The organism is Salinibaculum salinum (assembly GCF_037645885.1).
Classification (GTDB): domain Archaea; phylum Halobacteriota; class Halobacteria; order Halobacteriales; family Haloarculaceae; genus Salinibaculum; species Salinibaculum salinum.
Map to the genome: position 1 here is coordinate 1 of NZ_JBBENW010000008.1, position 113,184 is coordinate 113,184.

The 113,184-nt window shown below is 62.6% G+C and carries 113 protein-coding genes, 1 tRNA gene and 2 pseudogenes; 75 read left to right on the top strand and 41 right to left on the bottom strand.

Translation table 11 applies throughout. The features are described 5' to 3' along the window. Positions 1–539 precede the first annotated feature (539 nt). Complete coding sequence (locus WDJ60_RS09710; protein WP_340100186.1) at positions 540–1,283, top strand: high-potential iron-sulfur protein; 744 nt, start codon at positions 540–542, stop codon at positions 1,281–1,283. A gap of 80 nt (positions 1,284–1,363) precedes the next feature. Here the strand turns inward: WDJ60_RS09710 and aspS are convergent, their stop codons facing one another. Both aspS and WDJ60_RS09720 read right to left on the bottom strand, forming a co-directional pair. After that, positions 1,364–2,668, bottom strand: a complete 1,305-nt coding sequence (gene aspS / locus WDJ60_RS09715) for an aspartate--tRNA(Asn) ligase (protein ID WP_340100187.1) — start codon at positions 2,666–2,668, stop codon at positions 1,364–1,366. A gap of 45 nt (positions 2,669–2,713) precedes the next feature. After that, positions 2,714–5,194, bottom strand: coding sequence for a DNA topoisomerase I (locus tag WDJ60_RS09720; protein ID WP_340100188.1), 2,481 nt, complete (start codon positions 5,192–5,194; stop codon positions 2,714–2,716). Positions 5,195–5,431: 237 nt separating this feature from the next. Here WDJ60_RS09720 and WDJ60_RS09725 point away from each other — a divergent pair, with 237 nt between their 5' ends. Next, positions 5,432–5,887 carry a hypothetical protein gene (locus WDJ60_RS09725; protein ID WP_340100189.1) on the top strand — a complete coding sequence of 152 codons (456 nt, stop codon included), beginning with the start codon at positions 5,432–5,434 and terminating at the stop codon, positions 5,885–5,887. A gap of 66 nt (positions 5,888–5,953) precedes the next feature. After that, the gene (locus WDJ60_RS09730) at positions 5,954–6,751 is read left to right on the top strand and encodes an arylamine N-acetyltransferase family protein (RefSeq protein ID WP_340100190.1); all 798 of its coding nucleotides are present in this window, start codon (positions 5,954–5,956) and stop codon (positions 6,749–6,751) included. Between the two features lie 27 nt (positions 6,752–6,778). On the opposite strand, the gene gatB is transcribed toward WDJ60_RS09730, so the two are convergent. After that, positions 6,779–8,257, bottom strand: coding sequence for an Asp-tRNA(Asn)/Glu-tRNA(Gln) amidotransferase subunit GatB (gene gatB, locus WDJ60_RS09735; RefSeq protein ID WP_340100191.1), 1,479 nt, complete (start codon positions 8,255–8,257; stop codon positions 6,779–6,781). A gap of 115 nt (positions 8,258–8,372) precedes the next feature. Here gatB and WDJ60_RS09740 point away from each other — a divergent pair, with 115 nt between their 5' ends. The 4 genes from WDJ60_RS09740 (at position 8,373) to WDJ60_RS09755 (ending at position 15,089) form a co-directional block, all read left to right on the top strand. Next, positions 8,373–10,001, top strand: a complete 1,629-nt coding sequence (locus tag WDJ60_RS09740) for a long-chain fatty acid--CoA ligase (RefSeq protein WP_340100192.1) — start codon at positions 8,373–8,375, stop codon at positions 9,999–10,001. A 162-nt stretch (positions 10,002–10,163) separates the two neighbouring features. Further along, on the top strand, positions 10,164–10,484 hold the full coding sequence (locus WDJ60_RS09745) for a DUF7518 family protein (RefSeq protein ID WP_340100193.1): 321 nt from the start codon (positions 10,164–10,166) through the stop codon (positions 10,482–10,484). Positions 10,485–10,511: 27 nt separating this feature from the next. Then, complete coding sequence (gene smc, locus WDJ60_RS09750; protein WP_340100194.1) at positions 10,512–14,099, top strand: chromosome segregation protein SMC; 3,588 nt, start codon at positions 10,512–10,514, stop codon at positions 14,097–14,099. A gap of 81 nt (positions 14,100–14,180) precedes the next feature. Further along, positions 14,181–15,089, top strand: a complete 909-nt coding sequence (locus tag WDJ60_RS09755; RefSeq protein ID WP_340100195.1) for a segregation/condensation protein A — start codon at positions 14,181–14,183, stop codon at positions 15,087–15,089. A 245-nt stretch (positions 15,090–15,334) separates the two neighbouring features. On the opposite strand, the gene WDJ60_RS09760 is transcribed toward WDJ60_RS09755, so the two are convergent. After that, a complete protein-coding gene (locus WDJ60_RS09760) occupies positions 15,335–16,288 on the bottom strand; it encodes an AEC family transporter (RefSeq protein WP_340100196.1) in 954 nt (317 codons plus the stop codon). 128 nt (positions 16,289–16,416) lie between these two features. Here WDJ60_RS09760 and WDJ60_RS09765 point away from each other — a divergent pair, with 128 nt between their 5' ends. The 3 genes from WDJ60_RS09765 (at position 16,417) to WDJ60_RS09775 (ending at position 18,639) form a co-directional block, all read left to right on the top strand. Next, the gene (locus WDJ60_RS09765) at positions 16,417–17,838 is read left to right on the top strand and encodes an alpha/beta hydrolase (protein ID WP_340100197.1); all 1,422 of its coding nucleotides are present in this window, start codon (positions 16,417–16,419) and stop codon (positions 17,836–17,838) included. Between the two features lie 42 nt (positions 17,839–17,880). Further along, a complete protein-coding gene (locus WDJ60_RS09770) occupies positions 17,881–18,354 on the top strand; it encodes a cupin domain-containing protein (RefSeq protein ID WP_340100198.1) in 474 nt (157 codons plus the stop codon). A gap of 141 nt (positions 18,355–18,495) precedes the next feature. After that, a complete protein-coding gene (locus WDJ60_RS09775) occupies positions 18,496–18,639 on the top strand; it encodes a hypothetical protein (RefSeq protein ID WP_340100199.1) in 144 nt (47 codons plus the stop codon). A 210-nt stretch (positions 18,640–18,849) separates the two neighbouring features. Here the strand turns inward: WDJ60_RS09775 and WDJ60_RS09780 are convergent, their stop codons facing one another. After that, positions 18,850–19,341, bottom strand: a complete 492-nt coding sequence (locus WDJ60_RS09780; RefSeq protein WP_340100200.1) for an acyl-CoA thioesterase — start codon at positions 19,339–19,341, stop codon at positions 18,850–18,852. 68 nt (positions 19,342–19,409) lie between these two features. Between WDJ60_RS09780 and WDJ60_RS09785 the strand changes: the two genes are divergently transcribed. Next, positions 19,410–20,306: a PhzF family phenazine biosynthesis protein gene (locus WDJ60_RS09785; RefSeq protein ID WP_340100201.1), complete on the top strand. Its 897-nt coding sequence runs from the start codon at positions 19,410–19,412 to the stop codon at positions 20,304–20,306. A 208-nt stretch (positions 20,307–20,514) separates the two neighbouring features. Here WDJ60_RS09785 and WDJ60_RS09790 read toward each other — a convergent pair whose 3' ends face one another. Then, a complete protein-coding gene (locus WDJ60_RS09790) occupies positions 20,515–21,108 on the bottom strand; it encodes an early set domain-containing protein (RefSeq protein ID WP_340100202.1) in 594 nt (197 codons plus the stop codon). A 173-nt stretch (positions 21,109–21,281) separates the two neighbouring features. Next, complete coding sequence (locus WDJ60_RS09795; protein ID WP_340100203.1) at positions 21,282–22,244, bottom strand: amidohydrolase family protein; 963 nt, start codon at positions 22,242–22,244, stop codon at positions 21,282–21,284. A gap of 96 nt (positions 22,245–22,340) precedes the next feature. Here WDJ60_RS09795 and WDJ60_RS09800 point away from each other — a divergent pair, with 96 nt between their 5' ends. From WDJ60_RS09800 to WDJ60_RS09815, 4 genes are all read left to right on the top strand, one after another. Further along, entirely contained in the window at positions 22,341–23,792 is a 1,452-nt protein-coding gene (locus WDJ60_RS09800; protein WP_340100204.1) for a hypothetical protein, read from the top strand. A 198-nt stretch (positions 23,793–23,990) separates the two neighbouring features. Continuing rightward, positions 23,991–25,106, top strand: a complete 1,116-nt coding sequence (locus WDJ60_RS09805; protein ID WP_340100205.1) for a hypothetical protein — start codon at positions 23,991–23,993, stop codon at positions 25,104–25,106. A 151-nt stretch (positions 25,107–25,257) separates the two neighbouring features. Beyond that, positions 25,258–25,773, top strand: coding sequence for a CoxG family protein (locus WDJ60_RS09810; protein WP_340100206.1), 516 nt, complete (start codon positions 25,258–25,260; stop codon positions 25,771–25,773). A 149-nt stretch (positions 25,774–25,922) separates the two neighbouring features. Then, positions 25,923–26,585 carry a flavin reductase family protein gene (locus WDJ60_RS09815; RefSeq protein WP_340100208.1) on the top strand — a complete coding sequence of 221 codons (663 nt, stop codon included), beginning with the start codon at positions 25,923–25,925 and terminating at the stop codon, positions 26,583–26,585. Between the two features lie 37 nt (positions 26,586–26,622). Here the strand turns inward: WDJ60_RS09815 and WDJ60_RS09820 are convergent, their stop codons facing one another. Next, the gene (locus WDJ60_RS09820) at positions 26,623–27,192 is read right to left on the bottom strand and encodes a hypothetical protein (RefSeq protein ID WP_340100209.1); all 570 of its coding nucleotides are present in this window, start codon (positions 27,190–27,192) and stop codon (positions 26,623–26,625) included. A 150-nt stretch (positions 27,193–27,342) separates the two neighbouring features. Here WDJ60_RS09820 and WDJ60_RS09825 point away from each other — a divergent pair, with 150 nt between their 5' ends. The 3 genes from WDJ60_RS09825 to WDJ60_RS09835 are packed head-to-tail and all read left to right on the top strand — an operon-like array spanning position 27,343 to position 31,553. Next, positions 27,343–28,572, top strand: a complete 1,230-nt coding sequence (locus WDJ60_RS09825; RefSeq protein ID WP_340100210.1) for an ABC transporter substrate-binding protein — start codon at positions 27,343–27,345, stop codon at positions 28,570–28,572. A gap of 45 nt (positions 28,573–28,617) precedes the next feature. After that, complete coding sequence (locus tag WDJ60_RS09830) at positions 28,618–29,766, top strand: ABC transporter ATP-binding protein (protein WP_340100211.1); 1,149 nt, start codon at positions 28,618–28,620, stop codon at positions 29,764–29,766. After that, positions 29,763–31,553, top strand: a complete 1,791-nt coding sequence (locus WDJ60_RS09835; protein ID WP_340100212.1) for an ABC transporter permease — start codon at positions 29,763–29,765, stop codon at positions 31,551–31,553. Before WDJ60_RS09830 ends, WDJ60_RS09835 begins: the two co-directional genes overlap by 4 nt. Before the next feature lie 69 nt (positions 31,554–31,622). On the opposite strand, the gene WDJ60_RS09840 is transcribed toward WDJ60_RS09835, so the two are convergent. Next, on the bottom strand, positions 31,623–31,985 hold the full coding sequence (locus tag WDJ60_RS09840) for a nucleotidyltransferase family protein (RefSeq protein ID WP_340100425.1): 363 nt from the start codon (positions 31,983–31,985) through the stop codon (positions 31,623–31,625). Between the two features lie 112 nt (positions 31,986–32,097). Continuing rightward, positions 32,098–32,196, bottom strand: a pseudogene (locus WDJ60_RS09845) (nucleotidyltransferase family protein); the annotation flags it as partial. Between the two features lie 117 nt (positions 32,197–32,313). Here WDJ60_RS09845 and WDJ60_RS09850 point away from each other — a divergent pair. The 7 genes and pseudogenes from WDJ60_RS09850 (at position 32,314) to WDJ60_RS09880 (ending at position 38,219) form a co-directional block, all read left to right on the top strand. Continuing rightward, the gene (locus tag WDJ60_RS09850) at positions 32,314–32,970 is read left to right on the top strand and encodes an XdhC family protein (RefSeq protein ID WP_340100213.1); all 657 of its coding nucleotides are present in this window, start codon (positions 32,314–32,316) and stop codon (positions 32,968–32,970) included. Positions 32,971–33,055: 85 nt separating this feature from the next. Then, a pseudogene (locus WDJ60_RS09855) lies at positions 33,056–33,355 on the top strand (XdhC family protein); the annotation flags it as partial. 357 nt (positions 33,356–33,712) lie between these two features. Then, the gene (locus tag WDJ60_RS09860; RefSeq protein WP_340100215.1) at positions 33,713–34,162 is read left to right on the top strand and encodes a CoxG family protein; all 450 of its coding nucleotides are present in this window, start codon (positions 33,713–33,715) and stop codon (positions 34,160–34,162) included. Positions 34,163–34,207: 45 nt separating this feature from the next. Continuing rightward, entirely contained in the window at positions 34,208–36,460 is a 2,253-nt protein-coding gene (locus tag WDJ60_RS09865; protein WP_340100216.1) for a xanthine dehydrogenase family protein molybdopterin-binding subunit, read from the top strand. After that, positions 36,457–37,335 carry an FAD binding domain-containing protein gene (locus WDJ60_RS09870; RefSeq protein WP_340100217.1) on the top strand — a complete coding sequence of 293 codons (879 nt, stop codon included), beginning with the start codon at positions 36,457–36,459 and terminating at the stop codon, positions 37,333–37,335. The genes WDJ60_RS09865 and WDJ60_RS09870 overlap by 4 nt, the downstream gene beginning before the upstream one ends. Beyond that, a complete protein-coding gene (locus WDJ60_RS09875; protein ID WP_340100218.1) occupies positions 37,332–37,793 on the top strand; it encodes a (2Fe-2S)-binding protein in 462 nt (153 codons plus the stop codon). Before WDJ60_RS09870 ends, WDJ60_RS09875 begins: the two co-directional genes overlap by 4 nt. A gap of 297 nt (positions 37,794–38,090) precedes the next feature. Beyond that, positions 38,091–38,219, top strand: coding sequence for a hypothetical protein (locus WDJ60_RS09880; protein WP_340100219.1), 129 nt, complete (start codon positions 38,091–38,093; stop codon positions 38,217–38,219). A 50-nt stretch (positions 38,220–38,269) separates the two neighbouring features. On the opposite strand, the gene WDJ60_RS09885 is transcribed toward WDJ60_RS09880, so the two are convergent. The 7 genes from WDJ60_RS09885 to WDJ60_RS09915 form a co-directional block, all read right to left on the bottom strand. Beyond that, positions 38,270–39,241 (bottom strand): ABC transporter substrate-binding protein, encoded by a 972-nt coding sequence (locus WDJ60_RS09885; protein ID WP_340100220.1) that lies wholly within the window; start codon positions 39,239–39,241, stop codon positions 38,270–38,272. 45 nt (positions 39,242–39,286) lie between these two features. Then, the gene (locus WDJ60_RS09890; RefSeq protein ID WP_340100221.1) at positions 39,287–40,750 is read right to left on the bottom strand and encodes a hypothetical protein; all 1,464 of its coding nucleotides are present in this window, start codon (positions 40,748–40,750) and stop codon (positions 39,287–39,289) included. 303 nt (positions 40,751–41,053) lie between these two features. Next, positions 41,054–41,830, bottom strand: a complete 777-nt coding sequence (locus WDJ60_RS09895; protein ID WP_340100222.1) for an ABC transporter ATP-binding protein — start codon at positions 41,828–41,830, stop codon at positions 41,054–41,056. Positions 41,831–41,893: 63 nt separating this feature from the next. After that, positions 41,894–42,712, bottom strand: a complete 819-nt coding sequence (locus tag WDJ60_RS09900; RefSeq protein ID WP_340100223.1) for an ABC transporter permease — start codon at positions 42,710–42,712, stop codon at positions 41,894–41,896. A 32-nt stretch (positions 42,713–42,744) separates the two neighbouring features. Then, the gene (locus tag WDJ60_RS09905; RefSeq protein ID WP_340100224.1) at positions 42,745–43,779 is read right to left on the bottom strand and encodes an ABC transporter substrate-binding protein; all 1,035 of its coding nucleotides are present in this window, start codon (positions 43,777–43,779) and stop codon (positions 42,745–42,747) included. 284 nt (positions 43,780–44,063) lie between these two features. Beyond that, positions 44,064–45,527, bottom strand: a complete 1,464-nt coding sequence (locus WDJ60_RS09910) for a hypothetical protein (protein WP_340100225.1) — start codon at positions 45,525–45,527, stop codon at positions 44,064–44,066. 108 nt (positions 45,528–45,635) lie between these two features. Next, on the bottom strand, positions 45,636–46,187 hold the full coding sequence (locus WDJ60_RS09915) for a DoxX family membrane protein (RefSeq protein WP_340100226.1): 552 nt from the start codon (positions 46,185–46,187) through the stop codon (positions 45,636–45,638). Between the two features lie 258 nt (positions 46,188–46,445). Between WDJ60_RS09915 and ppsA the strand changes: the two genes are divergently transcribed. The 8 genes from ppsA to WDJ60_RS09955 all read left to right on the top strand — a co-directional run bounded on the left by ppsA (position 46,446) and on the right by WDJ60_RS09955 (position 57,195). Then, positions 46,446–48,734, top strand: a complete 2,289-nt coding sequence (gene ppsA, locus WDJ60_RS09920; RefSeq protein ID WP_340100227.1) for a phosphoenolpyruvate synthase — start codon at positions 46,446–46,448, stop codon at positions 48,732–48,734. A 138-nt stretch (positions 48,735–48,872) separates the two neighbouring features. After that, the gene (gene mfnA / locus WDJ60_RS09925; RefSeq protein ID WP_340100228.1) at positions 48,873–49,931 is read left to right on the top strand and encodes a tyrosine decarboxylase MfnA; all 1,059 of its coding nucleotides are present in this window, start codon (positions 48,873–48,875) and stop codon (positions 49,929–49,931) included. A 411-nt stretch (positions 49,932–50,342) separates the two neighbouring features. Next, positions 50,343–51,026 (top strand): LiaF transmembrane domain-containing protein, encoded by a 684-nt coding sequence (locus WDJ60_RS09930; protein ID WP_340100229.1) that lies wholly within the window; start codon positions 50,343–50,345, stop codon positions 51,024–51,026. Between the two features lie 154 nt (positions 51,027–51,180). Next, entirely contained in the window at positions 51,181–52,863 is a 1,683-nt protein-coding gene (locus tag WDJ60_RS09935; RefSeq protein WP_340100230.1) for a histidine kinase N-terminal 7TM domain-containing protein, read from the top strand. A gap of 55 nt (positions 52,864–52,918) precedes the next feature. Continuing rightward, complete coding sequence (gene metG, locus WDJ60_RS09940; RefSeq protein WP_340100231.1) at positions 52,919–55,057, top strand: methionine--tRNA ligase; 2,139 nt, start codon at positions 52,919–52,921, stop codon at positions 55,055–55,057. A gap of 45 nt (positions 55,058–55,102) precedes the next feature. Beyond that, complete coding sequence (locus WDJ60_RS09945; protein WP_340100232.1) at positions 55,103–55,372, top strand: DUF7312 domain-containing protein; 270 nt, start codon at positions 55,103–55,105, stop codon at positions 55,370–55,372. Positions 55,373–55,418: 46 nt separating this feature from the next. Beyond that, positions 55,419–56,117, top strand: a complete 699-nt coding sequence (locus tag WDJ60_RS09950; protein ID WP_340100233.1) for a halocyanin domain-containing protein — start codon at positions 55,419–55,421, stop codon at positions 56,115–56,117. Positions 56,118–56,241: 124 nt separating this feature from the next. Then, positions 56,242–57,195 carry a twin-arginine translocation signal domain-containing protein gene (locus tag WDJ60_RS09955; RefSeq protein WP_340100234.1) on the top strand — a complete coding sequence of 318 codons (954 nt, stop codon included), beginning with the start codon at positions 56,242–56,244 and terminating at the stop codon, positions 57,193–57,195. Positions 57,196–57,210: 15 nt separating this feature from the next. Here the strand turns inward: WDJ60_RS09955 and WDJ60_RS09960 are convergent, their stop codons facing one another. After that, complete coding sequence (locus tag WDJ60_RS09960) at positions 57,211–57,744, bottom strand: type II toxin-antitoxin system RatA family toxin (protein ID WP_340100235.1); 534 nt, start codon at positions 57,742–57,744, stop codon at positions 57,211–57,213. A gap of 111 nt (positions 57,745–57,855) precedes the next feature. Between WDJ60_RS09960 and WDJ60_RS09965 the strand changes: the two genes are divergently transcribed. The 13 genes from WDJ60_RS09965 to WDJ60_RS10025 all read left to right on the top strand — a co-directional run bounded on the left by WDJ60_RS09965 (position 57,856) and on the right by WDJ60_RS10025 (position 68,385). Then, positions 57,856–58,329 carry a hypothetical protein gene (locus WDJ60_RS09965; RefSeq protein WP_340100236.1) on the top strand — a complete coding sequence of 158 codons (474 nt, stop codon included), beginning with the start codon at positions 57,856–57,858 and terminating at the stop codon, positions 58,327–58,329. 148 nt (positions 58,330–58,477) lie between these two features. Continuing rightward, a complete protein-coding gene (locus tag WDJ60_RS09970; protein WP_340100237.1) occupies positions 58,478–58,951 on the top strand; it encodes a hypothetical protein in 474 nt (157 codons plus the stop codon). A gap of 117 nt (positions 58,952–59,068) precedes the next feature. Next, positions 59,069–59,602, top strand: coding sequence for a hypothetical protein (locus WDJ60_RS09975; RefSeq protein WP_340100238.1), 534 nt, complete (start codon positions 59,069–59,071; stop codon positions 59,600–59,602). A 45-nt stretch (positions 59,603–59,647) separates the two neighbouring features. Further along, positions 59,648–60,379: an NAD(P)/FAD-dependent oxidoreductase gene (locus WDJ60_RS09980; protein ID WP_340100239.1), complete on the top strand. Its 732-nt coding sequence runs from the start codon at positions 59,648–59,650 to the stop codon at positions 60,377–60,379. A 41-nt stretch (positions 60,380–60,420) separates the two neighbouring features. Next, the gene (gene coaBC, locus WDJ60_RS09985; protein WP_340100240.1) at positions 60,421–61,578 is read left to right on the top strand and encodes a bifunctional phosphopantothenoylcysteine decarboxylase/phosphopantothenate--cysteine ligase CoaBC; all 1,158 of its coding nucleotides are present in this window, start codon (positions 60,421–60,423) and stop codon (positions 61,576–61,578) included. A 269-nt stretch (positions 61,579–61,847) separates the two neighbouring features. Next, entirely contained in the window at positions 61,848–62,318 is a 471-nt protein-coding gene (locus WDJ60_RS09990; RefSeq protein WP_340100241.1) for a type IV pilin N-terminal domain-containing protein, read from the top strand. 501 nt (positions 62,319–62,819) lie between these two features. Then, positions 62,820–63,224, top strand: coding sequence for a type IV pilin N-terminal domain-containing protein (locus WDJ60_RS09995; protein WP_340100242.1), 405 nt, complete (start codon positions 62,820–62,822; stop codon positions 63,222–63,224). A gap of 46 nt (positions 63,225–63,270) precedes the next feature. Beyond that, complete coding sequence (locus tag WDJ60_RS10000) at positions 63,271–63,756, top strand: hypothetical protein (protein WP_340100243.1); 486 nt, start codon at positions 63,271–63,273, stop codon at positions 63,754–63,756. Beyond that, on the top strand, positions 63,753–65,678 hold the full coding sequence (locus WDJ60_RS10005; protein WP_340100244.1) for a hypothetical protein: 1,926 nt from the start codon (positions 63,753–63,755) through the stop codon (positions 65,676–65,678). The genes WDJ60_RS10000 and WDJ60_RS10005 overlap by 4 nt, the downstream gene beginning before the upstream one ends. Positions 65,679–65,716: 38 nt before the next feature. Further along, positions 65,717–66,286: a hypoxanthine/guanine phosphoribosyltransferase gene (gene hpt, locus WDJ60_RS10010; RefSeq protein ID WP_340100246.1), complete on the top strand. Its 570-nt coding sequence runs from the start codon at positions 65,717–65,719 to the stop codon at positions 66,284–66,286. Next, complete coding sequence (locus WDJ60_RS10015) at positions 66,286–66,555, top strand: DUF8152 family protein (RefSeq protein ID WP_340100247.1); 270 nt, start codon at positions 66,286–66,288, stop codon at positions 66,553–66,555. The genes hpt and WDJ60_RS10015 overlap by 1 nt, the downstream gene beginning before the upstream one ends. A gap of 161 nt (positions 66,556–66,716) precedes the next feature. Next, positions 66,717–66,929, top strand: coding sequence for a YMGG-like glycine zipper-containing protein (locus tag WDJ60_RS10020; protein ID WP_340100248.1), 213 nt, complete (start codon positions 66,717–66,719; stop codon positions 66,927–66,929). A gap of 343 nt (positions 66,930–67,272) precedes the next feature. Further along, on the top strand, positions 67,273–68,385 hold the full coding sequence (locus tag WDJ60_RS10025; RefSeq protein ID WP_340100249.1) for a glutamate-cysteine ligase family protein: 1,113 nt from the start codon (positions 67,273–67,275) through the stop codon (positions 68,383–68,385). 111 nt (positions 68,386–68,496) lie between these two features. Here WDJ60_RS10025 and WDJ60_RS10030 read toward each other — a convergent pair. From WDJ60_RS10030 to WDJ60_RS10040, 3 genes are all read right to left on the bottom strand, one after another. Beyond that, positions 68,497–68,571 (bottom strand) — tRNA-Met (locus tag WDJ60_RS10030). Between the two features lie 60 nt (positions 68,572–68,631). Continuing rightward, positions 68,632–69,093 carry a GtrA family protein gene (locus WDJ60_RS10035; protein WP_340100250.1) on the bottom strand — a complete coding sequence of 154 codons (462 nt, stop codon included), beginning with the start codon at positions 69,091–69,093 and terminating at the stop codon, positions 68,632–68,634. Beyond that, positions 69,090–69,854 (bottom strand): glycosyltransferase, encoded by a 765-nt coding sequence (locus WDJ60_RS10040; RefSeq protein ID WP_340100251.1) that lies wholly within the window; start codon positions 69,852–69,854, stop codon positions 69,090–69,092. Before WDJ60_RS10040 ends, WDJ60_RS10035 begins: the two co-directional genes overlap by 4 nt. 103 nt (positions 69,855–69,957) lie before the next feature. Between WDJ60_RS10040 and WDJ60_RS10045 the strand changes: the two genes are divergently transcribed. Further along, on the top strand, positions 69,958–72,231 hold the full coding sequence (locus WDJ60_RS10045) for a DUF2298 domain-containing protein (RefSeq protein ID WP_340100252.1): 2,274 nt from the start codon (positions 69,958–69,960) through the stop codon (positions 72,229–72,231). Here the strand turns inward: WDJ60_RS10045 and WDJ60_RS10050 are convergent. Beyond that, positions 72,228–72,482 (bottom strand): HAH_0734 family protein, encoded by a 255-nt coding sequence (locus WDJ60_RS10050; RefSeq protein ID WP_340100253.1) that lies wholly within the window; start codon positions 72,480–72,482, stop codon positions 72,228–72,230. The two genes, WDJ60_RS10045 and WDJ60_RS10050, sit on opposite strands and share 4 nt — an antisense overlap. 228 nt (positions 72,483–72,710) lie before the next feature. On the opposite strand from WDJ60_RS10050, the gene WDJ60_RS10055 reads away from it, so the two are divergent. The 7 genes from WDJ60_RS10055 (at position 72,711) to WDJ60_RS10085 (ending at position 76,595) form a co-directional block, all read left to right on the top strand. Then, positions 72,711–73,454, top strand: a complete 744-nt coding sequence (locus tag WDJ60_RS10055; protein WP_340100254.1) for a universal stress protein — start codon at positions 72,711–72,713, stop codon at positions 73,452–73,454. A gap of 262 nt (positions 73,455–73,716) precedes the next feature. After that, complete coding sequence (locus WDJ60_RS10060; RefSeq protein ID WP_340100255.1) at positions 73,717–73,998, top strand: 50S ribosomal protein L44e; 282 nt, start codon at positions 73,717–73,719, stop codon at positions 73,996–73,998. 2 nt (positions 73,999–74,000) lie between these two features. Then, entirely contained in the window at positions 74,001–74,174 is a 174-nt protein-coding gene (locus WDJ60_RS10065) for a 30S ribosomal protein S27e (protein ID WP_340100256.1), read from the top strand. Beyond that, positions 74,171–74,971 carry a translation initiation factor IF-2 subunit alpha gene (locus tag WDJ60_RS10070; RefSeq protein ID WP_340100257.1) on the top strand — a complete coding sequence of 267 codons (801 nt, stop codon included), beginning with the start codon at positions 74,171–74,173 and terminating at the stop codon, positions 74,969–74,971. The genes WDJ60_RS10065 and WDJ60_RS10070 overlap by 4 nt, the downstream gene beginning before the upstream one ends. Positions 74,972–74,979: 8 nt before the next feature. After that, complete coding sequence (locus WDJ60_RS10075; protein WP_340100258.1) at positions 74,980–75,162, top strand: RNA-protein complex protein Nop10; 183 nt, start codon at positions 74,980–74,982, stop codon at positions 75,160–75,162. 5 nt (positions 75,163–75,167) lie between these two features. After that, entirely contained in the window at positions 75,168–75,920 is a 753-nt protein-coding gene (locus WDJ60_RS10080) for a proteasome assembly chaperone family protein (protein ID WP_340100259.1), read from the top strand. 75 nt (positions 75,921–75,995) lie between these two features. Next, positions 75,996–76,595, top strand: a complete 600-nt coding sequence (locus WDJ60_RS10085; protein WP_340100426.1) for a J domain-containing protein — start codon at positions 75,996–75,998, stop codon at positions 76,593–76,595. A 41-nt stretch (positions 76,596–76,636) separates the two neighbouring features. Here the strand turns inward: WDJ60_RS10085 and WDJ60_RS10090 are convergent, their stop codons facing one another. Then, on the bottom strand, positions 76,637–77,974 hold the full coding sequence (locus tag WDJ60_RS10090; protein ID WP_340100260.1) for an MFS transporter: 1,338 nt from the start codon (positions 77,972–77,974) through the stop codon (positions 76,637–76,639). A gap of 66 nt (positions 77,975–78,040) precedes the next feature. Next, positions 78,041–79,225 (bottom strand): threonine synthase, encoded by a 1,185-nt coding sequence (locus WDJ60_RS10095; RefSeq protein WP_340100261.1) that lies wholly within the window; start codon positions 79,223–79,225, stop codon positions 78,041–78,043. Between the two features lie 111 nt (positions 79,226–79,336). On the opposite strand from WDJ60_RS10095, the gene WDJ60_RS10100 reads away from it, so the two are divergent. Next, positions 79,337–80,596, top strand: coding sequence for an NAD(P)/FAD-dependent oxidoreductase (locus WDJ60_RS10100; protein ID WP_340100262.1), 1,260 nt, complete (start codon positions 79,337–79,339; stop codon positions 80,594–80,596). A gap of 19 nt (positions 80,597–80,615) precedes the next feature. Here WDJ60_RS10100 and WDJ60_RS10105 read toward each other — a convergent pair whose 3' ends face one another. Together WDJ60_RS10105 and WDJ60_RS10110 are read right to left on the bottom strand one after the other, a co-directional pair. Then, positions 80,616–80,762, bottom strand: a complete 147-nt coding sequence (locus tag WDJ60_RS10105; protein WP_340100263.1) for a hypothetical protein — start codon at positions 80,760–80,762, stop codon at positions 80,616–80,618. A gap of 59 nt (positions 80,763–80,821) precedes the next feature. Then, positions 80,822–81,535 carry a metallophosphoesterase gene (locus WDJ60_RS10110; protein ID WP_340100264.1) on the bottom strand — a complete coding sequence of 238 codons (714 nt, stop codon included), beginning with the start codon at positions 81,533–81,535 and terminating at the stop codon, positions 80,822–80,824. Between the two features lie 58 nt (positions 81,536–81,593). Between WDJ60_RS10110 and WDJ60_RS10115 the strand changes: the two genes are divergently transcribed. From WDJ60_RS10115 to WDJ60_RS10125, 3 genes are all read left to right on the top strand, one after another. Continuing rightward, on the top strand, positions 81,594–82,715 hold the full coding sequence (locus WDJ60_RS10115) for a pyridoxal phosphate-dependent aminotransferase (protein WP_340100265.1): 1,122 nt from the start codon (positions 81,594–81,596) through the stop codon (positions 82,713–82,715). 63 nt (positions 82,716–82,778) lie between these two features. Continuing rightward, the gene (locus WDJ60_RS10120) at positions 82,779–83,174 is read left to right on the top strand and encodes a hypothetical protein (protein WP_340100266.1); all 396 of its coding nucleotides are present in this window, start codon (positions 82,779–82,781) and stop codon (positions 83,172–83,174) included. Positions 83,175–83,227: 53 nt separating this feature from the next. After that, positions 83,228–84,082 carry a UbiA family prenyltransferase gene (locus WDJ60_RS10125; RefSeq protein WP_340100267.1) on the top strand — a complete coding sequence of 285 codons (855 nt, stop codon included), beginning with the start codon at positions 83,228–83,230 and terminating at the stop codon, positions 84,080–84,082. 22 nt (positions 84,083–84,104) lie between these two features. Here WDJ60_RS10125 and WDJ60_RS10130 read toward each other — a convergent pair whose 3' ends face one another. From WDJ60_RS10130 to WDJ60_RS10145, 4 genes are all read right to left on the bottom strand, one after another. Beyond that, complete coding sequence (locus tag WDJ60_RS10130; RefSeq protein WP_340100268.1) at positions 84,105–85,739, bottom strand: esterase/lipase family protein; 1,635 nt, start codon at positions 85,737–85,739, stop codon at positions 84,105–84,107. A 212-nt stretch (positions 85,740–85,951) separates the two neighbouring features. Then, a complete protein-coding gene (sppA, locus tag WDJ60_RS10135) occupies positions 85,952–86,944 on the bottom strand; it encodes a signal peptide peptidase SppA (protein ID WP_340100269.1) in 993 nt (330 codons plus the stop codon). 35 nt (positions 86,945–86,979) lie between these two features. After that, entirely contained in the window at positions 86,980–88,194 is a 1,215-nt protein-coding gene (locus WDJ60_RS10140) for a DUF5305 domain-containing protein (RefSeq protein ID WP_340100270.1), read from the bottom strand. Positions 88,195–88,265: 71 nt separating this feature from the next. After that, positions 88,266–89,411, bottom strand: a complete 1,146-nt coding sequence (locus tag WDJ60_RS10145; protein ID WP_340100271.1) for a signal peptidase I — start codon at positions 89,409–89,411, stop codon at positions 88,266–88,268. A 254-nt stretch (positions 89,412–89,665) separates the two neighbouring features. Between WDJ60_RS10145 and WDJ60_RS10150 the strand changes: the two genes are divergently transcribed. After that, positions 89,666–89,815, top strand: coding sequence for a hypothetical protein (locus WDJ60_RS10150; RefSeq protein ID WP_340100272.1), 150 nt, complete (start codon positions 89,666–89,668; stop codon positions 89,813–89,815). A gap of 331 nt (positions 89,816–90,146) precedes the next feature. Here WDJ60_RS10150 and WDJ60_RS10155 read toward each other — a convergent pair whose 3' ends face one another. Continuing rightward, positions 90,147–90,767 carry a hypothetical protein gene (locus WDJ60_RS10155; RefSeq protein WP_340100273.1) on the bottom strand — a complete coding sequence of 207 codons (621 nt, stop codon included), beginning with the start codon at positions 90,765–90,767 and terminating at the stop codon, positions 90,147–90,149. Positions 90,768–91,241: 474 nt separating this feature from the next. Between WDJ60_RS10155 and WDJ60_RS10160 the strand changes: the two genes are divergently transcribed. Then, entirely contained in the window at positions 91,242–91,844 is a 603-nt protein-coding gene (locus WDJ60_RS10160) for a DUF7344 domain-containing protein (protein WP_340100274.1), read from the top strand. Between the two features lie 477 nt (positions 91,845–92,321). Continuing rightward, entirely contained in the window at positions 92,322–93,848 is a 1,527-nt protein-coding gene (locus tag WDJ60_RS10165) for a DUF1102 domain-containing protein (protein ID WP_340100275.1), read from the top strand. An 11-nt stretch (positions 93,849–93,859) separates the two neighbouring features. Here the strand turns inward: WDJ60_RS10165 and WDJ60_RS10170 are convergent, their stop codons facing one another. The 3 genes from WDJ60_RS10170 to WDJ60_RS10180 form a co-directional block, all read right to left on the bottom strand. Further along, positions 93,860–94,726 carry a hypothetical protein gene (locus tag WDJ60_RS10170; protein ID WP_340100276.1) on the bottom strand — a complete coding sequence of 289 codons (867 nt, stop codon included), beginning with the start codon at positions 94,724–94,726 and terminating at the stop codon, positions 93,860–93,862. 197 nt (positions 94,727–94,923) lie between these two features. Next, positions 94,924–95,814 carry a coiled-coil protein gene (locus WDJ60_RS10175; protein ID WP_340100277.1) on the bottom strand — a complete coding sequence of 297 codons (891 nt, stop codon included), beginning with the start codon at positions 95,812–95,814 and terminating at the stop codon, positions 94,924–94,926. Positions 95,815–96,116: 302 nt separating this feature from the next. After that, a complete protein-coding gene (locus WDJ60_RS10180) occupies positions 96,117–97,988 on the bottom strand; it encodes a glycoside hydrolase family 2 protein (RefSeq protein WP_340100278.1) in 1,872 nt (623 codons plus the stop codon). A gap of 163 nt (positions 97,989–98,151) precedes the next feature. On the opposite strand from WDJ60_RS10180, the gene WDJ60_RS10185 reads away from it, so the two are divergent. The 3 genes from WDJ60_RS10185 (at position 98,152) to WDJ60_RS10195 (ending at position 99,629) form a co-directional block, all read left to right on the top strand. Continuing rightward, the gene (locus WDJ60_RS10185; protein ID WP_340100279.1) at positions 98,152–98,304 is read left to right on the top strand and encodes a hypothetical protein; all 153 of its coding nucleotides are present in this window, start codon (positions 98,152–98,154) and stop codon (positions 98,302–98,304) included. A 37-nt stretch (positions 98,305–98,341) separates the two neighbouring features. Further along, complete coding sequence (locus WDJ60_RS10190) at positions 98,342–99,064, top strand: diphthine--ammonia ligase (protein ID WP_340100280.1); 723 nt, start codon at positions 98,342–98,344, stop codon at positions 99,062–99,064. Between the two features lie 388 nt (positions 99,065–99,452). Next, on the top strand, positions 99,453–99,629 hold the full coding sequence (locus WDJ60_RS10195) for an HVO_0416 family zinc finger protein (RefSeq protein WP_340100281.1): 177 nt from the start codon (positions 99,453–99,455) through the stop codon (positions 99,627–99,629). Positions 99,630–99,736: 107 nt separating this feature from the next. Here the strand turns inward: WDJ60_RS10195 and WDJ60_RS10200 are convergent, their stop codons facing one another. Further along, the gene (locus tag WDJ60_RS10200; RefSeq protein WP_340100282.1) at positions 99,737–100,237 is read right to left on the bottom strand and encodes a PadR family transcriptional regulator; all 501 of its coding nucleotides are present in this window, start codon (positions 100,235–100,237) and stop codon (positions 99,737–99,739) included. Positions 100,238–100,406: 169 nt separating this feature from the next. On the opposite strand from WDJ60_RS10200, the gene WDJ60_RS10205 reads away from it, so the two are divergent. From WDJ60_RS10205 to WDJ60_RS10220, 4 genes are all read left to right on the top strand, one after another. Continuing rightward, positions 100,407–100,757 (top strand): ArsR/SmtB family transcription factor, encoded by a 351-nt coding sequence (locus WDJ60_RS10205; RefSeq protein ID WP_340100428.1) that lies wholly within the window; start codon positions 100,407–100,409, stop codon positions 100,755–100,757. A gap of 56 nt (positions 100,758–100,813) precedes the next feature. Further along, positions 100,814–101,110 carry a DUF7521 family protein gene (locus WDJ60_RS10210; RefSeq protein ID WP_340100283.1) on the top strand — a complete coding sequence of 99 codons (297 nt, stop codon included), beginning with the start codon at positions 100,814–100,816 and terminating at the stop codon, positions 101,108–101,110. 59 nt (positions 101,111–101,169) lie between these two features. Then, on the top strand, positions 101,170–101,328 hold the full coding sequence (locus tag WDJ60_RS10215) for a DUF7563 family protein (RefSeq protein ID WP_340100284.1): 159 nt from the start codon (positions 101,170–101,172) through the stop codon (positions 101,326–101,328). Between the two features lie 97 nt (positions 101,329–101,425). After that, positions 101,426–103,279: an ATP-dependent helicase gene (locus WDJ60_RS10220; protein ID WP_340100285.1), complete on the top strand. Its 1,854-nt coding sequence runs from the start codon at positions 101,426–101,428 to the stop codon at positions 103,277–103,279. Between the two features lie 25 nt (positions 103,280–103,304). Here the strand turns inward: WDJ60_RS10220 and WDJ60_RS10225 are convergent, their stop codons facing one another. Beyond that, positions 103,305–104,408, bottom strand: coding sequence for an RNA ligase (locus WDJ60_RS10225; RefSeq protein ID WP_340100286.1), 1,104 nt, complete (start codon positions 104,406–104,408; stop codon positions 103,305–103,307). Between the two features lie 86 nt (positions 104,409–104,494). Between WDJ60_RS10225 and WDJ60_RS10230 the strand changes: the two genes are divergently transcribed. After that, a complete protein-coding gene (locus tag WDJ60_RS10230; protein ID WP_340100287.1) occupies positions 104,495–105,214 on the top strand; it encodes an RNA ligase partner protein in 720 nt (239 codons plus the stop codon). 1 nt (position 105,215) lies between these two features. Here the strand turns inward: WDJ60_RS10230 and WDJ60_RS10235 are convergent, their stop codons facing one another. Continuing rightward, the gene (locus WDJ60_RS10235) at positions 105,216–105,458 is read right to left on the bottom strand and encodes a DUF7533 family protein (RefSeq protein ID WP_340100288.1); all 243 of its coding nucleotides are present in this window, start codon (positions 105,456–105,458) and stop codon (positions 105,216–105,218) included. A gap of 81 nt (positions 105,459–105,539) precedes the next feature. Between WDJ60_RS10235 and WDJ60_RS10240 the strand changes: the two genes are divergently transcribed. Next, a complete protein-coding gene (locus WDJ60_RS10240; RefSeq protein WP_340100289.1) occupies positions 105,540–106,151 on the top strand; it encodes a riboflavin synthase in 612 nt (203 codons plus the stop codon). On the opposite strand, the gene WDJ60_RS10245 is transcribed toward WDJ60_RS10240, so the two are convergent. Continuing rightward, positions 106,152–107,177 carry a PrsW family intramembrane metalloprotease gene (locus tag WDJ60_RS10245; RefSeq protein ID WP_340100290.1) on the bottom strand — a complete coding sequence of 342 codons (1,026 nt, stop codon included), beginning with the start codon at positions 107,175–107,177 and terminating at the stop codon, positions 106,152–106,154. A gap of 318 nt (positions 107,178–107,495) precedes the next feature. Between WDJ60_RS10245 and pdxT the strand changes: the two genes are divergently transcribed. Together pdxT and hisE are read left to right on the top strand one after the other, a co-directional pair. After that, a complete protein-coding gene (pdxT, locus tag WDJ60_RS10250) occupies positions 107,496–108,104 on the top strand; it encodes a pyridoxal 5'-phosphate synthase glutaminase subunit PdxT (protein WP_340100291.1) in 609 nt (202 codons plus the stop codon). A gap of 38 nt (positions 108,105–108,142) precedes the next feature. Continuing rightward, positions 108,143–108,436, top strand: coding sequence for a phosphoribosyl-ATP diphosphatase (gene hisE, locus WDJ60_RS10255; protein WP_340100292.1), 294 nt, complete (start codon positions 108,143–108,145; stop codon positions 108,434–108,436). 156 nt (positions 108,437–108,592) lie between these two features. Here the strand turns inward: hisE and WDJ60_RS10260 are convergent, their stop codons facing one another. Next, positions 108,593–108,955 (bottom strand): DUF5518 domain-containing protein, encoded by a 363-nt coding sequence (locus WDJ60_RS10260; RefSeq protein WP_340100293.1) that lies wholly within the window; start codon positions 108,953–108,955, stop codon positions 108,593–108,595. Between the two features lie 93 nt (positions 108,956–109,048). On the opposite strand from WDJ60_RS10260, the gene WDJ60_RS10265 reads away from it, so the two are divergent. Further along, positions 109,049–110,011, top strand: a complete 963-nt coding sequence (locus WDJ60_RS10265) for an NOG1 family protein (protein WP_340100294.1) — start codon at positions 109,049–109,051, stop codon at positions 110,009–110,011. 117 nt (positions 110,012–110,128) lie between these two features. On the opposite strand, the gene WDJ60_RS10270 is transcribed toward WDJ60_RS10265, so the two are convergent. Next, entirely contained in the window at positions 110,129–111,427 is a 1,299-nt protein-coding gene (locus WDJ60_RS10270; RefSeq protein WP_340100295.1) for a TIGR00341 family protein, read from the bottom strand. Positions 111,428–111,519: 92 nt separating this feature from the next. Here WDJ60_RS10270 and WDJ60_RS10275 point away from each other — a divergent pair, with 92 nt between their 5' ends. Continuing rightward, the gene (locus tag WDJ60_RS10275; protein ID WP_340100296.1) at positions 111,520–111,771 is read left to right on the top strand and encodes a DUF7861 family protein; all 252 of its coding nucleotides are present in this window, start codon (positions 111,520–111,522) and stop codon (positions 111,769–111,771) included. Positions 111,772–111,837: 66 nt separating this feature from the next. Beyond that, on the top strand, positions 111,838–112,455 hold the full coding sequence (gene engB / locus WDJ60_RS10280; protein ID WP_340100297.1) for a GTP-binding protein EngB: 618 nt from the start codon (positions 111,838–111,840) through the stop codon (positions 112,453–112,455). 287 nt (positions 112,456–112,742) lie between these two features. On the opposite strand, the gene yciH is transcribed toward engB, so the two are convergent. Further along, positions 112,743–113,036 carry a stress response translation initiation inhibitor YciH gene (gene yciH, locus WDJ60_RS10285; protein ID WP_158836710.1) on the bottom strand — a complete coding sequence of 98 codons (294 nt, stop codon included), beginning with the start codon at positions 113,034–113,036 and terminating at the stop codon, positions 112,743–112,745. Positions 113,037–113,184 lie beyond the last annotated feature (148 nt).

Here is a 113,184-nt window from a genome sequence, read left to right on the forward strand (position 1 = left end):
GCTGAATGAGCGCGCTCTCGCGGCTCATTCAGCGGAAAGCGGCGGTAGTCACCAGTTCTCTCAATTTTGTCAAACAACCTCACCGAGATCACTTTGGTTTTCGCTAGATAATGACCGAGATCTGATTAATTTCTTTGTCTCGTATCTATTCACGTTGAATTAATGCGCTGATGCTGAGTTATGGGTAAGAGACAGCCCTGAAGGGCCGAGGCTTTCGCCTCGAATTTCCCGTAACCAGGGAAGAGTCTGTGAAACAACAAAAGACCACTAACAGGAGCACCATTATTCCGAGCCCTATCCGGTACGTCCGTGTATCATCCGCAAACTGAACCGGTCTTCAACGCACTCAGCGACGAGACGGACAGAAGAATTGTTTCTCCGCAGTACTTCTGGTCGAAGAGCGGGGACGGAGAACAGCAACTGGACGTTGGCTGTGATTGTCAGACAGTGGCAATGAGGAGTTGGTTTAATCGCTTAGAACCGAAATTACTAGGGTACAGATGTCAAATCAACGTCGGATCGAGAGAACCAGGCGTCGAATGATACAGCTGACCAGCAGTGCCGCGTTACTCGGTCTCGCTGGCTGTACTAGCGATGATGACGGGACCGAGGAAGAGCAAGACGACACGGAAGACGGTGCGGGAGATGGGATGGATGATGAGGAAGAGGAACTTCCAGAGGGAGTCTCCGAAGAGGAGTTCGAAACTGGGCCGGTACCGGAGGCCTACATGCGCGCGATGTCGCTGGGTGGCGAAGAGCGGAACCCGGACGACCTGAGCACGAAAGAGGAAGTCACTTTCTCCGAGTACGACGAGGCAGAAGAGAACTCCGCACACCAGCCGGGCCGGTCCTGTGGGAACTGTGCTGACTACATCATCGACCAGAACGGTGACGGGTTCGGAGCCTGTTCCGAGGTCGAAGGGTACATCGACCGGGCCGACTGGTGTGTCATCTACGAAGTGTTGCCAGAACCTTCGGTTCCCGACGGAATGACAGAGGACGAACTTGCGACCGCCGAGGTACCCGAAGAGTATCGGACAGCCGACTCACAGGCCGACGAGGCGCGCGACCCCGAGAATATCGTGGCACAGGAGGATGTGAACCTCACAGAGTCAGTCGAAGCGATTGCCGATGGCGACGCAGACCCAGGAGAGTCCTGTGGGACCTGCGCCGAGTTCATTCCCGACAAGAACGGTGACACCTGGGGAGCCTGTGCAAAAGTGGAGGGATACATCGCTGCCGAAGACTGGTGTAACATCTGGGAGCACGTCAGTGAAGCCTGACCGACGCGACAGAGCTTCGTGAATGAAAGTAATAGAAGAGAGACCGGCGATGTCGACGGCCACCCACTCAGTGGGTGACGCTACGGAGAGAGACGCTGTCGATCCCGCGGGAAGAGAACGGCTTCACGGATGTTCTCCAGCCCGAGCATCGTCATGACGAGACGTTCGGCACCCAGTCCCCAGCCGGCGTGGGGTGGCATGCCGTATTTGAACATCTTGGTGTAGTACTCGAAGGCTTCCGGTTCGAGCCCCTGTTGTTCGAATCCCTCGATGAGGCGCTCGTGACGGTGTTCACGCTGGCCACCAGAGACGAGTTCCAGGCGCGGGTGCATCATGTCGAAGCCCGTCGACAGTTGCTCGTCGTCGTCGTGGTCCTTGATGTAGAAGGGCTTGATTTCGCTGGGCCAGTCGGTGATGAAGTAGTGGCTGCCGACCTCCTCGCCGAGTGCGCGTTCGGCTTCCGTCGAGAGGTCGTCACCCCAGACGAGCTGTTCGTCGAGTTCGCCCGTGGCGTTGATGCGCTCGATGGCCTCCTCGTAGGACAGGCGCGGGAAGTCCGTCTCGGGAAGCTCGAACTCCTCGGCGAGGCCGAGCGTTTCGAGTTCGTCGGCGCAGTTCTCGGCGACACCTTCGTAGGCAGCGCGAACGACGCCCTCACAGACGTCCATCGCTTCGGTGTGGTCGATAAACGCCGATTCGAAGTCGATGCTGGTGGCCTCGTTGAGGTGGCGGGGCGTGTTGTGCTCCTCGGCGCGGAAGATTGGGCCGATTTCGAAGACCCGCTCCAGTCCGGAGCCGACCATCAGCTGCTTGAACAGCTGCGGGCTCTGGTTCATGAACGCCTCTTCGCCGAAGTAGGTGATGGGGAACAGTTCGGTCCCGCCTTCGGTCCCGGTCGCGACGATTTTCGGCGTGTTGATCTCCGTGCTGCCGACCGAGCGGAAGTGCTCGCGGACGGCGCGAAGCGTCTCGGCGCGAATCTCGAAGATGGCTTTCACTTCGTCTTTCCGGAGGTCGAGCGTGCGGTTGTCCAGTCGCGTCGAGAGTTCTGCGTCGACCTTTCCGGACGGGTCCAGTGGCAGTTCCGGGTCAGCCTCGGCGATGACCTCGATCGTCTCGGGCGTAATCTCGACGCCGGTGGGGGCGCGCTCTTCTTTCTCGACGTCACCGGAGACGGTGATGACGCTCTCGCGGTGAACGTCTAGAGCCGTCTCGACGAGGTCGTCGTCCATCTCGTCTTTCTCGAACTTGACCTGAATCTTGCCGGTGGTGTCCCGGAGGATAAGGAAGGCGATACCACCCAGGTCGCGAATCTCGTGGACCCAGCCGGCGACGGTGACGGTGTCACCGGGTGCTGCGTCCGCCGTGTAAGTGCGGTCGTCCATGCCGCCCTGTTCTGGTGGCCCGGACTTAAGCACAGTCTTTCGCCATCAGGCCGAGACCTGCGCCTGCCACTCGCGGAGCTGGTCGACAGAGACACCCTGAACGGCCGTCGCGACCGCTTCTGCATCCGCACTATCGAGGTCTGCCAGCGACTCGACGCCGGCGTCGGCGAGTTTCTCGGCGGTTTTCGCGCCCAGTCCATCGAGATCTTCGAGGTCCTCGACCGCCTGTTCGGCCTGATACTCGTGGTAGTTGCAGATGGGACAGCCCAGTTCCCACGGCTCGTCGCCGCTGTGGACGACGAGTTCGGGCAGGTCGTGTTCCTCGCAAAAGTCGTCGGTCACCTCGATTTCCCCCCGGCGGGGAAGGGGCAGCGAGTAGTCACAGTCGGGATAGCGGGTACAGCCGACCAGTCGCGAACCGGAGCGGAGCTGTTTGATAGCCAGTTCCCCACCATGCGTCTCGCCGCATTCTGGACAGTCCCCGATAACGCGGTCCTCACTGTCGTCGGCCTCCTCGGCCTTGCAGCGGGGACAGCCATGGACGAACGTATCGCGGCCGGCGAGCATCTTCACGTGGTTCATCTCGTGGTCCTCGCAGGTTTCATCGAGGACGAGCGGTTCGCCGGTGTTGGGCAGCGGCAGCGTGTAACGGCATTCGGGGAAGCCGTCACAGCCGACGAAATACGACCCCTGCCGACTGCGCCGGACGAGCAGGTCGTCGCCACACTCAGGACAGGGGCCGAGTCGGCGGTCGGCTTTCAGCGATTCCTGGAGATGGTCGCCGATGTCTTCACTGGACTCGCGGAGTTCCTCGAAGACCCGCTCTAACATCTCTCGTGACTCGTCGGTCACGTCGTCGAGTGTCGCCTCGCCGTCGGCGATGGCGGCCATGTCCGCCTCCAGTTGGGCGGTCATCTCGTCGCTGACGACGTGCTCGGCAAAGGATTCGGCAGCCTCGACGACGGCCTCCGCCAGCGCGGTCGGTCGCGGCGGGTCGCTCTCGATGTAGCCGCGGTCGTAGAGCTTCTCGATGATGTTGTGTCGGGTCGCCTTCGTTCCCAGTCCCAACTCCTCCATCTTCTTGATGAGCCGGGACTGGCCGTAGCGACGGGGTGGCTGGGTCTGTTTGTCTTCGAGTCGGACCTCGGTCAGGGCGAGCGGTTCGCCCTCCTCGACATCCGGAACGTGGTTCTCGCTGGTGCTGGCGTAGGGGTAGACGGCGTGGTAGCCGGCGTCGACCAGTCGCTTGCCGTTGGCCTTGAGCTGACAGTCGCCGACGTCCGCGACCACACGGAGGTGTTCCCACGTCGCGGCCTCTGCGACCGTCGCAAAAAAGCGCCGGACGACCAGTTCGTAGATCTCCCACTCGCCGTCGCCGAGTTCGCCGCGCGGCGGCAGTTCGCCGGTCGGGTGAATCGGCGGGTGGTCGGTCGTCTCCTCGTCGCCAGCGGTCGGTTCGATGTCATCCAGTTCGAGCAGGGTCTCGGCGTCCTCGCCGAACTCGCTGCTCCCCACGAAGGCATCGAGCAACGAATCGGGTTCGAGGTCCTCCGGGTAGACCGTGTTGTCGGTCCTGGGGTAGGTGAGATAGCCGGCGGTGTAGAGGTCTTCGGCGATAGACATCGCCCGCTGGGCGGAGTAGCCCAGCGAACTGGCGGCGCTGATGAACGCGGTCGTGTTGAACGGCGTCGGCGGCGTATCAGTCCGGGTTCGGCGGCGGACCGAGGAAACCGTCGCGGCGTCGGCCGACCGCAACTGCTCGGAGACGCGTTTGGCCTCGTTCTCGTCCCAGACGCGTTCGGCCTCGCTGCCGTCGTCGTCGTAGAAGTACTGCGCTTCGAATCCCTGCCCGTCCTTTTGGAGGTCCGCAAACAGCTCCCAGTAGTCTTCGGGGTTGAACGCCTGGATTTCGCGCTCGCGGTCGACGATGAGCTTCAGCGTCGGGGACTGCACGCGTCCGACGGAGATGAAATCGTCACCAAGTTGGCGCGCCGACAGCGAGAGAAATCGGGTGAGTGCCGCTCCCCACACGAGGTCGATAATCTGTCGGGCTTCGCCGGCCGCAGCCAGGTCGAAATCGAGGTCGTCGGGGTTGGCGAAAGCCTCCTGGACCTCGTTTTCCGTAATCGAGGAGAAACGTACCCGCTTGATCGGGCCGTCCATCTCCTCGCGGATGAGTTCGTAGGCCTCCTTCCCGATGAGTTCGCCCTCGCGGTCGTAGTCTGTCGCGATGGTTGCTTCGTCAGCCTTTCGGGCGAGCGTCCGGAGCGTCGCGACGATATTTTCTTTCGTGGGCGATTTTTGCACGTCGGCGTCGATGAGTTCGACGGGTTCCACGTCGCGCCAGTTGGCGTACTCGGAGGGGAAGTCGACACCGACAACGTGGCCCGAGAGACCGACGACGCGTTTGTCGCCCCAGCGGTAGACGTTGACGCCGTTGCGGCGTTCGGCGTCGGCAGTCCCTTCGCTGAGAATCTCCGCGATACGGCGGGCAGCGTTCTCCTTCTCCGTGATTATCAGGTCCACGGCTGGTCACCTCTGGGGAGCATCTACGGTCTCCTACGCTCGGACCAGTTCTAAAACGTTTCGGCTAATCGACAGACAGCGCGGGTGTGCGGGCGCGCATGCGCTGGCGACTCGCGGGCGCACGCGCGAGCGCACTCGGGACACCACACGTTGGTCTGTACTGGCCAAGTGGAGGACCGAGAAACGTGAGAGGCCGAGACGTGACTGTTAAATCTGTGCTGACCATCGATTCGGGCAATGGAACGGACTGGGCTACTGGAGTTTATCGCCGCACAGAGCGTGTTCATCGCGGCGCTCGTCCACCTGACACTCGGCGTCAGAGGGTGGCTTCGGTGGATACAGGGCGGCTTTTTCATTCCGAACGACTTCCGGTGGCCGGTGTTCGTCGTCTCCGGGCTCGCGATATTCGTCGGCCTCTACATCGCATCTCACCGGGAGAATCGGCGGCCGTTCTACCTCGGCGGCATCGTCGTGATGGCCGGCTACGCCGTTGGCTACTTCGTGTGGCACCTGACCGGCCACCGACCGTTACTGGTGTTGGGCCAGGGTGCTGGAACGGAGTCTGTCAGTCTCCAGTGGTTCCTCGACCACCTGTTCGCCGGCCCGGTCGAGTTCGCTAGCCTGTTCTTCGAAGTAGTCGCCGTCGTGGCGCTGGCGGTACTGCTGGTGACCGTCGACGACGGCGGCTCTTGAGCATCGTTGCAGAGGCGAAGACGACCCGGGAAAACGATTACTTGCGATAGCGACGAAAACGAACGCGTGGACGTAGACCGATATCTCTCCCGGATCGGACTCAATCCTGACGCCCTCAGCGAGCACTCGGTCGAGGGTCTTGCCCGCATCCAGCGTGCGCACGTCCGGTCTGTTCCCTTCGAGAACCTCTCGATTACGGGCGACCCGTTCACCGGCGACCCGGGCGAGGGCGTGACGCTCTCGCTGCAAACCCTCTACCAGAAAATTGTCGAAGACGAGCGGGGCGGCTACTGTTTCGAACTCAACGGTCTGTTCGGGTGGTTGCTCGCCGAAGGTGGATTCGAGGCCGACCGAATCGCCGCGCGCGTACTCGGAGAGGACGGCGACGCGCGCCCGCCGGCGAACCACCACGCACACGTCGTCACGCTTGACCGGCGATACCTCGTCGACGCCGGACTGGGTGTCCCGACGATGCGCCAGCCACTCCCACTGGACGGGAGCCCGCGGACCGACGAGGCGGGCGTCACGTGGCGCGTCGTCGAGAGCGACCGCCCCGACGCGGACTACCTGACTCAGTTCCGGATGCCCGGCGACGACGACTGGACCGACCGGTACGTCTTCAGAGAACGACCGCGAGAACTGGCGTTCTTCGAGGCGACCTGCGAGTATCTCGCGAGTGCACCGGAGTCACCGTTCACTGGGGCCCCTGTCGTCTCGATTGCGACCGCTGACGGACACAAGAAACTCTCCCGGGAGACGCTGACTGTCAGCGATGGCGAGACGACCGAACGACCGGTCGCAGCCCACGAGTGGCACGACGTACTCGAAACGGAGTTCGGGTTGCGCCCTGAACCGATGGAATAGACGGCACTCGGTCAGGCTGACGGAAGGCTACGACAGTTGGTCGCGAAGGAGTTGGTTCACGTCGCCGGGGTCGGCACTCCCACCAGTTTTCTGCATCACCTGGCCCACGAGGAAGTTCAGCGCGCCGTCCTCGCCGCTGTGGAAGTCCTCGACCGCATCGGGGTTCTCGTCGATAGCTTCCTCGACAGCCTGCTGGACCGCGTCGCCGCTGGTCTTGCCGAGTCCCTCCGCCTCGACGATGGTGTCGGGGTCGTCACCCTCGTCGAGCATCGAGCGAAGCACGGTTTCGCGGGCGTTCTTGGCGGTAATCTCGTCGGTCGCGACGAGTTCGACCAGCCGTGTGATTTCGTCGAGACGGTCGGTCACGTCGGTGACTTCCATGTCCCGGTAGTTGAGTTCGCCGAGCAGGTTGTCCGCGACCCACGTCGCCGCGAGATCTGCGTCGAACTCGCTGGCGATGTCCTCGAAGAAGTCCGCGACCTGTTTCGTGGAGGTGAGTTTGTCCGCCGCCTCGTCGCTCAGGCCGTACTCCTCGCGGAAGCGCTCGCGGCGAGCGTCGGGCAGTTCCGGAATCGCAATCTCCGCTTTCCAGTCGGCCACTTCGAGTGGCGGGAGGTCGGCCTCGCGGAAGTACCGGTAGTCCTTCTCCTCCTCTTTCGAGCGCATCGAGACAGTAATGCCACGGGATTCGTCCCAGTGGCGGGTCTCCTGTTCGACGACGCGGCCGCGCTGGACGGCGTTTTTCTGTCGCTGGGCCTCGTAGGCCAGGGCCTTCTCTGCGCCCTTGTGACTGGAGATGTTCTTGACCTCGGTGCGGTTGGCCGATTCGAGCACTGCGGTGTCGATATGGCCATCCCCGCCGACCTCGTCGGCGTCGACCACCGAGAGATTGGCGTCGATGCGGAGGCTGCCGTCTCGTTCGGCGTCGAAGACGCCGAGGTATTCGAGGACCTCTTCGAGTTTAGCGAGGAAAGAGCGGACTTCGTCGGCAGAGCGGAAGTCGGGTTCCGTGACGATTTCCAGCAGGGGCGTCCCGGCGCGGTTGTAGTCGACAAGCGTGTAATCTGCGGTGTCGATGGAACCGCCCTTGTGCTGGAGGCTGCCGGGGTCCTCTTCCAGGTGGGCGCGCTCGATACCGACCGTGCGCCGGTCGTCTTCGACCGTGAATTCGAGTTCGCCCGACTGACAGATAGGGGCGTCGTACTGCGTAATCTGGAAGTTCTTCGGGAGGTCGGGGTAGTAGTAGTTCTTCCGGTGGAAGCGTGTGCGTTCGGGAATCTTCGCGTCGATAGCCTTGCCGACCTTGACGGCGGCCTCGACGGCACCCTCGTTGAGCACCGGAAGCGCGCCGGGGAGACCGAGACAGACCGGGCAGGTGCGGGTGTTGGGCTCGTCGGCGGGGGCCGTCGAACAGCCACAGAAGATTTTCGTCGCGGTTTCGAGCTGGACGTGGACCTCCAGCCCGATGACGACCGCGAGGTCCTCCTGTTCCTGTACTTGCGCCATTACACCGCGATTCGGCACGCGGTGGCTAAAGCCTGACGCACCAGATAAATCCTGACAAACGTGCCCGGCATGTGTTGTGAGAACGTATATCAGAATTCCGCCCAACTAGGGTGATATGCCAGGAGGGACACCCCAGACACTGCGACCGTTCCTGTGGCGTGCGGCGAACCTGTACCCCGACACAGAAATCGTCTCGCGCACACACGAGGGAATGACACGGACAACCTACGCGGAGTATGCCGACCAGGTCGGTCGGCTGGCCAACGCACTCGACGAGGCGGGTATCGACGAGGGCGACCGCGTCGCGACGGTCTGCTGGAATCACGACCGGCACTTCGAGACGTACTTCGCAGCGCCAAACACCGGCGCGCAGTTACACACGATCAACCCGCTGTTGCCCGACGAACACATCCAGTACATCGTCGAGGACGCACAGGACCGCATCATCTTCGTCGACCCATCGCTGGCCGAGAAAGTCGCGGGGGCTTACGACGAGGACGCCTTCGAGAGCGTCGAACAGTTCGTCGTCGTCGGCTCGGCGGTGCCTGACGCTGGGTTACCGGATGCCGTCGCGTACGACGAGTTCGTCGACGGCCAGGACACCGAGTACGACTGGCCGCAACTCTCCGGCGAGACCCCTGCCGGGATGTGTTACACCTCCGGGACGACCGGCAAGCCGAAAGGCGTCGAGTACACCCAGCAGATGCTCTGGAGTCACACGATGGCCGAACTCACGCCGATGGGAATGAACATCGCCGACACGGACGCGGTGATGCCGGTGGTCCCGATGTTCCACGTCAACGCCTGGGGGATGCCCTACGCGACGGCGGCGGCGGGTGCGAAACACGTCTATCCCGGCCCCTCGCCAGACCCGGAAGACCTCGCGCACCTCATCGAGGAGGAGGGCGTGACCATCACCGCCGGCGTCCCGACGGTGTGGCTGGGACTGTTAGAGTATCTCGAAGACAACGAGGTGGACCTCTCGACGCTCGACGAGATATACATCGGCGGTGCAGCGGCCCCGAAAAGTCTCATCCGGGCGTACGATGACCTGGGTGTGACCGTCGTCCACGCGTGGGGGATGACCGAAACCTCACCGATCGGATCGACGGCGACGCTGAAAGGAACGCTCAAGGATGCCGACTACGAGACGCAACTGGACAAGCGGGGCAAACAGGGACTCGTCTTGCCCGGCCTGGAGTTCAAGGTGGTCCGTGACGATGGCGAGCGAATCGAGTGGGATGGCGAAGACTTCGGCGAGTTGCTGATTCGCGGGCCGTGGGTCACCACGGAGTACCACCAGCGACCCGAAGCGAACGAGGAAGATTTCGAGGGCGACTGGTTGCGTACTGGTGACATCGTCACCGTCGACGAGGACGGCTACATGGACATCGTCGACCGGGCGGACGACGTCATCAAGTCCGGCGGGGAGTGGATATCCTCACAGGAACTGGAGAACGCGATGATGGCCCACGACGCCGTCAGCGAGGCTGCCGTCATCGGCGTCCCCCACGAGCGGTATCAGGAGCGTCCCGTCGGGTTCGTCGTTCGCCGAGAGGGCGCAACGATTAGCGACGACGAGCTCGAAGCGGAACTGAACGACCTGCTCACCGACGAATTCCCGAGTTTCTGGGAGCCCGAGAAGTACGTTTTCATCGAGGCGGTGCCGAAAACCGCGACCGGGAAGTTCTCGAAGAAGGACCTCCGCGAGGAGTACGCCGACGAATCGCTCCTCTCCGAATAGGGCACACCCTCGTTTCTTCTCCAGATAGTGAGTACACCCACTGAGAGGGGCGAATGTAGATTTTCGTGTTTTCAGCCCGTTTCCGCCCGTCTCGTGCACGTGTCCGATTTCGAACCATTGTCTGACATACGTTTATGTAATCGGAGTGTAACGGTGTGTCATATGTGCGGTAACCGAGTCGAGGAACTCGAATCGCGGGTCAAGGAACTGGAAGCGTCGGTCGAGGGGCTGACCGACGAACTCGTCGAATGCAAAGTTCGTCTCCGGGAGCTAGAGAGCGCCGTCGACGACGATCTGGGATTCGTCCCCGAATCGGAGTCCGAACCAGACACCGCCGAGACGGGGTCGGCGTCCGAGTCGGGCGACGACATCAGAGTGCCCGAGCCGGGTGAATCGGCGGACGCGGCCGACACATCTAACACCGAGGGCTCCGAGGGTGAGGACAACACCGAAGAGTCCGGCTCTGACATCATCGTGGCCTGACGCCGGGACTCTATCGCGAGCACCCCCATGCACATCAAAGAGCTCGTCCTCGACAATTTCAAGAGTTTCGGCCGGAAGACTCGAATCCCGTTCTACGAAGATTTCACCACCGTTAGCGGCCCGAACGGCTCCGGCAAATCGAACATCATCGATTCGGTGCTGTTCGCGCTCGGCCTCGCCCGGACGTCCGGCATTCGCGCCGAGAAGCTGACCGACCTCATCTACAACCCCGGTCATCACGACGGCGGGTCGTTCGACGGCGAACGCGAAGCCAGCGTCGAGGTCATCCTCGACAACGAAGACCGGACCCTGGAACGCACTCAGGTCGTCAACGCCGCCGGCACCGAGGACGTGGGCGACGTGGACGAAATCGGCATCAAGCGCCGCGTCAAGGAGACCGAGGAGAACTACTACTCCTACTACTACATCAACGGTCGCTCGGTCAACCTCGGCGACATCCAGGACCTGCTCGCACAGGCCGGTATCACCCCCGAGGGGTACAACGTCGTGATGCAGGGCGACGTGACCGAGATTATCAACATGACGCCCGGCTCGCGCCGGGAGATTATCGACGAAATCGCCGGCGTGGCGCAGTTCGACGCGAAAAAGGAGGACGCCTTTGGCGAACTAGACGTCGTCGAGGACCGCATCGACGAGGCGGAGTTGCGTATCGAGGAGAAAGAAGAACGGCTCGACCAGCTCGAAGACGAACGCGAGACAGCCCTGGAATACCAGGAGTTGCGAGACCAAAAGGAAGAGTACGAGGGCTACCGGAAGGCAGCCGAACTCGCCGACAAGCGCGATGAGCTGGCGGACATCGAGGCCGAAATCGAGGAGCTAACCGAGACGCTCGAAGAACGTCAGGCCGAGCTCGACGAACGTCAGGCGTGCGTGATGGACCTCGAAAGCGAGCTCGAAGCGCTCAACGAGGAAATCGAGCGGAAAGGCGAGGACGAACAGCTCGCCATCAAGCGGGAAATCGAGGAGATCAAAGGCGACATCGCCCGCCTCGAAGACAAGATTGCAAACGCAGAAGAGAAGGTCGAAGACGCCGAGAACGAGCGCCGGCAGGCCTTCGTCAAAATCGACCGCAAGCAGGAGGAAATAGAGGATCTCGAAAGCGAAATTCAGGACACGAAAGTCGCCAAATCCTCGATTGCGGCTGACATCCAGCAAAAGGAGAGCGAACTCGCGGAGGTCGAGGCCCAGATAGACGAAGTCGGCGAGGAGTTCGAGGAGGTCAAAGACGAACTGGAGGAAAAGAAGGCAGCACTGGAGGAGGCAAAATCCGAGAAGAACGACCTCCAGCGCGAGCAGGACCGACTGCTCGACGAGGCCCGGCGCCGCTCGAACGAGCAACGCGAGACCGAGGCCGCAATCGAGGATGCCAAGGAGAAGATTCCGGAACTTGAAGCCGAAATCGCGGACCTCGAGGCCGAACTGGAGAAGGCCGAGAAGAACTACCACACCATCAGTGAGGTCGTCGAGGACCTCAAAGCCGAGAAAGGCGAACTCCAGTCGGATCTCGAAGCGATCGAAGACAAGATTAGCGCAGCGCAGCAGGAGTACGCCGAACTCGAAGCGAAGGCGGACCAGTCGGGCGACTCCTCCTACGGCCGCGCGGTGACGACCATCCTCAACGCCGGCAAAGAGGGCGTCCACGGGACCGTCGCTCAGTTGGGTAGCGTCTCTGGCGAGTACGCAACGGCGTGTGAGACGGCCGCCGGCGGACGGCTGGCACAGGTCGTCGTCGACGACGACGGCGTCGGGCAACGCTGTATCGAGTACCTGAAATCCCGCAACGCGGGCCGGGCGACCTTTCTCCCGCTGACGGAGATGCACAGTCGCTCGCTCCCCTCGCTGCCCAGCCACGGCGGCGTGGTTGATTTCGCCTATAATCTTGTCGACTTCGACAGCGAGTACGCGGGCATCTTCTCGTACGTGCTCGGTGACACCGTCGTCGTCGAGGACATGGAGACCGCCCGCGACCTGATGGGCGATTTCCGCCTGGTGACACTCGACGGCGACCTCGTCGAGAAGAGCGGTGCGATGACCGGCGGTTCGAAGAAAGGGTCGCGCTATTCCTTCGAGGGCAGCGACGGCCAGCTAGAGCGGGTCGCCCAGCGCATCAACGAACTCGAAGACGAGCGCCAGGACATCCGCGGCGACATCCGGGACGTAGAGGAACGACTGGACGACGCGCGGGACAGGCAGAGCGATTCCAGCGACCAGGTCCGCGAGATTCAGAGCACTATCGAGCGCACGCAGACCGAAATCTCGGAGACGGAGTCGAAAATCGAACGGCTCGAAACAGAGCTGACCGAAATCGAGGACGATCGCGAGTCGGTCTCCGAGCAGATGGACGAACTGGAGGGCAAGATTGCCGAACAGAACGAGGCGATAGCGACCGTCGAGGAGCGCATCGCCGAACTCGAATCCGAAGTCGAGGATTCGGAGCTGCCGGAACTGACCGCCAAATCCGAATCCATCCGCGAGGATATCGACGACCTCGGACGGAAACGCGACAGCCTCGACTCGGAACTGAGCGAACTCGAACTCGAAAAGGAGTACGCCGAGGAGGCCATCGAGGACCTAGAGGACAAGGTCGAGTCAGCCAAGGAGCGCAAGGCGGACGCGACAGAGCGCATCGAGCGTCTCCAAGGCGACATCGAGGCCAAAGAGGAGCGTCTCGACGAGAAAGAGGACGCCGTCGCCGAACTCGAAGAAGAGCTGGCGGAGTTGAAAGCCGAGCGCGAGGACCTCCGCGAAGATGTCGAGGAAGCTCGGCAGGAGCGCGACGAACAGAAGGAGAAGGTCCAGCGCGTCGAGGACAAACTCGCGACGGCACGCGAGGAAGTCGAACGACTGGAGTGGGAAATCGACGAGCTCGCCGGCGAAGTCGGGGAGTTCGACCCCGAAGAGATTCCCGATCACGACGAGGTCGAATCCGAAATCACGAGGCTCGAAGCCGAGATGGAGGCGCTCGAACCCGTGAACATGCTGGCCATCGAGGAGTACGACGAGGTGCAGGCGGCCCTCGAGGATCTGCTCGACAAGAAGGAGACGCTCGTCGAAGAGGCAGAGGGCATCCGGGACCGCATCGCCACCTACGAATCCCGGAAGAAGGAGACGTTCATGGAGTCGTACAACGCTATCGACGAGCAGTTCCAGGACATCTTCGAGCGGCTCTCGAACGGGTCTGGCCGACTCCACCTCGAAGACGAAGACGATCCGTTCGAGGGTGGGCTGACGATGAAAGCCCAGCCCGGCGACAAACCGATTCAGCGATTGGAAGCGATGAGCGGCGGCGAGAAATCACTGACGGCACTCGCCTTTATTTTCGCCATCCAGCGGCACAACCCCGCGCCGTTCTACGCGCTGGACGAGGTCGACGCCTTCCTCGACGCCGCCAACGCCGATCTGGTCGGTGAGATGGTCGACGAACTCGCCGGTGACGCGCAGTTCGTCGTCGTCTCTCACCGCTCGGCGATGCTCGAACGCTCCGAGCGGGCCATCGGGGTCACGATGCAGGACGACAACGTCTCGGCGGTAACCGGTATCGACCTCTCAGGCGATAGCGACGAAGACGATATGGAGGTGCCGGCTGATGACTAGCGAGAACGAACGAAGTGAGTTCTCGTCGAAACGAGCGGGGAGCGAACGCGACCCGCGAAGCCAGTCAGAGAGGTGCACGATATGACTGACGAAGACATCCCGCTCGATATCAGCGGTCACGAGGACAGAGACCGATCGGGCAGAGAAAGCGCCGCCGCACTGCTGGGCGACGACACCCACGAAGGAAATAGCGGCGATGACGACGGTGATGAAGTCGAGCCAGTCGAGGTGCTGGTCGGGCTGGCAGAGGACGGCGAAATCGACCCGTGGGACATCGACATCGTCTCGGTGACCGACAAGTTCCTCGACCGGTTGGACGACGCGGACCTCCAGACCTCCGGGCGGGCGCTCTTTTACGCGAGCGTCCTGCTGCGGATGAAAAGCGACGCGATGCTCGAAGCGGACGACGACGAGGAACCGGAGCCAGAGCCGTGGGAGCAGGCGATGGCCGAAGGGGGCGAGCCAGCGGGCGACCACGACCCCTTCGCCACGCTGGAGGCGGAGATGGACCGGCGGCTCGAACGCAAGCGCGCCCGCGGGATGCCACAGACGCTGGACGAACTCGTCCGGGACCTTCGGGAAGCAGAGCGAGATAACTGGTGGAAGGAGTCCCGCGAGTACGACACCAATGGCTCGTCGAGTGGGTTCCAGCGAGGCGCACAGGAACTGGACTACCGGTCGGCCGACGACCTCCGAATGGACGACGAGCCCACCGAGGCCGACGTGACCGGCACCGCCCACAGCGAGAACATCGACGAAATCATCGAGTCCGTCCACGCGGCCGTGCGCGAACACTACGAGCAGGGCCGCGACGAAGTGCTCTACCGCGAGATTCAGAGGGCTGGCGGCTCCCGCGTCGAGACGTTCCTCGGACTGCTCTTTCTCTCACACCGCGGGCAGGTCCGCCTCCAGCAGGACGACCTCTTTGGCGACCTCTGGATTCAGGACCCCGCCGCGACGACTGGCTCCGGCGAAGCTGTCGCAGACTGACGGGTTACCCGTCACTGCGTCTGTTACCGAGCGATTCCGATCAGCGAAAGAACTATTACAGACAATGTTGTATGGTACCAGTACACATGACGCCAACAAAACTCCGGGAACGACTGGAGGAGTCCGAAGACAGGGTAGATGTCGACTCGTTCCTGAATGCACTGACGTACGTCCGCGACGACGGCCGAACAAAGTAGCGACACTGTCTGTCTTGATTTTCGCCCGGTGAGAGCGACTGCTCTGGGTCAGAGAACGACGCCGGACTGAAGCAGCGCGATGAGACCGGTCAGTATCGGCACGGAGAGGACGGTCGAGACGAAGATCGCGGTGCCCGCGTACTCGGTGGCCTCGATACCTTCGGGCGTCGAGCCGGCGAACTCCCCGGTAAGGATGAGCGTCGTCACGGCCGCTGGCATCGAGCATTCGAGGAAGAACACACGAGCGACGGTCGTGTTCTGGAAGCCGACGACGGCGGCGATACCGACAGCAATCAGCGGCGCGACGAGCATCTTCAGCGTGACGGCCGGCGTGACGCGGAGCGCGGCGGCGCTGTAGTCAGTTTCGGCGAGTTCGATGCCAAGGATGAGAAGCATGACCGGAATGGAGGAATCACCGACGAGTTTCAGCGTCTCCATCGACGCCGTATCGGCAGCGGGGACGACGCCAAGCCACCGTGCGGCGAGAGCGGCGATGACGACGTATATCAGTGGAATCTCGAAGATGGCGCGCATGCCGGAGTACCAGTCGTCGCCCTCGCCGCGGGCCGCGAGATAGACGCCGAGGGTGTACATCGCGACCGACTGGGCGGCGATGAACACGACGGCCGTCGAGCGACCGACAGCACCGAAGGCAAACTCCGAGACTGGAATACCGTAGTTGCCGGCGTTCGAGAAGATACTGACGAGGACGAAGCTCCCGAGAATGGGTTCTGTCTCGCCGAGCATGCGACCGCTCCCTTCCGAGAGGAGCGCCATCACGCCGGTAAAGAGGAAGACGCCGACGGCGACGCTGGCGAGCGTCTCGCCGCTGAGAGCGGTGGTCGCGAGGCTGTGAAAGACGAGCGCCGGGACGAGAACGTAGATGGTGACAGTGTTGAGCGGGCCGGCGGCCACGTCGCGGCGGCGGCCGAGGACGAAGCCGGCCGCAGCGATGGCGACGATGGGGAGGATTGCCGTCGCGAAGATGCTCAGCAGCGACACACGCTGAGGCAAACTGCGGGGCTACACAATCCCTTCGAAGTTCGGTAGTGCAGATAAATCTTTCAGCCGGTTGCCGAGTGTGCAGTCGCCGATCCGGTTTTAGGTGGGTGGCCGGGAATCAATCGCTTATGGACACCCCGCGACGCAGATTCCTCCAGTCGGTCGCGACGCTGACCGCCGGCGGCCTCCTCGCTGGCTGCCAGTCCGGTGAGGGCGACGTGACCACGACAGAGACGCCGAACGGAACTGCGACACCGACAGAACCCCCAACAGACGAGTCGGACGGTGACCAGTCGACCGACGCGGAAGCGCTGAAACAGCGAGCGCAGGAGTACGTCCGACTGCTCGACGACGGGAAGTTCGAAGCAGCACACGATGAGTTCACCGAACAGACGGCCGCCGCGATCACTGTCGACCAGCTCGAACGGGCGTGGAACGGGACCGCCGGTCAGAAGGGGTCACTACAGGAAATCACCGAGACGGAGCACCGCGGGACCGGCGACGCCGGAGAGGTGGTCGTCGTCCGCGCACGGTTCGAGAACGGGACCCAACAGTTCAACTTCGTGTTCACGACTGAGGGCATCACCGGATTCCGTATCGTCCCGGCAGAGACCGTGGAGTGGACGCCACCAACGTATGTCGACCAGTCGGCGTTTACCGAGCGAGAACTCACGCTTTCCGCGCCCGGTGACTGCTCGCTCGGCGCGACGCTAACAGTTCCCGAGAACGGACAATCAGTCCCGGGTGTCGTCCTCGTTCACGGCAACGGCGCACAGGACCGCGACGAGACGATTGGCCCGAACAAGACGTTCAAAGACATCGCCTGGGGACTGGCCTCTCGTGGAATTGCTGTCCTCAGATACGACAAGCGGACGTACGCCTGTGACGTCGACAGAGCGGACGCAACTATCGACGACATCGTGACCGACGACGCGCTGACGGCACTCGACCGCCTCCGGAGCGTCGAGGGGGTGGACTCGGTGTTCGTCGCCGGCCACAGTTTCGGCGGGCTGCTGGCCCCCCGCATCGCAAAACGAGACGGTAACCTGGCGGGTGTTGTCATGCTCGCGCCCGGTCCGGCCCGGCCGATGGCCGACGCTATCGTGGCCCAGACCGAGCATCTCGCGAACGTCGACGGGACGGTCACCGACGCCGAACAGCAGCAGTTAGAGCAGGTCAGGGAGATGGCCGAGAAGATTCGAACGCTCGACATCGACGACGACGAGATCGTCAACAACTACGGGGGGGACGAGTACTACCGGACCCTCAGGGAGTACGACCACACCGCTACGGTTCAGGACCTGTCGATTCCGCGCTACGTGGCACAGGGCGGCAGCGACTGGCAGGTCACCGTCGAAGAAGATCTCGACAGGTGGCGGACGGCACTGGAGAGGGAGTCGACAGCTACGATCGAGGTGTACCCGGACCTGAACCATCACTTCCAGGAGAGCACGGGCAAGGAGACAGCACAGGAGTATCAGGAGCCAGATAGCCACGTCGCAGAGCGACTCGTTGCGGACATCGTCTCATTCGTCACCACCCACGGCTGACCGCGACGATACCGTTTTTTCGATGCCGTGTGACGGTGACGTATGTCCAGGGTCAACGAAGCTGACCTCGACTGGAGCGAGTACGACCACGGCGATTCGGCCTTCCGACGGAAGGAACTCGGCGACGCCGCCGGGAGCGACAAGCTTGGTTGTAGCCTCTACGAACTCCCGCCGGGAAAACGCTCGTGGCCGTATCATTACCATACCGCAAACGAGGAGGCCATCTACGTCCTGGCCGGCGAGGGAACGTTGCGGGCCGACGACGGTGAACACGACCTGACCGCGGGCGATTTCGTTCCGTTCCACGCCGACGAGAGCGGCGGCCACCAGGTCGTCAACGACGGCGACGACCCGCTCCGATATCTCGCGGTCTCGACGATGGAAGAACCCGACGTGACCATCTACCCGGAGATGGAGAAGTTCGGCGTCTACGTCGGTTCCCCACCGGGTGGCCGCGACGAACGGACCTTCGACGGCTACTACCCGATCGACGCCGACGTGGACTACTGGGACTAACCGCCAGCAGGCAGCGCAACGAACCGGCCGGTCGTCACCTCTTTGCGGCAACCCGAATGATAGACCATTATGTTTATATACATCCCGGCCATCGGATCGAGTACAACCTTCATGACAGACCATGAGGGTTGCGGAGAACCAATGTACACCCACTACACAGACGCAGAGAACACTGGCGCACCGATGGTCCCGAACATCAACACCGACGACGACATCATGACCGACGGCGGACAGGACCGCGACGACCTCGCGGAGATCGTCCTGAGCCACCGGATCGAAGAGTAACTCGACTGGACCAATGACAGCGACCAACCACACACGAGCGGCACCGACGCGAACCAGCCTGCGGCTCCCCCGACAGGGTGTACGTCGGGTATCCGTACCCTCGAAATAATTCTGTCGAGTACTCCTCGACACGGTTTTTCTGCCGACCGATACCCGACACCCGCGGGTCCAGTACTGCGATAGAAGAGCGGTGCTGTGACGCTGCGGCCGCTACTCCATTCTGTCGAGCAGCGTCTCTAGCTGCTGTTGGCGCTGATTGCGGGCGATATCGCGGTGTTCGCGCTCAGCGTCGCTCTCACAGACCAGTTCGGGGACTTCCGTCGGCGTGCCGTCCTCGTCGACGGCGACGAACGTCAGAAAGGAGGAGGTGGTGTCGCGGGACTCGCCGGTCCGGGGTTCCTCGGCCATCACGTCGACTTTCACGTCGACACTCGTCCGGCCGGTGTCGAAGACGTACGCCTGTACGACGACGACCTCGCCGAGTTCGATTGGCGAGATGAAATCGACGTGGTCCATCGACGCCGTCACGCACTGTCGGTTGGCAAAGCGCATCGACGCGATTGCGCCACAGATGTCCATCCAGTGGAGGACTGCACCACCGAGCGCGCGCCCGAAGAAGTTGGTGTCGTCGGGCATCAGCAGTTCTGTCATCTCGGTGTGTGATTTGGAGAGCCGTGCGGTCTGCCTCTCGTCGGCTGTCATACTGGAAGCGACGGCCACTGCCCGGAAAGTCCCGACGGTTTCATGGGGTCGCCGGCCCGTCTCTGGGTATGGAAACACGTCAGGCGTTTCTCGTGGACGCGTGTGCCGCCGAACCGACCGGCGGCACCCCCGTCGGTGTCGTTCCCGACGGCGATGGACTGGCCGACGAACAGGTCTCGGCGGTCGCAGGAGAGTTCGCGACGACGGTCGCGCTCCCGGACGGCGACGATCTCCGAGTGAGCGGCCCATCGGGACTGCTCGACCATCATCCGGCCGCGACGATTGCGGCCGTCGGCCACCAGCACGAGCGTGGCGAGCGCGAGGTCGGGAGTCACACGCTCTCGACGGCAACGGGGACCGTCGAGACCGAAGTCACGAGCGACGGCGGCGTCTGGGTCGAGCAGTCACCGCCGACAGCCACGACGGCGAACGTCAGTGAGTCCAGCGTGGCCGACGCGCTTGGCATCGACCCCGCCGCGGTTCGGGACGTGGGCGCTGACTTCCCGCCGACGCTGCTCTCGGTGGGCATCGACGCGCTCGCCGTGCCGGTGAACTTCCTCGAACATCTCAGCGGTGCGCGTCCGGACGCGTCGGCGCTGGCAGCGGTCGCAGACGACGCTGCTGTCGATGTCGTCTGTGGCTTCACGTTCGATACGCTGGCGGCCGATGCTGCCTGTCACATGCGAGCGTTCGTTCCGCCGGAACAGTCGGTCGGGAGTCGAACCGTCGGGCAGGAGACGCTGGTGCTCCCGGCCGTGGCCGGCGGTCTGGTGTCGCATCTGTTCGAACGCGGGAGTATCGAGGACGCGGCGACGAGCGTCGAACAGGGCCATTTCGTCGACCGGCCCGGACGAGTGCACGTCGAGGCTGGCGGCAACCTCCGGGTCGGAGGCCATACGGTCACCAGTCTCGACGGCAGCGTGACGGTCCCGCCAGCCGAGGACGACGACATCATCGAGGTTTGAGACTATCGGCTGGAAACTGGACGCGTCTCGACTTACACGGATTTCTTGATTTGACCAATACAGAAGACTTGTAGAATTATAGTAGCCATTGCACACACGACTGCACGAGTGCGGTACGGTCGGTATGTAAATCGTTTCAATTGTTACTATAGATTCGCCGTGCCTGCAGAGGTTCGCTGTCGGACAATAATAATCCAGTCAGTAACCGTCAAACGATAGTAATCCGGTCGGCGATTCGCTCTTCTTCGTCGAACACGTCGTCGCCATCAATAGCGATTTCGTACTGGTACGTCCCCGGGTCCATGTCCGAGATGGTTTCGAGTTTCCCTCCCCACCCATCGGGAATATACTGTTCGTGGGGGCCAGACCACGACAACTCCACCGGCTCGATATCCGATTCGGGGAACTCGACGGTGACCGAGTTGATAGCGTCGGCACCGAGGAAATCACCCGTGTCGCTCTCGTAGACGCCGACGTTGAGTGCGACCTCTTCCCCAGCACTGAACTCCTGCTTGCTCTGGCAGTCATCTCCCGTCGTCGTTTCGTCGGAGCCATCTGAGCCGCCAGTTGTCGTTGTCTCGTTGGTGACTGTCGCGTTCCCAGTCGGTACATCGTCGTTATCGTCGTTGTCGTCGTTGCCACCATTGTCCTCGGGTGGCCCAGGGTCTGTGATGTAGTTACACCCGGCGACGCTCACTGTCGCCCAGGTTGCTGCACCTGAGGCGAGAAGGCGTCGCCGTGAGAACCCCGACTCCTCGTCGGCACTGTCACCGGCGTCTGTTTCGCTGTCGTTTCGAGACATTGTGGGAATACCTCTGTATGAACAGCCATCGCACTTAACCCTGACTGTCATTTCAGCGGCAGTAGGACTTCGAAACAGAACGTGGCATAGAGTATTCGAGAGAGTTGCAGTATCGTCACCGGCTACGGCGTCGACGCCTCGTGAGCCGCCTGACTTCTTGAGAAGCGGAGTAGTCAATCGACGTTGACCAGCACCTCGAGGGCGTTCCCGCCCCTGACCCGGTCAGCGTCGGTCATCGAGGTGACGTCGTCGATGGCCGAGCGAATCGACTCGACGCCCTCGGCGGTACGCGCCTCGTAGGGGAAGTCCGTACCAAAGAGGACGTTCGAGGAGGGGAACGCATCGAGCGTCCGCCGAATTGCGGCGCAGTCGTCGCCGTAGCCACCGGTGTCGACGTAGATGCGGTCCTCGAGTTGTCGCCTGAACTCGGGGTAGGGTTTCGCCCCGTCGAGGCCGGGCCAGAACTCCTCGCGGAGTCGGAGTTCGATGCGCCCGAGCATGCTCGCGATGTTCCCGCCGAGATGGTGATAGACGAGCGTGAGGTCAGGATAGCGGTCGAGAACTCCCTCGTGGATAGCCCGACAGATGCTCTCTCCGAGTGCGACCTCTCGGCCCCAGATAGCGTTGAGACCCAGTTCCCTGCCATAGACGCCCGGTGCGAGCGACTCGAAGAGTGTCGGGTGGACCAGCAGCGGCGCACCCGTCCGGTCGGCGACCTCGAGAACCGGTTCGAGTTCGGGGTCGGTGATGCCGACGCCGTCGCTGTCGGTCTCGATTGCCCCGCCGTTGAACCCGGCATCGAGACACCGCCGGAACTCGCGGGCCGCACGGTCGCCGCCGGCCGCAACTGGGAGAGCAGCCAGCCCGTACAACTGGTCGTGGGCCGCGACGAGGTCGGCGAGCGCGTCGTTCGAGTGTGCGACCGCCTCTGTGTTCTCGGAGCCAATGTGTGGGGGGGCAGAGAGGACCATGCCGTCGACGCCGGTCTTCCGGTAGACATCCAGAGCCGCGTCCGGGTCCGAGTGGATGGGAGCGCCAGCACTCTGTGTGATACTCTCGTGAATCGCGCGGTCCTCGACCGTCGGGAGGAAGTGACACGCGAAGTCGATGGTGGGAACGGAGCCGTCGGTCGACATACTCACCCCAAGGTCGGTTCGGGACTTATATCCAGCCACCGACATCTGAGAACGGACACAATAAATATATCCGAAGGGGATAAGATTCCGGACAGGATGACTGACAATTCGGACAACGCGACCAGCAGGCGACGACAGCCCGACACCCCCCGTGGGACGCTCGTATTGAGCGACGAGGAGGGGTACGTCGGGGACACCATCACGTTCAAGGGCCGGAACTTCCCGGCAGGAGAACAGTTAGAGATTCACTGGCACTCGGTCGAGGGGAAATGGGGCGTTCTCAAGGGCCACGAGATACTGGGAACGCAGTTCCGGCCCCGGACCGACGTCATCGCAACCGTCGAGGCCGACGAGTCGGGCTCGTTCGACGAAGAGTGGACGATTCCAGAGGACCACGGCGGCCGACACCGAATCGAAGTGAAAGACAGCGCGGGGCGGACGGTCGCGGACGACGAGTTCACCATCATCGCCTGGTTCGAACTGGAAGAGACGACGGCCGAACTGGGCGAGGCGTTCTTGCTCAGGGGCTACGGCATCAGTCCGGACGTGATGGCGACGAACTACCAGGTGGCCTGGGACAACGGCCATATCGGCTTCATGACGAGTGTCCGGAACCGCGGGACTGCGACCGCTGAAGTCCGGGCAGTCGGGCCACCCGGGGAACATCGCATCCAGGTCTGGCACGGCTACCGCGGCGTTCCGTACCTGCTCCGTGACGGGCAGTCACCGTTCCGGGCGGTCGCCGGTGACAGACAGACTGCCTGGACCGTCGAAGTGACCGAACCCGAGACCGAACCCGAGACCGCCTGGATGGACCCGCTTGCCAAGGAGCGTCCCATCAGCGAACACCTTGTCGACATCGACGTCGACGAGGACAGCGGGGCCAGCATCGACGTCACCCCCACGTGTGGGCAGGCCGGGACGGACGCAGTCATCACCGGAAGCGGGTTCCCCGCGAACACCGAAGTCGACCTCATCTGGTACCGCCACGAGGGCCACAACTCCCGGGGCCGGTCGAACGCGCCGGACCCGACGATAGAACCGGTCCCGTACCCCGACGTGTTGCCGACGGCCACAACCGACGACAGCGGCAAGTTCCAGGTCGAGACGACCATCGACCACGACGTCGGCTCGACGCGACCGATAACCGCGATGGTCGGCGGGCGGGAGGTCGCAGTGACGGGGTTCGTGATGCAACCCTCCATCGTGTCGTACGGGCCGACCGAGGGGCCAGCCGGGACCGAAATCGAAATCGAACTCTCCGGCGTCGGCTGGACGAACTACGAGAACTCCCTGTACTTCGTCTACGACAATCACCCGCTGGGGTATCTGTGTGGCACCGGCGGCGACGACGAGACAAGCATCGTCAACCCCGTGTTGCGCGCGACCGGGGAGCCGGGCTGGCACTTCATCGACGCCTACCCCTCGCTGTTCAACGTCGAGGAGGACGAACCCGACTTCGAACTCAGCCCCCACCTGTCCTACATCGACAACCACCCCATGCGCCCGATGCCTGCCTACCACTTCGCGTTCAAGATAACCGAGTGAGTAGCGCCGCACTCGTCGCCGGTAGGTGAAAAATAACCTGGATTTCCGGAGTGACAGTGAGCCACCGATCCGATCGGCAGCCGTCTGAGACAGGTTGTGACTCTGTATTATCACCGAAGTGGATTCAGTATAGTTACGTGATCCCGGCTAAAACTGCATGAGGTTTTTATACTATGCCATCAACTTGCAAAACGACCAATGAGTCAGAACACAAGCGACGCGAATCCCAGTGCGGATTCCGTCAACAAGAATGACAATTCGGGGCGCAAGTTGGGCGTGTCACGTCGCCGGATGCTGGCGACGGGCGCGGCAACGTGGGCAACGGTACTTGCGGGCTGTAGTGGCGGCGGCGAGGACGACGACACGCCAGAGGAAACCGAGACGACGGCCCCGGAACAGACAGAGACGCCGGAAGACGACGAGCCCCAACCGCAGCCCGAGAACTTCGTCGTGACTGCGGAGACGCTCTCCGGTGGCGGTGCGCCGAGTGCGGCCTCGTTCATCTCGGGCTGTGCAGCGACGAACGTCTTCGTCCCCGGCATGACCGTCGTCTTCCACGTCGGTATCTACGACCCGGCGACGGGCGACAAGCTGACCGACGAGGACCTCGACAGCGTCACCGTCGAGATGAACGGCGAGACCGTCGACCTGTCCTGGAGTTCGGACTACGAATGGGCTCAGCGCGAAGAGGGCAACGAGTGGATCGGAAGCTGGGACATCCCCGAGGACATCCTCAGCGACCAGGACTCCGCCAACATGGAGTACACCGTCAGCGTCTCCGGCGCCGACGGCAATTTCACGACGGTCGGTGTGCTGACCGACAACGTCGAAGTCGTCCCGTACGAGGACCCACGCAACTACGTCGTGACGACCGAGACGTTCTGGAACGGACACCCGTCCCCGGAGGAATCTAACGGCTTCGTCGGTTCGTGTGCGCCGGAGCGACAGTTCACGCAGGAGCTCGACGTCACCTTCGTCATCGGCGTCTACGACAGTACGAACGGCTACCTGGTCGGGACCGATGGGACGTACACGCCGGACGGCACGAATCAGGCCGACAGTCCAGCCATCTCCGAGGCCACGGTCGTCTCCCCGGACGACGAGTTCGAAGACGTGAGCCTGACCTGGAACGACTTCGCCGACGACGAGAACTCGACGGCACGCTGGAACGGCGTCCTCGAGACCGAAAATCTCGCGCCTGGCACCTACAACTACGAGGTGCAGGTCACCGAGGCCGAAGAGACCGAGCGGGGCCGCATCGACGCCACGATTGCGAGTAACTCCTTCACCATCATCGAAGTCAGCGGCAACTGAGACAGACCGTTGGAACCATTTTCGGCAGGGCTATCGAATACTGGCGGTTTCGCGGCCCAGGTGAATCGACTTCTTCGACCATAGTGGTAACAAATTACAGCAGTCCGTCTGAGAGGAGGGCTTTTTTACTCCGGTTTCGTTGTATCGCAGTATGGGCCAGGAGGACGACGTGCAACTCGGCGACGAGACACAGTCCGACGAGGGGGAGCGCACGCTCGAATTTATCGACACGGTCGAACTCGACGCGCCCAAGACGGAGGTGTGGGAGGTGATTTCGGACCCGGAGGTACTGACGGCCTGCGTGCCGGGCGCGGAGTCGATAGAGCGCGTCTCCGAGCGGGAGTACACGGTCGAGATTACCCGCGGAATAAGCCGGTTCACCGTCTCGCTGTCGGGCGAAGCGGAGTTCGTCGAGATGAACCCTCCCGAGTACATCGTCACGACCGGCAGTGCCTACGACGCAAAGACAGGAAGCGATTTCGAGATACTCGCGGCCATGGAGATGGACGACGACGGGGCGGGGACGGTGTTGACCTACAAGGCAGAGGTGACCTTCTCGGGTGGTATCACCTCGCTGAACACGCGGATTATCAAACCCATCGTCGCCCGGGACGTCAACAGCTACTTCGAGAACGTCAAAGACCGAATCGAGGCAGCTGAGGGCTGAACGGACTGGTGTAACGCGTTACCGCAGGGTGGGGCTGAACTGAACCCCGCTGACACGCCGAGGCTGCACCCTGGCTCGAAGATAATCACGGCAGTCTGTACGGTGCCACTTTCGGTTACTATTTTTCAGTTGCGGACGGAGGGGGTGATATGACCCAGCCAGATGCGACGGCAGTGTTCGATGAGATTTCCGAGATGGACTCGAAGGCCCTCTTCAAGCCGAAGGTCGTGGCGCTCGTAGTCTCGAACAGCGAGGACAAGGGACCGAACCTGATGACGGCGTCGTGGTACATGCTCGCGGGGTACAACCCGTTCCGGTACCTGCTGTCGGTCAGTCACAGCGATTACACCCACGAAATCATCGAGGAGAGTGGCGAGTTCGTCCTCGCCGCGCCCTCCTCGGAGATGATAGACGCACTCGTCCTGTCGGGGATGGAAAGCGGGCGCGACCTCGACAAGATCGACCACCTCGATATCGAGACGCTACCGGGCACGGAGATCGACGTTCCCATCCTGAAAAACGCCGTCGGGAACATCGAGTGCTCGGTCATGGATTCCTTCGAGTTCGAGAACTGCACCTACTACTTTGGAAAAGTCGAGAAGGCCTATATCACCGAGGACGGCCTCGATGGACGGCTTCTCTCGCTCGACGAGGACGTCCTCGCGTACATGGGCAGTGACTGGGCGGAGGGTGACACACACACGAAATCCCGGTTCTACGCCGAACTCGACAGCGAGGACCTCCGGCGGTTCCCCGGCGACCAGGTCGTCGAGGGACTCCCCGAGGACCGCCGAGAAGAATACGAGGAGTAACACACGTTCGGAGTGCCGTGGCCAGGCGGCGACCCGCTCACCACAGTGCCGAGTGGCTCGTGAACACGAACGGCGGGCCGTCGGCGTCTCCGTCGCCGAACAGAAACGCAAGAAACGGTAGCGACGCCTCCGCCCCGCCGATGACGGTCGTCTCCCGGGCCACCGTGTCGTCGAACAACTCGTCGTAGCGTTTGATCGTGTCGCGGTCGACCTGGATTCCGTAGAGTCGCTGGAGGAGGCGTTCACAGGCGTTATAAGAGTGTGTCTGGGCGTGTAACCGACAGAGGTCTACGATTGGCTTTGCGTACTCACAGCCCTCGTAGAAGTGCTCGGAGAGGTCCCCCTGGAACGACCGCCCACACGCCCGACACTCGTATTGCTGGACCTCCAGACCGACCTCCTCGAACCCTTCCTCGGTGACCAGACGGGCGAATGTCTTCGACGCCCGCTGGTAGCCGTTCTTTCGCAGGTCTGTCGAGTCACAGCCGGGACAGGGTCTGGACTGGCCGACGCGCATCCCGTCGTACTCACGGAGCTCGTTGTGGACCGACCTGATGAAAACCAGCGACGCGAGCGGGTCGAGGTCTTTCTCGGAGGGATCCTGCATCATCCACCCATTATATCTGGACAGACAAGAATCTTCACGTTACTATCCTACCCCTCTGTTAAGTCTATCACGTTAATAGTCTTTATATTGGAAGTAAAATTCGTGAAATATACCGAAGGATTAAAATTCACCCGTGGGGACCCACATAGTATGTCAACCGAAGACCGAGCCGCAGAATCCGGTCCACCCGAATCGGGACGTGACCACGCGAGCGGACTCTCCCGCAGAGCGTTTGTCGCGACCGGGGCGGCACTGTCAGTCGGGACATTCGCCGGCTGTTCCGGCGGCGGGTCGGAGCCGGACAACCCCTCGACCGACGAGGCGTGGACGACCGACGGTCTACTCGAGGAGATAGACGGCGACGAGACCATCACAATCTACGCTGGCACCGGCGACGACCAGCAGTGGTACGACCTCGTGGACGTAATCAACGACGAGTTCGGGACAAGCCTCGGGGCAGACGTCGTCGCCAGCGACGGCGGCACAGTCTCCCAGCGGTTCATTCAGGAACGGGAGGCCAACAACGAACAGGTCGACGTACTCAGCAGCGTCAGTAACGTGCAAGACGAGATCAAGAACACGGGGATGGAAGATGGCGAGGAGGCCGCCAACGACGTCGCGAGCGAGTACTTCGAAATGGGGGTCGACGAGAACTTCTGGTTCAAGGACGTCCTCGAGGACTGGCACCTCCTGCCGTTTATGGTGCCCGGGTTCAACGGCGGGACGAAAATCACCTTCCCGTACAACAAGGACATCTTCGACGATCAGGGCGCGGACGTGCCCGAAGAGTACGGCGACCTCCTCGATGATCAATACGAGGGGATGACGATGCTCGTCCCGGGCTACGTAGTCCGCACGTACGCGGGGTGGGCAATCAGCAAGGGAGCCAACGAGACGGACATGGGCGAGATGGAGTGGATGGATGCCCTCCGCGAGAACGTCGAATTCAAGACCGCAAGCTCGCACACGAGCGCGACGCGGGAGATCGCCAACGGCAACGCCGCGATGATGCTGTACAACTTCCCCAACACTGTCGAGGCGTTCATCACGGACTCGCCGGCACTGGGTGCAGCGTTCCCGAGTGGCGGCATGTGGCCGGCCTCGGGCGGACCGCTGTTCATCAACAAGAACGCGCCAAACCCTGGCGTCGCGCGCTTTTTCGTCAGCGCAGTGCTCGAAGAACCCGTCCAGAAGCGCATACTGGGCGAGGTGTACACCCAGGTGCCGGTCCGGCTGGACCTCGATTACTCCGACGTCGAAACCAACCCCTACAGTCGGAGGCGAATCGAAATCGACAGCGAAAAGATCGGGTTCTACGACACCGCACAGTACACCACCATCACACAGACCGCCCTAGAGGAAGAGAAGTTCGACACCTGAATGTGCTCGCTCACGCCCCGCCACGGAACAGACACCACGTCACCGATGACAATTAGCCAATCCAGCGCCAGACGGAACGGGACCGAACCGGACGCCGACACGCAGCTGACCGTCCGGGGCCTGTGCAAGCAATTCGGCGAGGAGTTTTGCCTCTCCGACATCGACCTGACGGTCGGGAGCGACGAGATCGTCGCCCTGCTGGGCCCCTCTGGCTGTGGCAAGACCACCACCCTGCGATGTATTGCTGGCGTCGAGACCCCCGACGACGGCCGGATACACATCGACGGCGACCTCGTGTTCGGCGACGGCCACGACGCCCCGCCCGAACGACGCGACGTCGGCATGGTCTACCAGAGCTACGCCATCTGGCCCCACAAGAGCGTCTACGAGAATGTCGTCTTCCCGCTGGAACACGCCGACCACGACGTTCCAGCCGACGAATACGACCGGCGCGTCCGGGAGATGCTCGAGTTGATGGAGATCGGCGACCTCGTCGACAACCCCGCCACCGACCTCAGTGGCGGCCAGCAACAGCGAACCGCCCTCGCGCGGTCGCTCGTCCACGACCCTAACCTCCTCCTGCTCGACGAACCCCTCTCGAATCTCGACAAAGAGCTCCGCAAGCAGATGCGCTACGAACTCCAGCGCATCCAGCACGAACTCGGCGTCAGCATGCTCTATGTCACGCACAGCCAGGAGGAGGCCTTCTATCTCGCCGACCGCGTCCTCGTGATGAACGACGGCGGCCTCGTCGAGTGTGGCACCCCAAGACAGCTCTACGAGCGACCCAAGTCCCCGTTCACGCGTCAGTTCATCGGCGTCCGCAACTGCTTTTCCGGAACCATCCACCACGACAGCGAGGCCATCGTCCACTCCGACCTGGTCGAGTTCCCACTTGAGACCGCCGACTACGTCGCCAACGGGAACGAGACGGACGACGTGACGTGTTTCCTCCGTCCAGATGATATTACGCTGGACCCGGCCAGGGAACCGGCGAACGGCCACGTCGAGGTCGGCGGCAGCGTCGTGGCCGAGGGGCTCCTCGGCGAGCACTACGAGGTGTCGGTCAAATGTGAGAACGCAGACGTCGAACTGGTCGTCCACACCAACCCCAGCAGGGAGTTCGACCGGGGTGACAGCGTCAGGCTCCGGTTCCAGCCCGAGCGACTCCAGGTGTACGAGTCTGACAGATGAGCGCACGTGGGGGGCCTATCGGTAGTCTCAAAAGCACCCTCGGCAGACTCACCAACTACGACAGCAAGTGGCTCGTACTTGTGTCCATTGTGCTCACGGTGACCGTCCTCGTCGTCGTCCCGCTCGTCTTTCTGCTGTGGACGAGCGTCTGGTCCGGGTTTCCCGGCCAGTCCGGAGCCGAGTTCACGCTCGGGAACTTCCGTGCCGTCTACACCGGGGACCTGTTCGACGTCAGGGAGCTGTTTCTGAACTCGCTGATCATCGCCGTCGTGGCGACGCTGACCAGCACGGCGTCCGGGCTAGCGTTCGCGTGGCTGTTCGTTCGCACGAACCTCCCCACGAAAGGGGCACTGGAGCTCGTGTTGCTCTCCGGACACGCGGTCCCGGGGTACATCTACGCGTTCATGTACCTCACCACGTACGCCCCCGACAGCGGACTCGTCTCGTCGGTGCTGGCGCGGACAGTCGGGGCCGGGATACCGCTCGCGATGACCGAACCCTGGGGAGTCGGGTTCGTAATCGGTGTGACAATCATCCCGACGTTTTACCTGCTCATCGTCCCGGCACTCCAGGACATGGACCCGACCCTGGAAGAGGTCAGCCGCGTCCACGGCGCGAACATCCGTGGCACGGTGCGCTCTATCACCGTCCCGCTGATAAAGCCTGCACTCCTCTCGGGAGCGGTCGTGGTGTTCCTGTACGGGCTTGGGGAGTTTTCAGTCGTCGCGATTCTCGGGATACGGGGCGGATTCGACGTCTACTCGACGAAAATCCACGAGGCGATTCGCATCGGGATACGACGTGAAGGGGAATTTTTGGCCAGCCCAGCCTACGGCGAGGCGGCGGCGCTGGCCTGTAGCCTGCTCGTCGTCATGTTCGTGCTGGTGTGGTACTACCGGAGCGTCACCAGCCGAAAAGAAGATTACATGACGCTTACGGGACAGCGTGGACAGAGACGGACGTGGGACCTCGGGAAGTGGCGCTGGCCCGCCGCACTCGCTCTCTGGGCGGTGCTCGGGTTCGTCTGGATTGTGCCGGTCGCAGTGCTGGCCCTGGCGTCTGTACACGCCAACTGGACTGGTGGCCTCGAGCTCTCGGCGCTGACGCTCGAACACTACGTCACGGCAGTCACGGACGCCCAGGTCCGGCAGGCGTTTACGAACAGCGTCCTCGTCGCGGTTGGTGGGGCCAGCCTGGGAACGGTACTGGTCGTCGGACTGTCCTATTATACCGAGCGCACGACGGCACGCTTCCGTGGCGTCGTCGACTTCCTCTCGTTGAGCCCACTTGCCGTCCCGGGAATCATCCTGGGGAGTGGCATCCTCTTTACGTTCCTGTGGGTCGGCAACGTCGCCCCGGTGTTCAGTCTCTATGGCACGCTCGGCATCATCATCGTCGGCTGTGTCGTCGTGTTCATCCCCGTCACGTCACGAATCGCCATCGGCAACGTCGTCCAGATTCACTCGGAACTCGAAGAGGTCGCCCGCGTCTCCGGGGCCACCTGGCTCCAGCAGATGCGCAGTATCTTCCTGCCGCTGTTCCGGAATACCGCCGTCGTCATCTGGTTCTTCCTCGCTGTCAACGTCTTCCAGTTGCTCTCGATTCCCGCGATGACCTACACTGCCGACACCGTCGTCATCCCCATCCGCCTGTTCCAGATGTACACCTACGACCCGAACATCGAGGTGCTCGCAGCCATCTCGACGATTTTTGTCGGCCTGACGATGCTCGTGGTGCTGGCGTTGCGCTATGCCGGCATCACCTTCTACGAACTCGGACGGCGGTGACCGCAAGAGAGAATATCGACCGGCCCGGACGGCCCCCACAGCACTGGCCCTCATACGGACCGTTGCAATTTATTCTTCCCCGATGTCGCCAAAACGGTCGACATCCCGCCGGACGCCGGGGTCGCTCGTTTCGACCAGAGTCCCTTCGTCCGCATCAAGGAGCACGGGTCGCCCGCCTACGTCACCCTCTAGAGCTAGCAGCGCGTCGAAGTGACTCCCATCGAATAGAACGGGGTTGCCACGCTTGCCGTCGCATGCGACAGCGAGCGCGGTGCCTGCCCCGTCTCGGTAAGCGGCCGTGAGGGCCTCGACGCTGCCGGGCCTGGCCCAGGGCATATCGCCGAGTGCAAACACCGCCGCGTCTGCGTCGCGGTCTCGTGCTGCCCGGATACCGGCGGCGACAGAAGCAAAAATCCCGGACCCCCTCCGCAGAGTCGAGTTCGACTGTCGCTATGCCGTCGGGAAGCGCCTTCGGAATGCGCCCGCTCTCGAAGCCGAGGATTGCTACGACCGCGGAGAGGTCGGCCGCGCACAGCGTCAACGCAGCACGGGTGACGACAAACTCTTCGCGTACCTCTGCGAGGAGTTTGTTGGCGTCCCCGAAGCGAGTACTCCGTCCCGCCGCCAGGAGGATTCCGACGATCTGTTCGTCCCCTCAACCGGTTCCTCCGGCGGCATCTCGACCGGCAGTTCGGACATATTCGACGTAACGGCGATGCACGATTTATATGTTCGTCGCGTCGCGTAGCCTGGACGAGGGATGGAACGTGAGTGGAGTCAGCCAGAGACGGCAGTACTCAACAGAGCGCGGGACCTTCTCGCGTCGGAGCGGCGCGCCGTACTCGCAACACTCGGTGACGTGGAGGGGAGTGCCTGTCGCCGGCCGGGAGCGAAACTCGTCGTACCGGAGGACTGCGACGGGACCGGTGCAATCACGGCCGGATACCTCGAAAACGAGGTGAAGCGCCTGGCCGGGTCGGTCTTTGAGGAGGGCACACCGCGATTGGAGACCTTCGACCTCCGGACCGACGACGGTTGCGGACTCGGAATCGGGTGCGACGGCACTGTCGAAATCCTGCTGGAACCGCTTGACAAGAGCCTTCGCTCGACGCTTTCGGCGCATGAGGAGCGTCAGCCGTGTGCGCTTCTGACGGTCATCGACGGTGAGGCCGAGGTGACGCTGGGCGACCGTGCCTGCTACCGCGAGGGCGACGGCGTGGTCACGACCCGCGGGGAGTGCCCCGGCTGGCTGGTCGACGGTGTCCGGGAGGTGGCTGAACGCCTCGCCTCGTCCGGCCGTGGCAAGACAGTCACTGTGACGGACCGACGGATTCGGTCCGCGTCTTCGCGGACGGTATCGCACCGCCGCCCCGCTTGCTCGTGGTCGGTACCGGCAACGACGCCCCACCGGTCGTGAGAACCGGCCTGCAAGCGGGCTTTTCGGTCTCCGTCGCTGGCTTCCGCGGTGGCAAGGCCGACCCCAAGCCGCGGAGGTCGTCTCGACCTCACCGGCAGACCTGTTGGACACCGTCGATCTCGGGCCCGAAACCTACACTGTCCTGATGACGCACAACTTTGTCGATGACCGGTTGACCTTGGAGTCGCTTCTCGACTCGCCGACCCCGTACATCAGCATCGTGGCTTCGACAGGTCGCGTCGAGAACCTGCTCGACGCCATTGAGGAGGGCTGCCGCTCACTGGATGTGGCCGACTGCGACCGCATCTACGCGCCCGTGGGCCTGAACCTCGGTGGGGGCGCCCCCGGGCAAATTGCGCTCATACTGTTGGACGTAACTTCGTAAAGATATTGGCCACCCCGGGGTGGCGAAATTCTTGAAAGGCTTACGTCCGACAGTATCAGCATCGCCAGCGAGGTGTTGGCGGTCCACAACGACCGGACCCCGGGACATCTCCGCGACCGCACCGGGCCGATTCACGACCGGTCGGACTGACACCCGGATGGGGTCGCTTCTTGTGTCACGGCCCGGACCGGTACTGTCAACTGACGGGGGAGGTACCCGCGTTGGGATACTGCGATAGACCTCACGTTAGCTTGTCACGACTATGCGTGGACAGCACCGCTCCACGAGGGGCACGTCGAACCGGAGGGTATGGGACGTCCGGAGGTTTTCTAAAGCGGGCGGCCCAATCTCCGCCTCATGGAGTACGAGGGGAGCGCGACTATTCCCGCGAATAGGGCGGAGGCGTGGGACCCCATCACCGACCCGGAGGTACTGACTTCGTGCATCATGGGCGCTCAGGAAGTGACACGGGTTTCCGAGCGCAAGTACGAGGGTTTAATTCAGCAGTCCGTCGCCGGCATCACCGTCTCGATGGAGGGCGAGGTCGAAATTCTGGATATGGACCAACCCGAGCGGCTGACGTTTTCCGGTACTGGATCCGACTCCAGAACAGGGAGCCGGATGGACGCTGACGTGGAGGTGCACCTGATGGAAGACGGCGACGAACTGGTCATGGACTACGCCGTCGACATCACCTTCACTGGCAAACTCGCGACGCTCGGCTCGCGGATTCTCAAGCGCCAAGTGAAGGCAAATGTCGACACCTATTTCGACAACCTCGTCGAATATATCACCGAGAGTCAATGACAGGGAGTGTCACACAGAGCAACCAAAGCGACAGGAGGGCCTACCATGAGCAACCGGGAGCATAGCGACGGCGGGTGGTCGGTTGGGCAGAGCGCCCCCCGGAAGGACGCCCGGCGGAAGGTTCGGGGGACTGCCCGGTACGGGACAGACATAGAACGAGAGGATATGCTACACGCCGGCGTGGTCCGGTCACAGCAGTCCCACGCCCGCGTCGAATCTGTCGAGACCGAAAGGGCCGCTGCCGTCGACGGCGTGTCGGCGGTCGTCACGCGCGCTGACCTGCCTGAGGGCTACGGCGACCGGGTACGTCACTACGGGGACGTCATCGCGGCGGTTGCCGCGGAGTCTCGCGAGGCCGTCGACACGGCATTGTCGGCAATCGAGTACGACCTCGATTCCCTCGAATCGGTCCACGACCCGCGCGAGGCGGTCCGCGAGGACGCGCCGCTCGTTCAGGCGCACCCCGAGTTCAGCCACGCGCACCGCCACCCTCGATTCACCGAAGGCACCGGATACGTCCAGAACGTCGACGACTACCACAGCGCCGACTTCGGCGATGCAGAGGCCGGACTCGTCGAAGCCGACCACGTCCACGAGGCGACCTATCGGACGCCCCGCACGAACCACTGCAACCTCGACTGCCACTGCTGTCTCGCGGAGTGGGAAGACGACACCCTCAGAGTCACCGCTACGATGGGCAACCGCGGGCACGCCGAGAAAACGCTCGAACGTCTGTTTCCGGACTGCGAAGTCGAAATCGAGCGCCCGCCGACCGCTGGGTCGAGTTTTGGGGGCCGATCGCTGGTAAAACTCACGCTCGAACCAGTTGCCGCCGTGCTGGCCCGCGAGACCGGCCGCCCGGTTAGGCTAGCCTTCGACCGCGAGGTGGATTTTACCGCTGGCGACTCCCGACACCTGACGGTCATTGACGTGACCGCCGGCGCGACCGCAGACGGGGATCTGACGACGCTGGTTGTCGACGTGGCTGCCGACACTGGCCCCTACCCGAACGGGGTCGGCCACATCGTTCTGAGTAGCTGTCAGAACCGTCCCGTCGAACTGTACGACGTGGAGAACTACCGTTTCGAGGGCGTTTCGGCGTTCACGAACAACACGCCGGCCGGCGAGTACCGTGGTATCGGCGTCACGCAGGTGACGTGGGCGCTGGAATCGCATCTCGATGAACTCGCCCGGCAGGCCGGGTTCGAACCCGTGGAGTTCCGCCGTAGTAACTGGGTCGAAGAGGGGGAGGACCATCCCGTCTCGGGCGGCCCGGTAGCGAATCCAGGGCTGCATGAGTGTCTTACCCGGGGCAAGGAGACGTTCGCCGACATCCGCTCGGAGCCAAACGGTGGGGATAGCGGGGTCGTCTACGGATACGGGGTCGCCGCTGGCGGGCAGATCTCGACACCAGCGAACGACAAGAACACCGACTATTCCGAGGCGAAACTCGTCCTCGACGCGGATGGGTCGCTGGTCGCCCGGACCGGCGCAATCGATATCGGGCAGGGCGCGGAGACGACATTGGCACAAATTGCGGCTGCCCAGACCGGCATTGACTTCGACCACGTGAATGTCGAGGGGTACGACCCTGCCGCCGATATCGAGGACAAGTATGGCTCCATCGCCAACAGGACGACGTATCTCATCGGCAGTGCGGTCCAGCGGGCCGCCGAGGACCTGACCAGCGAACTCCGCTCGCGGGCTGCGTTCCACCTTGACGCGGCGGCCAGAGACCTGACCATCGCAGGGGACCGGATTGAGGCACCCGACGGCGACGCGGTCGCCCTCGAAACGCTGGTGGAAGACCCGATTGCGGCGACCGGACGGGTCGAGACCAACACAGCCGTGACGGGCTACGGCGTCCATTTCGCGGAGGTAGCCGTCGATACTGAGACCGGGAAGACTGATGTGACGGTCTACGTGGCGGCTCAGGACGTAGGCTACGCCATCAACCCGACAATGGTCGAGGGCCAGCTGGAGGGAGCCATCCAGCACGGCATCGAGTTCGCCACGCTCTCGGAATTGCAACTCTCGGAGGGCATCCCGGAAAACGCGAACCTGGCCGACTACCCCGTCAGTTCGCCCGCGGAGATGCCCGACCGGTTGGCCTGTGAAATCGTCGAGACCAACGAACAATCCGGGCCGTTCGGCGCGAAGGGCGTCGGCACTCCCTCGATTCCGCCGGTTGCGCCCGCCATCACGAACGCCATTCGTGACGCCGTCGGTGTCCGCTTCACGACAGCGCCGGTCCGCGACGAGGACGTGTTCCTCGCACTCCAGGAGGGAGAGCAATGAGCGGTGAGGGGACCACTCCCGACTACTTTGCCCCGGAGTCGGTTGCGGACGCTTGCCAGCGACTCGCGGGGGAGGAGGGCTCCGTGAAGGTCGTGGCGGGCGGGCAGACGCTCATGCTCATCTTTCGGCAGGGGTTCGTCCAAGCAGACGCGCTGGTGGACATCAGTCGCCTACCGGAGCTGTCAGGTATCTCGACGGGGGACGGCAGAGCGAGAGTCGGCGCGACGACAACGTACGCGGACCTTGCTGCCCACGAGGTTGCGGACCGCGTGACGATGCTTGGGGAGGCCTGCAACGGTATCGCCGACCGCCAAGTGCGCAATGTCGGGACCATCGGCGGCGCGCTTTGTCACGCGGACCCTGCCTTCGACATCGTGCCGCCGTTGCTCTGTCTTGACGCCGACGTGCAGGTTGCCAGCGAGGGAGACCACCGAAGACTCCCGCTGTCTGCGTTTCTCGTCGGCCACATGCGCACCGACCTTGGTCCCGACGAACTGCTAGAAGGGGTCGCGTTCAACCTGCCCGGCCCCCAGCAGTCCGGGTCGGCCTACGAGAAGCACGCCGCTGTTGACGATGGGTGGGCGACAGTGGGGGCCGCTACCCTTGTCACAGTCTCGGATGGCACCTTCTCCGACGTGCGCGTCGGCCTGACTGCCGTGGCCGACACCGCGGTCCGGTCGCCCGCCGTCGAGTCGACACTAGTCGGCAACCCGGTGACCGAGGACGCAATTGAGGCGGCCAGCGAGGAAGTGACTGCGGACATCGACCCACTGGACGACCTTTCGGGGTCGGCCAAGTACAAGCGGGGCCTAGCTCCGACGCTCGTCGCGCGCAGTCTTACAACCGCAACCGAGCGAGCGAGAGGTGACCGATGAACGTCACGTTCGAACTCGATGGTGAACAACAGACGGTCGAAACGCCGCCGGACAGACCGCTCCGCGAACTACTCCGCCAGGAGTGCGACCGCAAGAGCGTCAAAACTGGCTGTGACAGTGGCCGGTGTGGCTCCTGTACGGTCCTGCTTGACGGTGCGGCGGTCAAATCCTGCCTGGTCATGGCCGCACAGGTCAACAGCCGGTCGGTCACCACGGTAGAAGGCATCGACGACGGTAGTCTCGGCCGCGAGGTTCAGGATGCGTTTGAGGAAGCCTTCGCCATCCAGTGTGGCTACTGCACGCCCGGATTTGTCCTCTCAGGGCTCTCGTATCTGCGGGACAACCCCGACGCAGACCGTGAGGAACTCCGAGCAGCACTGTCCGGGAATGTCTGCCGGTGTACGGGGTACGAGAAAATTCTGGATGCTGTCGAGCGGACCGCCGGGACGAGCGACTGAGGCCCCATCCATGCCATCTCAAATCGGTCCAAAAGTGTTTGTTGCCCTGCTGACGGGACGTATCCACGGCCTGAAGGCGTGGTATTGCGCCTGTTCAGCGTATAATAGGTAGCAGATCCACCAGGCCATCCGCTTGAGTTGAACCGCGCTGTCCCCGGCGGGCGCGTGGAGATGTTGGATGTCGAACTGGTCGGGGCTGATCCCGGTGAGGTACCTGCTCCAGCCTGATCACATTGGGGAGTGACGGCGGGCGTGCAGAATGTTTCTCATAGCTCTACGATCATCCGCCTGTTCCAGATGTACACCTACGACCCGAACATCGAGGTGCTCGCAGCCATCTCGACGATTTTTGTCGGCCTGACGATGCTCGTGGTGTTGGCGTTGCGCTATGCCGGCGTCACCTTCTACGAACTCGGACAGCGGTGACCGCAAGAGAGTACGGCGACCGACCCGGACGGTCCCCACGACACTGGTTCTCAGGCGTAATACGGGGTATCGAGCGTCTCGGTGTAAAAGAGGTCCCCGACATCGTATTCCTCGGCGGCGACGCCCTGGGCGTGTGCGTACTCGACCAGCGTCTCGAGGGTCGTGACGTTGTTCTCGGTGAGTCCGTACTCCCAGGGGTCGTCACCGAGAATCTCCCGCTGTGTGTCGGCGTAGATATCGGCCCACACAAGGGGGAGTTCGCGTGGGCGGTCAAGCACCTCCAGACCGACCGCTTTGGCCCGCTCGAAGGCGTCGTAGAGTTTCTGGACGACCCAGGGGTGGTCCTCGATTACGCTGTCTTTCAGGACGATGGCGTGCATAATCGGGAACACGGACCTGTCCCGGTAGAACTGCTGTTCGACGGCCTCGGCGTCGGGAAACAACCGCGTCCCACCGGCCACGTCGGCGTCGACCGGGTGGAAGATGCCGTCGATGTCGCCGTCTTCGAGTTTCTCCTGGAGGACCCAGATGGTGTTGTCCTGGACATCGAGGTACTCAACGTTGTAGGCGTCCGGGATGTCGACATCGATTATCTCTGTGCCGGCCGCGACCCAGTCGATTGCAGTCGTGTCGACGCCGTGATAGTCGTCGAGGATACCTCGCTGCCAGATGCCAGTCGTCGTCTGCCAGTTGACGATGCCGACGCGTCGCCCTTCCAGGTCCGCCGGGGACTCGATGCCGGCACCCTCGCGTTTGTACATATAGGACTGCCGGAACTTCCGGAAGGGAAAGACGGGGATTGCGGTAAACGGGAACTCCTCGGCACGCGCCCGCGAGGCGAGGTACGTCCCCATCGACATCTCACAGGCGTCGAACTCGAGGTTGCGGACCATCCGGGAGAACCGGACCGGGTTGGGGTAGTCGACCGCCGTCAGATTCACGCCCTCGGGTTCGACGCGACCGTCCCACAGCGGTTGCGTCCAGGCGTAGTCGTGACAGGCCAGTGCGAGCTGAAGCGTCATGGAGAGACTCTCACACCGCGCCAAATTGGGCGTTTCGGTCGGTTCTCACTCCGTGATTTTGAACGCGAAGTGATAGGCCGGCAGCGGCCGCCCAGGATGGTTGTCCCAGTACGACAGGTGCGCACGGAGTTCGAACTCGGGGTCGTTCTCCCGCATGTGGAAAAGGGAGGGGTAGACGTCGATGAAGTGCCAGCCCGGCTCGCCCGTCGCCGGAATCTCGACGCGGACGAGTCCGTCGTTCCCGCCAGTACCACAGGCGTATCCCAGCGGCTTGTTGTCGTAGACGAACACCGGTGCGTTCCCGTAGTTCGTCCAGCCGACACCGGTGAGATCTATCTCTATTTCAGTCCCGACCGGCCCCTCGGTCGGACCGTACGACGAGATGGAGGGTTGCATCATAAAGCCCGTCACTGCGACCTCCCGCCCGTCGACCGCGGCCGTAATCGGTCGCGTCGAGCCGATTGCTTCGGGAATCTCGAATTCGACCTGGAACGTCCCGTCGTCGTCGGTCGTGGCCGTCGGCAACACGTCGGGGCGGGGTTCCGGGGCGACTTTCAGGTCCGGTGACTCCTCGGGGCCCTGAGGCATGCGGTGACCGTCGTGGTGATACCAGATGAGGTCGACCTCGGTGTTCGCCGGAAACTCGCTCCCGGTGATGAACGCGATCGTTCCGGCCTGGCCGTGCTGGGGCCAGATGCCCAGTTCGGCGTCGGTGTCCTCGTCAAGTTCGGGATAGTGGATGTCGAGCGGCGCCTCCTCGTACTGGGAGTCAATCCAGGCGGTCTCGGGTTCGGTCTCGGGTTCGGTCACCTCGACGGTCCAGCGTGACGGACGGTCGCCGCCGACGGGACCGTACGGCGACTGGGTGTTGTTCTGGAGGTAGGGAAACCCTCGATAGCTGCGCCAGACCTCGATGACGTGGTCACCGGGAGAACCGACGGCCCTGATTTCGGCGGTGGCAGTGCCACGGTTCATCACGCCGGTCATAAAGCCGATGGTCCCGTTGTCCCAGGACACCTGGTAGTTGTTCGTGACGAGGTTCGGTCCGATGCCGTAACCACTGATTGTGAACGTCTCTCCCAGTGGCGCTTCAGTTCGATTGATTTCGAACCACGGTCGAATCTCGAAATCGGCGCGGTCGACGACCTCGCCGTCGTCGGTTTTGAGGTCGATACGGTGGGACCCACCGTAGTCCTCCTGGACCTCCCACTGGAAGTCGAAGGCACCCGATTCGTCGGTCTCGACGGTCGCGAGAACGTCGGTGCGGCGAGCGTACTGCGGCCCGACGACCTCGTTGCCCTCGAGGATTCCCCACCGACCGTTGGTCGAGTACCACTCGATGTCGAATCGCTCGTTCGCCGGGAGGTTCCGACCTTTGAAGGTGATGGTGTCCCCGACGTACCCCTCGTCATCGCTCACCACGAGCGTCCCCTTTCTGTTGCCGCCACCGCGGCGGTGGTCCTGGAGCGCGTCTTCTACGTCCGAAGAAAGCCCCGGTTCATCAGTCATACACCGAAATTACGACCCAACTCAAATGATTGTATCGGTCATGGGAATCCATCACGCGTTGTCGCTCCCGCAGTTTTCGAACACGTGGAAATCTCGGAGCGGGATTACGGCCACTGTGAATAAGCCAGGACAAGCCTGAATCGAGGGGTGGAGACAGTACCGCAATGACACGACTGCGCATCATCGCATCCGGTGCTGTGACGGAGGCAACGGTGCGTCTCGCGGGGTGCGGACGAGTCACATACCCCGGTGCCCTGGACGGGGACGACGGCGGAAACGGAGGACCACCGGGTAACACGACCGTCACGACACGGTCAGTCCGAGTTCCTCTCGCAGTCGCGTTCGAAGCCGCTTAAATTCCGAACCGCCTTCGATATCGACGCGCCGGTCCCACCGCGGTCGGTCTATATTCACGTCGAGGGTCGTCGTAATCGTCGCCGGTTTGGCGGACAACACCAGCACGCAGTCGGCGAGATAGACCGCCTCGTTGATATCGTGGGTGACGAACAGAATCGTCTTTTGCTCGGTGTCCCACAACTGGAGGAGTTCGGTCTGCAATCGGTCTCTGGTCTGCGCATCGAGCGAGCCGAAGGGTTCGTCCATCAGCAGGATGTCCGGGTCGACCGCCAGCGCGCGCGCCAGGCCGACGCGCTGTTTCATCCCGCCGGAGAGTTCGGCGGGGTACGCGTCCTCGGAGCCTGCCAGTCCAACGTTCTCTATCCACTCCCTGGCCGCCGCCTCCGGCTGGCGGTCGGTCCGGTCGGGCTGTATGTCGGCGCCGACGACCACGTTCTCCAGAACGGTCTTCCAGGGGAGCAGCCGGAAATCCTGGAACACCATTGCGATGTCATCAGAGGGTCCAGTAATCGGTCCCCCACTGGTGACGATATCACCGCCGTCGTAGTCAACGACACCCGCGATACATTTCAATAGCGTCGTCTTCCCACACCCGGAGGGACCCACGATAGCGACGAACTCGTTTTCCCCGACATCGAAGGAAAGTTCCTCTAGAACCCTGACTGCGTCCGGTCCGGAACCGTAGGATTTCGACAGCCCCGCGACAGAGAGAGAGTGGGACATACCCTCGAGTACAGCCCTGTGATATTTAAAATCCAGTTCGGCCGCCGCGTCGTGGGTGGCAGCTTACACCCCCCCTGAGACTCTCGAATCCCAGTTCACGACCGTGCGTTCGATGGCGACCACCAGTCCGAACAGCAGGAGTTGAATGGCGGAGATAGACAGAATGGCAGCGAACATCTCGGGTGTTGCGAAGTTGTTGTTGTACTGGAGGATGAGGTAGCCAATGCCGTTCATGCCGACCAGATATTCGCCGGCGATAACGCCGGTAAACGAGAGGATAACGCAGATTTTGATGCCGGCGAAGACGTACGGCAGCGACGAGTAGAGATAGACGTTCAAAAACACCTCTCGGCGGTTACCCGAGAAGCTCCGAATCATCTCGATGAGTTCGTCATCCGTCGATTTGAACCCAGACAGAGAGTTGACAACCATCGCAAAGAAGCTGATGAGAAAGCCGATAGCAACGATCGAGGGGAATCCAAACCCGAGCCAGACGATGAAGATGGGCAAGAGTGTGATTATCGGAACGGACCGGGCACCGATGACATAGGGGTACAGCACCGTCTCCACGACCGACGACTGTGACATCGCCAGCGCGAGCGCGTAGCCGCCGACAACAGTCATCGTGAAGCCATAGGCGAAGGCCCGCAACGTGTACTGCAGGTGCTCGATGATCGTCGAGAACTCACTGACGAGGCTCGACAGAATTTCCGACGGCGTCGGCAGGATGTACGACTCGACACCAAGTGCTGGAATCACAAACTCCCACCCGAGGACGACGCAGACGAACACGAGTCCCGGGAAGAGTACGGTCCGACGGGACAGCGCATCATAAACGTCGACCAGCGGCGCAGGCACACCGCTCAGTTCACGCTCGGCCATAGGCTCCCCCAAGACACGATGTCAGCACCCACTCACACATAGTTCGGGCCGACATCGTAGTTGTCTTCGAGTTGCTCGTAGTAGGCCTCTGCCGTCTCGACGGCCAGTTCCTGGTTTCCTTCGATATACTCGTTCGTGTAGTACTCCTCGACGGGCCGCGTCTCCTCGAGCAGTCCCGCGTCCTGGAATACAGACAGGGTCGTCTCCAGTTGATCCGTGGACGTCCAGCCTTTCCCCTTCGACGTCCCGATATCCGGGTCTGGCACGCGCGAGGCGTAGATGGGGCCGACCGTCTCCCGGGCGAGTTCCTCGTCGAACTGTGGAACTTTGTCCCGGTACACGTCGATGACCCCGTCCAGGTCCGTGGCGAACTTCTTGTGTGCCTGGAGCCACCCTCTGACGAAACGGTTCACTGTCTCAGACTGGTCGTCGATGACCGACTGCCGCGTGATCAGTGCCACACCGAGGTTCTCGAGGACATCAGAGAGGATGAGGACGTTGGTGCCGTAGCCGTTTTTCTCCAGTCGGGCGACCGCCTGCGGGAAGTAGGTGATCGCTGCGTCGGCTTTCCCCTCCATGAGCAGTGCCTCCTCCGAGCCGGGTTGCATGTTCCGGGTCTCGACGTTGTCGGGGTTGCCACCCGCCTTTTCGAGTGCTGCCATCGCGAGCGGCCCGGTCGCACCGAACGGATACTGTGCGATTGTTTTCCCTTCCATGTCCGCCCAGGACTCGATACCGGCCTCCTCGGTCGAGACGACACCGGCCATCGGGTCGATGACCTGCCCGATAATCCGAATCGACGACTCCTCCTGCATCTGTCGGAGCACTGCCGAGATTTCGGCGTTCCCGAAGGTGTCGTTCCCCTGTGCGACGGATTTGACGGCCTGCTGTGACCCGTTTGACGTGGCGAATTTGACGTCGATTCCCTCGTCCTCCCAGAGGCCCATCTCGACGCCCGCGTCGTTCGGTGCCGCGTCGAGTCCGGAGCGCTGGTACCGGTGTCGGTACGTGACCGACGGAGTACTGCTCGAACCCGCGTCACCGAGACAGCCGACGACCGACGCCATCGCACCCGCTGTGGTAGTCGCTAGAAAAGTCCGCCGTGATATCCCTGAATTGCAGTCAGAAGTTCGGTGCATGGTCGACAGGAGCCGTGCCAATACATTAAATTATAGCTTGTATTTCGAAAATTATTCTCTGGAAGTTAGGTTGATGACGTGATATTAGCCGAGAACCCGCTACTGATAAGGAAAAAGTAACGATGCTTTCAACAGGCAGTAGAGTTGGTGAGTTGAGGACGGTGGCAGCACTCCGCGGTTTGGAAAATCGAAAGAACGGGTAGTCGCGCGCGTCACTCAGTGACTTCGAAGCTGAAGTGAGCGGCGGGGAGCGGTCGGACCGGATGGTTGTCCAGATACGAGAGGTGCGGCATGAGCTGGAAGTCGGGGTCGTCGTCCTCGGTGGTAAAGATAGCCGGGTACACGTCGATGAAGTGGTGACCGGGCTGGCCGGAGGCACGCAGCACGGTCCGGAGTTTGGTTCGCTGTGGACCGCTGAGCGAACAGGAGTACCCCAGCATGTCGTTGTCGTAGACGAACATCGGCGTTGTCTCGTAGTTCGTCCACCCGACGCCAGTCAGTTCGATTTCGATTTCGGTGCCGACGGGACCGCTGGTCGGTTCGAACGTCTCGATAGACGGCTGCATCATGAACCCGGTCACTGCAACTTCCCGACCGTCGACCGCGGCCGTAATCGGTCGCGTCGAGCCGACGTCGACAGGAATCTCGATTTCGACCTGGAACGACCCGTCGCTGTCGGTGCTGACCGTCGGCAGGAGGTCATGGACCTGCTCCGACCAGATGCTGTGGTCCGGGGGTTGCTTTTTCCCCTGGGGCTCGTGTCCGTCGTGGCGATACCAGATGAGGTCAACTTCGGTGTGTGGCGGGAAGTCAGACCCCGAGATGATGGCACTGGTCCCCGCCTGCCCGCACTCGGGCGTGATGTCGAGTGTAGCCGCGGTGTCCTGGTCGATGTCTGGGTAGTGGAGTTCGATGGGACTCTCCTGAAACAGGTCGTCGACCCACGCAGTCTGGGGGGGTGTCTCCGGTTCGGTCACCTCGACTGTCCACGTTCGCGTGCGGCCGTCGGAGACTTTTCCGTAGGGCGACTGGGTGTTGTTCTGGAGGAACGGGATGCCGAGGTGGCTCCGCCAGACCTGCAGGACGTGTTTCCCGGGCGGGCCAGCCGCGCGAATCTCGGCCGTCGCAGTGCCCCGGTTCTGGACGCCAGTCATGAACCCGACGTAGCCGTTGTCCCAGACGACAGGATAGTTGTTCACCATGATGTCGGGACCGATGCCGTAGCCTCTGATAGTGAAAAAGTCACCAAGTTCGGCAGTCTCGTTGAGTAATTCGAAGTGGGGGATGACTTCGATTTCAGCGTCGGCAACGCTGGTGTCGTCGCTGTCGACGAGTTTGATGATGTGGTCCCCACCGTAGTCCTCCGGAATTGTAAACTCCCAGTCGAACGCGCCCGAATCGTCTGTTTCGATCGTCGTGATGGTGTCCGTTCGAGGCCGGTACTGGGGCCCCACGATTTCGTGTGCCTCGAGAACGCCCCATTCTCCGTGTACCGACTTCCAGCGCAGGTCGAACGATTCGTTGGCCGGGAGATTCCGACCTTTGATTACGATAGAGTCGCCAACGTAGGCGTCCTCGTCGCTGAGGACGAGCGTTTCCTGCTGCGTCTGCCCGTCATCACGTTGTCGTCGACCCCCGTCGCTTTCCCTCCGGGAATTATCTGGTTGTTCGCTCATGTCTGGACCGTCGTCACGGCAATAATTATAAGTATGCCTGATTCTCAGCCCGAGAATATAGTTCGTGGTCAGACAAACAGCACAGACCCGGACGAGAAGAAAAGAAGCCTATCCCAGCAGAATCTTCAACCGCGGATTCCGCTTGACAATATCGAGCTGTTCGAGTTTGGCGTCGATACCGAAGATACGGCCGGCACCGAACGCGCCGAGACCGAACAGCAGGAAGACATAGACCATGTGTTCACTGAAGATGAGGCTGTTTTCGAAGGGCATGTGTGCTGCCCAGTAAAAGAGCATCATCATCGCCCCGAAGAACGCGCTCAGTCGGAACAGCGTCCCGGTGAGCAATCCGAGACCGATGAGCGTGAGTCCGACCTGGTTCAGGGGCGTCAACAGCCAGGCCCACTCGTTGGCCATGGTGACCCAGACGCCGCCGAAGGGATTACCCTCGGGAATGGCAAACAGCAGGAAGCTTCGAACACTCCACTCCGGGTTGACAACTTTGATGATTCCTGCATAGAAGAACGTCCAGCCCATGATGAGCCGAAGCGCGAGGAGTGCATATCCTACCCAGTGCTCGGAGTATTCGAACGTAATGTCCCGCCCGAACAGTTCTGAGTCTAGTTCTCTCGTCGTCATTTGTTGTACTATGAGGGTCATTGTGACCATATCATATAAGTTCTTCTTGGTATCAAAGTTGAAACCGATTCCTCGGGGATGTCAGCGCCTGCTAGCCGCGATTGGACTCCGGGGATGGTGTCGGCGAATTCACAATCGTCTGAGAGCGTCGCCGTTTCTCCCACCCGGACGGAGACAACACCGGTTCCGTCGGTGTCGGATTCGGCCACAGCGAGTGACAGACCTGCACTGAGAGCGGAGTCAGAAGCTTCTTTATGCTCGTTCGACTGCCTACACCTAATGGCTGTACTCTGGCTGGAGGACGTCCGGAGCGACGACCTGGCGGCCGTCGGCGGGAAAGCAGCGTCACTCGGGGAGATGACGTCTGCGAACCTGCCGGTTCCGCCCGCCTTCATCGTCACAGCAGACACGTACCGCTCGTTCATCGAAGACACCGGCATCGACGAGGAGCTGTTCGACATCGTCAACGTCGACTCCGACGACTCGAAGGCGCTCGCCGAGGCCGCCGAAGATGCTCAGCAGCTCATCCAGGAGACCGAGATTCCCGACAAGCAGCGCGAGGGTATTCTGGAAGCGTACGACCGCATCGGCGAGGACGCCGCCGTTGCCGTCCGCTCCTCGGCCACTGCCGAGGACCTGCCCGACGCCTCCTTCGCCGGCCAACAGGAGACGTTCCTCAACATCACCCGCGAGGACCTGCTGGACAAAGTTCGGGAGTGCTGGGCATCGCTGTTCACGCAGCGGGCGATCTACTACCGGCAAGAACAGGGCTTCGACGACACCACCGTCGACATCGCCGTCGTCGTCCAGGAGATGGTCGACGCCGACAAGTCCGGCGTGATGTTCACCAGCCACCCCTCGACGGGCGCACCGGTCGTCACCATCGAGGCCGCGTGGGGACTCGGCGAGGCAGTCGTCTCCGGTGCCGTGACGCCGGACAACTACGTCATCGACCGCGCGACCGGCGAGATTCAGGAGGAGACTGTCGCTGACAAGAAAGTGATGCACGTCCGGGACAGCGACACCGGCAAGACCGTCGAAAAGCCGGTTCCCGACGAGAAGCGCGGCCAGCGCGTCCTCTCGGAGAGCGACCTCGATTCACTGCTCGAACTCGGCGAGGAAATCGAGGACTACTACGGCGAACCACAGGACGTGGAGTGGGCGGTTCACGACGGCGAGGTCTACATCCTCCAGTCTCGCCCAATCACGACCATCAGCGAAAGCGCGACCGAGGGCAGCGTCGCCGACGGCGGCGACAGCGTTTCCACAGAGGGCGCAGCAAGCGGGACCGGCGGAGCCAACGAAGTCATCCTCTCGGGCCTCGGTGCCAGCCCAGGTCGGGCGTCGGGTACCGTCAGCATCGTCCGCAAGCTCGACCAGCTGGACAAGGTCAGCGAGGGCGACATCATCGTCGCCGAGATGACCACCCCCGATATGGTGCCGGCGATGAAACGCGCCTCGGGCATCATCACCGACGAAGGCGGGATGACATCCCACGCGGCTATCGTCTCGCGCGAACTCGGTGTTCCCGCCGTCGTCGGCGCGGAACACGCCACCGAGCAACTCGACGACGGACGAGTCGTCACCATCGACGGCGAGAAAGGCACTATTGAGGCCGGTGCCGAGGAGGCCGAACAACACGACGCCGTCGAGGAGGTCCGACCGGATACCCCGGTCAAACCGATGACGGCAACGGAAGTGAAGGTGAACGTCTCGATTCCCGACGCCGCAGAGCGCGCCGCCGCGACTGGTGCCGACGGCGTCGGCCTGCTTCGCATCGAGCACATGATTCTCTCGCTGGGCAAGACGCCCGAGCGATACATCGAGGACCACAGCGTCGATGCCTACGTCGAGGAGATCGTCGACGGCGTGCGCGGCGTCGCCGAGGAGTTCTACCCGCGCCCGGTTCGCGTGCGCACGCTCGATGCCCCCACCGACGAGTTCCGACAACTGGAGGGCGGCGACGACGAACCCATCGAACACAATCCGATGTTGGGCTATCGGGGCATCCGTCGGAGCCTCGACCGCACGGACGTCTTCCAGTACGAACTGCGGGCGTTCCGGAAGCTCTACGACATGGGCTACGACAACGTCGAGATCATGTTCCCGCTGATGAACGACGCCGAGGACGTGATTCAGGCCAAAGCCCAGCTGGAGCAAGCAGGTATCGACACGACCAAGCGCAAGTGGGGCGTGATGATAGAGACGCCCGCCGCGGCGCTGACCGTCGACGAGATGGCCGAGGCCGGTATCGACTTTGCCTCCTTCGGGACCAACGACCTCACGCAGTACACGCTGGCAGTCGACCGAAACAACGAGCAAGTCGCCGGCCGCTACGACGAACTCCATCCGGCGGTGCTAGAACTCATCAGCGAGGTCATCCAGACCTGCCGCGAGCACGACGTAGATACGAGCATCTGTGGGCAGGCCGGCTCGAAGCCGCAGATGGTCAACCACCTCGTCAACGAAGGTGTCACCTCGATTTCGGCGAACATCGACGCCGTGCGCGATGTACAACACGAGGTCAAACGGACCGAGCAGAAACTGCTGCTCGACTCCGTCCGGTAATCCGCGCGTTCCGAACGCACGAGTGGACTGGACGAATCAGACACAATTCTCGACAGATAGATAACCATTCGGTGTGGTGATAACTCCCATCGTCAATCCGAGCGTAACTCCTAAGCGGGTTGGTGGCAAGTATTGGGTATGCAGCAGGCCCAGCAGGCCACCCCGCAGGACTTCGACCGTGTCCTCTCGTCGATGTGTACGGAGCCACATCCCGCGGCACGGCAGGCTGCCGAACGCTTTCTCGCAACGAATCCCGGCGACCCCGGGACCTACGAAACGGTTGCCGAACTCGAACGTGACGCCGTCGACATGCTGGGGACCGTCGCCGGACTCGACGACCCCGCCGGTTACGTCACCAGCGGCGGCACCGAGGCCAACATCCAGGCGGTTCGCATCGCGCGTAACTGGGGCGACACCGACGACCCGAACGTCGTCGCGCCCGAGAGTGCACACTTCAGCTTCCAGAAGGCCGCCGAACTGCTGGGCGTCGAACTCCGAACGGCTCCGACGGCGGGCCACCGCGCGAACCTCGATGCCGTCTCCGAGCTGGTCGACGCAGACACCGTCTGTGTCGTCGGCGTCGCTGGCTCGACGGAGTACGGATACGTCGACCCGATTCCCGCCCTCGCGGACATCGCCGAGGACGCCGGTGCGCTCTGTCACGTCGACGCCGCGTGGGGTGGCTTCTACCTGCCCTTTACTGACCACGAGTGGGCCTTCGACGACGCCGCCATCGACACGCTGACTATCGACCCCCACAAGGTCGGCCGGGCGGCCGTCCCCGCCGGCGGACTGCTCGCGCGTGCCCCGGAGCTCCTCGACGAGCTGGCTATCGACACGCCGTACCTCGAATCGACCGCACAGGTCACGCTCACGGGAACGCGCTCGGGGGCGGGCGTCGCCAGCGCCGTCGCCGCGATGGACGCCCTCTGGCCGAAGGAGTATCAGGAAACCTACGAGCGGGCGATGGACAACGCCGAGTGGCTGGCCGAGTCGCTGGCCCACCGTGGTCACGAGGTCGTCGGCCCGGAACTCCCGCTGGTCGCGGCGGACCTCTCGGTGCCGATGACCGACGAACTCCGCGACCGCGGCTGGCGCGTCTCGAAGACTGGTTCGGGCGAGATGCGCGTCGTCTGCATGCCCCACGTCACGCGGTCAATGCTGCGTTCGTTCGTTGCTGACCTGGACTGGTACTGACCCGCCATCTTTTTTCCGTTCGGGTGAGCGCGTCGCGCTCACGGCAAAAACATGGGTGAAAAAGGCTGAATCTCGGCCTTCGGCCTCGATTCAGAAGAACCGCGCTCGCTTCGCTCGCGCGGACGCCGAGACTCATTCCAGAACTCCCGTGGCAGATCCTCACTGCCCTGAGCGAGAGTTACTGGTATAGTAGCAATTGAAACGATTTACATACCGACCGCACCGCACTCGTGCGGTCGTGTGTGCACTGGCTTTCAGTGGCTACTATAGTTCGGTTCACGCCTTTTATTTGTGGCATAGACCGCCTATTGGTGACGCGTGCGCTCGTCAGCGGCGAACTGGTCGTGGCCTGACCGGCAGGTGGAGGAATCTGGCAGCACCTATAAGCTCTCGGCAAGTGTCCGCGCATGTATGTCCCAACGTCAGCGAACGCTCTCCAGTCAGCTCCTGCTTGGTGCGCTCATCGTCCTCGTCGGTATCGTCCTTCTGGCAGACACGACAGGGCTGTTCGATACCGCCTTCCTGTTCGATTACATTCCCTCGCTGTTCGTCTTGCTTGGCGTCTACGCGCTCGTCCGGAGCGGGTTTCGCAACATCTTCGGTCCCTTCGTCATCATCACGCTCGCCGCCGTCTGGCAGTTGACGACGCTGGACATCATCGAAGGCGCGGACCTGATCGATTTCTGGCCGGTCTTCATCATCCTCTTTGGGCTCTCGCTCGTTCTGAGTCAGTTTCGCTCGCCCCCGGCGAAGACGGGTTCCTCGCACGTCACCGGCTTCGGTATCTTCGGGGGCAGCGAGAAACGCGTCACGACGTCGAAGTTCACCGGCGCGAATCTCACCGCGATATTCGGCGGTGCGGAAATCGACTTGCGAGAGGCCGGAATTGCGCAGCCGCCGGCTCACGTCAGCGCAATCGCGCTCTTTGGCGGCGTCGAGGTGACCGTCCCGGAAGAGTGGAACGTTGACATCGACGTGCTCCCGATTTTCGGCGGGGCGAGTGACGAGCGGCGACGGACCGAACGGACACACGAGGAAGTCGACCTCGTGGTGACTGGTTTCGCGGCGTTCGGCGGCGTCGAAGTCAACGACTGAATCAGTTCCGAGATCGTTCGGTTTTCAGTCTCGGTCTGAGAGAATCAGAGAGAATCACTCCAGAGCATCGACGTTTCGGGAGAGAATTCTGGAGTTGAGACACTGTTTGCGGGGGAATTTTCATACGATTGGCCTGTGTTTTTTCCGACAGGATATGTCGCTTCTCACGCCTGGCATCCTGGCGGTGAACACGCTGTTGCTCGGCTGGCTGGCCACCGTCGGATGGAAAACCCGGGAGCGACCGAGTGCGAGGGTATTCGCCGCTCTCCAGGCGGTCTCGATGCTATGGGCTGGCCTGACGTTCGTCAGCCTGTTCGTGGCACACGGCTCGCTCCGCGTCGGACTGTGGGGTGGCGTCACCGGCCTGAGCATGCTCGCCATCGGCCTGTGGCTGGCGTTCATCCTCCAGTACACCGGACGCGACAGCTGGGTACACAGCTGGCTGTTTCGGGTCGCAGTCGTGCCGCTCGTCGCCGGGGCGCTCCTCTACACCATCGCCCCGACCTGGTCGCCGCTCTCCGGTGAGCTCACACAGTCGACGATACCCGCAGGGACGATCGTCATGTCGTCCATCGGTCCAGTTGGCGCGTTGCTCGGGATGTACATCTACGCAGTGTTCACCGTGGGACTGATGCTCGTCGCAAAGACGGTTCTGGAACGCAACCGACTGTTCGTCGGGCAGGCACTCGCGCTCACGGGGGGGACGCTCGTGACTGTCCTTGGGAGCGTCGGAGCGATCATCGGTGTCCCAATCAAAGGGTTTCCAGTCACACAGGTAGCGCTCGGGCCACAGTCGATACTCTGGGGGTATGCGGTATTTCGCGAGCAATTCCTGACACAGATACCTGCCGTCGCACGCATCGGTGAGCAGGCGGTGCTGCGCGACCTCGACGACGGCGTGGTCGTTGTTGGGGACGAGACCGTCGTGCAGGCTAACTCCCGTGCCTGTGAGTACCTCGGTATCGACAGCCTCGTCGGAAAGCCGCTCGCGAAACTGTTCGCGGTCTTCGGCGTGACCGACTTCACGGAATTCCCCGTGCGCTTCCAGCGGCGCGGTCGGACATACCAGGTCAAAACGTCTCCAGTGTCGGACTGGCACGGCGTCGAAATCGGCCGGAGTCTCGTCGTCCAGGACGTGACAGAGTTGGTTCGCCGTCAGGAGCGCCTGGAGGTGCTCAACCGAATACTCCGACACAATCTCCGCAACGACCTTACCGTGATTCTCGGGGCCGCAAGCCAGATAGAGAACCGAAGTGGGAGCGAGATAGCCGAGCTCGGGGGGACCGTCGAGCAGAAGGCACGAGAGCTATCAGAGATCAGTGAGAAGGCGCTGGAGGTCGAACGGATGTTCGAGCGGCAGTCGGAGACAGTATCGGTCAACATCGACGCACTCGTCTGCGACATCGTCGATAACCTGGCCACAGACCACCCGAAGGCGGACATCGAGAAGGCGATGCAGGCGGGCAAGATAGAGACCGACCCGAAAATCGTCCGGGTTGTTGTTCGGGAGATAGTCGAAAACGCACTCGTCCACGGCGGCGTGGAGCCAGCGGTGACGGTCAGCACGGCGCGACAGTGCGACACAGTCGAGGTAGTCGTTGCTGACGACGGGCCAGGCATCCCGGACTCAGAGATCGGGCCGGTGAAATCCGGGACGGAGACCCCCCTCAACCACGCGAGCAGCCTGGGCGTGTGGCTCATCTCGTGGGGAGCGCGTGCGCTCGGTGGGGAAGTCTCGTTTACGACCGAGGAGGGATCGACGGTTCGGTTATCGATACCAGCGACGAGCCGAATCGAATCAGAATCGGTATCGGTGGCGTCCTCAGACTCAGACTGAACGGCGCTCGCGGAAACCGGCGGTGTTTTTGACCTCCATCCCAGAAACAGAGCACATGAGTCACGACCGACTGCCGACCGACAATCCGGCGGTGGTCACCTGCGGGTTGCCCTACGCCAACGGCGACCTGCACGTGGGCCACCTGCGGACGTACGTCATCGGCGACACCTACACCCGGGCACTCGACCGCGTCGGCCAGCAGACAGCCTTCGTCTGCGGGTCGGACATGCACGGCACGCCCGTTGCGGTCAACGCCGCGGAAGAAGGCGTCTCGCCCGAGGAGTTCGCGCTCGACTATCACGAAACCTACGCCGAGACGTTCCCGAAGTTCAACGTCGACTTCGACAACTACGGCCACACCCACGACGAGACCAACACCGAGATGACCCAGGACTTCGTCTCGACGTGGGACGAGGAGGGGTACGTCTTCGAAAAGGAGATTCAGGTCGCCTGGGACAGCGAGGAAGACCAACCCCTCCCGGACCGCTACGTCGAGGGGACCTGCCCCTACTGTGGCGAGCACGCCCGTGGCGACGAGTGCGACGAGGGGTGTCAGCGCCACCTCGAACCCGGCGAAATCGAAGATCCCGTCTCGACGCTCACCGGAAATCCAGCCGAGTATCGCACGCGCGAACACAAGTTCCTCCGCCTCTCGGACTTTCAGGAGTATCTCCAGGATTTCATCGACCGACTGGAGGGCACCGAGAACGCCCGCAACCAGCCCCGCGAGTGGATAGAGGGAGAACTCCAGGACCTCTGTATCACCCGCGACATGGACTGGGGTATCGACTATCCCGGTGATGGAGAGGAGGACCTCGTGCTGTACGTCTGGGTCGACGCCCCAATCGAGTACGTCTCCTCGACGAAACAGTACTCCGAGCGTGTCGGTCCCGAGGAGTACGACTGGGAAGACGTCTGGAAACCCGACGGCGAGCGGCGACCCGGCACGGAGTGGGACGAGGAGTGGACCGCCGACGCGGGCGAGATCGTCCACGTCATCGGGCGTGACATCATCCAGCACCACACCGTCTTCTGGCCGACCATGCTCCGGGCGGCGGGATTCAGCGAACCCAGAGCAGTGCTTGCGACCGGGTTCGTCGGTATCGACGGGAAGGCACTCTCCACGTCGCGAAATCGTGCGGTGTGGGCCGACGAGTATCTCGACACCGGCTTCCACCCCGATCTCTTCCGGTACTACATCACGACCGGGTCGGGCATCGAGAAAGACGTGGACTTCTCGTGGGACCGGTTCAAGGAGCGGGTCAACGGCGAACTCGTCGGCAACCTCGGCAACTTCTGCTACCGGGCGATGCTGTTTGCACACCGCAATTACGACGGGACCCCTGACGAATCGGTCAGCGACGAAGTGCGCGAGCGCATCACCGAGGCTATCAGCGACTTCGAAGCTGCCGTCGCCGAGTACACCCTCCGTGACGTGTCGGACGTGGCCGTCGACCTCGCGGACTTCGGCAACGGCTACATCCAGCGCCACGAACCGTGGAACCTGGTCGACGACGACCCCGAGCAGGCCGCACAGGTCATCCGCGACTGCGTGCAGGTCGCGAAAGCGTGTGCCGTCCTGATGCAGCCGGTCATGCCCGAGAAGGCCGCCGCGCTGTGGGACCAGCTCGGAGAGTCCGGCACCGTCGCCGACGCCGCACTGAGCGACGCGCTCGACGCCCCGCCCGCCGAATTCGACGCGCCCGAGGAGCTCTTTACCGAAATCGAGGACGAGGAAGTCGAGGATCTGAACGAGACACTCCGCGAGCGCGTGGCCGCAGCCAGCGACGGCGAGTCCTCGGAAACAACGAGCGGTGAAACCGCGAGTAGCGACGGCGTGGGCGAGGAAGCCGCGGACCTCGAACCACTCGCGGACGAACGCATCTCCTTCGAGGACTTCCAGGAACTCGACATCCGCGTCGGCGAGATTACAGCCGCCGAGGAAATCGAGGATTCGGACAACCTGATGCGCCTGGAGGTCGACATCGGCGTCGAACAGCGCCAGGTGGTCGCAGGCATCAAGGGACTCCACGACGCCGACGACCTGCCCGGAACGCGGTGTGTCCTGCTGGCGAACATGGAGCAGGCCGAACTGTTCGGCTACGAATCCAACGGGATGTTGCTGGCGGCCGGGGAGGACGCAGATATCCTGACGACCCACGGCGACAGCGGTCCGGGGACAAAAGTCCGATAGCCCCGACCGGTCAGCCTTTTGCACGTGGACCGTCAAAAGAGAGGTATGGCAACCGACTCCGACGAGGAGGAGTGGCGGTACTCGCTGTCGGACCTGGAAGACGAGAGCGACGACGCCGCGAGCAGCGGCGACGCGACACCCGACGAGGACGACACGGACGACAGCGGGGGCATCGACGCGGGCGTCGCGGGGAAGATGGACATTCAGGAAGAGCTCGAAGCACAGGAGATCGACCTGGAGAACGCCCTGTTCGTCGTCTTTGGAGTGCTGCTAGCGCTTGCGTTTTTCGCGGGATATCTGAACTTGCTGCCCTGAGTCGGGAAGCGAAGTATTCACTACGCGTGATTGCAAACGACTAGGTATGAGCGACAACGACGCGAGTGTCTCGCGCCGTCGATTCATGCAGGCAGCGGCCGGGACGGCGACTGCCGCTGCGGCAACGGGGACTGCAACCGCACAGGAGACCACAACCGAGGGCGGCAACGAAACCACCGCAGCCGGCAACGAAACGACCGGAACAGAGGACGGTGGCGGCGGCGGTGGCGGCGGCGGCGAACCGGACCTCGGTGGCTTCCTCGACGGCGCGAACAACTTCGACGGGTCGGTGAGCGACATGCGCGGCCAGGACGAAGTGACGGTCGAGGTCGGTGCGGGGAGTGACGGACTGGCCTTCGGTCCCGCGGCAGTTCACGTCGACAACGGTGCGACGGTCGTCTGGGAGTGGACCGGCGAGGGCGGCGCGCACAACGTCGTCGAACAGGGTGACGAAGTGTTCAACTCCGGGTCGCCCAAGAACACCGGCACGTACGAGTACACGTTCGAAGAGGACGGCATCTACAACTACGTCTGTGTGCCCCACGAGGCCAGCGGGATGCTCGGTGTCGTCGTGGTCGGGAGCGACTACCCGACAGTCGAGTCCGGGGGCGATTCAGGCCCCAGTGACCTCCCCAGTAGCGCGAAGACGCTCGGTGTCGCCACCATGCTGGTGATGGTCGCGACGCTCGGGATGGCCTACTTCTTCATGAAGTACGGCGGCGACTACGGGGACTTCGAAGAGTAGCGACACTTCGCCCAGTCGCGACGGACGATACCTGTCGGAATTGGAGCGCTCCCCAGCCGTTAGTCCACTTTTCGTATGAGAAAACAGTACACATATATGACGTGCTCAAAAACGAGAAGTTGGTATGAAACCGACACGAAGGCAGTTCTTGGCGGCGGGTGCAGTCGCGGGCGCGGGAGCACTTGCAGGGTGTGAGCAGATACCGTTCATCGGTGGGGACGGCGGTATCGGGCAGTTCACGAACTGGGTGCCCGCAGCGGGCGAAATCGAGCCCAACAGCGAAACGGTCAATTTCAACGTGACGAGTCCGACACAGATTCACAGCAACAGGACCAATCTCCGCCCCAGCACGTACCAGCAGGAACAACAAACCTATCGGACGGGCGTCCAGTGGCAGTCGCTCAGCATGTCCCTGTCCATGGAAGGCGGAGCAGTGTACAAGGGATCGTACAACGCCGACGACGTGGCGGCTGAACTGACGAGTCCGAGCGGTTCGGGAGACCGGGGGGAGTTCACCGAGGAGGACTCCGAAGGGAACTACGACATTTTCATTCCCAGTAGCGCGAACGGTCCGGAAGAGGCCGAGGAGGCGTGGGCAGTCAGCGGCAACGCGATAATCTCCGCCCGGCCGACCGGTAGCGAGTTCCAGGACAACTTCAGTTCCGCAGTCGAAAACGCGAAGGCGATAATCGATGTCGGCGAGAACGGAGAGAATCGCGCAGTCGACGACAGCGACGACTTCAACACGCTTGCAAACGAGTTCAGCGGGGCGATTGCGTCGGGACGGACGCTCAGAGAGGAAGTCGACAGCGACAGAGAGTCGATCGCACAGGGTAATTTCGAAGGGATGGTCGCCTCGGGAGCGTCGATCAGTATCAACGGGAGCAACTCGAACGTCAAACAGGTGTTCGTCTTCGACAGCGAGGGCGACGTGAGCACCGACGACCTCGAAGAGTACGTCGAGCGCAGCGACACCGGCGGCGGTATCCTCTCGTACGCACGGGATGTCAACGTCAACCAGAACGGAACCGCCGGTATCGTCAACGCGACCATCGACACCTACGACATCGGCCGGTAGACGCGAGTCGCCACACTACAGCGAATCGGGCGTCGTGTGAACGTCGAGGGAGACGTCGCGGGGTTCCCCCTCGAGGTCGGCGACGATTCGTTCGACGATGCGCTCTGCTTCTGCGGTGACTTTCGGTTTGATGCGGTCGACGAGCCAGTCGAACGAGACCATCTTGGGCAATCCGAGCGCACCCCGGTCGGCAGAACCCGGTGCGAACTCGGCGTAGAGACGCACGCGCGTCGCCGGCGTGTCCGGGTCCGGGGCCGATTCGGGTTCGGGAACGACCGCCCAGTGCCCGCGGGCGTCGATATCTTTGATTAGTCGCCAGTCGATGCGGTTCGGTGGGTCGACATCGGTCACTCGCGAGCTGGCCGTATACGAGAGTCGCCACCACGAAAACGTGATGTCGTACCGCGTCCCGGGCGAGCCATCGCCGTCCCGGCGGCGCACTTCCGTGAGGTGTTCGGAGTACCGGGCGTACCGCGGGAAATCCAGTAGGAACTCGTAAATCTCTTTCGGGGGCAAATAGACCACGGTGCTGACATCGACGGCGTCCACAGGCTCACAATGGGCTGGAGGTTCTAATGCTCGTTCATTCTGGCAAGCCCACAGAGTACAGTCGGTTGCGATGAGACAATTTTACGGTACTTGCGGTCGCCTCTCCAAAGGATGCGACGGCGGGCAGTACTCCGGTCGCTCACGGCGGTGACCGCAGCAGCGGCTACCGGACTGGCGGGCTGTTCGACCAACAGTACCACCAGCACAAACCCGTGTGGAACGCCGAGCGGTGACCTCCAGCGTGCGCTCCCGCGCGGGAACGGGTACGAAGACCCGAGCGTCGACACGAACAGCAACGCCACAGAAGTGGGCGGAGCGACCGAACACGCCCTCGGGAGCTACGTCACGGACGACGAGAACTTTCTGTTCGTCATCAGCGAGTTTGAGTCCGAAGACGACGCGACAGCAGCGGCAAGCACCGAACAGAACTGGGCGGATTTCGGCTACAACACCACCGGCTACGTCGTCGTCAACCAGTACGCCTACGTCGCGATGGGGCCAAGCGAGTCCAGCGTGACCGACCTCATGGCAGCGGCCGGCCCCCTGAACGATGACTGTGCCGGCGAGGAAATCGTCTTTTTTTAGTTGCACGCTCCCGGGTATCGGCGGGACGAGAGAGCAGATTGCAACGGTTTGTTACACAGGCACTGCGTTCACTGTGAAGAGCAGTCACGAGGACGCACGTGATAGAATGGTTTAAATCACAGAGGAGATACGTAGCGCGTGGAAACACATGGAACGGCGTGACGTACTCAAATCGGCATCGGCGCTTGCGGCGGCATCGACAGTGGGAATGGCAGGCTGCAGCGGTATCCTGGGCGGCGGCTGTGATACCCCCGGTGACAACCTGGAAGACTCGTTTCCGGACAGCGACGACTACTCGCGACAAGGCGAGGTGTCGACGGGCGACGGTGAAGGCCAGGACAGCGTCGAGCGGACGGCGACGGGATTCTACACCGACTCGGACGAGGAGGGGTACATTTTCGCCATCAGCGAGTTCAGTTCCGAAGACGCTGCCGCAGACGAGGCTGACAATGCGAGCGAGGCCGGAGCGGGAGATTTCAACGACGGCGCGTTCGGCTACATCCAGACCGGGGCGTACATTTTCGTTGGCGGCGGTCCCGACGAGGACTCCGTGACCGCGTTCATGAAGGCATCGCCGACGCTGAGCGACGGCTGTGTCGACGACAACATCGAGTTCCTCTGATTTTCGCGGATATTCTCTTCCAGTTCCGTCTGGTGGGTTGGTGTCGCGTCCGTGCTCGGTCAGGTCCCGGACAGCAGTATGCTTATCACTCCGAGAGCACATCTCTCGGCAGAGTCCATGCAACGGCGTGACGTGCTCAGGTCGGCGACGGCCATCGTGACTGCCTCGACGGCAGGGCTGGCGGGCTGTAGCGACGGGAACGAGAGCGAGCGGTCGACACCCACGCCAGTGGATCCGGGTGATACGTCTGCCTGTCGGCCACCGAGTGGGTCGCTCACGGCAGCGCTCCCCCAGAGTGACAGCTACGACAGAACGGGGGACATAACGACGACCGACGGGAGCCACGACGACGGCGTCGAGCGCACGGCGTATGCACTCTACCGCGGGCCGGACGGCGAGGAGTACTACAGTAGCGTCACGGAGTTCAGTTCGCCAGCGGCGGCCGACGAGGGGACGGAACGGCAGCGCGCGCAGGGCGGCCACGACAACGGGACGCTCGGTCTCGTGCAGTTCGACCGGTACGTCTACTTCGCGGCGGGACCCGACCGGGAGACGGTCCGGGATCTCCTCGCCCAGTCGTCGCTGAGCGAGGACTGTCTCGCGGGGACGTTCAGGGTGTTGACGGGGACGGCGACGCCCGAGCCGCTATGACTCGGAATCCGTCAGATTCTGGTCGGTCGGTGTGAACAGACGGGTATGGAGACACGAGATGTCTGTATCGTCGGAGCCGGACCAGCAGGGTTGACCGCCGGGATTTTAACCGCGCGTGCGGGCCTCGACACGCTGGTACTGGACGGCGGCGACCCAATTCTCGAACGGAACGCACACCTCGAAAACGTCCCCGGCTTTCCCGCCGGTGTCAACGCACGCCGCTTTCTGGACCTGACTCGCGAACAGGCCGAGCGCAACGACTGTCCCATCCGCGAGGGACGCGTCAAGCGCGTCAGCATCGCAGACGACGGCCGCTTTGACGTCCACATCGACGGCGCGGACGAGCGACTGACCGCAGACTACGTCATCTGCACCTCCTGGGCCGACACGGAGTATCTGGCTGACATCGACGTTGGGCTGGTCCAGCGCGGGAGCAAGACGTACGTCGACGTGGACGAACACGGCGAGAGCGACGTGGACGGGCTGTACGCCGCCGGCCGCATCGCGGAAAAGCACCACCAGACCGTCGTCGCGGCCGGTGACGGCGCCAGCGTCGCGCTGACGGTCATCGACGAGTCAGAGGTTCCCTTCTATCACGACTGGGTCGCGCCGGAGGGATACTTCACCAGTCGGGACCGCGACGTGCCGCCGGGCTGTGAGGAGATCACCGACGAGGAGCGCGAACGGCGTGAGAAGGAAGCGCGCGAAGTGATGCGCTCGCACTTCAGTGAGCCCCACCCCGAAGAACCGACCCAGCACCCGAGCGTCGAGGAGTAGCCCCACCCGCATTTATATCCGCGCGCTACGGGAGTGCACGTATGCTGGCAGGAGTGAACGTCGCACTGGGCGTGACCGGGTCGATTGCCGCCGTGAAGACGGTCGAACTCGCCCACGAACTGCGCCGGGAGGGGGCCACGGTCCGGGCAGTGACGACATCGGCCGCCGAGAGCATCATCCACCCGTGGGCGCTGGAGTTCGCCACCGACAACCCCGTCGTCACCGAGATTACGGGCAGCATCGAGCACGTCGAACTCTGTGGGCGCGACGGGTGGGCCGACGTCCTCCTGATTGCGCCGGCGACGGCCAACACTGTCGGGAAGATGGCCGCCGCCATCGACGACACGCCGGTGACGACGACGGCGACGACGGCACTCGGTGCGGACGTACCCACCGTCGTCGTGCCGGCGATGCACGAACCGATGTACGACCATCCCGGCGTGCTCGACGCGCTCGACCAACTGGAATCCTGGAGCGTCGACTTCGTCGACCCGCGCATCGAGGAGGGTAAGGCCAAGATCGCCGCCGAGCGCGACATCGTGACCGAAGTCGCACGAGCGACGACCGAGCAGTCGCTGGCCGGCGAGCACGTCGTCGTCACCAGCGGCGCGACGACCGAATCCGTCGACCCCATTCGCACGCTCTCGAATCGCGCATCGGGGCGCACCGGTCGAGCGGTCGCCCGGGCCTGCTACGCCCGCGGCGCAGACGTGACGGTCGTCCACGACGGCCCGGACATCGCGTGGGCGACCGTCGAACAGGTCGAGAGCGCCGCGGAGATGCTCGCCGCGGTCCAGGCCCACGCCGACGACGCCGACGCGCTGGTCTCGGCGGCGGCCATCTCGGATTACACCGTCGAACAGAGCCCCGAGAAGATTCGGTCGGGGAAGGACAGCCTCACGCTCGACCTGGAGTCGACGCCGAAGCTCATCGATACGGTCCGCGACGAGCACCCCGACCTCCCTATCGTCGGATTCAAAGCCGAAGCCGAGGGCGACGAGGCAGATATCGTCGAGCAGGCGCGCGACATCCTCGACCGGGTGGGGCTGGCCTTCGTCATTGCCAACCGCGCGAACGTAATGGGCGAGGACGAGACGGAAGCGGTCATTGTCCGACCGGAAAGCACCGAACGCGTCGTCGGGACGAAGACACACCTCGGCGAAGCGGTTGCAGACGAACTCGCGTCGGTGCTTCCCTGAGCGAGCGGTGGCGGAGTTGGATTTCGGTGAGTAAACAGTACCTACTGGCGGCATAATCGGCGGCAGACGAGGAGTGCAAAAGTGCCAGAAGACGGCACGACGGGCCCGTTCCAGTATCATTCGTCGATATAACGCCAGCATTTATATAGCGCCACAGCTTCTGAATAAAGTGAAGCGCAGCTGCCGGCGCGGTTGGGTGGTAGGATTCACCTACGGAGGCACGGGTGAACCTGCGACGGCCGAAGCGGCAGGCGCAGATACAGGAAACTATGGAACTCAAACAACTCTTCAACGACGACGACGCAGTCAGCCCGGTCATCGGCGTCATTCTGATGGTCGCCATCACGGTGATTCTGGCGGCCGTCATCGCGACGTTCGTGCTCGGTCTCGGCGAACAGGTTAGTGACACCGCTCCGCAGGCGAGTTTTAATTTCGATTATAACGAAGACAGTGATAACGTTGAAGATGACTTCTCAACTGACGCTGTAGATGCTGACGGAAACGTGACGGCAACCCACAGCGGTGGTGCCACGATTAATGCCGATCAGTTGTTCATATCTAATTCATCAGAGCGGTTCGCTTGGGGTGGTGATGACAGTGAGAAATACGGTGCATCCAGCGAGATCTCGTCTGGGAATTCGATAACCATAGCAGCAAACAGCGGCGACACTGTCAGTATCATCTGGCAGAATGAACAGGGCACTGATTCCGCAACATTGAGAAACTACAACGTCGGATAGTGCTTCACATCATCATCATTACTGACGATTACGTACGAGAACGGTGACGTGGTGCGGGCGGGGCAAATCTTCATTGATGGAATTGCATCCGAACCCGCGCGTGCTGCGTTCGGTCCGGGAGGTGGCTACGCCCCCAACAAGAATGATAAGTCTAGTGACATTACACTATCTGGGCCGAGCACACCGTCTCACTCGGCGTAGACTATTATTACTTCGAAACAGAACGGTCCGTGACCGGCGATTGTTAGGGGCAGTCCTGGCAATCGGTTCGGCAATCACGATTCATCGACAGATTTCGGCTACACGTATCACACGTGATAATCAAACCAGTCTGAAAAACAGATATCCGCAAGACTCCGCAGGGTTCTTTCAGACGGTGAAGGAACCTCAAAACTGATAATCAGACTTGATTCAACGTTCAACTGACCCCAATTAATATATACCATCCAAAATAAGGCATCTCCTATGCGTCTACGAAGACTGCTAGAAGACGACGACGCAGTGAGTCCGGTCATCGGGGTCATCCTGATGGTCGCAATTACGGTCATCCTGGCCGCAGTAATCGCATCCTTCGTGCTCGGGTTGGGCCCATCAGAGGCAGCGCCATCTGCTCAGTTTGATTTCGAGAGTCATGATGACGGTCTTAAAATAACCAAAACGCAGGGAGAAGAGATACAATCGAATAATCTCTACGTGCGTGGGGATGTTGGTGATAGAAAAGATCTTGACTTCAATTGGAAAGAGGGAGATAGTGATGTTACTCTCAACCTAGGTAGTGATAGTGAAGTCGTTGGAGCAAGCGATTCGGTCAACATCACTAACGCTGGGAGCGACGACCATGATGTCAATGTTATCTGGGATAACGGAGACCAGTCCAGCACGCTAGCATCGGACCCATCCAACTGATAATAACACGCGATACTTTTTACACGTGCACTTAATCTGGTAGACGATGGACCGGGGAGCGTTGGTCGTCTCAATTGTTACAGCGATAATACTACTGGCCACAGCAGCGACCGGAACACCGCTGTGGACCGTCCCCGAAGCGGGTGCCGACCAGGCACCGCTCGGGCAAGGAAGCGCGAGCGTCTCGGTCGTTTCGATGCCCGACACCGCCACGCTCGACCCCGGCCGACAGGGCGGTGACGTGTACTACCTCCGCGTACCCGACGCGACTGTCGACGTCTCGCAGTTGCGGGGCAATCCAATTCTGACCTACTCCATCGACATCGACGGCCTCGGCTACAGCACCAGCTCCGTCAACGCACTCGCCAACACGGGCGAAGGACAGACGAGCCTCTCGATATCGGATGTTGCACTGGAGGAGGACCGACTCACGCAGGACCGGTACGAGGGTGAACTCCGACTCGTCCTCCGCGGTGACGGCGAGGAAACGGTCGTCTACTCGGAACCAATAACCATCGAGGTGACAGGGTGAGCGACTGGCGCGCGCGACTGACGACGGTGCACACCGCCACGCGTCGGGTCGGCCGGCGCGTGTTCGGCGACCGCTACGGGCTGGTGCTGTTCCTGGCGACGCTGTGTTTCGTGACGCTGACCTGGCGCGCGGGCGTGTTCATCAACGACAACTTCACGCTCGTTCGGGGGCTGGAGGCGCTCAGCCACGGCCGCGTCTGGCTCGATACGGCGGGACCGGATTCCTTTGTCGCACCGGGGACGAACGTCCGCGACGGCTACGTCTACGGCCGTAACTACGGCCAACTCGTCATTTCGCTACCGGCGCTGTGGGCGCTCCAAGCCGTCGATGCCATGGTCGACCTCCACGTCGCACTCGTCGCCAGCTGGCACCTGCTCGCGCTGGCGCTCGTGGTGCAGTTGAGCAAGCTTGTTGACCGCGACCAACCGCTGCTGTACGGTGGCACCGGACTAGTCGTGGTGTCGTTTCTGACAAACGCCGCGCTCATCCGAACCTTTACTTACGCATCGCTATCGCTACTGGCGTTGCAGCTAACCAGCGCAGTCGCGACGGGGCTGGTGGCTGTCTTCTGCTACCGACTGCTCGAACGGCGACACGGAACGCGCGTGGGGCTATTCGCCGGCGCTGCCGTCGTCGCTGCGACGCCGGTGGGGTTCTGGGCGACGATTCCCAAGCGGCACGTCTTCTCGGCGCTGTTGCTCGTCGCAGTGCTGTACGCGTTCGCGCGCAGTCGCGACGCCGACGCCGCGCCGGCGGTGCCGGGGCTGGGTCCGGTGCCGGTCTACCGCGCTGGCGCGTACGCACTGGTCGGACTGTTCACAACGATTCACGCGGCCGAAGCGCTGTTCGCGTTCTTCGCGCTCGTCGTCGTCGACATCCCGACCGCGCCCTCGAACGACAGGCGGACGCTGGGGATGGTCGCCGGGGTGTTCGCGCTCTCGCTGGTCCCGCTGCTCGTCACGAACAGTCTCGTCACCGGCGAGCTGTTGCGACCGCCGCGCGCGATGGGCGAGCGCGGACTCACCGCTCCCGCACAGGAGAATCTGACGAGCGGTGGTGGCGGCGGCAGTGGCGGTAGTGGTGGCGGGACCAGCGGTGGCGGGACCGGCAGCGACGGCGGCACGAGCGGAACCATCGGCAGGCAACTGGAAGAGTTTATCATCGGACTCGGAGCCGGCCCAGTCGGTGTCATCGTCGGCCAGATACTGCAGATTAGCACCGACAGTCTCGCCGAGTTCACCAACCTCGAAACGATTAGTCGGACGTACGTCTTCAGCAGCGTCGACGGAATCAGCCAGGACACTCAGTTCGTCGGCATCAACCTCTCGCTGCTCGAAGCGGGGCCCGTCCTCGGTGCAGCAGTCGGCGCTGTCGTCGGCAGCCTCACCGGCGGGTTCGCCCGACTCCGCCAGTCACTCGACGCGACAGACGCACTGGCTGTCCTCTTTGGCGTCGGATTCGTCCTCATCTACAACAGTCGGCTCCCGCTCAACACGCAGGTGACGGTCAGGTACATTCTCGTGCTGTATCCGCTCGGTGTCGTGCTGCTGGCCAGAGCCGCGGCGACCAGACGACTGCTCGAAACCCAGCGGTCACCGCTGCTGTGGTCGTACGGGGCCGGCGTCGCACTCGGGGGCCAGTTACTGCTCGCGTACTTCGTCGTCGGCCAGTACGCCGTCGGTGAGGCTGCGCGCGTCCACGCGCTGCTCGGGGTCGGCCTGGGCGTCGTCGCAGCCATGACAACGGTCGCGAGCACTGTCGACCGACGGGTCGAGCCAGTCGCTGCCGCGGCGCTCGGACTCGCGGCCGCCGCTGGAACCGTCTTCCTCGTGTTGACTGGCCTCGTTCACTTCGCGTTCATCGGCGAGTACGTACTCCCGGTGGTCGGCGCAGTAAGTGACATGCTCGCGGCCGCAACCTGATGAATCACTTTTTTGGTGTGGCTGGCGGTACCTCTGCTATGGATCGACTGAGACAGTCGCTGCTCGACGCACCAATCGTCGAGAAAGAGGGCTATCACTACTTCGTTCACCCCGTCAGCGACGGCGTCCCGATGCTGCGCCCGGAACTGCTCCGGGAGATCGTCATCCGAATCATCCGGAAAGCCGACATCGACGACGTCGACAAGATCGTCGCGCCGGAGGCGATGGGGATTCACATCTCGACGGCCGTCTCGCTGATGACCGACATCCCGCTGGTCGTCGTCCGCAAGCGAAGCTACGGACTAGAGGGCGAGGTCTCCCTCTCGCAGGTCACCGGCTACTCCGAAGGCGAGATGTACATCAACGACATCTACGAGGGCGACCGCGTGCTCATCCTCGACGACGTGCTCTCGACTGGTGGGACCCTCCGCGGCATCACCAGTGCACTCGACGACATCGGTGCAGACATCGCCGACATCGTCTGTGTCATCAAGAAGGCCGACGGCGAGAACAAGGTCGCCGAAGCAGGATATAGCCCGAAAACGCTCATCAACGTCATCGTTGAGGATGGCGAGGTCGTCATCGTCGACGAGGAAGGTGACGGCTGATGAGCGACCTCGACGAACTGCTGGCCTCACTCCACGACCACCTCGAAGCCACCGAGGAGTTACCACTCGACGAGTCGGCGAACCGACTCCTCGGCGAGGCCGAAGCCGTCGCCGCCGACGCAGCACAGGGCAACCTCTCTGACGACGTTGCCAGAGAGCGCGTCGGGAAAGTCTCGGAACTACTGGCTGAAATCGACGGCACCGGACACGACGAGGGTGACCAGCACGTCGCCGCCGCGCGCCGCGCTGCCGATCGGATTCTCGAGTAGTATTCCCGTACACCCGAAACGGTGACCCACATCGACGCGTATTCGCCGGAGGTCGACTCCTGATAGGGAGACATCATCAACGTTGACGCCGAAATACGGTTTCAGTGGCGCGTCATGTCATATCGACCAGTTTTATACCGTCGCCATTCGTTTGACCGATTATGGGAAACCGACTCAAGCGTACGTTCAGTCGTGCCAAGCACGCAGCAATCGGCGCGGCGATCGGCGCCGCTCTCGGCGGAATTGTCAGCCGTAATGCCGCCAGCACCGGCGGCGCACTCGGCGCTCTCGTCGGCGCGACTGTCGGCGAAAAGCGTATCGACGTCAGCGACACGATCTCACAGGTCAAAGGCGACAGCGACGACGCTGAATAACGTCGCGATCTCTTCTCGTCGGCTCTCCACGCCGCCAAAACCGGTACGTACCCGCCAGCACGGCCGGCACAACCGAGACGCATCCAGTTGCAACAGTCCCGACAGCACTCAGCCAAAGCTCAAAGTGAATAATATACATCTACACCATATTTCCCCAACCATACAACGTATTACCACAGGTTTTTAGTGAGTTTCAGCTTTCTTTAGCCGCAATTTCTTCACTACCCAGTAGTTTATTGTGCATAGTTCACACAGATTGGTGCGTATAGTGATGGCAAGCATCACGTGAACGCCGACATGGAACGGTCGGGCGCACCACGTGTCGAAACTGGACAGCGAAACCGTGTCACTACCCGAAACCGAGGCAATCCGGCGGAGTATCGAAGTCGAGTACTGGGTCATCGACGGTCGGGGTCGACTGGCCGAGCCGACAGAGCTCGTCGACGTGTCCGAGGGCGTCGAGCGGGAGTTCGTCGAGCCGCTGCTGGAAATCAAGACGACACCGTGTGCAACCACAGCGGAGTTGCGCGAGGAGTTGTTCGACCGCATCGGCCGCGTGCTCGACCGCGCCGCGGAACTCGACAGGGGACTCGTCCCACTCGCGACGCCGGTCAACGCTGACGAAATCCCAGACTTGCCCAGCGAGCGCACCCGAATCCAGGACACCGTCGTCGGCGAGGACTTCGAGTACGTCCGCCACTGTGCCGGGACGCACATCCACGTCGAACAGCTCCCTGGCCAGGAAATCGACCAGCTGAATACGCTGATCGCGCTCGATCCCGCGCTCGCGCTCGCCAACTCCTCGCCGTTCTTCCAGGGACGCCATCTCGCGGCAGGCGCTCGGTCGAAACTGTACCGCTGGCTGGCCTACGACGGCTTGCCACACCAGGGACGGCTGTGGCCCTACGTCGACGACATCAGCGAGTGGGACCGGCGTCTCGAACGCCGCTACGAGGAGTTTACCGAAGCAGCAACGGCTGCGGGCATCGACCGACGAGCCGTCGAAGCACAGTTCGACCCCGAGAGCGCAATCTGGACGCCGGTCCAACTGCGGAGTGCCTTCGGGACTGTGGAGTGGCGGTCACCCGACACCGCACTCCCGAGTCAGGTTATCCAGCTAGCCGATACCATCGCCGACACCGTTGCACGGCTCGACGACACGACCGTCCGAATAGAGGGGAAAACCGGCATGCGAACCGAGGATACCATTGTCCTCCCCGAGTTCGACGCCGTCATCAAGTACGTTAACGCGGCAATTCGCGACGGCCTCCACTCGGACGCCGTCTGTTCCTATCTCGACCGGATGGGGTTCGACATCTTAGCCTACGAGCCGGCAACGCACGAGATAGATAGTTCGGGGACGCTGTCGGACGCCGATGTCCGAAACCTCCGTCTGGAACACGCACAGCGTCTCGAACGGGACGTCAAACGAGCGCAGTCGGTCGCGAGTGACTGATAGCTTCGAAGGGGAGGTGGATTTGAACCGCGAGAACTCACGCTGTTCGTTCTCTGGGTTCAAAACACCACGAGCGAATTTGCGGCTCGCGGAGTTGCTCGCCGCAAAATATAGCGGGAGGTGGATTTGAACCACCGATCTGCGGGTTATGAGCCCGCCGGAATCTCCTAGCTATCCCATCCCGCTACCCACTCGTAACTCCGTTCACTGTTTAAGGATTGTGATTGGCGGGCCGTCTGTGAGATTTTACCGGGGGTCACCCGTGTGAACTTCCCACGTGAACAGACTCTCGAAGACGTAGTTGAGCGACATCGCCACTCCGATTGCGATAGGACTGGCCGCCAGAAACCACAGGTCCGTCCCGAAGACGAGCAGCTTGAAATCGATGTACGTCACCAGAAACCAGTAGACAGTCAGCTGGACGGCAACGCCACCGGACCGAACCAGATGCGATTTGCCCAGTCGCTTGAGAAACGGAACCCGGCCGGCAGCGCCCTGCCCGGCGAACGTCCAGTGTTCGTTGACCAGAAACATCACCACGATTGCCGTTTCGACGCCGGCGGCTTTCGCCCACAGTTCGGGGACGCCGAAGACGAGGTTCAGCGTCGCCAATACCGCGTTGTCGCTGAGCGCGCCGACAACACCGACGGAGACGAACTGACCGAAACGCGCCCCGGAGAGCAGGGCATCGACCCGGGAGCCGGTCATTTCTGTTCGACCAGCGCTGGCTCCTCCTCGCGGTGGGCAGCGAGCGCCGTGTGTAACCGGCTATCCCGGAGTCGTTTCGCGCGGTGGCGAGCAGTCACGAGCGCGCGGCCGAGTCGCAACGAGTCACGCACCGGCGACACCGTCGACCCCGGCCGGTCGTGCCACTCGATCGGGATTTCGGCGACCGAGAGGTCAACCGCGCCAGCGATGGCAATCAGTTCCACGTCCCACGCGAAGCCGGGTTCGTAGAGGTGCTGGCGGACGGTCTCCCACGCGGCCGCGTCGATCGCCTTGGCACCACACTGGTAGTCGTACAGGTCCACCTCCAGGAGTCGGCGGGCCAGCCACGCGAAGCCGTCGCCGAGATACCGGCGCGCGAGCGTCTGGTGGGCATCGACCGACGCATCGGGATGACGACGGGAACCAACTGCGAGGTCGACAGTCCCGTCGCGGACCGGCCCGACCACGTCGGCCACCGAGTCGGCAGGTGTAGCACCGTCGGCGTCGGCGAACGCGAGAACGTCCGTCGAGAGCGCCTCGAACCCGTCGGTGATTGCCGCGCCCTTCCCGCGACGGTAGGGGACAGTGTGAATCTCGACGGGGAGGTCGGCCAGTCCCGCAGGAACCCCCTCTTTTGGAGCATCGAGTTCGATGCGAATCGTCGCGAGGTCGAGCGTCTCCCGGAGTGCGCGGACGTACGCCGCGAGGCGGTCGACGTCGGGACGGTAGGCGGGGACCACCAGCCCGACCGCGGAAGTCATTGTGAGAAAACACCACTGCGCTGAATAAAAGATATTCGACTCGCCCACCAGCCTGCCGACAGGTCACAAAAGATTTCACCCGCGGCGGGCGTTGCTTTCGCCAATGGAAATCGGTCTCGTCGTCCTCTGGCTCGTGCTCTTCCTGTTGCTCGGGCTGGTTGCCCTCCCGGTCGCGTCGTGGCTGTTCCCGGACAGCGCACGGAGTGGGCTGGCGATTCCAGTCGCGCTTGCGACGCTGGCCGTCGTCGGTCACCTCGTCGGACAGGTCGCATTCGGCTGGCCGGCAGCGGCGGCCGGTCTCGCAGTCCTAGTCGTCGGCTCCTACGTCGCCGCGGGCCGAACTGCAGTCGACTGGCGCGCTTACGGTGAGATTGGAATCGTCTTCACGCTCGCGTTCGCGCTCGTTGTCGCCATCCGTGCTGTCGACCCGGCTGCCGCACCGCTACCGATTGCCATCGGCGAGAAATTCCTCGATTTCGGCCTCCTGCGGACGCTCGACCGGGCCGGGTCACTCCCACCCGAAGACATGTGGTTCGCCGGCGAGCCGGTCAAGTACTACTACGGCGGGCACATGCTGACCGCGCTGTTGACGACACTGTCCGGCACCTCGACCCGATTCGCGTACAATCTCGCGCTGGCCGGCTTCTACGCGACGCTCGTCAGCGCGGCCTACGGCGTCGCCGGCGCGCTCGTCGACCCCTACGACGCGCCGCAGCGAGTCGCAGCCGCCTTCGGGGCCTTCTTCGTCGGCCTCGCCGGGAACCTGGAGACGGCCGCGCGCGTGCTCGTCTGGCTCCTGCCAGACTCGATTGCGAGCTGGGTCGTCGGCGCCGCCGGTCTGGAGTCGGGGGTTGCGGAGTGGACACCGTCGGAGTTCTACTACTTCGCCGCAACGCGTGTCGTTCCAGTGGACGCAAGCGACCCCGAATCGGCGAAGGCGGCGACTGAGTTTCCCTTCTTCGCGTGGCTCAACGGCGACCTCCACGCGCACATGATGGTCCAGCCGTTCCTGTTGCTCGTTGTCGGCCTCCTGCTGGCGTACTGGCGACTCCCAGCCGAACAGTGGCGAAAACGACTGGTCGTCCTGGTGGGAGTGCTCCCACCAGTGGCTGGGCTCCTCGGGTTCATCAGCCTCTGGTCGTTCCCGACCGTCGGCGGGTTGGTCGCCCTGACCGTCGCCCTCGCGCCCACAGACCCCGCAACCGTCCTTCCTGGGCGGTACGCCGACCGCGTGGGACCGCGCGACGACTGGTTCCTCGAAGAGTTCCGTCGGCTCGGATTCGGGCTGGCTGTCGCCGCAGTCGTCCTCGTCGTCGGTGTCCTCTGGACGCTCCCGTTCTGGACCGGCGTCGTGCTCGACGGGCCGAGTCGCTCGGCCGCGATCTGGAGTGTGCGCACGCCAATCGGGAACCTCCTGCTCGTTCACGGAGCCTTCCTCGCGATTTTCGCTGTCGCACTGGCACGACGGTGTGGTGGCGCGCTGAGTCGTCCGGCGTTCATCTGGATAGCCGGCGCGGCCGTGCTGGGTGCGACGGTTCTGCTGGGCTTTCCGGCGCTCGGACTGGCCGGACCGCTCCTGGTCGGTGGCTGGTGGCTACTGCGCGAGACCGAAGACGTCGGCTTCGCGACGATGCTCGTCGTCGCGGGTGCGGGCATCGTCCTCATCGTGGAACTGGCGACCGTCGACGGCGAGCGGTTCAACACGATCTTCAAACCGTACGCGCAGGTGTGGCTGCTCTGGGCGGTCGCAGCGGGGGCGCTGCTCGCCCGACTCGCTGCTGGGTGGCCGGCCGACCGTCTCGCTGCCGAGCGTCGCCGACTCGCGACTGGCGGCATCGCACTTGCGGCGGTGCTCGTCGTGACGAGTGGACTGTACGCGCCGCTCGCGCTCGTAGACCACACCGACCCCGCGAATCAGGGACCCGCTGTCGCCGCTGAGGGACCGACGCTGGATGCGACTGCGTATCTGGAGTACCAGTATCCACGGGACGCGCCAGCGATTCGCTGGGTCGACGCCCGCGACGGACAGCCGACGATTACTACCGCAGCACCGGGCGGGTACTTCTGGTCACCCGACGAGGGGCGGGGGTCGAGCGCGCCGGCGAGTCTGACCGGCGTGCCGACGGTGCTTGGCTGGGACCACGAAGCACAGTACCGTGGCGAACAGCCCTATCAGCAACGGCTGGACGACGTACAGGATATCTACACCAGCGAGAACGCGAGCTATCAGCGGGAGCTACTGGACTACTACAGCGTCGAGTACGTCTACGTCGGGCCGGCAGAACGAGCAAAATACGGACAGATAACGGTCGAGGGAGTGTCCGGCGTCACCGTCGCAGAACAGTTCGAGAACGTGACGATATACGCCGTCAATTAGGCTTTCGCCTTGACGACGGTGATGGCTTCGGCGTCGACAGCCTCGACGTCGAGGAAGTTCGGAATGTAGTTGCGGGTCTCATAATCTTCCTCTTCGTCGGGTTTGCCGACGGTACACCACAGCTGGGGCCGGTCGGGGCCGTGCCAGTCGCCGTTGCGGTTGATACCGAAGCAGACGAACTCCTCGCCATCGTGCTCGATGACGGCACCCTTCCGGATACCAGGGTCCCCACGGATGATGAGCTTCTGCATACGCGGCTCTTCGAAGGAATTGCACTTATGGGCTTCGAACCACCTTTTTCCCCGCCCGGGTGCGCTCGCTTTGCTCGCGAATGCCCCACAACGACCACCGTACAAGAGCAGCGGAGGACTAGTCACAAAAGAGTTATATCACAATCAAATCAATAATTCACTGCCTTTATTGTCGGCGGCACCCATATTCGTGACCAGTCCAATCAGACCCAACGAGAAATTCAGAGAATGCCAGACAGACCCAGCATCTTAGTTCCGTTACGTGTTCTCGAGGGGGAATCAATTCCGGAGGGTATTCCGGAACTCCTTGCGAACACACACATCGTCCTGCTTGGCTATCACGTCGTGCCAGACCAGACCGCGACCGACCAGGCGCGAGCCCAGTTCGAAGACCAGGCCACCCGCCGTCTCAACGATTTCACCGCGATACTCGAACACGCGGGGGCGACAGTCGAATCCCAGCTCGTGTTCACCCACGATGGGCAGACGACGATCGATCGGATGACGGACGAGCATGACTGCCTCGCGGTACTGATTCCAAACGCGACGAGACCGCTGGAGAATGTACTTATCGCAGTCCGCGGGATCGTCGGCGTCGACCGGTTTGTCCGCTTAGCTTCGGGGCTGTTCGCGACGATCGACGTCAACGTAACACTGTACCACATCGCTGAAGAGAACGAAACTGAGGAAGACGCGGAGACGCTGCTCGATGGGATTGCGACTCGACTCTCCGAGGAGGGGATCTCCGCAGACGCGATCGATATCCAAATCTCACGTGGGGACACTCCTCAAGAGATGATCGTTGATGCTTCCGACGACTACGACGCGATCGTCATGGGGGAATCCGATCCATCAGTGACAACCTTCTTGTTCGGGATGACTGCGGACCAGGTCGCCAAGCAGTTCCTGGGCCCGGTATTCGTGATCCAGCACGGGGAACTGGACGATGCCGAAGAGACTGACAACGAGTGACTCACGCAGGTCGTTAGGCGCGGCTACGCGCTCGCGGCTGCCATGGGAAACCCGTCGGCCAGCCGCGCGTACAGTCTGAATGGGGTGTCTGCGTCGACAGACACCGACGCGCCTCGACGCACCTGGAAGTGTCTGTGGGTAGACAGTCGTCCTGCGTGTCGACAACCCGACGAGGGCCGCAACGACGGACGATTGTAGTGCTCGGTCCAAGTAAAAAGTGGTTTATGCACCGCTATCTAACTGCGCCGCAAGGCCGATATCTATGGAAATGCCACGCCGGATGAATACGTACTGTCCGCACTGTAACGAACACCACGAACACGAGGTCGAAAAGGTTCGAACGGGGCGCTCTTCGGGTATGAAGAAGGTCGCTGACCGTCAGCGCAAGCGACGCTCGGGCATCGGGAACGACGGGAAGTTCTCGAAGGTCCCCGGTGGAGACAAGCCGACGAAGAAGACCCAACTCACCTACCGCTGTGGTGAGTGTGGGAACGCCCACCAGCGCGAAGGGTGGCGTGCTGGCCGTCTCAAATTCCAGGAGTAAGTATGGCAGGAAGCTTCTACCGCGTCACCTGTCCGGACTGTGAAAACGAGCAGGTCGTCTTCGGCAAAGCCGCCACGGAAGTCGCCTGTGCGGTCTGTGGGCACACGCTCGCACGACCCACCGGCGGCAAGGCGGCTATCGAGGGCGAGATCACAGAGACTGTCGAGGCCCGATGAAGTACAGCGGTTGGCCCGAACCCGGCGAACTCGTCGTCGGGCGCGTCGACGAAATCGAGGACTTCGGCGTCTTCGTCGACCTCCTCGAATACGAGGACAAGCGCGGCCTCTGTCACATCAGCGAGGTCGCCTCCGGCTGGATCAAGAACGTCCGCGACCACGTCAACGTCGACCAGCGCGTCGTCGCGAAGGTGCTCGACATCGACGAGAGCGCCCAGCAGATAGACCTCTCGCTGAAAGACGTCAACGACCACCAGCGCAAGGATAAAATTCAGGAGTGGAAAAACGAGCAGAAGGCCGAAAAGTGGATGACCATCGCCTTCGGCGAGGACATGGACGACGAGCAGTACGCCTCTATCGCGAACGAACTGCTCGCCGATTTCGGCTCGATGTACGACGGCTTCGAACAGGCCGCCATCCACGGGACGGAAGCACTCGACGAGACGGACCTCGAGGAAGACGAAATCGAGGCCATCGTCGAGACGGCCCGGGACAACGTCTCGGTGCCCTACGTCAACGTCACGGGCTACGTCGACCTCGAATGCCCGAGTAGTGACGGCGTGGACATCATCAAAGAGGCGCTCCAGGCCGCCGAAGGGAACGGCGAAGTCCCAGAGGAAGTGGAGCTCGAAGTGACCTACGTCGGGTCGCCGGAGTACCGCATCCGCGTGCAGGCACCCGACTACAAGACCGCCGAAGCCGAACTCGAAGCGAGCGCAGAGCGCGCCAGCGCCGTCGTCGCCGAACACGGTGGCACCGGGAAGTACCACCGCGAGCGAAACGTCGACGACGAGTAGCACGAGCCGTGAAATCCGATATTCTCGTCTGTGCAGACTGGGAGGAGACCCACGAGCGACCGGTGTACACGCTCGGAGAGCAGTGCCCGGAGTGCGGTGGCGAGGCGGTCAACAGCGCACCAGCGCCGTTCAACCCCAACGACCCACACGGCGAGTATCGACGCGCTCTTAAGCGCCGCAACCGGGAATAGGGGGTATGGACGAATTCGATATCGAGGCAGTCGCCGAGGCTGACCTCTCGGACCCGGTACTGGTCGAGGGGTTGCCCGGCGTCGGTCACGTCGGCAAACTCGCCGCCGAGCACCTCGTCGAGGAACAGGAGGGGACGCTCGTCCGGCGCATCTACTCGACGCATCTCCCACCACAGGTCAGCGTCGAAGAGGGACTGACCCAACTCGCGTGTGCCGAGATTCACGCCGTCGAAACCGACGGCCAGGATCTGCTGGTGCTCACCGGTGATCATCAGGCGCAGGACACGAACGGCCACTACGGACTGACCGACACCTTCCTCGACGTTGCCGAGGAGTTGGGCGTCAAGCGGGTGTTCGCACTCGGCGGCGTTCCGACGGGCGAACTCATCGAGGAGTACGACGTCATCGGCGCGACGACGACCGAACAGCAGCGCGATGAACTCGAAGACGCCGGCGTCGAGTTCCGCGGCGACGAACCAGCTGGCGGCATCGTCGGCGTGAGCGGACTCCTCCTCGGTCTCGGCGAGCGCCGGGACGTGCCCGCGGCGTGTCTGATGGGCGAGACGAGTGGCTACCTGGTCGACCCCAAGAGCGCACAGGCAGTGCTCGAAGTCCTGCAGGACATCCTCGAGTTCGAGGTGGATTTCGGGTCACTGGAAGACCGCGCCGAGGAGATGGAAGAGGTCGTCCGGAAGATACAGGAGATGGAACAGAGCGCACCTGCGGCGACGGACGAGGACCTGCGGTATATCGGTTGAGGCAGGTGTGTTGCCGTGGAAAGGTGAGCAAAGAGCGAACGATTCTTACTCGCTCGGGCGCTACTCAGGGGTGTGTTGCAGGCAGGGATAACGGGGCTCCCGCCGGGTCTGGTGACCGGCATCGCGCTCGGGGTCGCAGGCACGGTGGTAGTCGCAGTCGCATTCGTACTGGCAGAACGGTTGCTCCCGGGGAGAGCACCCCACCGGAGACGCCGGACGAGCGGCGAGTCGCGCCGCCGCGCCGAGTTCCGGGAGTATCTCGACGCCATCGACGAGCAGTACGCGGAGAACCACTTCGTCGAGGGTCAGCACATCGCCTTCTACCTGCCAAAACGTGACGTGGCAATCACCTTCGACGCGCGGGCGTACTATCGGATACTGCCCACGGAGACCGAACCAGTGTTAGTCGAGCACGAGATGCCCGGCTCGGCGCTCGGCGCTCGCCTCCCGTTCGAGACGCCGGACATCACCTTCGAGGACGAGAGTAAATCCGGTATCGACCCGCTGCGGGCCGCCTGCGCCGAACTCGGCGTTCCGGTGAGCGCCTCCGTCGACGAGGTCAAACGGGCCTACCGCCGGAAAATCAAGGAAGTTCACCCCGACCAGGGCGGTAACGAAGACGAGTTCAAACGCGTCCGCGAGGCGTACACGCTGGCGAAGAAACACGCCGAATGAACGCCTCGGCCTGTTCCGCCGGTAGACTGGCGACAGCGACGTCAAATATCGGCGAATATCTCTGACCGACGGACGAGAACCACCAGCGCAGCGACGACAGTCGCCGTGAGGACCGCCCCGAGCAGGAACGGTGCCCAGTAGACCACGACGTAAATCGCAGTCATCACCGGCGGGCCGACGGTCCGCCCGAGACTCCCCGCACCTTGCGTGACGCCAAACGCACTACCCTGGCTGTCCTCGTCGGCGGCCGCAGAGACCATCGACGCCGTCCCGACGTTCAGGAGGCCGTTCCCACTGGACAGAATCGCGAGGACAACCAGAAGCGCGACCAGTTCCGGCGACGCACCGAGAATTCCGGGGAGGAGTGCCCGGCCGAGAATCGGGGCGAAGGGGAGCAAGACGAGCGCGACCAGCAACAGCGACGCGCCGCCGACGGCGAGTCGAGCGTCCGCGAAACGCCGCGAGAGCGCGCGCACGACGACACCCTGGTTGAGGACGCCGAGGACGCCGATGTAGGTCAACAGCAGACCGGCCTGTGCCTCCCGATAGCCGTAGATGTCGGCGACGAACGGGATAAACGCGACCTGCACGCCCGAGAAGGCAAGCGAGACGACCAAGAAGACGAGGACGAGCGGTCGGAGATCCGCATCGGCCAGCGCCGTCCGAAACTGAGAGACGAGGCCGCCGCCACGTCGACTCGTTCGCTTCCGGTTCGGTTCGGGCAAGAAGAGAAACGCAGCGACAAACGCGAGCAGGCTCAGCCCCGCGGCGAGGAAACTCGGGAGCGAGAACGTCGTCGCCGGGACGAAACCCGGGAGGAAATTGCGGGCCGCCGAAACGACTGGGTCGCTCGCGACGACCGCACCGAGTGCAGGCCCGAAAACGAAGCCGAGCCCGAACGTCGCACCGACGAGTCCGAGCGCGGCCGCGCGGTCCTCTCTCGGGGTCACGTCGGTGATGTACGCCTGGGCAGTGGCGATGTTGCCGCCCATCGCGCCCGCGAGCATCCGTGCGGCAAAGAGTGCGCCGAGTGCGCCGACGGTACCGAACAAAACCTCAAACTCCCCGCCGAGACCGAACAAGGTCCAGGCGACGGCGCTACCGAAGACCGAGAGCATGAGGACGGGCCGGCGGCCGCGCTCGTCGGAGAGGCGACCGAGCAGCGGCGCGAAGACGAACTGCGTCAGCGAGTAGGAAGCCGCCAGCAGGCCGATGAACACGTCGCTGACGCCGAAGCTGCGGACGTAGAAGGGGAGAATCGGGATGATGACGCCGAAGCCGAGCAGGTCGATGAAGACGATACCCAACACGGTAGCGAGCGAGCGACGCCGCGAGACGCCGCCGGCGGCCCCGGCAGTCGCGGCTCGCGGAGTACTCATACAGTCTCATCCGCCAGCAGGAACTTGGGTGTGTCGACCGGGGCGAAACGGGGGATCGGGACCGACTCAGATTCCCTTGCTCATCAGGTGACTGCGGAGGATGTCGGCTTCCTTGTTTCCGGTGGTAGGGTTGACGAGGACGACCACGTCGTCGCCGTCGAACGCGCCCTGTTCGGCCAGCACATGTGCGCCGCTGAGCGCTGCGCCACCGGAGGCACCCATCGTGATGCCGGCCTCGGCCAGCGAGACGGCGCCTTCCAGGATACCCTGGTCACCGGTCGCGACGGCCGCACCGCCGGTCGATTCGAGTGCGTCGATGACCCACTCGCCGCCCGCGGGGTCGGGAATTTCAAGTGGGCCGACGATGGTGTCGGGGTGTTCGACGGGAGCCGGTTCGTCCGCGCCGTCCTCCCACGCGGTCGCGTACGGGGCACAACCGCCGGCCTGGGCAGCGTAGAGAGCGGCATCGTCGTCGAGAAGGCCGTGGGTCGCGAGTTCAGAAAATCCCTTGTCGAGGCCGACGATGCCGGCACCGTGGCCGGTCGGGTGGACGACGGCGTCGGGAGCCGTCCAGTCGAGTTGGGCGGCGATTTCGTAGGCGAGTGTCTTCATCCCTTCGTGGCGGTAGGGGCTGACGAAGGGTGCGACGGAGTGCCACTCTTCGTCGGTCATCGCGTCCCGGAAGGCCTCGGCGGCGTCGGCGTAGCGGCCGCCGACGACGGACATGTCGCCGCCGTGGACGTTCACCATCGCCTTGTTGACGAAGGGCGTCCGTGAGGGGACAAATGAGTGCGAGTCGAGGCCAGCGCGAGCGGCGTACGCGGCGGCGGCCTGCCCGCCGTTGCCCATCGATGGCAGCGCCACGTCGGTCGCACCGTGTTCGCGCGCGGCGGTGACGGCGAGTGCCATTCCGCGGTCGAGTGCTGCACCAGTGGTGCTCAACCCCTCATCTTTGACGTAGACCGCGTCAACGCCGAGGTCGTCGGCCAGGCCAGGACACGCGAGGAGCGGGGTGCCGGCCTCGCCGACCGTCACGAGCGTCTCGGCTCCGAAGGGGAGCAGGTCGGCGTAGGCGGCGATGCCGGCGGACGCATCGGGCGTGAGGCTCCCGTGGTCGAGGTCGATTTTGCCGTGGTCGTAACGGGCGTCGAGCCAGCCGCCACAGTCCGGACAGCGGTGTGACTCCGCCGCGTCGTGTCTCGCGCCACAGTCGATACAGCGAAAGCCGGCGAAGGCCGCGGTCGTCTCCATACGCTGCACTCTGGACCGCGCTGACTAATCCCTGTCCGTTCGTCGTTCAGACTGGGAAGCGCCGCGTCGTCGCTCACAGCCGTTTTGGTGGTGGCGAACACAGGAAGGGGTATGACGGAAGTAGCGGTCGTCGGTGGCGGGCTGGCGGGGCTGGTCGCCGCCCGCACACTCGCCGACCGGGACGTAGACGTGACGCTGTTCGAACGCAACGACACGGTCGGTGGCCGGGTCCGCAGCCGGACCGTCGACGGGTTTACCCTCGACCGCGGGTTCCAGGTCCTCTTCACGGGGTATCCCGCCGTCCAGCGCGAACTGGACCTCGATGCGCTCGACCTCCGGTATTTTACCGCAGGGGCGACCATCGCGCGACCGGGCCAGCGCTCGGTGCTCTCGGACCCTCTCCGGGACCCCAGCGCGCTGTCGGAGTCGCTGTTCAACCGCGAGGTGACGTTGGCCGACAAACTCCGCGTACTGAAACTCCGGCGTGACCTCTCGAATCAGTCCGTCGAGACGGCGCTCAGTCACGACGATATGAGCATCGACGAGTTTCTCGCCGACCGCGGCTTCTCGAAGCGCTTCCGGGAGAACTTCGCCGCGCCCTTTTACGGCGGTATCACGCTCGACCGCTCGCTGTCGACATCGCGGGCGATCTTCGAGTATACGTTCAAGATGTTGAGTAGCGGCAAAACCGCCGTCCCGGCGGCCGGAATGGGCGCGATTCCCGACCAGTTGGCACGACGGGCACGGGACGCCGGTGCGACGGTTGTCACCAACACAGTTGTCGAATCGGTCGACGCCGACGGGGATGGAGTCAGCGTCGGCACGGCGGGCGAGACGGTGACTGCCGACGCCGCCATCGTCGCGACGGACCCGCCCGCGGCACGGGACCTGACCGGCGTCGAGGCGATTCCGACCACCGCACGGAGTTGCGTCACCCAGCACTTCCGGCTGCCATCGTCACAGCACTTCACGAGCGGTCGGCGACTCGTCCTCAACGCCGCCGACGACCGTCCGAATCAAGTCGCACCGATGTCGGCCGTCGCACCAGAGTTGGCTCCCGACGACGAGAAGTTGCTGAGTGCGACCTTCCTCGGCCGACAGGCAAAAAGCGACGAAGAACTCACAGAAGAGGTGCGAGACGCGCTGGCGTCCTGGTATCCTGAAAATCAATTCTCAGGCCTCGAACTGCTGGCGACCGACCGCATCGACTTCGCCCAGTTCGACCAGCCACCCGGCTTTCGGTCGTCGCTGCCGAGCGTCGACGACCCCGCTGGCCCGGTGTATCTCGCCGGGGACTACACCGAGTGGTCGTCGATACAGGGCGCGATGAAGAGCGGGCGGACCGCCGCGCTCGCGGCGATAGAGTCGTGACTGCGGCGGCGGTCGACTGTCAGGCTGCGTGCCCGTTAGATTCGTCCTCGTCCTCGTCGTGTGCGTGCTCCGGCAGCGTCTGTGGAACGTAGACGACAGCGGCGATAGTGAAAAGCAACAGGACGAGCAGCGTGAACGCGAGGAAGAGGACTCCCATCTGTACCATACATCACAGTCCACGGGTGAAGAATATGAAAGTAGCGGCTCACAATCGGGACGGTTCGCTCACCGCAACCGGTGGCGAAACTCACCCAGTGGCGGGAAGGAGAGCGTCTCATCGCGGTCCTCGTCGACGACGACCGGCGCAAACGCGTCGGCGTCGGTGATCAGCGGCGACATGAAATCGTCCGACCGCATCTCGTTGACTTCGACGCCGCGAAGCAGCCGGTTGAACGCCGGAAGCATGACCACGTCGGCCCCGCGGTAGACGCTCTCACCGGCGAGATAGCAGGGACGGCGCTGCCCCTCGATGTTGATCGTCGGGTGGTCGTGGCCGACGACGTAGCGGTCGGCGTCGGCGTCGGGAGCCTCGTGACCGTGACAGACCACGGTGTCGCCGACGCGGTGTGCCGGTTCGGTGGGGCCGTCCCAGACCGAATTGAGCAGCGTGTCGTGATTTCCGGGCGTGACGACCATGCGCGTGCCCGCCTCGCGTGCCGCGGCCGAAACGCCGTCGACGACCCGCTCGACGGTGCGGGGAATCGTCCGGAAAGAGTGGAGCAAGTCGCCGGCCACGACCATCGTTTCCGGGTCGTGGCGGGCGAGCAACGCCTCGATGCGGGCAATCATATCCGAGCCGTCGCCCATCGGGAGTTCGACGTCCGAGGACGGGCCACGACCGACGTGGCAGTCGGCGAAGACGAGCGTCTCCCCGACGACGAGCGCGCGGTCGTCGAGCGTCAGGTCGGCCAGCGCCGTGCTCGTCGGCCCGCGGTCCATACCCCCGCTCGGGGACCGACGGACAAGAGTTATCGGGGACCGGACCGGCCAGTCTGATATGACAGGATTCTCATCGCGCGTCGAGCAGGTCTCCATCAGCGGCATCCGCGAAGTGTTCGAGGCGGCCGGCGACGACGCCATCAACCTCGGGCTGGGCCAGCCCGATTTCCCAACGCCAGACCACGCCCGACAGGCCGCAATCGACGCCATCGAGGCCGGTAAAACCGACGCCTACACCTCGAACAAGGGCACGCTCGAACTCCGGGAAGCCATTGCCGCAAAACACGAGCGGGACAACGGACTGGAGGTCGACCCCGAGGACGTTATCGCGACCGCCGGCGGCAGCGAAGCGCTCCACATCGCGCTCGAAGCCCACGTCGACGAGGGCGAGGAGGTCGTCATTCCCGACCCCGGGTTCGTCTCCTACGAGGCGCTGACCCATCTCGCAGGCGGCGAGCCGAAGCCAGTCACGCTCCGGGAAGACCTGACGCTCGACCCGGCGGCCGTCGAGGACTCCATCACCGACGACACCGCCGCGTTCATCGTCAACAGTCCAGCAAACCCCACCGGCGCGGTCCAGTCAACGGAGGACATGGAAGCGTTCGCTCGCATCGCGGACGACCACGACGTGCTCTGCATCAGCGACGAAGTCTACGAGTACCAGATTTTCGAGGGCGAACACCACTCACCGATGGAATTCGCCGACAGCGACAACGTCGTCCTCGTCAACGCCTGCTCGAAAGCCCACTCGATGACCGGGTGGCGACTCGGCTGGGTCACCGCCAGTACGGAGCGAATCGAACGGATGCTCCGCGTCCACCAGTACGCCCAGGCGTGTGCCAGCGCACCCGCCCAGTACGCCGCCGAGGCCGCGCTCTCCGGCCCACAGGACCACGTCGACGAGATGCGCGAGGCCTTCCGGGAGCGCCGTGACGTGCTGCTGGACGGACTCGAATCGATGGGGCTGGAGTGTCCGACCCCCCAGGGCGCCTTCTACGCGATGCCCAAAGTGCCAGCCGGCTGGGTCGACGAAGTTATCGAGCGCGGTGTCGTCGTCGTGCCCGGTGACGCCTTCGGTGAGGCCGGCGAGGGGTACGCCCGCATCTCGTATGCGACGGACATCGAGACCATCGAAGAGGCACTGGATATCATGGCTGACGCGACAGAAGCAATCCGGTAGCGTGGCCGGTCACACACTCACACGGAGCGACAGGGCAAAAGCCGTTCAGTGCCAATAGGAGGTATGGACCAGCTCTCTCCCCACCACGTTCCGGTCTACGACACGCGCGAACAGCAGCGACGGCTCTGGGAGCAGTGTGCCGAGCGCGGCCAGCCAGTCGTCGCAATCCGGGACGCACGCCGGGGATACATCGTCCGCTACGATCTCCAGCATCTCGATACCGAACTCTCTGCGGGTGCGCTCGCCAACCTGCGACAGCGGACGCGCAACTGGCGCACCTACCCGACTGCGGCCGACGGTGGGAGCGGCGCTGGTAGCGACCCACTCTCGGAGTCAGAGGGCGTCGGCGGCGAAGCCGGCCCGGTGTCGGGTGACCTCCACACCGACAGCGAGCAGTCAGCCCGGCAACTGGCTTCCCGGCTCTCTGCGCTCGTCTTCGACCGCAGCCACTGGCAGTAAGACCAAACTGTTCGCCCCCGCCCTTTTTTGACCCGTAAAGCGACTGTAGGTGTATGTCGTTGAGCCGTCACGCTGCCGGTCCGGGTCCAGCACTGGCGGCACTCGCCTCGCAGGTCCACCCCGTGTTCATGCTGCCGCCGCTCGCAGCCTCGCTGTTCGGTGCGGTGCTGGCGGGCGAGTTCTCGGTCGCGCTCGCCGTACTTCACGTGACCGCGGCCTTCTTCGCGCTGTACACCGCCCACGTCACCGACGGCTACGTCGACTTCTACGTCCGGGAAGAAGACGACGACCATCCGCTTTCGGCGCGGGGCTGTAAAATTGCGCTCGGTGGTGCTTCGGCGGCTTTCTTTGCGTGTCTGGTCGCAATCGGGCTGCTCGTCGACGTGTGGGCCGCGCTGCTCACGCTCCCGGGGTGGCTCATCGCGGTCAATCACGCGCCACAACTGGACACGAACCCGGTCGGCGCGACGGCCGGCTACCCGCTAGGTATCGGCTTCGCACTCGTCGGTGGCTACTACGTCCAGGCACAGCTGCTGACGCCGGTCGTCGTCGTGCTGGCCGCCGTCTTCGTCGTCGTCCTCTCGGGCATCAAAGCGATCGACGACACGAAAGACTACGAGTACGACCGCTCTATCGACAAGCGAACGCTTGCCGTGGCGCTCGGACGGAAACGGGCGCGGACCGCCGCGTACGGACTGATGACTCTCGGAATGCTCGCCGTCGTCGTGCTGGCGATAACGCTCCCGGCCATCCCACCGAGTGCTGGGCTTGCATCGGTCGCCTTCGGCGCTGTCGCGCTCGTCGCTCGCCGGGCGGAACCGGAGCTGGCGACGATGCTGTTGATTCGTGGATCGTACGTCTTTCTCGCGGTGCTCGTGGCGACGGTGTGGTTCCGACCACTCAGCTGAAAAGGGAGAGTGGCGGCGGTAGTTATTCGACGGTGAAGTCGAAGGTCCCAGTGGCCCACAGCTGGTCGTCGACGTCCATCTCGAAGTGCACGTCGTACTCGCCGGTCCCGTCCGAGAGCCAGGTGTCGGTGTCCGTACAGACGTAGGTATCGCGGTCACCTGGTCGGAGCGTCCGTTCTGGGTACTCGTAATCGGTTTCGCCGTCGATTTCCACCTCGACATCGGTGACGTGTAGCGGGATGTCGCCCTGGTTCTCGACGGTAATCTCCCAGCGGTCGAGGTAGTAGTCCCCGTCGGAATCCTGGGAGTACTCGTACTCGTCGTGGACCATGATCGGGTCGTAGTCGTCGAAGGTCACCGAATCCTCGTGGAAGACGCCGTCCTTGTCGTAGTCGTCGTACTCGACGAGGAGCGTCCACTCGCCGGCATCTGCGACCGCATCGTACCCGTTCATCTGGAGGTCCACGCGAACGTCTCCGTCTTCGAGTTCGTAGTCGTAGATGTACGCGTACTCCTCTTCCTCACCGGCGGGATTGATAATCGAGGCCCGGAGGTCGTACTCGGTGGCGTTCTGTGCGACCTCGACGACGGAGTACGTATCACCGTACCCGTCCACGTCGGCCTCCACCCACCACGACACGGCCTCCGTGCTCGGCGTCTCGGCCGCGTCCTCGGCGTCTGCACACCAGTCGTCGACATCGGTTTTAGTGCCGTCGTCGACGAGGCTACTGGTGTGATTCCGGTAGATGAGGTTGTTGTCCGCACCGTCGAGATACGGACTGAACGGATTACAGTAGAACAGCGGGTCGTAGAACCCGCGAACGGTGTAGTAGTCGATGTCTCCGGGCGTCTCGTCGGGCAGGTTGAGTTCGTACAGCGGGTGGTCCGGGTCAGCGAAACACTGGACCGCGATGAACTGACAGGCCTTCCCCTCCGAGAGCCACTCGTTGTAGTTGCCGTCGAGCGTCGTGTCGTAACAGCCGGGACAGACACAGACACCGTGGTTACCGCCGTTGAGGCCGACGAAGGTATCCACCCAGTCGAAGCGGTCCAGGTCGTCCATCCAGAACCGCGACCCGGTCACGCCGAGGCTGTGACAGACGATGGATACCTGGCTCTCGCCCGTCTCCGAAAGGACGTGCTGGACGAAATCGTCGAGTTGGTCGCGCATCGCGGCGTGGTAGGAACTCTCGCTTTTGAAGGTGATCGCGTAGAGTTCGTCGCCGCTCCAGCCGTTGTCCAGCAAGTGCTGGGCGTGTTCCTCGAAGTTACAGGCGTCACCGCCGTTGCCGTGGACGAACACCAGCGGCGTGTTGTCGACCGACCCGCCGTCGACGCCGAAGTGTTCGGTCCCGCGCCAGCCGCCGTACTCCCCGCCGCTATCCCAGGGGAGTTCGCTGTCTTCGGTGCGACCGAGCCCGTCACACGTGATAAGGTCCGGGCCGACCGGTGTGTACGCCGACGCACCGCCCGATGTCGCCGAGACACCGACGCCAGCGACGGCCGCCGTCGTCCCCGCCTGCTGGAGGAATCGACGACGGTCCGGACTGACCGAGAGGTGACTCTCCCCGTCGTCGGAACGTCCCAGTCGTGTTACCCGATCTTTGCACCAGCCCACGCCCCGCTTGAGAGTGTCTGCTGTGGTCCCCAGTACCATGACATATATGTGCGCGGTGATAACCATATGAAGTCAAGCGTTAACAGTAGTTTCAGTGAACTGAATTAGGCGAACGAATGGACAGAATCAGCGAATTTTCCTTTCCTACTGATGGAAAGGTAGCAGCATCAGCGGAGGTCCGAGAAAATATCACCTCCGCTGGCGTGCAATAAGGGGTGCGCGGCGGAAACTCGGGCCAGCAGTCGGTGGCGTTACCACCGGTCCAGTGGCGTTTCGCCGTCGGTCAGCGTCCCGGCGATGCCGGCTCCGAACGCGTACGCGACCCGCTGGGTGCCGCCCTGGAGGCGACGAGTGAGACCGCGCTGTGGCTGAAACTCCTCGACTGAGATATCGGTTCCAAGCTGAGCTTCGAGTCGGTCGAGGACGTCCTCCCGCGTCCCGAGGTCGTCGACGAGCCCCATTTCGAGGGCCTCCGGCCCGAGATAGACGCGCGCCTCCGTCTCACGGACCGTCTCGGCGTCGATGTTTCGCCCGTCGGCGACCCCTTCGACGAACTGGTCGTAGTAGTCGTCGATGAGTCCCTGGAGGTACTCCCGTTCGTCGGCCTCCAGTTCCTTGAGCGGCATGCCGGCGTCCTTGTACTCGCCGGCGGTCAGTTGCTCGTACTCGATACCCAGCCGGTCGGCGAGGTCCGAGACGTTGACCCGCGAGCCGATAACGCCGATCGACCCCACGATAGAGCCGTCTCGTGCCCAGAGTTCGTCACAGCCGCTCGCGATTTCGTAGCCACCACTCGCACAGAGGTCTGTCGCATACGCGATGGTTGGGCCGTCGAAGCGCTCGGCGGCCAGCCGGATGTCCTGACTCGGGACAATTTCCCCGCCTGGCGTGTTCAATTTTACCAGGAGTGCATCGGCTCCCCGGTCGGCATCGGCTCGTTCGATTTGCTCGACGATGTCGTCAGCCGAGGCACCGATTGGTGCGTTGGCGAGGCCACCGCCGCTGTCCCGAGAGATCGGTCCCTCGACGGCGACCTCTGCGACGTTGTACCCCGGGAAGACAGACCCCGCAAGATTGCTCGCGACTCGGAGTGCGACCAGCCCGACAGCGCCAACGAGCAGGATACCGAGCAGGTCAGTCAGCGACGTCGGGTACTCGACGAAGACTGTCCATCCGGCGATGAGCGCCACGGCGGCGACGACGAGGAGTATCAGAAGCCGACCGAGCGTATCCAGAATGCGCATACCGACTGCTGGGCCGCAGCGATGGTGAATGTTACTCACTCGCTCTGGTCTGCCGAACTCGCCGCGCTATCCGACGCAGAATGCTGGTCGTTCGACGCGGGTGGATTCGTCTCCACCGACTGGGTCGTGTCGTCAAGTGCATCGTCAGCCACAGAACGGTCCCCCAGCGAGAGTGGTTCGTCTGGGGACGGCGGCGTGTAGACGTAGGTGCGGTTCTCGCCAAACAGGAAGAACGCGTCGCGATCGGTCACTTCGAGGACGCGCCCATCGGTATCGATAGCGATGTCGACGAGGTCCTCGAGTGACTCGACTTCGACGGTCGAATCGGGCACCTCAGTCTCGGGGATTCGAACGGTCGAAATCCAGTCATCGAACTCGTTGCGTGCGCTTCGGTACGCCAGCCACTCGCGTTCAGTGTCGGAAACAGAGAGCATCCCGGTGTATCGTCCACCGACACAGCAGAGTGCGGCCGCGAGACCCACCACCAGCAACAGCGGCCCGCCGTACGACCGCAGTGGCCCCGGCTGGACCGGTTCAGTCACCTGTTCGGACTGGTTTCCGGAGTGGACGACTGGCCCGTCAGCGCCGACTTCGTAGACGCTATCGGTCGGCGTAATCGGTAACTGGTAGGTTCGGGTCCGGTCGACGGGTTCGCCGTTGCGCGTCCCCGAGAGCGTCAGTTCGGTTTCGAGATACAGTTCTTTCGTTCCCGGCGTCCCACCGAACTGGGCGTCGACTTCGTCGAGTCGCTGTTCGGCAGCGCTGACGTTCACCGAGAACGGCACACGGAGACGGTCCCCGGACGACAGCGTCGCCGTTCTGTTTGCGAGTGGCGAGTCGAGTCGCCAGTATTCAGTTGCCGCACCGTCCTCCACGTCCTCCACGGAGCGGAATACGAGCCTCGTCGTGGCGCTGCTCGTCAGATTACCGCCGTCACGGGCGGTGTAGGTGTACACGAACGCGCCGTCGAGTCGCGGCGTCAGGTCCCGGAAGTACGTGCTCCGGTTGTGGAGGCGGTCCCCCTCGTCGTAGACCGCAGTGTCGTTGACGACGGCCGCGTTGTGAGTGAACGCTCCGCTCGACTCCCAGACGGTCGTCTGGTGTTCCTCGGTCCGCGTCTCGGTCTCCCCGTAGGCACCCATCGTGAGATAGCCGCCCGCCAGTGCGATAACGAGCGCCACGACGACGAGAGCCATGAGAGACTCGTCGAGAAGGGCCCGAAGCCGAACCCACCGCGGTGTATCACGCATGGTTCCCGAATACAACCTGTCCGTATAAATGTATATTGGCCTGAATATTTAGAGTGAATGGTACAAACAACCTAACGATATCTGGAGTAGAGACGAGTGAGCCGGGATGGCGTCTCGCGCGACCGCGACCGGATTCGACCGGTTCCGAGGAGTCGTACCCCGACGAGGTAAAACGGCACGACGATGAGCGCGTCGATGGCGACGACCGGGAGCCAGGGATGGATGCCGTAGAGCGTGCGAATCATCGACGGTGGCAGGACCGCGAGATATCGATGCTCGACGACGTACCGCCGATACGCGCCGGTCTCCGGCGGCGCAGACAGCGTCAGCGTCGTGTTCTCGACAGACTGTGACCCGACCCGGAGTTCACGCGGCTGCACGTCGACGCCATCACCTCTGGGTTCGAGATACGTGACAACAGGAACCAGCCCGCTGTTCCCGACAGTGTAGTTCGTCGACATACTGGTGCCCTGTTCGAGGACGAACGGACTATCGGACTCGAACTCGGCGCTGACGATGGTGTACTCCTGACTCCCCGCTGGTGCTGCCATCGCCGCCGTCGCTGCGAGCGCCAGTCCAAGTGCCATTGCCGCGACCAGCAGTCGCGTGCTCGTCCCCGTGTCGCGCCCGCGGTCGCGCTCGCGCTGCTCCCCGTCAGAGAGGTATAAATCGAGGATATAGAGAACAATCGTCGCACCGAGCAGGAGGTAGGTCAGCCCCTGCAACCCGAGCAGCGACCGCGTGCCGAACAGGCCGGCGAGTCGCACCTGAAGTGTCTGAATCGATCCCTGTAGCATCTGGATGGCGGTCCCGAGATGCGGGATGGTGAGAACGCTGCCGCCGGGTTGCCAGGCGACGGCGACGATTTGCTCCGATCGGACCGGCGGTTCGTTGTCGTCCTGGTCGGTGAACGGATTCGCGTCACCTTGCGTGATGTAGCCCCGCTCAGTCTCCTCGACGACGCGGTGGGTCGTCAGCCCGCCGCCCTGAATCTCTTGGGCACGGAAGGTGACGACATCACCCGTCTCGACCTCACCGGCGATTGCGGGCGGGACAGCCACGAAGCCATCGCCCGCGTTCATCGTCGGTTCCATGCTCCCCGTCTCGACGTAGCTCAGCAAGATTGGCTGGCCGAGCAGGTTCCCGACGACGAGCGAGACGGCGACGAGAACGACCGCGAGCGTGAGAGCGAGACGGAGATAGCGTCGAAGAGACATGGCAGGAAATCGTACGCGAATCAAAACATCATCCGCTGACAAAAAATGCTCGGTCGTTGCAGGCATATCGCGTCGGTATCCGGATTCGGCGACGGCGTTCGGGTACTTCGTAGGATAGACGTACCAGTGTCCTCGTCCTCAGGAAGGAGGTCTCTGCGTGCAAATATCGGGTTGGATAATCGATTCAGTCTCCGCTTGAGGACGTTCACGCACCTCAATACAAGATGGAAAGTGGACGAAATCCCGATAGAGCAATGGCTACTACAGATTCAACGGAACCGGTTGACGTCTCGTCACTCCAGGACCACCTCTCGAAAGCGCTCGACTGTGCAGAAAGCAAGCCTGCAAAGTATCACCTCCGGGAAGCGTATCAGAAAGTGGTTATTCTGGAAGAAGGGAAGTAACCGATCCGGGTTGTCGTGACTGGCAACGGCGTCCTCCCGTATCACACATATGATCAGTCGTGTGCTTCGACGGGAACATCAATGAGTTAGAAGTACTCAACGTTGTTGGAGACGATCGTCGCACCGAGTTCGGACGCCGCATCAACAATAATAGCGTCGCCCGAGAGCGCGTTAATTCGGTCCTGTTCGATAGATCCATCACGATACAGTCGCGATTCGATCTCCGAGATTCCCAGGCGAGATTCGGAGTGATCAGCTTAACGAACATAACCGTCTGAAAGAGAACGGGAAGACGTAACAGAATATTTAAATCATCCGAGTGAGGGCCGATCTAATTACCGCCGGGGCCCTCTGCCTTGATTGTGAGTGACCCGGTAAGATCATCGTCGGTGGTTGCCAGGGAGCCGGTCGTGTTGACCTCAACGACCACGTACACCTCCTGCCCCGACTCGAAATCGACGGGACCAGAGGTGGGCAGATTTTTCGACACTGGGATTGGAGTTCCTAGTGCGTTGTTTGGCGCTCTTATATCAGCCCAGTAACCGTCAGGGTCGCCCGATCCGAGAGTGTGGAATTTGATGAACGATTCGTTGGAATAGGTGGTGCTATTATCAACCCAACTGTCGTCCTCCAGTTCGTATTCCAGAATAAGGTCGTCGTAGTCCTGCGAATCGTTGTTGACTATCTTGAAGGCGTAATTGGATGCGGGATCGTCTGGATCCCCCCAAGTGTATTGAGAATTGATGTTAACACCTTCTCCTCCCGGCCCCTCAAGATCGATAACGAGTTCGCCATCATCATTGATCTCGATATTTTGATGATCACCGGCCATCAATCCGATTAAACCCTCCTCGTCGTTAACGACATCAACAGTGACTGAGCGAGACGCTGAGGCAGTCGTAAACGCACCAGTACCCATTGCAGCTGCCCCGCCGGCAGCGAGCGATCCCATTCCGATCAGGAATTTTCGTCGTTGCATAGTTGTTCACCGCGCGCCGTGCTGCGGCGCGCTTACTCAGGAGATGGATTGCTACCATGATTGTATTCAGCCGCGTGAGATGGGTCTCCAGGCCCGTGAAGCTGGTTCACGCGAGTCCAGAACTACCGTTCGGAGTCGCCGAAAAATATCAGGCACAGTCTGAAGACGGACCGGAATCAACGTAGACCCGACATAACAAACAATTCGGTTATACGTTCTACCATTGACAACTCCATAACAAGACGATACGCGACGTAAATCGATATTGGCAGTTTCAGAGAGTAATAGAACCGTTTTCGACGGTTGCACCACTGTTCAAAGAGTGCCTGAAATACATCTCGGACCCGTTGAACCGTGAAATGAGCTGAAAGTAAAGCAATTCCAACAGTGAAAGATGTGGGGTGTTTTATACAATTACGAGACAAGTACGTGGCAAGGGGAGAAGGCTTGGCACAAGTTCAACAGCAGTCAGCAGCGGTACCCGAACCGAAAACAGACGAATCGGAGACGAGCATCTCCAGAGACACGATGTACAAGATGCTCGCCAACCAGCGGCGGCGCTACACGATTCACTATCTCAAAGAACACGACGGAACAGTCCCACTCGGTCTGCTCGCCGAGCAGGTCAGCGCGTGGGAACACGACACGAGTCTCGACCAGATTACCTCGAACGAACGAAAGGCCGTCTACACGGCCCTCCAGCAGCGGCACCTGCCGAAGCTGGACGACGCAGGCATCGTCGAGTTCGACAAACGCGCGGGCACGGTCGAACCAACGGACTCACTGCGGAACATCGATATCTACGCCGAAGTCGTCGAAGAAGGAGAGTTCCCGTGGAGTCAGTACTATCTGGGACTATCGACGATTACGCTGGCGTTGATGGCCGCGGTCTGGGCGAACGCCTATCCGCTCGCGGCCCTGCCCGATATCGCCTGGGGAGTCTTCTGTGCGGTTTCGTTTACCGTCTCTGCAATCGTCCACGTCGTGATGAACCGAGAGATGAAACTTGGGGGCTCACCAGAACCACCAGCGAAACCGGGTGACCAGTAATGGGACGACGCAGGCAGATCGCACTGCTTGGGCTCGCTGTCGCCAGCCTCATGCTGGCGACCGGTAGCGGTGCGTTCACTTCAACGTCTGCAGACCGAGGCGTGTCAGTGTCAGTAGTCGAAGACGACAGAGCCTATCTTAGCCACTCGTGGCACGAACTAGATCGATGTGGCAATCAAGATCTCGTGACAATCACGAACCGTTTCAGTACCACACTAACAGAGGTCAATGTTACAGTTGTAGACTCCGAGGGAGTTACTCCAGAGATCAATAACGAGCCAGAACAGCTTGGCCCGGGAGAGTCAGCAACTGTCAAAATTAATCCACACGCACCTGAGAATGCAAGCCAAGAGATAGAACGGTCTGTCACCGTTACAATCGAAGCAGAAGGTCCCGCGTCTGTCGAAATCGGACAGGAACAACTGGAGGTGAACTGTCCAACACGTAACAGTTCCGGGAACTAAGAATCAAAAACCGATGAACCGAACAGTCCTGTCCCTCGTCACAATCAGTCTGGCGGGGACGCTCCTCGTCTCGACGGGGGCAGTGCCGCTGTTCGACGGGCAAACGGACCGGATTGCCGACGATGTCGAACTCGCGCCGAGCGACGGCCCCAACGGCGAGTACGCCTACCTCGACGGCGACGGTGAACTCGTCGTCGACATTTCTGCGGCGAATTCCAACCTGGACAGCGAGGGCGTCAATCCAAACAGCATCACGGCCATCGACGACGTGTTTCGCGTCCGCTACAACGGTTCCCGGTACGCGAACGTCTGGCTGACCCACGAATCAGACGCAGTCACGTTCTACGCCCGCGGCGACGCTATCGAGTCACAGTCATCGAGCGTTACCCTCAGTCCGAACGAATCCGTTTCGGTTGGACTGGGCGTCGACACGACCGGTGAGAGGGCAGACGGTTTCGTCGACGACATCACTGTGCACGCGTCCGTCGCCGAACCCGAAGAAGTGACTGACAGCGCCGGTAACTCCGATTCCAGCAATTCCAGTGAGACGCTCTCTGTGAACGAGATCTCGCAGAACTCTACCCCCCGCATCATCGTGAACGTCACCGAACCGCACAGTGGCGAGCGACACGTCGTCGTCGAGAACCTGCGGTCCAGCGCCGTGGTCGACATCGACCTCGGCCGGTTGCCAATCGTCGGCAACAACGTGACGCTTGACGGCATCCGGTTCGTCTCGACGACGACCGGCGATGCGAACTTCACGTTCACACAGCAGTCGTCACCACCGGCCCCAATCGAGCCGATTGCACTCGACGGCATCGAGCCGAAGGGCTATTTCACCCTCAATCACAGCATCGACGGTCGTGATGTCGAGAGCGTCTCGCTCCGGTTTAGCGCGAACAGTTCCTACCTCGCGGAGAACGGTATCGCCCCCGACGATGTGCGCCTCCTGCGGCACGGGACCGATGGCTGGGAGACGCTGGACACCACCCGCGCTGTCGGGAGTCCCGGCCGCCTCCACTTCGTCGCGGACTCACCGGGCCTATCGACGTTCGCAGTCGGTGTTCGAACGCCCCAGTTCGTGACAACGCAGGTATCCGTGTCTCCGACATCGATACAGTCAGGCGAGACAGCGTCCGTCACGGCAGTGCTCAAAAACCGCGGGAGCGTGCCCGGGGAGAAGACTGTGACTCTCACGAGAGACGGAGTGACGAGACAGACCCAGACGGTCAGTCTCGCTCCCGGCCAGCAGACGACAGTCCAGTTCGACAAGCGCCCGTCCACGGCTGGTACCTACGACTATGCTGTCGACGGTATCCCCGCGGGGACGCTAGTCGTCGAGAATCAATCAGCGACGCCAGACACCACCCAGACTCCGACACCGTCCGATACCGCGGACTCGACCGGACAACCACCGGATGAGACCGTTCCAGTCGGCAACGAGGCGGCCGGCTTCGACAGCACGGCACTGCTGGTCATCGCCGCCATCCTCGCCGTCGTCGGCGGCACAGCGCTGCTCCGCCGCTCCAGCTACTGGTAGCGCCGACCGGGTCAGTCCGTGACCTGGACCTCCAGTTCCGCCGCGACGAACGGGACCAGAAATCCGAGGGAGTAACCGAGGAGGTGGACGTAGAGGTTCACCGAACTGTCAGTGAGTCGCGGGTCGGTCGGGAAGGCGACGAACGGCAGCCCGAACACGAGGACGAGCGCGACGACGCCCAGTTCGAAATAGCCCGAGTCGGTGGCAGCAGCCCGGATTTTTTCCAGGAGACCCGGGCCCTGGTTGAAGGCCGAGACGGCGTACAGGAGTGCCGAGAGCAGCGTCGCAGCGACGAGCCCACTCGTTCCGAGAAAGACAGTCGCGTTCTCTGCGACGACAGACTGGACACTCAACACCGCGATAATGCCGAGCGTGAGAAAAAACAGCACGGGCGCAACCGCGGCACGCGGCCCGATATCGAACCGTCTCTCCGCGTACTCAGCGAGTGACAGGGGGAGGTAGCCGGCAAACGCCATCACGACACCGGAAAAGCCAAACCCGACCGAGCTTCGCACCACCGAGAGGTTCAGATACGAGAGCAGCGCCGGAAGGACGAGCACGAAATTGAGAAAGACCACGTAGAACTGGCGACGGTGGCCGCTGGCAACCGCGAGCGCGAAGACGACGGACACGACGACTGTGTAGGTTGCGAGATTGACGAACAGGTGGAGTCGATCGAAGTGGACAAACGCCGACGCGAACGCCGCCGAGAACGAGGGGTCGGTGTACTCGAAGACCAGCGAGCGACGAACCGCGGCCGGCGAGACGAACACCGAGAGCAGGACGAGCGGAACCGACGCCAGCAAGGCAACATCGTAGAACCGCATTCGCTGGCGGACCGTTTCAACGAGCCCGGCCGAATGCGTCTCTCCGGTCATGATTCAGTCAGAACTCGCCACAACCGCGTTCGATACGCCCCCGACTCCACGGGTTTCGACGCGATTTCAACGCGCTCATGTATGCGTGAAAATACAGATATAACTTAAACTTGTACGTTGCTCCATCGGCGACGACTGGTGGACCTGCCGGTCTCGGTGGGCGTGAACGGCGTCAGTAGAAACAGATCAGCAGATATTCAGAGCAGGCCGGTCTTCTGCAGCTTCATCAGGTCCTCGGTGTCGAGGGTTTCGCCTTCCTTGAACTTCTGGTAGATTTCCTCGGCTTCCTCGCGAGCGGCCTCTTCTTTCTCTTCGCGGGCTTCGCGCTCGGCCTCTTCCTCTTTCTTGTCGAGTTCGCGCAGGCGCTTCTGGACGCGGACGAAGTCCTCGTGGTGGCGGTCTGCGGCTTCCTGGGCGTCGACGAACTCCTCGTGTTTCTCGTCGGCTTCGTCACGGATTTCGTCGGCCTCGCGGTAGGCCTCGATCATCTGGTTGTGGTGTTTCTGGGCCTCGTCAGCCAGCTCCGTAACCTTCTGGTGGTGTGTCGAGGCTTCCGCGCGAACCTCTTCGGCCTCCTCCTTGATTTCTTCGAGGTCGGCGTTCTGGTCGAGTTTCTCCTTTTTGCTCTGGAGTTTCTCGCGCTTGTTCTCGATTTTCTCGATGAGTTCGCGCTCTTCCTCGGGGCCGAGCACTTCGGTCTGCTGTTTGAACTCGAGGTCTTCGATTTCCTCTTCGAGGTCCTCGATGGATTTGCCCTCGTCGAGTTTGAGGTCGTTTTTGAGTTGCTCGACTTCGTCGAACAGCTCGTTTGCCTTCGCGTTGAGCTCGTTGCGCTTCTCCTTGTGCTCCTGGACCTCCTCGTTGAGCTCGTCGCGCTTCTCGCGGTGCTCCTGGGCTTCGTCGACCTTCTCGCGCGTTTTGGCGTTCAGGTCGTCGCGGTCCGAGGCGCGCTCGGATGCGAGCTGGTTGAGTTCGTTTCGTCGATCTCGAAGTTTCCCGGCGAGCTTGATGAGTTCGCCTTTGGAGTTCTCTTCGAGGTCTTCGTCTGTCAGTTCTACGTTCTTTGATTCGTCTATCGAGTCTACCATGTTTAGTCCTCTATGCCATCCCCGTTGCGGCTGTGGCAGTCGACACCCGGTGACTGGCGGCTGTAGCGTCGCCACCCGACGGCAAACGACCGGAAACACCGGTCATGCCAGTCTCGGTTGGCTGACGCCGACAACAAGATTTCCCTGTCATACTGGGCAATAGCACGATACTGCCGGAACGCCGCAACGTTCTGGTGACTACTCCTATTGTCGATGGGCGCTTAAATATTCCGGTCCCTGAAACCCCTGTCTCTGTGTACCACACGCCACAGAACGCCGGTTTGGCTCTCGAAACAGGCCGGTCACAGGTCGTAGCTGTTCTCGACAGTCCCGCCCGACGCCGCGAGGGTCAGTGTGACCGAGTCGGCCCCACTCGGAATTGCGATATCGTCACGCCAGCGACCGATACCATTGACCGTAATCTCCCGTTCGCCACGCTCGTCACCCGCTTCCCACGAGACGGTCGCCGACAGCGGTTTGGGCCCATCGTTTCGAACGACGACTTCCCGGGTACCGGTCCCGGGATTCAGGAGAAATACCTGTGCCGGCTGGAACGCCGCAGCGAGTGTTTCCTGTGCGACCTTTGGGTCGCCGTCGACATCGTAGATACCCATCCCGGCGGCGTCAGTGTCCCGGAGCGTCGCAGCGATGGTTCCCAACCCACGACAGCGGGCACGCTCCGCGACGGTCCGCAGTGTCTCGGCCTGGTAGGACTGGGACGCGTCGACGACGTCGGACGAGTCCGACGAGCCACCACTCGTGGTACTCGCAGAGACACCCGCGTCGACGTACCGGGCGTGTTTCTCGTGCTCGAAGCCCGCGGCCGTGTCGACATCCTCGGCCAGCGATCCGGCACCAAAACTGGCGAGGATATCCGTCGGGTACCGGTCAAGAAGCGCCTCGATGCTCGCTGCGGTGCCGTAGTCCCACCCGGGGTAGTACGCCGCAGCATCGTGATCGATTCCCGGTTCACCGACGACGGGGAACACAGCGAGAGCGTCGGGAACGGCGTCGGCAACCGCGTCGGCGTCGCTGCGGTCGTAGCTGTTGCGCCAGCCCCGCCAGCGCAGGCGCAGCCCGTCGAAGAGGCCGCCGCCGAGACCGTCTGCGAAGGCGTCGGTCGGTTCGTCGTGGACGGCGACGGCCGCGAGACTCGGATGCTGTCCGTAGGTGCTGGCGAGCGCCCTCGCGAGAGACTGGCCGCGCCCGGCGTCGAAGTCGCCGGGACCGGTCAGCGGGAGGTCCTGCCAGACGAGCATCCCGCGTTCGTCGCAGGCCTCGTACATCTCTCTCGGAAGCGCGTGGGCGCGAGCACGGACGAGGTTCGCGTTGGTCTCGATAGCGCGGTCGATATCTTCGGGGTCGTCGGTCAGCGTCGTCACTCCACGAATCGGGACCGCCTGGCCGTTGACGACCAGCCGGTTCTCGTCGTGGGCAACCTCGCGGATACCCGTCGTGACCGAGTGCTCGCTGTTTCCCAGTTTCGCCGTGAGTCGATAGCGGTTCTGTTGGCCGAACTCTCTGGGCCACCACAGCGACGGGTCGTGAACGTCGATCGTGTGCTCGACGGTGGTCTTGCCCGGGCCGCTGGTCTCGACGCGCCCGCGGTCCATCATGCCGCGGGTCTTGAGGTCGCCCTCGGGTTTGAGCGAGTAGGTGATGCGGTCCTCGATCGGGTCCTCGGAGACGACGGTCGTCCGGACGTGGAGAACCGCCCCGTCATCGGTGACTTCAGGACGGACACGCATGCGGTCGACGTAGGGGAGCGGGTGACTCTCGACGGTCGCATCCCACCAGATACCGGGGACAGCATCGGCGTCGGGCACGGCGTCGGTGTCGTGGATGCCACCGAATCGGTCCCGGGGGGCATGGCAGGTGACCGAGAGTTCGTTCTCCTCGTAGGGCAAGAGCGGAATTCGGAGTGGCTCGAAGTAGGCGTCGTGTTTGGCGGTGCCCTCGCCGTCGAGACGCTCGCCGGTCACGTCGACTTCGGCGTGAGCGTAGAGACCGCGCAACTCGACGACAGCGGCGTCGTCGCTCGGTCCGCGCGGGTCGTCGAACCTCGTCACGTACGTCACGCCGTCGGCCCCGGCGAAGGCCGCTGGCTTGCCCGGCACCGACACCGACCGTTCGTCGGACCCACCGACCGCCGTTGCGCGCCACTCCTCGAACATACACACTCGGGCGTTCGCCGCCCCCATTACTGTTACCCTACCCGACCGACACAGCGCCAGACCGGTGCAGGCCGGCACAGTGACACACCGACGCAGTCGGTTACTTTCACTTTCACTCCGCCCATGGCTCGGTTTAAGGTATGATGCCGACCATCCTTCGAGTATGCTCGACGAACTCGCCTGCACGTGCGACGCAGAGGGCTGTACGCGGACGCTCACCGACGCTGACTGTATGCTCGTCTACCGGACGGAGGCGGGCGAGCGCCGCGCCTACGAGTGTGCGTGCGGCGAAGTGACGGTGACGGTCCACCGATAGCGACAGCGGTTTCACCGCCCGAACCGTCCCGTAGCGTATGACATCGGGCGCGTGGATCAGTCTCTTCTCGGGCGGCAAGGACTCCTCGTGGGCACTCTATCAGGCACTCCAGCGGGACCTCCCCGTCGAGCGACTCGTCACCGTCCACCCGGCGGGCGACTCCTACATGTACCACGTCCCCGCGACGGAGCTTGCGACCCTCGCCGCCGAGAGCATCGGCGTTCCGCTCGTCGACGTGCATCCGGACGACTTCGGTGCCGACGACGTGCCCGACGCGGGCGTCCAGGGGGACGAGGAACTCAAGCCGCTCGAAGCAGCTCTTGAGGGGCTGGCAGCCGAACTCGACGGCGGGATTGCCGGCCTGACCGCCGGCGCGGTCGAAAGCGAGTACCAGACCAGTCGCATCGAGGCGATGGCCGACCGACTCGACGCAGACCTCTTTGCGCCGCTGTGGCGGCGCGACCCCGTTGCGCTCGCCGAGGAGATGCTCGATACCGGCTTCGAGATTACCATCATCCAGGTCGCCGCCGCCGGGCTGGACGAGTCCTGGCTCGGGCGGACGCTGGATGCCGACGCGCTTGCGGAATTGCAGCAACTCAACGAGGAATACGGGGTACACGTCCTCGGCGAAGGCGGCGAGTTCGAGACGTTCGTCACCGACGGCCCCCACATGGGCCACCGAATCGAACTCGACTACACGACCGAGTGGGACGGCACCCGCGGCACGGTCACCGTCGAAGATGCGCGACTCGACAGGTGACGGCCTGACGCGTCTCCGCGAACGGTCGCGTGCGATGCAAACGGAGACGACTACTCCGCTACCATGGGCACTAATGGTCAGCGGACAGATGATCATATCAATCATGATAACTGGAGAGATATTTTTATCATCTATTACGCCGATATTTGGGATGCTGGCATCAGACTGGTGCCAAGACCCCCTACCCCCCTTTCCCCCTTTTGACTGGGCCTGTCGCGACAGTGTCGTTCAACGAGGAGTGCAGACCACTACTATTCAGGATCACCAGTGTTTCGATATCATCAGCCGACATAACTAGCATCAGTTGTGATATCTGACGAGAGTTATCCCTGCCAATACCCACCACAACCAATAGAACTATATGCTGGTGTGGTATACCATATCATGTATGGCCTCCGCCCCGAGCAGCAACGACATGTTCGACGAGTTTCTCTCCCAGCGTGGCCACGAGACGGACGAGATCGGTTGGGAGGAAAGCTACAACAAAAAGCAGTGTCCGGACTGTGGCGGACTTCACGAGGAGGGAGCTACAGAGTGCTCGGTCTGTGGCTGGACACCGGTATAAACTGACGAGTCGCTGTTTTTTCGGCGCAAGTGCTCGCGTGACACTACCGTCGGTAGCCCAGCATCTATCGTACTCACCGAACGGAAACGAGGGGGGATCAGTGGGTGTTACACCGAATCGAGTGCGGCGTAGAGAAACAACCCAACTGCGAGGTGCTGATGCGCTGCGTCTTCGAGTAGCGACTCGGCGGCATCGTCGTCGTCGATGGAGTACTGTTTGGTCTGGACGAGGTCGTGCCGCGAGAGGGTGCCATCCGATTCGAGGTCGTGCAGCCGTGGGTATACGGTACCCGGACTCGGTTGCACGTCGAAGAGTTGCGCCACGTCCTCCATCAGTCCGCTCCCGTGCGTCCCGTCGTCGCGCAGTGCGATCAGCGCCACGAGAATCTCGTCTAGACTCTGCGTGAGTACCTCCTCGGCGACGTCGATGTCAGCGACGTCGTCGTCGAGCAGGTCCCCAGCGACCGACGACAGAACCTCCGCCGGCGTGTCGTCACACCGGCCGTCGCGCACACGCTCCAGCAATTGAGGGGTGACAGGGGGGGAACTGTCACGAGAGGGGTCAGTCTGTGCAACGTGCGGCGTCGCCTGAAGGTTGTCACCGGACATGGTTTGCGAGACGAGATCAGCAGCTAGTACTCTTGCGGGGACGACTATAACACCCCGAGCGCGTTTTCTGAGTCTGAAAGAACCCCACCGAAGCGGCAGCGATTCGTACGCGACTGAGCAGTCGAGCCGTCACTCGAAAACGCTTATAATCCGGGCCACAGAGAATCCAATAGTGGACGACCGAAGTATCGAGGAGATCCTGGACACGATCGGTGACCAGCACGCTCGCCACGTGCTCGCCGCGATCAGCCGCGACCCGAAATCGGCCAAGGAACTGGCCGAGGAGTGTGACATGTCGCTGCCGACGGTGTACCGTCGCATCGAGATGCTCTCGGAGTACGACCTCGTCACAGAGCATACGCTGGTCGCCGACGACGGAAATCACTACAAGGTCTACGAATCGAACTTCGAGAGTACGGTCATCTCGTTACAGGACGACGAGTACCACGTCCGAATCTACCGCGAGGAGAATCTCCCCGACCGCTTTAGCCAGTTGTGGGACGACCTCCACGCCGAGTGAGCAGGCAAAGAGGTAGCCACGTTTATTATACCGGTTGATGTACCACCGGTGAACAGATGGTCGACGTCGTACCAGTGGCCAGGGGGGTACTCGTACTCATGCGTTTTGTCGTGTTCGGACTGACACTCGGCATCACGCTCATCAGTTTCCAGGCGTACCAGAAGCGCCAGACTGCGCGACTCCAGTACGCGTTTCTCGGTTTTGCCTTCATCAGTATGGGCGTGGCAATCAGCAGCGTCATCACCCAGTTCGGCGCGAACACGGACCCACTGATAAATCTCTTCTTCCAGTTGTCCGAGACCATCCCCTTCATTATCGGCTTCAGCATGCTGTACGTCTCGTTGTACCGATAATTGAATTTCAAAACCATTAAGAACCATCTTGTGGCATGTGAGTCCGGGGCGTGGGACAAATGCCAGACTGTCAGAACTGTGGCGCATTCGTCACGAAAGATTACGCACGAGTATTCACACCGAACGACATGGACGAGCCGCGCGTCTGTCCCGAGTGCGAAGACATGATTCGGGACGGCAGCGACGTTCGCAAAGCCCGGTCACCGCGGCGGTCGTAGGAGACGCAGACACCGCCGTTCAGACGACCTGTCACCAGCGATAGCTGGCGGGTCGAAGTCGCTCCGTTTATGAACCAGCGGGCCCACTATAGTTGCAATGACTGACTCGACCACCCAGGTCGTCCGCCTGTTTGGTGGCCCGGGGAGCGGGAAGACGACGGCACTGCTCGACCGGGTAGAGCAACTACTCGAAGAGGAAGACGACATCGACGTTCGGGATATCCTCGTCGTCTCGTACACTCGCGCGGCCGCCGCGGAGATCCGCGAACGCCTCGCCGAACGACTCGATATGAGTCCACGTGCGCTGCGCGGGAACGTCTCGACGATGCACGCGAAAGCCTACGACCTGCTGAACCTCTCACGTGGCGACGTGGTCGGCGAGTCGGACAAAGAGGAGTTCTGCGACCAGTTCGGCATCGAGTACGAGGACGAGTACGAGGGGTCGCGCCGCCGCTCGGCGCGGTCGACGACGCTCGGCAACAAGGTCATCGCGACCAGTCAGTGGCTGCAGCGGACCACCCGCGACGTGGCCGACTGGTACGACGTGCCGTTCAAGTGGGACGACGAGGAGGTCCGTCTCCCGCCGGACATCGACGAGAACGCCCAGACGGGGAACAAGTACACCCCGACCTGGCCCAGCGACGACGACCGGCTCGACATCCCCGAAGCGATTCGCGCCTGGCGCAGTTACAAGGGCGACAACGGCCTCGTCGGCTTCGCGGACATGCTCGAACGCGTCGAGCAGCGCTCCCTGCTTCCGAACGTCGATTACCTGGTCATCGACGAGTTCCAAGACATCACGACGCTGCAGTATCGCGTCTACGAGGAGTGGCGACCCCACATGAATCGAGTGCTCATCGCCGGTGACGACGACCAGGTCGTCTACGCCTGGCAGGGTGCCGACCCGGACCTCCTGCTCGAAGAGGACGTCGACGACGACGTGATTCTCCCCAACTCCTACCGACTCCCCTCGCGCATTCTCAACGTCGTCAACCGGGAAGTCTCACACATCGAGAAACGGCAGGACAAGGACCTCGAGCCCCGCAAGGAGGGCGGCAGCGTCGAGGCGGCCCAGCACCCCTCGATGCTCGACGTGGTCCGGAACGTCCGCGGCACGATAGCCGAAACCGAAGACGACACCGTAATGGTGCTGTTCCGGGCGCGCTATCAGATGTTCCAGTTCATCGACGAGTTTATCGGTGAAGGCATTCCCTTCCAGTGTCTGACCGACCAGCGGATGTGGACCGACCGGCTGCAACAGTACGTCGAGGCCATCGAAGCACTGGACGCCGACAAACCGGTCGATGGCCTCCAGGCCCGACGTCTCGCGGACATGCTCGCCGATTCGGCGTTCGGCACCGGCGAGCGCGACGACCTCTTCGACGAACTCGACGACCGCGAGGAGGCGAGCGACGTCGAGGACATCGTCAACCTCGAAATCGAACCCGAGGTCATCAGGGAGTACGCACCGTTCGTGCCGGACCCACGCTCTGCGGCCGACATGCTCCGGAAGGTAACCAACTTCCAGGAGCGGACTGTTGGGGCCTACTTCACTGGCGACTACCGTGGGATGGTGAGCGACCGCGTGCGCGTCGGCACCATCCACTCCGCGAAGGGTCGCGAAGCCGACCACGTCTTCGTCGCCACCGACCTTACCGAGAAGGTCGTCGAGCAGATGGCCGCAACCGTCGAGCAGAACGGCCAGCACATTCCCGGCGACGGCGAGTTCACGAAACACACCTCACCGGTTCCGACGCTCACGGACAACGAACGCCGCGTGTTCTACGTCGGGATGAGCCGCGCCCGCGAGCGCCTCGTCCTGCTGGAGAACCTCGTCGACGGCGCACCGACGCTCCCGGTCGACGTGCTCCTGAACAACGAGCCGACCGGTACAGAGCTCGACCAGCTCCTGGCCGAGGCGGAAGAGCCCCTGCCCGCACAGGCCGACTGACGGCCGCCGTCGGATGCGGGACTCGTTACTCGTCGATAGTGCCGCCCGAGAGGAAGTGGCCGATTTTATCCCGGCTCGCGTCTGCGACTTTCGTAAATCGGACCACGCGATCGCCGTCCTCGTAGGTATCTTTCTCGATATCGAGATGTAATCCCACGGCGCGAAACCGGTTTAGAAGTGACTCTATCGTCGCGGGGTCGCCACGAACCGTGTGAGTGTCCCCGATAGACTCGCCCTGTTCGACGGCGCGGATGCTTTCGATCGCAGGGAGGAGGATAGCTTCGCCCATATCACGCGCACGCTGTCTGGCAGTGTCCTCGTCTTCGCCGAACTCGACGGACTGGAACGCCTCGCGGATGACCCTGGCGAACAGGAACTGCCGGCCGTAGTCGAACGGTTTGTCGAAGGCGTGTGCGAGGTCGGCGCGGTGAATCGCCGAGGTGGTGTACTTGACGGTCCGTCTGCCGTCGGCAGATTTGACGACGACGCCCTCGCGGCCCCGCTCGTCGAGGTCCGCGATAGCGTCGCGGATCGCATCGACGGCCGCGTCCGGCTCGTGGGTGCCAAACGCCGGGACTGCCGGCAGGTCGTAGGCGTCACAGCGCTCGCGCCGGCGGTCGACAGACACCGGGTCGCCAGTCTCCCGATTCCGGAGGTCGAACACCCTGAGAGCAGCCTCCTCGACTTCCTCGTAGTCGTGAGTCGTGTATGGGTTTTCGGGACCGATGAGCTCGCCACAGACGACCGTCTCGGGGTAGTCGTCGAAGAAGACATCGAGGGGGTACTCGGCAGCCAGACTCGTCGTAAAGGGGCAGACGTAGCCACTGCGGGTGAACGCGAGCACGTCGCCGTCGACGCGAGCGATGCGGACGTTGTAGCCGTTGAGTTTCTCCTCGATAGTGACTGGTCCCTCGAAGAAGTCCGGGATGCCGGGGTCCAGAACGAGCACGCGCGGTATCGAGGGAAAGCCACGGACGATGGCGTCACCGGTGACGACGGTCCCGCGCTCGACGCCGTGGCGCTCGTCGGGGAGGTAGAAGTACTCGCGGCCACGGTGGGTTGCCCGCTCGAAGTGCTCGGCGAGCTCGTCGTGGTCCGCATCGAAGACGACACTCAGATCGCGGTCCATGGTGGATACTGCGACGCTCAGTGCCAAAAGCGTGGTGTGGGACACCGGGCCGGAGAACCTTTCACGACGGGGACACAACCACCAGTATGGCCGAGTCACCGCTCAAACAGCGGTTCGTCCTCGATACGTCGCTGTTTCTGACACCGGAGATTCGCGGCGAGGACGAAACCGTCGAGGAGGCCTGTCTCGCACTGCTCGACCGCATCGCAGCGGCCCGGCTCGAACACGGCATCTCCTGTTACATGCCCCCCTCGATTTACGAGGAGCTGACGGTCATGCTGAAAGACCGGGATGTCGACGACGCCACTATCCAGAAACTCAACACCTGGGTCATCACGAAGAGTCCGGCCCACTACGAGGTGATGATTCCGGCGGAGATGGTCTACGAGTTCATCGACGAAATGTCCGAGCGGGTCAACCGCGGCCTGCGCGTCTCCGAGAAGGCAGTCCGGAAAACGGAACAGAAACACGGCGAGACCGTCGAGGACCACGACCACATCACCGACGTTGACCGCGTCATCTCGGATCTGCGCGACGAGTACCGCGACGCGCTCCGCCAGGGCGTGCTCGACTCCCGCGAGGACTTCGACCTGCTCATTCTCGCCCGCGAACTCGACGCCGGCGTCGTCACCGAGGACCGGGGCATCATCAACTGGGCGGAGGATTTCGGCCTGCGATATCTCCAGGGCCGGGACTTCCCCACGCTGCTCGACGAGTATCTCGCCGCGACCGAGACAGGTCGGTGGGTCGACCGGGACCGTTCGGCGCCGGGAATCGCCGACGAACCGCCGGAAGACGGCGAGTAGCCTACTCCTCCTCGTCGGGATCTTTCGCGACGCGGCCGGTGATCCGCTGGAGTGCCATCGCCGGCAGATCTTTCGGCGACGTGATGTACTCCCGACCCAGCACCATCACGACCGACAGGAGGAGGAAGCCAGCGCCGACGAGTACGTCGCCCTCGGTGAGTTTGAGGAGGCCGAAGAAGCCGACTGGAACGGCGAAGACGACGCTGCCGGCAAACTGGAGAAACTCGATGACGCCACGCGACATGGACGGGCGTAGCGCGTGGACGGGCAAAAAGTCGCCCATCGCATCGAAAGCGTTTGGCCGGTTCGACCCGAAGCGAGGGGTATGTTTACTGGTATCGTCGAGGAGACGGGCGAAGTGCTCGCAGTCGACGACGAGGAAGGCGGCCGCCGCCTCCGCATCGGCACCACGTTCGAGGGGCTCGAAGACGGCCAGTCCATCAGCGTCAGCGGCGTCTGCCTGACCGTCGAGGAGTTCGAAGACGGGGAGTGGTTCGCCGTCTTTCTCGCCGAAGAAACAGTCGCAAAGACGTATCTCGGAACGGTGAGCGCCGGCGACGAACTGAATCTCGAACGGGCGATGCCCGCCGAGGGTCGCTTCGACGGTCACTTCGTCCAGGGTCATGTCGACACCACGGCTGAGGTGCTCGACATCGAGCAAGTCGGGGACGACTGGTTCTACACGTTTTCCATCCCGACAGGACAGGACCAGTACATCGTCCCGAAAGGCTCGATTACCGTCGACGGCATCTCGCTGACCGTCGCCGACCTCGGCGACGAGGAATTTACCGTCGCTATCGTCCCCGAGACCTACGACGTGACGACGCTCTCGACCAAAGAGGTTGGTGACCCGGTCCATATAGAGGTCGACGTCATCGCGAAGTACGTCGAGAGCCTGGTCGACGAGGGTGCCGTCGAGAACATCGTCGGGCAGTAGTCACGGATCGAACTCGGTGAGTTCGCTCTGAAGCTCGTCTTCGTTGTCGGTGTGAGCTCGCTCGTAGACCGCCCGATACTTCGAGAGTTTTCGGCCGAGCAGAATGGCAAAGACGCCGTCGTAGGCGACGATGAACACCACGACAGCGGCGAAGTTCGAGAGGCCGAACGTCGTAGCGAGTACGTCGGGAACGTGTGAAACGAGAACGTTGTACCAGCCGTGGATGAAGATGGCGGCGAGCAGTCCCTTGATGACTATCGGGCCGGCGTACTCGCGATTGAACTTCGCCAGCCCGAGATAGTAGCCGGCAAACGCCGAGTAGATGACGTGGCCGGGACCGGCGAGTGCACGCTGGGTGGCGATCGACGTGCCCTGGGCGATGGTCGTGCTGAACCCGGCGGCGCTGTCGGTGTAGCGAGTGATGTAGACGGCGTTCTCGATGGTGGCAAAGCCGAGCCCGGCCATCGCGCCGTAGACGGCACCGACGACGACGGCGTTGAACGCCGGCTTGCGGTAGGCGTAGAGCCAGACGGCGAGCAGTTTCACGCACTCTTCGATTGGTGCGACGACGAACAGAAAGAGGGCAGCCAGCGCAATCTCGTAGTCGAGGTCGAACGCAAACAGCAAGGGGACGAACTGCTCAGCAACGGCGACGTTGAGCACGCCGGCAAAGCCCGCAAAGAGGAATCCGAGGACGAACGTGACCACGAGCAATCGGAGCGATTCTCTCGTCGTCACGTCGGCGTACCAGATGTACGCGGCGAGCAACAGCGCTGGCACTGCAGAGAGCGCGACGAACGCCCCGACCAGCGGGTCCGCGAGCGCGCCGAGACCACCGAGTGCGAACTGAGAGACGAGAATGAGCACAGCGAGGACGACGAGCATGATGCGTGCGGCGACACGCGAGGCCGAGTAGAATCGGTAGATGACCCGGTCGGGCAGCGACGCCGGCCGCCAGGTCGCGATATCCTGCAACTCCATCGACCCGTCGTCGCGCTGCTGAACCGGGTCCCGTCTGCCACTCATTTGACGGTACGTTGGCCGCGTCGCACCTAACGCTTTGCCCGCGCCGCCCTCTATGGTCGGTTTTTCCCGAGCAATGGCGCCAGATGATTAAGGCCCATTATATTATATATTGGAGAGGTTTAAATAGTGTGAGAATCCCACACACGATAATGACTCGCTACAGCGCAAGCCGGGGGATGATGTACACCGCGCCGCCGCCGACAGACGAGGAGACACCGACAGACGACATCGAAACAGAGAGCGCAGAGCCAGCAGCGGCCGACGACTAGTACTGCCGACAACGAGGCCTTTTTCGCCGTGAGTCACCCAGCAGAGAGTATGACGCTAACGGCGGGTGTCGTCGCAGTTCAGGGGGACGTCAGCGAGCACGCCGACGCCATCGAGCGCGCGGCACGGGCGCACGGACAGGAAAGCGAAGTGCTCGAAATCCGCGAGTCCGGGCTGATTCCCGACTGTGACGTACTGTTGTTGCCCGGTGGCGAGTCGACGACCATCTCGCGACTCCTCCAGCGGACGGGGATGGCCGAAGAGATAATCGACCACGTCGAAGCGGGCAAGCCGATGCTCGCGACCTGTGCGGGGCTCATCGTCGCCAGCATGGACGCCCAAGACGACCGTGTCGAGACGCTGAACGTGCTGGATGCGACCATCGAACGCAACGCCTTCGGCCGGCAGAAGGACAGTTTCGAGGCGCTGCTGGAGATCGCCGGACTCGACGAGCCGTTCCCGGCCGTGTTCATCCGCGCACCGGTCATCGATTCCGTGGGCGAGGACGTCGAGGTACTGGCGTCGGTCGACGACCGCCCGGTCGCAGTCAAACAGGGCCCCATCGTCGGCACCTCGTTTCATCCCGAACTGACCGACGATTCACGGATTCACGACCTGGCCTTCTTCGAGACAGTCGCCGTCGAGGAGAGCCAGCGGTAGCGACAGACACAAACCCGCCCCCGCCGACAACTCCGCCAATGAGCGACACCGACGAGATTCTCGACGAACTCTTCGCCGTCATCGAGGACCGCAAGGAAACCCTCCCAGAAGACTCCTACACCGCGTCGCTGTTCACCCACGAGAAGGGAGAGAACGCCGTCCTCGAAAAGTTGGGCGAAGAGACGACCGAACTACTGCTGGCGGCGAAAGACGACGACCACGAAGAAATCGCACACGAGTCTGCCGACATCGTCTATCACATGCTGGTCTTGCTCGCGATGAAAGATATGGATGTAGAGGATTTGCGGGCGGAGTTGGCGGAGCGACGGTAACCGTACCGACCGCGACCGATGGGAGCGGTCGGCATTTTTCCCCCAGGTTTTTGCCGGGAGTGGTACGTGACCGACGGGAACGTACCCGACCGGGAAAAAGGTGGTAGCGATGTGGAGGATTTGCGGGCGGAGTTGGCCGAGCGACGATAGCGCGGTTTAGCCGAGGATACCGCCGACTGCACCCCCAACTGCGCTGTCGAGTGCGAAGACGAACGCGATGACGAGAGCGACGACGAAGATGCCGGCACCACCGAGCAACCCACCGGCCGGACCGCCGGCAGCGAGTCCTAACGTTGCTCCGAACAGTCCAACGATGACCGCGAGAACAAGGCCATCGAGCGCACCAGCCAGCAGTCCGTGCCACGCGCCGCTGAGAATCCCGCCGCCGGCGAAGAGACCGGCCACGAAGCCAGCGATCAGTCCCGCGCCGACATGACCCACGACGGGGAGCGCGAACGCGAACAGTCCGGCGACGATACCGACGAGAAAGCCGAGCAGGACGGCACGCCAGTTGGTCATATAGTCTGTTGGCCGCCAAGCAGCAAGACGGTGTTGGCACGCTCCGAACTGTAACGAACGCCCTTTTACCCCCGGACCGTCTACCCGGGTGCAATGAGCCAGCCGTTCGAGGACCTCCCGACGATGCTCACTGCCGACGAGCTCGTCGACAAGGCCTTCTCCCGAGCCTCCCGCGCCGGCCGCGCCAAATCCGGGTTCGAGGCCCAGCAGTCGATGCTGATGACCGCCGCTAATATCGTCTCGGACAACCTGGAGAACGTCGTCACCGGGTGGCCGGACTTCGCCGAACTCGACCCCTTCTACTACGAACTCGCCGATGCCATCGGCAACGTCGACGAGATGCGCCAGCACCTCAGCGAACTGATGTGGGCCAGTCGGATGGCGACCGATATCCGCAAGGAGTACGAGAGCCGCCTGCAGGGCGACGTCGATACCGCCCGCAAACTCCGAAAGCAAGCGTTCGCCCGACTGGCCGACGTCGTCGAAGAGATCGAGCCCGACATCGACGCGCTCAAAGAGTCACGCGAGGAACTGCGAAAACTGCCCGACATCCGCCCAGACGAACCCACAATCGTCGTCGCGGGCTACCCGAACGTCGGCAAATCGACGTTCGTCAACGCCGTCACTCGTGCCAGCAACAAGACGGCCAGTTACCCCTTCACGACCACCGAGATTCGCGTCGGCCACGTCGAACGCGACCACATCCGCTATCAGCTGGTGGACACCCCAGGCCTGCTCGACAGGCCTCCGGAGGACCGCAACGAAATCGAATCGCAGGCCGTGAGCGCGCTCGAACACGCCGCCGACGCAGTACTCGTACTGGTCGATGCCAGCGGCGAGTGCGGCTATCCGCTCGCCGACCAGTTGGAGCTTCGCGACGACATCACCAGCCGCTTTTCGGCTCCCGTCCTGACTGTCTGTAACAAGTCCGACCGCTCGCGCGACGTGGAGGCCGACCACTACATGAGCGTCACCGAAGACGAGAACGTCGATGCCGTCCTCGCTGCTGCCATCGAGGCTGTCGGTTACGAACCGGAGTTTCCCTTCGACGAGTGACCGGCCGAACGTTTATCAGAAATTGGGCGACCAGCCCTGTGCGTGTCCTGACAGAGTAGGCGGGGCAGGACCGCGATAGTACGGCACAACTGTCCCGCACTCGACGCGTGCCGTCTGTTAGCCAGTCTCGGTCGTGACATACCGGACCTGTGTCTCGATATCTCGACCAGTAGTCTCTTCGACGCGTTCGTCGATATCGGGGGCTAGCCCCACAGCCGACTGCCCCGGTGGGATGCCGACAGTGACGATAATTCGTTGTGGTTCCTGGAACAGCGCTGTGTTGGTGTGTTCGACCTGAACGTTCAGGACAGTCATTTCGAGGTCTGTATTCTCGTTTGCCGCCGCAACAGCAGCCTCGGCATCCGTCGTCAGCTGTTCGGTCGTCGTCGCGCGCGTATAGGAGTCGTACGTGACACCACCGAGAAACGCCGAGAGGAGAATGATGGCCACGACGAGCGTCGCAATGCGCTTTATCATCGCCTGCCGTGCGTCACCTTGACGAAACCAGTGTTCGGGCCGGTAGCCGCTGTACCAGAGCACCACGAGCGCTGCAAGGTTGATAGAGAGGACGTTCACAAGCAACAGGACACCCGACCCAACCGCCACGAGCGGTGCGCCCCACGCGAGTCCGATCCCGACCGTTGCCGCCGGCGGGATAAGTGCGACGGCAATCATCACGCCGACCAGCGCCGTCGACACTCCGGACGTGAGACTCACGACACCCGCAACACCGGCACCGATAGCGACGACCAGTGACAGGAAATCCGGCGCGACGCGCTCACGTATCTCCGGGATGGTCGTCACGTCGGCCAGCGGTGGAATCAGATTGCTGTACCGGACGACGAGTGCGAACAGTGCTGCGGTGACGATCGCCAGCACGAGCCCGCCAATCTGAAGGCGAACACCCCGCGAAAAGAGGTCGTGGTCGTTGACCACGGTCCCAACGCTGGCGGCCATCGCCGGTCCAACAAGCGGCGCGATGACCATCGACCCGACCACGACTGCCGGCGAGTCGAGCAAGAGTCCCGCCGTCGCAATCAGCGCGCTCACCACAGTCATAACGACGTAAACATCGAGCGACGGTGCGAGGTTACTCGCTTCTGCGGTCAGTTCCTCGCGTGCGATACGGCCCTCGTCTTCCTCCTCGGCGTACTGTTTCTGTAACTCCTCGAAGCGCCGCGAGACGACAGTGTTCGCCTCGACGACGACAGTAAACGCGTCGTCGCCCAGCCCGGCTTCCCGGAGCGATCCCAGTATCGGCTCGACTGCGTTGGTCGGCAAGGGAAAGTACGCGACTGCGGCATACTCGCGGCCGCTGGTCTCGTCGGCGACCACATAATCGACCCCTTCGTCGTCGAGCGTCGACAGAATCGTCCGACGTTTACCCGACGGAATAGTGACCTGAACGAGTCGCACGTCCTCGTGGTCGGCGGGCGGAACAAAAGCACTTGTGTCATTCGCTCGCACTGGACGCAAACGCTTACTCCGCCGGACGGCGTGATTCAGGTGTGACCCACGACCGAATCCACGCACGCGAGCCAAGCCACCATCGCGAGCGCTGGACCGTCGGAACAGTCGAGCAGATCCGCCAGCAGGACGGGCACTGCGTTGTCACCGTCGAAAACGAGCAGGGAGACAGTGTCGACCTCACGGTCACCCTGGCGGTTCGGGACCTGTTCGTTGGGCGGCTGGACCTCGACGAGAACGACTCACCGATCGGTGAGCGGGTCTGGTATCGCAAACACGGCGACGGTAGCTGACAGAACCGCTGTGTCGGTCACGACCCAAACCGCGGAGGTTTTCGCCGTCGGCGGTCAATACGGGATATGTTCGACACGCGGCCGGACCGAGGGAACGAGGTCGTCCTCCTGGGGCGCTCAAACGTCGGTAAGTCCACGCTGATGCGCGAGCTGACCGGCCACACCTTCGACACCGGCCAGCGCCCCGGCGTCACCCGCCAGCCAAATCACTACGACTGGACCGGCCCCGACTTCGTCCTCACTGACCTCCCCGGCTTCGGCTTCATGAAAGGCGTCCCCGAAGAGGCCCGCGAGCAAATCAAGACCGACGTGGTGCAGTACATCGAGGCCAACGCCGAGCAGATCCTCGTTGGCATCCTCGTCCTCGACGGGAAAGCGGCCGTCGACATCATCGACCGCCACTCCGGCCCCGACGAGATTCCACACGACGTAGAACTGTTTCACTTTCTGCGCGACGTGGGGATTCCACCGGTCGTCGCCGTCAACAAGATGGACAAGGTCGACGACGAAGACGAACGCCTCGACGAGATCTGTGACCGCCTCGGCCTCGTCCCGCCGTGGAAGCAGTGGCAAGAGACCATCGCGCCAATCAGCGCCAAACGCGGGAATATCTCGGCGCTCAACGAAGCGGTTCGCCACCATCTCCACGAGGCGAACAAAGACGAACTGTTTCAGTTCTTCTGAACCACCTTTTTCAGCGTCGGGTCTCGCGCGCCGCTTCGCGGCGCAGCGGACCGCTCCTCGAAAAACGTGGGCGAAAAAGGCTGCTCGCGCTCGGTAGAGCGCTCGCAGATGCTATCGTAGTGCCCACCGCTACCGCACAGCAACGGCAGGCCTGCCCTTCCCCGTGAGCGCACGGTTCGCGGGCGCGAACACGTGCGCTCGGCCACGGCAACAGCGCTGTTGCTAAATTGCTTGATTTACAGAACCACAGCTACGAAGGCGCTCTCTCGACAGAACAGACCGGGTGGTCAGGCGACGTTGAAGCCCTTGTCCCGGAGGAAGTCCTCGACGCGGCCGGTGTGGTTGCCCTGGAGTTCTATCTGCCCGTCGTCGACAGTTCCCCCGCACGCGAACTTGGATTTCAGGTCAGACGACAGGCTGTCCATGTCGACATCGCTCGGGTCGAACCCCTCGATGATCGTTACCTCTTTGCCATAGCGGCGCTCGTCGATGCGGACGGTGATTTCCTGGGAGTCTTTGGCGACGTCCTCACAAACGCAAAGCTCCTCTGGCAGCCCGCACGTCGAGCAGACCTCAGACATGGTTCCTCGCAAGTTTTTGATGGTCACTTGGCAAGCTATAGCCGAGGACTTGTGGTGTACTCGCCTTGGATAGCGAGCAGACTTCCGACATTACAGTTCGCCGTACGAAATCAACCTATTAAACACTGTCGGGACCCCCAGCCGACGA

Coding starts and splice junctions, on each gene's coding strand:
- WDJ60_RS10260 (WP_340100293.1), bottom strand. CDS start 108,955: ATGACCAACTGGCGTGCCGTCCTGCTCGGCTTTCTCGTCGGTATCGTC.
- WDJ60_RS10080 (WP_340100259.1), top strand. CDS start 75,168: ATGGACGAATTCGATATCGAGGCAGTCGCCGAGGCTGACCTCTCGGAC.
- WDJ60_RS09770 (WP_340100198.1), top strand. CDS start 17,881: ATGTCCAGGGTCAACGAAGCTGACCTCGACTGGAGCGAGTACGACCAC.
- WDJ60_RS09930 (WP_340100229.1), top strand. CDS start 50,343: ATGTCCCAACGTCAGCGAACGCTCTCCAGTCAGCTCCTGCTTGGTGCG.
- WDJ60_RS10060 (WP_340100255.1), top strand. CDS start 73,717: ATGGAAATGCCACGCCGGATGAATACGTACTGTCCGCACTGTAACGAA.
- WDJ60_RS10200 (WP_340100282.1), bottom strand. CDS start 100,237: ATGTCCGGTGACAACCTTCAGGCGACGCCGCACGTTGCACAGACTGAC.
- gatB (WP_340100191.1), bottom strand. CDS start 8,257: ATGGCGCAAGTACAGGAACAGGAGGACCTCGCGGTCGTCATCGGGCTG.
- WDJ60_RS09970 (WP_340100237.1), top strand. CDS start 58,478: ATGGAACGGCGTGACGTACTCAAATCGGCATCGGCGCTTGCGGCGGCA.
- WDJ60_RS09950 (WP_340100233.1), top strand. CDS start 55,419: ATGAGCGACAACGACGCGAGTGTCTCGCGCCGTCGATTCATGCAGGCA.
- WDJ60_RS09885 (WP_340100220.1), bottom strand. CDS start 39,241: ATGACGCTTCAGCTCGCACTGGCCTGTCACGACTACGCCTGGACGCAA.
- smc (WP_340100194.1), top strand. CDS start 10,512: ATGCACATCAAAGAGCTCGTCCTCGACAATTTCAAGAGTTTCGGCCGG.
- WDJ60_RS10040 (WP_340100251.1), bottom strand. CDS start 69,854: ATGACTTCCGCGGTCGGGCTGGTGGTCCCCGCCTACCGTCCCGACGTC.
- aspS (WP_340100187.1), bottom strand. CDS start 2,668: ATGGACGACCGCACTTACACGGCGGACGCAGCACCCGGTGACACCGTC.
- WDJ60_RS10140 (WP_340100270.1), bottom strand. CDS start 88,194: ATGCGTGATACACCGCGGTGGGTTCGGCTTCGGGCCCTTCTCGACGAG.
- WDJ60_RS10235 (WP_340100288.1), bottom strand. CDS start 105,458: ATGTCGCGTGGCGTCATCGAGTTTCTCCAGTTTGCCGGCAGCGTCGTC.
- WDJ60_RS10245 (WP_340100290.1), bottom strand. CDS start 107,177: ATGAGTGGCAGACGGGACCCGGTTCAGCAGCGCGACGACGGGTCGATG.
- WDJ60_RS10240 (WP_340100289.1), top strand. CDS start 105,540: ATGTTTACTGGTATCGTCGAGGAGACGGGCGAAGTGCTCGCAGTCGAC.
- WDJ60_RS09775 (WP_340100199.1), top strand. CDS start 18,496: ATGTACACCCACTACACAGACGCAGAGAACACTGGCGCACCGATGGTC.
- WDJ60_RS09890 (WP_340100221.1), bottom strand. CDS start 40,750: ATGACTGATGAACCGGGGCTTTCTTCGGACGTAGAAGACGCGCTCCAG.
- pdxT (WP_340100291.1), top strand. CDS start 107,496: ATGACGCTAACGGCGGGTGTCGTCGCAGTTCAGGGGGACGTCAGCGAG.
- WDJ60_RS09955 (WP_340100234.1), top strand. CDS start 56,242: ATGAAACCGACACGAAGGCAGTTCTTGGCGGCGGGTGCAGTCGCGGGC.
- WDJ60_RS10150 (WP_340100272.1), top strand. CDS start 89,666: ATGGCTACTACAGATTCAACGGAACCGGTTGACGTCTCGTCACTCCAG.
- WDJ60_RS09990 (WP_340100241.1), top strand. CDS start 61,848: ATGGAACTCAAACAACTCTTCAACGACGACGACGCAGTCAGCCCGGTC.
- WDJ60_RS10065 (WP_340100256.1), top strand. CDS start 74,001: ATGGCAGGAAGCTTCTACCGCGTCACCTGTCCGGACTGTGAAAACGAG.
- WDJ60_RS10115 (WP_340100265.1), top strand. CDS start 81,594: ATGACAGGATTCTCATCGCGCGTCGAGCAGGTCTCCATCAGCGGCATC.
- WDJ60_RS10175 (WP_340100277.1), bottom strand. CDS start 95,814: ATGGTAGACTCGATAGACGAATCAAAGAACGTAGAACTGACAGACGAA.
- WDJ60_RS10035 (WP_340100250.1), bottom strand. CDS start 69,093: ATGACCGGCTCCCGGGTCGATGCCCTGCTCTCCGGGGCGCGTTTCGGT.
- WDJ60_RS10055 (WP_340100254.1), top strand. CDS start 72,711: ATGCCAGACAGACCCAGCATCTTAGTTCCGTTACGTGTTCTCGAGGGG.
- WDJ60_RS09810 (WP_340100206.1), top strand. CDS start 25,258: ATGGGCCAGGAGGACGACGTGCAACTCGGCGACGAGACACAGTCCGAC.
- WDJ60_RS10145 (WP_340100271.1), bottom strand. CDS start 89,411: ATGTCTCTTCGACGCTATCTCCGTCTCGCTCTCACGCTCGCGGTCGTT.
- WDJ60_RS09805 (WP_340100205.1), top strand. CDS start 23,991: ATGAGTCAGAACACAAGCGACGCGAATCCCAGTGCGGATTCCGTCAAC.
- WDJ60_RS09795 (WP_340100203.1), bottom strand. CDS start 22,244: ATGTCGACCGACGGCTCCGTTCCCACCATCGACTTCGCGTGTCACTTC.
- WDJ60_RS10020 (WP_340100248.1), top strand. CDS start 66,717: ATGGGAAACCGACTCAAGCGTACGTTCAGTCGTGCCAAGCACGCAGCA.
- hpt (WP_340100246.1), top strand. CDS start 65,717: ATGGATCGACTGAGACAGTCGCTGCTCGACGCACCAATCGTCGAGAAA.
- WDJ60_RS09910 (WP_340100225.1), bottom strand. CDS start 45,527: ATGAGCGAACAACCAGATAATTCCCGGAGGGAAAGCGACGGGGGTCGA.
- WDJ60_RS10045 (WP_340100252.1), top strand. CDS start 69,958: ATGGAAATCGGTCTCGTCGTCCTCTGGCTCGTGCTCTTCCTGTTGCTC.
- WDJ60_RS09980 (WP_340100239.1), top strand. CDS start 59,648: ATGGAGACACGAGATGTCTGTATCGTCGGAGCCGGACCAGCAGGGTTG.
- WDJ60_RS09870 (WP_340100217.1), top strand. CDS start 36,457: ATGAGCGGTGAGGGGACCACTCCCGACTACTTTGCCCCGGAGTCGGTT.
- WDJ60_RS10100 (WP_340100262.1), top strand. CDS start 79,337: ATGACGGAAGTAGCGGTCGTCGGTGGCGGGCTGGCGGGGCTGGTCGCC.
- yciH (WP_158836710.1), bottom strand. CDS start 113,036: ATGTCTGAGGTCTGCTCGACGTGCGGGCTGCCAGAGGAGCTTTGCGTT.
- WDJ60_RS10015 (WP_340100247.1), top strand. CDS start 66,286: ATGAGCGACCTCGACGAACTGCTGGCCTCACTCCACGACCACCTCGAA.
- mfnA (WP_340100228.1), top strand. CDS start 48,873: ATGCAGCAGGCCCAGCAGGCCACCCCGCAGGACTTCGACCGTGTCCTC.
- WDJ60_RS09785 (WP_340100201.1), top strand. CDS start 19,410: ATGGAAACACGTCAGGCGTTTCTCGTGGACGCGTGTGCCGCCGAACCG.
- ppsA (WP_340100227.1), top strand. CDS start 46,446: ATGGCTGTACTCTGGCTGGAGGACGTCCGGAGCGACGACCTGGCGGCC.
- WDJ60_RS09880 (WP_340100219.1), top strand. CDS start 38,091: ATGTACACCTACGACCCGAACATCGAGGTGCTCGCAGCCATCTCGACG.
- WDJ60_RS10155 (WP_340100273.1), bottom strand. CDS start 90,767: ATGGGATCGCTCGCTGCCGGCGGGGCAGCTGCAATGGGTACTGGTGCG.
- WDJ60_RS10110 (WP_340100264.1), bottom strand. CDS start 81,535: ATGGACCGCGGGCCGACGAGCACGGCGCTGGCCGACCTGACGCTCGAC.
- WDJ60_RS09710 (WP_340100186.1), top strand. CDS start 540: ATGATACAGCTGACCAGCAGTGCCGCGTTACTCGGTCTCGCTGGCTGT.
- WDJ60_RS10220 (WP_340100285.1), top strand. CDS start 101,426: ATGACTGACTCGACCACCCAGGTCGTCCGCCTGTTTGGTGGCCCGGGG.
- WDJ60_RS09835 (WP_340100212.1), top strand. CDS start 29,763: ATGAGCGCACGTGGGGGGCCTATCGGTAGTCTCAAAAGCACCCTCGGC.
- WDJ60_RS09850 (WP_340100213.1), top strand. CDS start 32,314: ATGGAACGTGAGTGGAGTCAGCCAGAGACGGCAGTACTCAACAGAGCG.
- hisE (WP_340100292.1), top strand. CDS start 108,143: ATGAGCGACACCGACGAGATTCTCGACGAACTCTTCGCCGTCATCGAG.
- WDJ60_RS10180 (WP_340100278.1), bottom strand. CDS start 97,988: ATGTTCGAGGAGTGGCGCGCAACGGCGGTCGGTGGGTCCGACGAACGG.
- WDJ60_RS10125 (WP_340100267.1), top strand. CDS start 83,228: ATGTCGTTGAGCCGTCACGCTGCCGGTCCGGGTCCAGCACTGGCGGCA.
- WDJ60_RS10265 (WP_340100294.1), top strand. CDS start 109,049: ATGAGCCAGCCGTTCGAGGACCTCCCGACGATGCTCACTGCCGACGAG.
- WDJ60_RS09740 (WP_340100192.1), top strand. CDS start 8,373: ATGCCAGGAGGGACACCCCAGACACTGCGACCGTTCCTGTGGCGTGCG.
- WDJ60_RS10215 (WP_340100284.1), top strand. CDS start 101,170: ATGCCAGACTGTCAGAACTGTGGCGCATTCGTCACGAAAGATTACGCA.
- WDJ60_RS09765 (WP_340100197.1), top strand. CDS start 16,417: ATGGACACCCCGCGACGCAGATTCCTCCAGTCGGTCGCGACGCTGACC.
- WDJ60_RS10165 (WP_340100275.1), top strand. CDS start 92,322: ATGAACCGAACAGTCCTGTCCCTCGTCACAATCAGTCTGGCGGGGACG.
- WDJ60_RS10195 (WP_340100281.1), top strand. CDS start 99,453: ATGGCCTCCGCCCCGAGCAGCAACGACATGTTCGACGAGTTTCTCTCC.
- WDJ60_RS09915 (WP_340100226.1), bottom strand. CDS start 46,187: ATGACCCTCATAGTACAACAAATGACGACGAGAGAACTAGACTCAGAA.
- coaBC (WP_340100240.1), top strand. CDS start 60,421: ATGCTGGCAGGAGTGAACGTCGCACTGGGCGTGACCGGGTCGATTGCC.
- WDJ60_RS09875 (WP_340100218.1), top strand. CDS start 37,332: ATGAACGTCACGTTCGAACTCGATGGTGAACAACAGACGGTCGAAACG.
- WDJ60_RS09780 (WP_340100200.1), bottom strand. CDS start 19,341: ATGACAGCCGACGAGAGGCAGACCGCACGGCTCTCCAAATCACACACC.
- WDJ60_RS09935 (WP_340100230.1), top strand. CDS start 51,181: ATGTCGCTTCTCACGCCTGGCATCCTGGCGGTGAACACGCTGTTGCTC.
- WDJ60_RS10225 (WP_340100286.1), bottom strand. CDS start 104,408: ATGGACCGCGATCTGAGTGTCGTCTTCGATGCGGACCACGACGAGCTC.
- WDJ60_RS10190 (WP_340100280.1), top strand. CDS start 98,342: ATGACATCGGGCGCGTGGATCAGTCTCTTCTCGGGCGGCAAGGACTCC.
- WDJ60_RS09755 (WP_340100195.1), top strand. CDS start 14,181: ATGACTGACGAAGACATCCCGCTCGATATCAGCGGTCACGAGGACAGA.
- WDJ60_RS09800 (WP_340100204.1), top strand. CDS start 22,341: ATGACTGACAATTCGGACAACGCGACCAGCAGGCGACGACAGCCCGAC.
- metG (WP_340100231.1), top strand. CDS start 52,919: ATGAGTCACGACCGACTGCCGACCGACAATCCGGCGGTGGTCACCTGC.
- WDJ60_RS09865 (WP_340100216.1), top strand. CDS start 34,208: ATGAGCAACCGGGAGCATAGCGACGGCGGGTGGTCGGTTGGGCAGAGC.
- WDJ60_RS09815 (WP_340100208.1), top strand. CDS start 25,923: ATGACCCAGCCAGATGCGACGGCAGTGTTCGATGAGATTTCCGAGATG.
- WDJ60_RS10095 (WP_340100261.1), bottom strand. CDS start 79,225: ATGGAGACGACCGCGGCCTTCGCCGGCTTTCGCTGTATCGACTGTGGC.
- sppA (WP_340100269.1), bottom strand. CDS start 86,944: ATGCGCATTCTGGATACGCTCGGTCGGCTTCTGATACTCCTCGTCGTC.
- WDJ60_RS09790 (WP_340100202.1), bottom strand. CDS start 21,108: ATGTCTCGAAACGACAGCGAAACAGACGCCGGTGACAGTGCCGACGAG.
- WDJ60_RS10120 (WP_340100266.1), top strand. CDS start 82,779: ATGGACCAGCTCTCTCCCCACCACGTTCCGGTCTACGACACGCGCGAA.
- WDJ60_RS10130 (WP_340100268.1), bottom strand. CDS start 85,739: ATGGTACTGGGGACCACAGCAGACACTCTCAAGCGGGGCGTGGGCTGG.
- WDJ60_RS09820 (WP_340100209.1), bottom strand. CDS start 27,192: ATGCAGGATCCCTCCGAGAAAGACCTCGACCCGCTCGCGTCGCTGGTT.
- WDJ60_RS09965 (WP_340100236.1), top strand. CDS start 57,856: ATGCGACGGCGGGCAGTACTCCGGTCGCTCACGGCGGTGACCGCAGCA.
- WDJ60_RS10090 (WP_340100260.1), bottom strand. CDS start 77,974: ATGAGTACTCCGCGAGCCGCGACTGCCGGGGCCGCCGGCGGCGTCTCG.
- engB (WP_340100297.1), top strand. CDS start 111,838: ATGTTCGACACGCGGCCGGACCGAGGGAACGAGGTCGTCCTCCTGGGG.
- WDJ60_RS10170 (WP_340100276.1), bottom strand. CDS start 94,726: ATGACCGGAGAGACGCATTCGGCCGGGCTCGTTGAAACGGTCCGCCAG.
- WDJ60_RS09825 (WP_340100210.1), top strand. CDS start 27,343: ATGTCAACCGAAGACCGAGCCGCAGAATCCGGTCCACCCGAATCGGGA.
- WDJ60_RS09830 (WP_340100211.1), top strand. CDS start 28,618: ATGACAATTAGCCAATCCAGCGCCAGACGGAACGGGACCGAACCGGAC.
- WDJ60_RS10230 (WP_340100287.1), top strand. CDS start 104,495: ATGGCCGAGTCACCGCTCAAACAGCGGTTCGTCCTCGATACGTCGCTG.
- WDJ60_RS10210 (WP_340100283.1), top strand. CDS start 100,814: ATGGTCGACGTCGTACCAGTGGCCAGGGGGGTACTCGTACTCATGCGT.
- WDJ60_RS09895 (WP_340100222.1), bottom strand. CDS start 41,830: ATGTCCCACTCTCTCTCTGTCGCGGGGCTGTCGAAATCCTACGGTTCC.
- WDJ60_RS09900 (WP_340100223.1), bottom strand. CDS start 42,712: ATGGCCGAGCGTGAACTGAGCGGTGTGCCTGCGCCGCTGGTCGACGTT.
- WDJ60_RS09905 (WP_340100224.1), bottom strand. CDS start 43,779: ATGGCGTCGGTCGTCGGCTGTCTCGGTGACGCGGGTTCGAGCAGTACT.
- WDJ60_RS09945 (WP_340100232.1), top strand. CDS start 55,103: ATGGCAACCGACTCCGACGAGGAGGAGTGGCGGTACTCGCTGTCGGAC.
- WDJ60_RS09725 (WP_340100189.1), top strand. CDS start 5,432: ATGGAACGGACTGGGCTACTGGAGTTTATCGCCGCACAGAGCGTGTTC.
- WDJ60_RS10105 (WP_340100263.1), bottom strand. CDS start 80,762: ATGGTACAGATGGGAGTCCTCTTCCTCGCGTTCACGCTGCTCGTCCTG.
- WDJ60_RS10000 (WP_340100243.1), top strand. CDS start 63,271: ATGGACCGGGGAGCGTTGGTCGTCTCAATTGTTACAGCGATAATACTA.
- WDJ60_RS09745 (WP_340100193.1), top strand. CDS start 10,164: ATGTGCGGTAACCGAGTCGAGGAACTCGAATCGCGGGTCAAGGAACTG.
- WDJ60_RS09860 (WP_340100215.1), top strand. CDS start 33,713: ATGGAGTACGAGGGGAGCGCGACTATTCCCGCGAATAGGGCGGAGGCG.
- WDJ60_RS09975 (WP_340100238.1), top strand. CDS start 59,069: ATGCAACGGCGTGACGTGCTCAGGTCGGCGACGGCCATCGTGACTGCC.
- WDJ60_RS10050 (WP_340100253.1), bottom strand. CDS start 72,482: ATGCAGAAGCTCATCATCCGTGGGGACCCTGGTATCCGGAAGGGTGCC.
- WDJ60_RS10185 (WP_340100279.1), top strand. CDS start 98,152: ATGCTCGACGAACTCGCCTGCACGTGCGACGCAGAGGGCTGTACGCGG.
- WDJ60_RS10070 (WP_340100257.1), top strand. CDS start 74,171: ATGAAGTACAGCGGTTGGCCCGAACCCGGCGAACTCGTCGTCGGGCGC.